The 115343-nt window shown below is 41.8% G+C and carries 116 protein-coding genes, 4 tRNA genes and 2 pseudogenes (1 of these 122 running past the window's edge); 67 read left to right on the forward strand and 55 right to left on the reverse strand.

Annotation, left to right across the window (positions count from 1 at the left end):
• Positions 1-137 (forward strand): annotated as a pseudogene (locus tag FTU02_RS09555) (IS5/IS1182 family transposase); the annotation flags it as partial.
• A 69-nt stretch (positions 138-206) separates the two neighbouring features.
• On the forward strand, positions 207-428 hold the full coding sequence (locus FTU02_RS09560; protein ID WP_180156875.1) for a hypothetical protein: 222 nt from the start codon (positions 207-209) through the stop codon (positions 426-428).
• A gap of 155 nt (positions 429-583) precedes the next feature.
• Here FTU02_RS09560 and FTU02_RS09565 read toward each other — a convergent pair whose 3' ends face one another.
• Complete coding sequence (locus FTU02_RS09565) at positions 584-2296, reverse strand: electron transfer flavoprotein-ubiquinone oxidoreductase (RefSeq protein ID WP_180156877.1); 1713 nt, start codon at positions 2294-2296, stop codon at positions 584-586.
• A gap of 194 nt (positions 2297-2490) precedes the next feature.
• On the opposite strand from FTU02_RS09565, the gene FTU02_RS09570 reads away from it, so the two are divergent.
• The 5 genes from FTU02_RS09570 (at position 2491) to FTU02_RS09590 (ending at position 6927) form a co-directional block, all read left to right on the forward strand.
• Positions 2491-3099 (forward strand): DUF1285 domain-containing protein, encoded by a 609-nt coding sequence (locus FTU02_RS09570; protein ID WP_180157063.1) that lies wholly within the window; start codon positions 2491-2493, stop codon positions 3097-3099.
• Between the two features lie 48 nt (positions 3100-3147).
• Positions 3148-4032 carry a glutamate racemase gene (gene murI, locus FTU02_RS09575; RefSeq protein ID WP_180156879.1) on the forward strand — a complete coding sequence of 295 codons (885 nt, stop codon included), beginning with the start codon at positions 3148-3150 and terminating at the stop codon, positions 4030-4032.
• 121 nt (positions 4033-4153) lie between these two features.
• Complete coding sequence (locus FTU02_RS09580; protein WP_067764038.1) at positions 4154-5182, forward strand: DUF4062 domain-containing protein; 1029 nt, start codon at positions 4154-4156, stop codon at positions 5180-5182.
• A 65-nt stretch (positions 5183-5247) separates the two neighbouring features.
• Positions 5248-6270 carry a ferrochelatase gene (gene hemH, locus FTU02_RS09585; protein WP_180156881.1) on the forward strand — a complete coding sequence of 341 codons (1023 nt, stop codon included), beginning with the start codon at positions 5248-5250 and terminating at the stop codon, positions 6268-6270.
• A gap of 12 nt (positions 6271-6282) precedes the next feature.
• On the forward strand, positions 6283-6927 hold the full coding sequence (locus FTU02_RS09590) for an MBL fold metallo-hydrolase (protein ID WP_180156883.1): 645 nt from the start codon (positions 6283-6285) through the stop codon (positions 6925-6927).
• Positions 6928-7015: 88 nt separating this feature from the next.
• On the opposite strand, the gene FTU02_RS09595 is transcribed toward FTU02_RS09590, so the two are convergent.
• Positions 7016-7201 (reverse strand): DNA gyrase inhibitor YacG, encoded by a 186-nt coding sequence (locus FTU02_RS09595; protein ID WP_078189771.1) that lies wholly within the window; start codon positions 7199-7201, stop codon positions 7016-7018.
• An 83-nt stretch (positions 7202-7284) separates the two neighbouring features.
• Between FTU02_RS09595 and FTU02_RS09600 the strand changes: the two genes are divergently transcribed.
• From FTU02_RS09600 to FTU02_RS09610, 3 genes are all read left to right on the forward strand, one after another.
• Positions 7285-7935, forward strand: coding sequence for a DUF938 domain-containing protein (locus FTU02_RS09600; RefSeq protein ID WP_180157065.1), 651 nt, complete (start codon positions 7285-7287; stop codon positions 7933-7935).
• A 6-nt stretch (positions 7936-7941) separates the two neighbouring features.
• Entirely contained in the window at positions 7942-9147 is a 1206-nt protein-coding gene (locus tag FTU02_RS09605) for a TIGR03862 family flavoprotein (protein WP_180156885.1), read from the forward strand.
• Between the two features lie 73 nt (positions 9148-9220).
• Complete coding sequence (locus tag FTU02_RS09610) at positions 9221-9631, forward strand: GFA family protein (RefSeq protein ID WP_180156887.1); 411 nt, start codon at positions 9221-9223, stop codon at positions 9629-9631.
• A gap of 78 nt (positions 9632-9709) precedes the next feature.
• Here FTU02_RS09610 and FTU02_RS09615 read toward each other — a convergent pair whose 3' ends face one another.
• Both FTU02_RS09615 and FTU02_RS09620 read right to left on the reverse strand, forming a co-directional pair.
• The gene (locus FTU02_RS09615) at positions 9710-10288 is read right to left on the reverse strand and encodes a hypothetical protein (protein WP_180156889.1); all 579 of its coding nucleotides are present in this window, start codon (positions 10286-10288) and stop codon (positions 9710-9712) included.
• A gap of 9 nt (positions 10289-10297) precedes the next feature.
• Complete coding sequence (locus FTU02_RS09620; protein WP_180156892.1) at positions 10298-11074, reverse strand: class I SAM-dependent methyltransferase; 777 nt, start codon at positions 11072-11074, stop codon at positions 10298-10300.
• Between the two features lie 116 nt (positions 11075-11190).
• Here FTU02_RS09620 and FTU02_RS09625 point away from each other — a divergent pair, with 116 nt between their 5' ends.
• From FTU02_RS09625 to FTU02_RS09635, 3 genes are all read left to right on the forward strand, one after another.
• The gene (locus FTU02_RS09625; protein ID WP_180054360.1) at positions 11191-12462 is read left to right on the forward strand and encodes an alpha/beta fold hydrolase; all 1272 of its coding nucleotides are present in this window, start codon (positions 11191-11193) and stop codon (positions 12460-12462) included.
• 124 nt (positions 12463-12586) lie between these two features.
• The gene (locus tag FTU02_RS09630) at positions 12587-12778 is read left to right on the forward strand and encodes a hypothetical protein (RefSeq protein WP_078189765.1); all 192 of its coding nucleotides are present in this window, start codon (positions 12587-12589) and stop codon (positions 12776-12778) included.
• A gap of 96 nt (positions 12779-12874) precedes the next feature.
• On the forward strand, positions 12875-13828 hold the full coding sequence (locus FTU02_RS09635) for a 2-hydroxyacid dehydrogenase (RefSeq protein ID WP_180156894.1): 954 nt from the start codon (positions 12875-12877) through the stop codon (positions 13826-13828).
• 143 nt (positions 13829-13971) lie between these two features.
• On the opposite strand, the gene FTU02_RS09640 is transcribed toward FTU02_RS09635, so the two are convergent.
• The 8 genes from FTU02_RS09640 to glyQ all read right to left on the reverse strand — a co-directional run bounded on the left by FTU02_RS09640 (position 13972) and on the right by glyQ (position 21512).
• Positions 13972-14481: a hypothetical protein gene (locus tag FTU02_RS09640; RefSeq protein ID WP_180156896.1), complete on the reverse strand. Its 510-nt coding sequence runs from the start codon at positions 14479-14481 to the stop codon at positions 13972-13974.
• 111 nt (positions 14482-14592) lie between these two features.
• A complete protein-coding gene (locus tag FTU02_RS09645) occupies positions 14593-15135 on the reverse strand; it encodes a hypothetical protein (RefSeq protein WP_373684232.1) in 543 nt (180 codons plus the stop codon).
• A 207-nt stretch (positions 15136-15342) separates the two neighbouring features.
• Entirely contained in the window at positions 15343-15990 is a 648-nt protein-coding gene (locus FTU02_RS09650; protein ID WP_078192790.1) for a hypothetical protein, read from the reverse strand.
• Between the two features lie 352 nt (positions 15991-16342).
• A complete protein-coding gene (locus FTU02_RS09655; RefSeq protein WP_180156898.1) occupies positions 16343-16732 on the reverse strand; it encodes a hypothetical protein in 390 nt (129 codons plus the stop codon).
• Positions 16733-16799: 67 nt separating this feature from the next.
• The gene (locus FTU02_RS09660) at positions 16800-17750 is read right to left on the reverse strand and encodes an HrgA protein (RefSeq protein ID WP_180024512.1); all 951 of its coding nucleotides are present in this window, start codon (positions 17748-17750) and stop codon (positions 16800-16802) included.
• Between the two features lie 129 nt (positions 17751-17879).
• Positions 17880-18353 (reverse strand): hypothetical protein, encoded by a 474-nt coding sequence (locus FTU02_RS09665; RefSeq protein ID WP_180156900.1) that lies wholly within the window; start codon positions 18351-18353, stop codon positions 17880-17882.
• A 106-nt stretch (positions 18354-18459) separates the two neighbouring features.
• Complete coding sequence (gene glyS / locus FTU02_RS09670; protein WP_180156902.1) at positions 18460-20529, reverse strand: glycine--tRNA ligase subunit beta; 2070 nt, start codon at positions 20527-20529, stop codon at positions 18460-18462.
• Positions 20529-21512: a glycine--tRNA ligase subunit alpha gene (glyQ, locus tag FTU02_RS09675; protein ID WP_078192785.1), complete on the reverse strand. Its 984-nt coding sequence runs from the start codon at positions 21510-21512 to the stop codon at positions 20529-20531. The genes glyS and glyQ overlap by 1 nt, the downstream gene beginning before the upstream one ends.
• Positions 21513-21712: 200 nt before the next feature.
• Between glyQ and FTU02_RS09680 the strand changes: the two genes are divergently transcribed.
• Positions 21713-22225: a hypothetical protein gene (locus tag FTU02_RS09680; protein ID WP_078192784.1), complete on the forward strand. Its 513-nt coding sequence runs from the start codon at positions 21713-21715 to the stop codon at positions 22223-22225.
• A 258-nt stretch (positions 22226-22483) separates the two neighbouring features.
• Positions 22484-23590 (forward strand): HPP family protein, encoded by a 1107-nt coding sequence (locus tag FTU02_RS09685; RefSeq protein ID WP_180156904.1) that lies wholly within the window; start codon positions 22484-22486, stop codon positions 23588-23590.
• Between the two features lie 119 nt (positions 23591-23709).
• Here the strand turns inward: FTU02_RS09685 and FTU02_RS09690 are convergent, their stop codons facing one another.
• A complete protein-coding gene (locus tag FTU02_RS09690) occupies positions 23710-23967 on the reverse strand; it encodes a PspC domain-containing protein (RefSeq protein ID WP_078189754.1) in 258 nt (85 codons plus the stop codon).
• Between the two features lie 300 nt (positions 23968-24267).
• Here FTU02_RS09690 and FTU02_RS09695 point away from each other — a divergent pair, with 300 nt between their 5' ends.
• The gene (locus FTU02_RS09695; RefSeq protein WP_218949023.1) at positions 24268-24921 is read left to right on the forward strand and encodes a hypothetical protein; all 654 of its coding nucleotides are present in this window, start codon (positions 24268-24270) and stop codon (positions 24919-24921) included.
• A gap of 137 nt (positions 24922-25058) precedes the next feature.
• Here FTU02_RS09695 and FTU02_RS09700 read toward each other — a convergent pair.
• The 6 genes from FTU02_RS09700 to FTU02_RS09725 all read right to left on the reverse strand — a co-directional run bounded on the left by FTU02_RS09700 (position 25059) and on the right by FTU02_RS09725 (position 31290).
• A tRNA-Lys gene (locus FTU02_RS09700) sits at positions 25059-25134 on the reverse strand.
• A 262-nt stretch (positions 25135-25396) separates the two neighbouring features.
• Positions 25397-25472, reverse strand: a tRNA-Lys gene (locus FTU02_RS09705).
• A 49-nt stretch (positions 25473-25521) separates the two neighbouring features.
• Positions 25522-25597: transfer RNA gene (locus FTU02_RS09710), tRNA-Lys, on the reverse strand.
• Positions 25598-25618: 21 nt separating this feature from the next.
• Positions 25619-25694 (reverse strand) — tRNA-Lys (locus FTU02_RS09715).
• 140 nt (positions 25695-25834) lie between these two features.
• On the reverse strand, positions 25835-27676 hold the full coding sequence (locus FTU02_RS09720; RefSeq protein ID WP_180156906.1) for a long-chain-acyl-CoA synthetase: 1842 nt from the start codon (positions 27674-27676) through the stop codon (positions 25835-25837).
• A gap of 185 nt (positions 27677-27861) precedes the next feature.
• Entirely contained in the window at positions 27862-31290 is a 3429-nt protein-coding gene (locus FTU02_RS09725; RefSeq protein WP_180156908.1) for an Rne/Rng family ribonuclease, read from the reverse strand.
• A 394-nt stretch (positions 31291-31684) separates the two neighbouring features.
• Here FTU02_RS09725 and FTU02_RS16505 point away from each other — a divergent pair.
• The 8 genes and pseudogenes from FTU02_RS16505 to FTU02_RS09760 all read left to right on the forward strand — a co-directional run bounded on the left by FTU02_RS16505 (position 31685) and on the right by FTU02_RS09760 (position 40257).
• A pseudogene (locus tag FTU02_RS16505) lies at positions 31685-31993 on the forward strand (hypothetical protein).
• A gap of 55 nt (positions 31994-32048) precedes the next feature.
• Positions 32049-33020 (forward strand): RluA family pseudouridine synthase, encoded by a 972-nt coding sequence (locus FTU02_RS09730; protein WP_078189751.1) that lies wholly within the window; start codon positions 32049-32051, stop codon positions 33018-33020.
• 151 nt (positions 33021-33171) lie between these two features.
• A complete protein-coding gene (locus FTU02_RS09735) occupies positions 33172-33840 on the forward strand; it encodes an HAD-IA family hydrolase (RefSeq protein WP_180054327.1) in 669 nt (222 codons plus the stop codon).
• A gap of 689 nt (positions 33841-34529) precedes the next feature.
• Positions 34530-35327 carry a 2-keto-4-pentenoate hydratase gene (gene mhpD, locus FTU02_RS09740; RefSeq protein WP_078189749.1) on the forward strand — a complete coding sequence of 266 codons (798 nt, stop codon included), beginning with the start codon at positions 34530-34532 and terminating at the stop codon, positions 35325-35327.
• 36 nt (positions 35328-35363) lie between these two features.
• Positions 35364-36260: an acetaldehyde dehydrogenase (acetylating) gene (locus FTU02_RS09745; protein ID WP_078192779.1), complete on the forward strand. Its 897-nt coding sequence runs from the start codon at positions 35364-35366 to the stop codon at positions 36258-36260.
• A gap of 11 nt (positions 36261-36271) precedes the next feature.
• Complete coding sequence (gene dmpG / locus FTU02_RS09750; protein ID WP_111884105.1) at positions 36272-37291, forward strand: 4-hydroxy-2-oxovalerate aldolase; 1020 nt, start codon at positions 36272-36274, stop codon at positions 37289-37291.
• A 545-nt stretch (positions 37292-37836) separates the two neighbouring features.
• Positions 37837-39105, forward strand: a complete 1269-nt coding sequence (locus FTU02_RS09755) for an OprD family outer membrane porin (protein WP_180156910.1) — start codon at positions 37837-37839, stop codon at positions 39103-39105.
• A 294-nt stretch (positions 39106-39399) separates the two neighbouring features.
• Positions 39400-40257 carry an alpha/beta fold hydrolase gene (locus tag FTU02_RS09760; RefSeq protein WP_180156912.1) on the forward strand — a complete coding sequence of 286 codons (858 nt, stop codon included), beginning with the start codon at positions 39400-39402 and terminating at the stop codon, positions 40255-40257.
• Between the two features lie 406 nt (positions 40258-40663).
• On the opposite strand, the gene hcaR is transcribed toward FTU02_RS09760, so the two are convergent.
• Positions 40664-41569 carry a DNA-binding transcriptional regulator HcaR gene (gene hcaR, locus FTU02_RS09765; RefSeq protein WP_078192775.1) on the reverse strand — a complete coding sequence of 302 codons (906 nt, stop codon included), beginning with the start codon at positions 41567-41569 and terminating at the stop codon, positions 40664-40666.
• A gap of 278 nt (positions 41570-41847) precedes the next feature.
• Here hcaR and hcaE point away from each other — a divergent pair, with 278 nt between their 5' ends.
• From hcaE to FTU02_RS09810, 9 genes are all read left to right on the forward strand, one after another.
• A complete protein-coding gene (hcaE, locus tag FTU02_RS09770; protein ID WP_078192774.1) occupies positions 41848-43215 on the forward strand; it encodes a 3-phenylpropionate/cinnamic acid dioxygenase subunit alpha in 1368 nt (455 codons plus the stop codon).
• Positions 43212-43730 carry a 3-phenylpropionate/cinnamic acid dioxygenase subunit beta gene (hcaF, locus tag FTU02_RS09775; RefSeq protein ID WP_067763936.1) on the forward strand — a complete coding sequence of 173 codons (519 nt, stop codon included), beginning with the start codon at positions 43212-43214 and terminating at the stop codon, positions 43728-43730. Before hcaE ends, hcaF begins: the two co-directional genes overlap by 4 nt.
• Complete coding sequence (gene hcaC / locus FTU02_RS09780) at positions 43730-44056, forward strand: 3-phenylpropionate/cinnamic acid dioxygenase ferredoxin subunit (RefSeq protein WP_067763933.1); 327 nt, start codon at positions 43730-43732, stop codon at positions 44054-44056. The genes hcaF and hcaC overlap by 1 nt, the downstream gene beginning before the upstream one ends.
• A gap of 2 nt (positions 44057-44058) precedes the next feature.
• The gene (gene hcaB, locus FTU02_RS09785; RefSeq protein ID WP_078192772.1) at positions 44059-44877 is read left to right on the forward strand and encodes a 3-phenylpropionate-dihydrodiol/cinnamic acid-dihydrodiol dehydrogenase; all 819 of its coding nucleotides are present in this window, start codon (positions 44059-44061) and stop codon (positions 44875-44877) included.
• Between the two features lie 65 nt (positions 44878-44942).
• Positions 44943-45905 (forward strand): 3-carboxyethylcatechol 2,3-dioxygenase, encoded by a 963-nt coding sequence (locus FTU02_RS09790; protein WP_111884102.1) that lies wholly within the window; start codon positions 44943-44945, stop codon positions 45903-45905.
• An 11-nt stretch (positions 45906-45916) separates the two neighbouring features.
• Positions 45917-47152: a 3-phenylpropionate/cinnamic acid dioxygenase ferredoxin--NAD(+) reductase subunit gene (gene hcaD / locus FTU02_RS09795; protein WP_180156914.1), complete on the forward strand. Its 1236-nt coding sequence runs from the start codon at positions 45917-45919 to the stop codon at positions 47150-47152.
• A 436-nt stretch (positions 47153-47588) separates the two neighbouring features.
• Entirely contained in the window at positions 47589-48491 is a 903-nt protein-coding gene (locus FTU02_RS09800) for a DMT family transporter (RefSeq protein ID WP_180156916.1), read from the forward strand.
• A gap of 231 nt (positions 48492-48722) precedes the next feature.
• Positions 48723-49664, forward strand: a complete 942-nt coding sequence (locus tag FTU02_RS09805; RefSeq protein ID WP_180156918.1) for a cation diffusion facilitator family transporter — start codon at positions 48723-48725, stop codon at positions 49662-49664.
• 60 nt (positions 49665-49724) lie between these two features.
• Positions 49725-50780 (forward strand): MBL fold metallo-hydrolase, encoded by a 1056-nt coding sequence (locus tag FTU02_RS09810; RefSeq protein WP_180121991.1) that lies wholly within the window; start codon positions 49725-49727, stop codon positions 50778-50780.
• A gap of 82 nt (positions 50781-50862) precedes the next feature.
• Here FTU02_RS09810 and FTU02_RS09815 read toward each other — a convergent pair whose 3' ends face one another.
• Complete coding sequence (locus FTU02_RS09815) at positions 50863-52383, reverse strand: catalase (RefSeq protein WP_111884100.1); 1521 nt, start codon at positions 52381-52383, stop codon at positions 50863-50865.
• A gap of 824 nt (positions 52384-53207) precedes the next feature.
• Between FTU02_RS09815 and FTU02_RS16510 the strand changes: the two genes are divergently transcribed.
• A complete protein-coding gene (locus FTU02_RS16510; RefSeq protein WP_180156920.1) occupies positions 53208-53390 on the forward strand; it encodes a hypothetical protein in 183 nt (60 codons plus the stop codon).
• Positions 53391-53413: 23 nt separating this feature from the next.
• Complete coding sequence (locus FTU02_RS16515; protein WP_180156922.1) at positions 53414-53815, forward strand: hypothetical protein; 402 nt, start codon at positions 53414-53416, stop codon at positions 53813-53815.
• A 488-nt stretch (positions 53816-54303) separates the two neighbouring features.
• Here FTU02_RS16515 and FTU02_RS09830 read toward each other — a convergent pair whose 3' ends face one another.
• Entirely contained in the window at positions 54304-54912 is a 609-nt protein-coding gene (locus FTU02_RS09830; RefSeq protein WP_180156924.1) for a TetR/AcrR family transcriptional regulator, read from the reverse strand.
• Between the two features lie 91 nt (positions 54913-55003).
• On the opposite strand from FTU02_RS09830, the gene FTU02_RS09835 reads away from it, so the two are divergent.
• Positions 55004-56665: an acyl-CoA dehydrogenase family protein gene (locus FTU02_RS09835; protein WP_180156926.1), complete on the forward strand. Its 1662-nt coding sequence runs from the start codon at positions 55004-55006 to the stop codon at positions 56663-56665.
• 195 nt (positions 56666-56860) lie between these two features.
• On the forward strand, positions 56861-57046 hold the full coding sequence (locus tag FTU02_RS09840) for a hypothetical protein (RefSeq protein WP_180156928.1): 186 nt from the start codon (positions 56861-56863) through the stop codon (positions 57044-57046).
• A 1-nt stretch (position 57047) separates the two neighbouring features.
• Here FTU02_RS09840 and ptsP read toward each other — a convergent pair whose 3' ends face one another.
• On the reverse strand, positions 57048-59342 hold the full coding sequence (gene ptsP, locus FTU02_RS09845; protein ID WP_180024480.1) for a phosphoenolpyruvate--protein phosphotransferase: 2295 nt from the start codon (positions 59340-59342) through the stop codon (positions 57048-57050).
• 77 nt (positions 59343-59419) lie between these two features.
• Positions 59420-59899, reverse strand: coding sequence for an RNA pyrophosphohydrolase (locus FTU02_RS09850; RefSeq protein WP_078192761.1), 480 nt, complete (start codon positions 59897-59899; stop codon positions 59420-59422).
• Between the two features lie 181 nt (positions 59900-60080).
• Between FTU02_RS09850 and FTU02_RS09855 the strand changes: the two genes are divergently transcribed.
• The 3 genes from FTU02_RS09855 (at position 60081) to FTU02_RS09865 (ending at position 61641) form a co-directional block, all read left to right on the forward strand.
• Positions 60081-60737, forward strand: a complete 657-nt coding sequence (locus FTU02_RS09855) for an HAD family phosphatase (RefSeq protein ID WP_180034967.1) — start codon at positions 60081-60083, stop codon at positions 60735-60737.
• Between the two features lie 91 nt (positions 60738-60828).
• Positions 60829-61302, forward strand: a complete 474-nt coding sequence (locus tag FTU02_RS09860; RefSeq protein ID WP_180034966.1) for a DUF2628 domain-containing protein — start codon at positions 60829-60831, stop codon at positions 61300-61302.
• A 96-nt stretch (positions 61303-61398) separates the two neighbouring features.
• The gene (locus FTU02_RS09865) at positions 61399-61641 is read left to right on the forward strand and encodes a DUF2789 family protein (protein ID WP_078189726.1); all 243 of its coding nucleotides are present in this window, start codon (positions 61399-61401) and stop codon (positions 61639-61641) included.
• A gap of 599 nt (positions 61642-62240) precedes the next feature.
• Here the strand turns inward: FTU02_RS09865 and FTU02_RS09870 are convergent.
• Positions 62241-63104 (reverse strand): LysR family transcriptional regulator, encoded by an 864-nt coding sequence (locus FTU02_RS09870; protein ID WP_078189725.1) that lies wholly within the window; start codon positions 63102-63104, stop codon positions 62241-62243.
• A 469-nt stretch (positions 63105-63573) separates the two neighbouring features.
• Here FTU02_RS09870 and FTU02_RS09875 point away from each other — a divergent pair, with 469 nt between their 5' ends.
• Positions 63574-63783, forward strand: a complete 210-nt coding sequence (locus FTU02_RS09875; protein ID WP_111884091.1) for a hypothetical protein — start codon at positions 63574-63576, stop codon at positions 63781-63783.
• Positions 63784-63911: 128 nt separating this feature from the next.
• Here FTU02_RS09875 and FTU02_RS09880 read toward each other — a convergent pair whose 3' ends face one another.
• Entirely contained in the window at positions 63912-64148 is a 237-nt protein-coding gene (locus FTU02_RS09880; RefSeq protein ID WP_078192757.1) for a DUF2061 domain-containing protein, read from the reverse strand.
• A 356-nt stretch (positions 64149-64504) separates the two neighbouring features.
• Here FTU02_RS09880 and leuC point away from each other — a divergent pair, with 356 nt between their 5' ends.
• The 4 genes from leuC (at position 64505) to leuB (ending at position 68422) form a co-directional block, all read left to right on the forward strand.
• The gene (leuC, locus tag FTU02_RS09885) at positions 64505-65953 is read left to right on the forward strand and encodes a 3-isopropylmalate dehydratase large subunit (protein ID WP_180156930.1); all 1449 of its coding nucleotides are present in this window, start codon (positions 64505-64507) and stop codon (positions 65951-65953) included.
• Positions 65954-65977: 24 nt separating this feature from the next.
• Positions 65978-66628 (forward strand): 3-isopropylmalate dehydratase small subunit, encoded by a 651-nt coding sequence (gene leuD / locus FTU02_RS09890; protein ID WP_180062913.1) that lies wholly within the window; start codon positions 65978-65980, stop codon positions 66626-66628.
• Between the two features lie 109 nt (positions 66629-66737).
• The gene (locus tag FTU02_RS09895; protein WP_180034961.1) at positions 66738-67301 is read left to right on the forward strand and encodes a hypothetical protein; all 564 of its coding nucleotides are present in this window, start codon (positions 66738-66740) and stop codon (positions 67299-67301) included.
• 41 nt (positions 67302-67342) lie between these two features.
• The gene (gene leuB, locus FTU02_RS09900; protein WP_180034960.1) at positions 67343-68422 is read left to right on the forward strand and encodes a 3-isopropylmalate dehydrogenase; all 1080 of its coding nucleotides are present in this window, start codon (positions 67343-67345) and stop codon (positions 68420-68422) included.
• Positions 68423-68496: 74 nt separating this feature from the next.
• Here the strand turns inward: leuB and FTU02_RS09905 are convergent, their stop codons facing one another.
• From FTU02_RS09905 to infA, 3 genes are all read right to left on the reverse strand, one after another.
• Positions 68497-68943: a hypothetical protein gene (locus FTU02_RS09905; protein WP_306669814.1), complete on the reverse strand. Its 447-nt coding sequence runs from the start codon at positions 68941-68943 to the stop codon at positions 68497-68499.
• Positions 68944-69057: 114 nt separating this feature from the next.
• Positions 69058-69432, reverse strand: a complete 375-nt coding sequence (locus tag FTU02_RS09910; protein WP_180156932.1) for a hypothetical protein — start codon at positions 69430-69432, stop codon at positions 69058-69060.
• A gap of 154 nt (positions 69433-69586) precedes the next feature.
• Complete coding sequence (infA, locus tag FTU02_RS09915) at positions 69587-69808, reverse strand: translation initiation factor IF-1 (RefSeq protein WP_001284370.1); 222 nt, start codon at positions 69806-69808, stop codon at positions 69587-69589.
• 231 nt (positions 69809-70039) lie between these two features.
• Here infA and FTU02_RS09920 point away from each other — a divergent pair, with 231 nt between their 5' ends.
• Positions 70040-71047, forward strand: coding sequence for an AraC family transcriptional regulator (locus FTU02_RS09920; RefSeq protein ID WP_078189717.1), 1008 nt, complete (start codon positions 70040-70042; stop codon positions 71045-71047).
• Positions 71048-71176: 129 nt separating this feature from the next.
• On the opposite strand, the gene truA is transcribed toward FTU02_RS09920, so the two are convergent.
• The 5 genes from truA to asd all read right to left on the reverse strand — a co-directional run bounded on the left by truA (position 71177) and on the right by asd (position 77060).
• Positions 71177-71974, reverse strand: coding sequence for a tRNA pseudouridine(38-40) synthase TruA (truA, locus tag FTU02_RS09925; protein ID WP_078189716.1), 798 nt, complete (start codon positions 71972-71974; stop codon positions 71177-71179).
• Positions 71975-71990: 16 nt separating this feature from the next.
• Complete coding sequence (locus FTU02_RS09930) at positions 71991-72953, reverse strand: asparaginase domain-containing protein (protein ID WP_180055674.1); 963 nt, start codon at positions 72951-72953, stop codon at positions 71991-71993.
• A gap of 49 nt (positions 72954-73002) precedes the next feature.
• Positions 73003-74298 (reverse strand): fimbrial protein FimV, encoded by a 1296-nt coding sequence (locus tag FTU02_RS09935; RefSeq protein WP_180156934.1) that lies wholly within the window; start codon positions 74296-74298, stop codon positions 73003-73005.
• A 75-nt stretch (positions 74299-74373) separates the two neighbouring features.
• Positions 74374-75798, reverse strand: a complete 1425-nt coding sequence (locus FTU02_RS09940; RefSeq protein ID WP_180156936.1) for a hypothetical protein — start codon at positions 75796-75798, stop codon at positions 74374-74376.
• 143 nt (positions 75799-75941) lie between these two features.
• Positions 75942-77060: an aspartate-semialdehyde dehydrogenase gene (gene asd, locus FTU02_RS09945; protein ID WP_180005293.1), complete on the reverse strand. Its 1119-nt coding sequence runs from the start codon at positions 77058-77060 to the stop codon at positions 75942-75944.
• 185 nt (positions 77061-77245) lie between these two features.
• On the opposite strand from asd, the gene FTU02_RS09950 reads away from it, so the two are divergent.
• Positions 77246-78373 (forward strand): endonuclease/exonuclease/phosphatase family protein, encoded by a 1128-nt coding sequence (locus FTU02_RS09950; protein ID WP_180062918.1) that lies wholly within the window; start codon positions 77246-77248, stop codon positions 78371-78373.
• A 370-nt stretch (positions 78374-78743) separates the two neighbouring features.
• Entirely contained in the window at positions 78744-79049 is a 306-nt protein-coding gene (locus FTU02_RS09955) for a hypothetical protein (protein ID WP_228144755.1), read from the forward strand.
• Positions 79050-79187: 138 nt separating this feature from the next.
• Here FTU02_RS09955 and FTU02_RS09960 read toward each other — a convergent pair whose 3' ends face one another.
• The 4 genes from FTU02_RS09960 to FTU02_RS09975 form a co-directional block, all read right to left on the reverse strand.
• Positions 79188-80300: a glycosyltransferase family 4 protein gene (locus FTU02_RS09960; protein WP_180156938.1), complete on the reverse strand. Its 1113-nt coding sequence runs from the start codon at positions 80298-80300 to the stop codon at positions 79188-79190.
• A 32-nt stretch (positions 80301-80332) separates the two neighbouring features.
• The gene (gene lpxL, locus FTU02_RS09965) at positions 80333-81268 is read right to left on the reverse strand and encodes an LpxL/LpxP family Kdo(2)-lipid IV(A) lauroyl/palmitoleoyl acyltransferase (protein ID WP_180156939.1); all 936 of its coding nucleotides are present in this window, start codon (positions 81266-81268) and stop codon (positions 80333-80335) included.
• Between the two features lie 87 nt (positions 81269-81355).
• The gene (locus FTU02_RS09970) at positions 81356-82117 is read right to left on the reverse strand and encodes a 3-oxoacyl-ACP reductase (RefSeq protein WP_180156941.1); all 762 of its coding nucleotides are present in this window, start codon (positions 82115-82117) and stop codon (positions 81356-81358) included.
• A gap of 186 nt (positions 82118-82303) precedes the next feature.
• Positions 82304-84208 (reverse strand): ATP-binding cassette domain-containing protein, encoded by a 1905-nt coding sequence (locus FTU02_RS09975; protein ID WP_180010180.1) that lies wholly within the window; start codon positions 84206-84208, stop codon positions 82304-82306.
• A 34-nt stretch (positions 84209-84242) separates the two neighbouring features.
• Here FTU02_RS09975 and FTU02_RS09980 point away from each other — a divergent pair, with 34 nt between their 5' ends.
• The 6 genes from FTU02_RS09980 (at position 84243) to FTU02_RS10005 (ending at position 90450) form a co-directional block, all read left to right on the forward strand.
• Positions 84243-84488, forward strand: coding sequence for a SlyX family protein (locus tag FTU02_RS09980; RefSeq protein ID WP_078189840.1), 246 nt, complete (start codon positions 84243-84245; stop codon positions 84486-84488).
• Positions 84489-84620: 132 nt separating this feature from the next.
• Positions 84621-85622 (forward strand): hypothetical protein, encoded by a 1002-nt coding sequence (locus tag FTU02_RS09985; protein WP_180156943.1) that lies wholly within the window; start codon positions 84621-84623, stop codon positions 85620-85622.
• A 70-nt stretch (positions 85623-85692) separates the two neighbouring features.
• On the forward strand, positions 85693-86142 hold the full coding sequence (locus FTU02_RS09990; RefSeq protein ID WP_180156946.1) for an ammonium transporter: 450 nt from the start codon (positions 85693-85695) through the stop codon (positions 86140-86142).
• Between the two features lie 38 nt (positions 86143-86180).
• The gene (gene topA, locus FTU02_RS09995; protein ID WP_078192741.1) at positions 86181-88823 is read left to right on the forward strand and encodes a type I DNA topoisomerase; all 2643 of its coding nucleotides are present in this window, start codon (positions 86181-86183) and stop codon (positions 88821-88823) included.
• Between the two features lie 169 nt (positions 88824-88992).
• On the forward strand, positions 88993-89751 hold the full coding sequence (locus FTU02_RS10000; protein ID WP_180156947.1) for a hypothetical protein: 759 nt from the start codon (positions 88993-88995) through the stop codon (positions 89749-89751).
• A gap of 126 nt (positions 89752-89877) precedes the next feature.
• Positions 89878-90450: an HdeD family acid-resistance protein gene (locus tag FTU02_RS10005; protein WP_078189701.1), complete on the forward strand. Its 573-nt coding sequence runs from the start codon at positions 89878-89880 to the stop codon at positions 90448-90450.
• Between the two features lie 77 nt (positions 90451-90527).
• On the opposite strand, the gene FTU02_RS10010 is transcribed toward FTU02_RS10005, so the two are convergent.
• A complete protein-coding gene (locus FTU02_RS10010) occupies positions 90528-90977 on the reverse strand; it encodes a carboxymuconolactone decarboxylase family protein (protein ID WP_180005282.1) in 450 nt (149 codons plus the stop codon).
• Between the two features lie 83 nt (positions 90978-91060).
• Between FTU02_RS10010 and FTU02_RS10015 the strand changes: the two genes are divergently transcribed.
• Positions 91061-92191: a glycerate kinase gene (locus FTU02_RS10015; protein ID WP_180156950.1), complete on the forward strand. Its 1131-nt coding sequence runs from the start codon at positions 91061-91063 to the stop codon at positions 92189-92191.
• A gap of 65 nt (positions 92192-92256) precedes the next feature.
• Here the strand turns inward: FTU02_RS10015 and FTU02_RS10020 are convergent, their stop codons facing one another.
• Positions 92257-92640: a hypothetical protein gene (locus FTU02_RS10020; protein ID WP_180156952.1), complete on the reverse strand. Its 384-nt coding sequence runs from the start codon at positions 92638-92640 to the stop codon at positions 92257-92259.
• Between the two features lie 220 nt (positions 92641-92860).
• On the opposite strand from FTU02_RS10020, the gene FTU02_RS10025 reads away from it, so the two are divergent.
• From FTU02_RS10025 to FTU02_RS10045, 5 genes are all read left to right on the forward strand, one after another.
• Positions 92861-94849 (forward strand): ATP-dependent helicase, encoded by a 1989-nt coding sequence (locus FTU02_RS10025; RefSeq protein WP_168377891.1) that lies wholly within the window; start codon positions 92861-92863, stop codon positions 94847-94849.
• An 86-nt stretch (positions 94850-94935) separates the two neighbouring features.
• The gene (locus FTU02_RS10030; protein WP_078189697.1) at positions 94936-95187 is read left to right on the forward strand and encodes an RNA-binding protein; all 252 of its coding nucleotides are present in this window, start codon (positions 94936-94938) and stop codon (positions 95185-95187) included.
• Between the two features lie 42 nt (positions 95188-95229).
• Positions 95230-95592 (forward strand): ASCH domain-containing protein, encoded by a 363-nt coding sequence (locus tag FTU02_RS10035; RefSeq protein ID WP_180156954.1) that lies wholly within the window; start codon positions 95230-95232, stop codon positions 95590-95592.
• 75 nt (positions 95593-95667) lie between these two features.
• Positions 95668-96171, forward strand: coding sequence for a DUF6586 family protein (locus tag FTU02_RS10040; RefSeq protein WP_078189695.1), 504 nt, complete (start codon positions 95668-95670; stop codon positions 96169-96171).
• 105 nt (positions 96172-96276) lie between these two features.
• A complete protein-coding gene (locus FTU02_RS10045; protein ID WP_078192732.1) occupies positions 96277-96555 on the forward strand; it encodes a hypothetical protein in 279 nt (92 codons plus the stop codon).
• 74 nt (positions 96556-96629) lie between these two features.
• Here the strand turns inward: FTU02_RS10045 and FTU02_RS10050 are convergent, their stop codons facing one another.
• From FTU02_RS10050 to FTU02_RS10070, 5 genes are all read right to left on the reverse strand, one after another.
• Entirely contained in the window at positions 96630-96872 is a 243-nt protein-coding gene (locus FTU02_RS10050) for a hypothetical protein (RefSeq protein WP_180156956.1), read from the reverse strand.
• A 186-nt stretch (positions 96873-97058) separates the two neighbouring features.
• Positions 97059-98777: a cation:proton antiporter gene (locus FTU02_RS10055; RefSeq protein WP_180156958.1), complete on the reverse strand. Its 1719-nt coding sequence runs from the start codon at positions 98775-98777 to the stop codon at positions 97059-97061.
• Positions 98778-98918: 141 nt separating this feature from the next.
• Positions 98919-99074, reverse strand: coding sequence for a 50S ribosomal protein L33 (gene rpmG / locus FTU02_RS10060; RefSeq protein WP_001205031.1), 156 nt, complete (start codon positions 99072-99074; stop codon positions 98919-98921).
• 12 nt (positions 99075-99086) lie between these two features.
• Positions 99087-99323, reverse strand: coding sequence for a 50S ribosomal protein L28 (gene rpmB / locus FTU02_RS10065; RefSeq protein WP_000048256.1), 237 nt, complete (start codon positions 99321-99323; stop codon positions 99087-99089).
• Between the two features lie 162 nt (positions 99324-99485).
• The gene (locus FTU02_RS10070) at positions 99486-100934 is read right to left on the reverse strand and encodes a coniferyl aldehyde dehydrogenase (RefSeq protein WP_180034939.1); all 1449 of its coding nucleotides are present in this window, start codon (positions 100932-100934) and stop codon (positions 99486-99488) included.
• A 116-nt stretch (positions 100935-101050) separates the two neighbouring features.
• On the opposite strand from FTU02_RS10070, the gene FTU02_RS10075 reads away from it, so the two are divergent.
• From FTU02_RS10075 to FTU02_RS10095, 5 genes are all read left to right on the forward strand, one after another.
• Entirely contained in the window at positions 101051-101752 is a 702-nt protein-coding gene (locus FTU02_RS10075; protein WP_078192728.1) for a TetR/AcrR family transcriptional regulator, read from the forward strand.
• A 79-nt stretch (positions 101753-101831) separates the two neighbouring features.
• A complete protein-coding gene (purU, locus tag FTU02_RS10080) occupies positions 101832-102698 on the forward strand; it encodes a formyltetrahydrofolate deformylase (protein WP_078192727.1) in 867 nt (288 codons plus the stop codon).
• Between the two features lie 210 nt (positions 102699-102908).
• Positions 102909-103673, forward strand: a complete 765-nt coding sequence (locus FTU02_RS10085) for a TonB family protein (protein WP_180156960.1) — start codon at positions 102909-102911, stop codon at positions 103671-103673.
• 30 nt (positions 103674-103703) lie between these two features.
• Positions 103704-104327, forward strand: coding sequence for a MotA/TolQ/ExbB proton channel family protein (locus FTU02_RS10090; protein ID WP_078192725.1), 624 nt, complete (start codon positions 103704-103706; stop codon positions 104325-104327).
• Positions 104327-104731: a biopolymer transporter ExbD gene (locus FTU02_RS10095; protein WP_078192724.1), complete on the forward strand. Its 405-nt coding sequence runs from the start codon at positions 104327-104329 to the stop codon at positions 104729-104731. Before FTU02_RS10090 ends, FTU02_RS10095 begins: the two co-directional genes overlap by 1 nt.
• Positions 104732-104812: 81 nt before the next feature.
• On the opposite strand, the gene msrA is transcribed toward FTU02_RS10095, so the two are convergent.
• The 5 genes from msrA to thyA all read right to left on the reverse strand — a co-directional run bounded on the left by msrA (position 104813) and on the right by thyA (position 108593).
• Positions 104813-105337 carry a peptide-methionine (S)-S-oxide reductase MsrA gene (msrA, locus tag FTU02_RS10100; RefSeq protein WP_180024449.1) on the reverse strand — a complete coding sequence of 175 codons (525 nt, stop codon included), beginning with the start codon at positions 105335-105337 and terminating at the stop codon, positions 104813-104815.
• Positions 105338-105505: 168 nt separating this feature from the next.
• On the reverse strand, positions 105506-105955 hold the full coding sequence (locus FTU02_RS10105) for an META domain-containing protein (protein ID WP_180156962.1): 450 nt from the start codon (positions 105953-105955) through the stop codon (positions 105506-105508).
• A gap of 84 nt (positions 105956-106039) precedes the next feature.
• Complete coding sequence (locus tag FTU02_RS10110; protein ID WP_180156964.1) at positions 106040-107110, reverse strand: DUF4105 domain-containing protein; 1071 nt, start codon at positions 107108-107110, stop codon at positions 106040-106042.
• Between the two features lie 27 nt (positions 107111-107137).
• On the reverse strand, positions 107138-107650 hold the full coding sequence (locus tag FTU02_RS10115) for a dihydrofolate reductase (protein ID WP_168377882.1): 513 nt from the start codon (positions 107648-107650) through the stop codon (positions 107138-107140).
• 100 nt (positions 107651-107750) lie between these two features.
• Positions 107751-108593: a thymidylate synthase gene (gene thyA, locus FTU02_RS10120; RefSeq protein ID WP_078189681.1), complete on the reverse strand. Its 843-nt coding sequence runs from the start codon at positions 108591-108593 to the stop codon at positions 107751-107753.
• 561 nt (positions 108594-109154) lie between these two features.
• Between thyA and FTU02_RS10125 the strand changes: the two genes are divergently transcribed.
• Positions 109155-109667 carry a peptidoglycan amidohydrolase family protein gene (locus FTU02_RS10125; RefSeq protein ID WP_168377881.1) on the forward strand — a complete coding sequence of 171 codons (513 nt, stop codon included), beginning with the start codon at positions 109155-109157 and terminating at the stop codon, positions 109665-109667.
• Between the two features lie 21 nt (positions 109668-109688).
• Here the strand turns inward: FTU02_RS10125 and FTU02_RS10130 are convergent, their stop codons facing one another.
• The 3 genes from FTU02_RS10130 to lgt form a co-directional block, all read right to left on the reverse strand.
• Entirely contained in the window at positions 109689-110057 is a 369-nt protein-coding gene (locus FTU02_RS10130) for a hypothetical protein (protein WP_180156966.1), read from the reverse strand.
• A complete protein-coding gene (locus tag FTU02_RS10135) occupies positions 110058-110450 on the reverse strand; it encodes a hypothetical protein (protein ID WP_180062932.1) in 393 nt (130 codons plus the stop codon).
• A gap of 156 nt (positions 110451-110606) precedes the next feature.
• The gene (gene lgt, locus FTU02_RS10140) at positions 110607-111419 is read right to left on the reverse strand and encodes a prolipoprotein diacylglyceryl transferase (protein WP_180007176.1); all 813 of its coding nucleotides are present in this window, start codon (positions 111417-111419) and stop codon (positions 110607-110609) included.
• Positions 111420-111512: 93 nt separating this feature from the next.
• On the opposite strand from lgt, the gene FTU02_RS10145 reads away from it, so the two are divergent.
• On the forward strand, positions 111513-112292 hold the full coding sequence (locus FTU02_RS10145) for an NRDE family protein (RefSeq protein ID WP_078192717.1): 780 nt from the start codon (positions 111513-111515) through the stop codon (positions 112290-112292).
• 40 nt (positions 112293-112332) lie between these two features.
• On the opposite strand, the gene FTU02_RS10150 is transcribed toward FTU02_RS10145, so the two are convergent.
• Positions 112333-114549: a PhoX family phosphatase gene (locus FTU02_RS10150; protein WP_180156968.1), complete on the reverse strand. Its 2217-nt coding sequence runs from the start codon at positions 114547-114549 to the stop codon at positions 112333-112335.
• 221 nt (positions 114550-114770) lie between these two features.
• A protein-coding gene (gene tatC, locus FTU02_RS10155) for a twin-arginine translocase subunit TatC (protein WP_180156970.1) crosses the window boundary here: on the reverse strand, positions 114771-115343 show its 3' portion. Its footprint extends 198 nt past the window's final position; the window shows 573 of its 771 coding nt (coding positions 199-771); the start codon falls outside the window, past its right edge; the stop codon is at positions 114771-114773.

Here is a 115343-nt window from a genome sequence, read left to right on the forward strand (position 1 = left end):
TTGAGCATGTATTTGGTAGTTTAAAAACTTTCAAAATCCTTGCCGAGCGATATCGTAATCGAGGAAAAAGACTGGGCTTAAGATTCAATTTAATTGCGGGAATCTATAATTTAGAGCTGAGCAAAAATGAATTATGAAAGAAGTCTATTTAAATCTTATTTTTAAATTATCTTTTACTTTTTGTTTTTCTTAATCTTTTTGGCTGTATGTCGGAGATAAAAATAAATCCTGATTATTTCAATCCGGCTTTTTTAAATAAATACTATGAACAGGTGATTGAAATTGAAAAAGTAAATTTGGTAGGTGAAGTGGTGGTTGTTACTGATTTAAAAGATGACTCTGGAATTAAGGTTGCAAAGATCGGTGAAGATGAATATTTTTATGAGAATACAATAAAAATTTATGGGATACCAAAAAAAAACAGGTAAATATCATGTTGAATTGAGAGGGTATTATAGAGCTGGTGTTGGTGGGTCTTCTTTAAAATTTAATAAAAAGTATGATTTAGTGATTAATGATAAATAGTTTTCATACTACATAAATAAACCCGCATTAAGCGGGTTTATTTTTATCTCAAAAGAGATTACATGTTAGGGTAATTAGGACCACCACCACCCTCAGGTGTTACCCAAGTAATGTTTTGAGAAGGATCTTTGATGTCACACGTCTTACAGTGCACACAGTTTGCCGCGTTAATTTGGAAACGCTTAGAACCGTCATTCTCTTCCATAATTTCATAAACACCGGCAGGGCAGTAGCGCTGAGCAGGCTCATCCCATTTTGGTAAGTTCACATTTACAGGAATAGAAGCATCTGTCAATTTCAAGTGAGCAGGTTGGTTCTCTTCATGTACCGTATTTGATACGAATACTGAAGACAAACGGTCAAATGTAATTTTACCATCTGGTTTTGGATAATTCGGTTTGAAGTTCGCAGTATCGACAGTTTTTAAAGCGCTGAAGTCGGGCTGTAAGTCATGCAGCGTGAACGGCACTTTAAAGATGTTTTGATCAACAAAGTTGAACGCACCACCCATCCATTGACCAAACTTATGCATAGCAGGGCCGAAGTTACGAGAGTTATATAACTCTTCTTTCAACCAACTGTTGTTAAACTTGTCTGTGTACGCAGTTAACTCTTTAGCGAAGAAGTCTTCACCTTCAGTTACACGTGCAATGGCAAGGTCACCACCTTTTTCCACACCCGCAGCAATCGCTTCAAATACAGCTTCACCGCACAGCATGCCTGATTTCATTGCTGTATGAGAGCCTTTGATTTTCGCAAAGTTTAGGAAACCTGCGTCATCACCAATTAAGCTACCACCTGGGAAAGTGAATTTAGGTAGTGAGTTGAAGCCACCTTTTACAACCGCACGTGCGCCATAAGAAATACGCTTACCACCCTCAAGATATTGCTTGATCAGTGGATGTGTTTTCCAACGCTGCATTTCCATAAATGGATACATGTGTGGATTGGTGTATGACAAGTCAACGATCATGCCCAAAGTCACTTGGTTGTTCTCAGCGTGGTATAGCCACCAACCGCCTGAAGAACCTGTTTCATTTAAAGGCCAACCTGCACCGTGCATCACCAAACCTGGCTTGTGTTTAGCAGGATCGATTTCCCAAAGTTCTTTAATACCAATACCGTAATGTTGCGGATCAGCATCTTTATCTAAGTTGAACTGAGCAATCAGACGTTTACCTAAGTGACCACGACAGCCTTCAGCAAATAATGTGTATTTGGCATGAAGTTCATAGCCAGGAGTAAAGTTATGCGTTGGTTCGCCATCTTTACCAATACCCATGTCGCCAGTCTGAATACCTTTCACAGTCCCGTCTTCATGGTAAAGAATTTCAGATGCTGCAAAGCCTGGGAAAATAGACACTTCTAATTCTTCAGCTTTAGCACCCAACCAACGAACCACGTTACCTAACGAAATAACATAGTTACCATCGTTATGCATGGTTTTTGGCACCATCCAATGCGGTGCTTCTTGTGATTTTTCATCAGACAATAAGAAGAAGGTTTTATCTTCAGTCACAGGCACATTTAACGGTGCGCCTTGTTCTTTCCAATCTGGGAACAATTCATTCATCGCGCGGGGTTCAAGCACAGCACCCGATAGAATATGCGCACCTACTTCGGAGCCCTTTTCCACGACACAAACGGACAGATCGTTTAGGTTATTTTCAATTGCAAGTTGACGAATTTTAATCGCAGCAGATAGGCCGGCAGGACCTGCACCGACGATAACTACGTCAAACTCCATCGATTCACGTTCGATGTGTTCCATGTAGGACTCCTCATATTTCGGAAGGTGGCATCCATTCAATTCATTTAAATGGTGCTGCCATGAGTGTTCTTAATGCCCAGACACAATTTTTCTATCGTGTCTTTGATATTGTGGGCTAGTATAGTTTTAAACCGAGTTCTAGCCAATTGGCTGAATCATATTATTTTTCCGTCACTAAGGTATTTATTAGGCGGATGAAGCAGCAATTGAACGAAAACCCGACGAAAAAATTCATTAATAGGGATGATAGAAATTTAATGAACATTGCACAATACTTAAAAGATGGACAGTCCGGTCACAAAAGGTCAATCCCCCCATTAGATCAATGGCATCCAAAGCATTGTGGTGCAATGGATTTGAAGGTTTTAGCCAATGGAGAATGGTGGCACGATGGTCAATTGATCAAGCGGCAAGCACTCATTGATCTGTTCTCAACCGTGCTTTGGAAAGAAGATGGGAAATTCTATTTAAAAACCCCTGTGGAACAAATTGAAATACAGGTGGAAGATGAGCCTTTATTTGTTAATCAAGTCGATACGCTTGAGCTAGAAAACAAGAGCTATATCCAGTTTACGACCACAACACAAGACGTGATTGTTGTGGATGATGAACATCCTATTTTTATGCGTGAATATCAAGGTGAATTGCGCCCTTATGTACATGTGCGTTTTGGAATTAATGCACTGATCCAGCGTGCCGCATTCTTTCATTTGGTTGAGATGGGTGAACTGCTTGAAAATGAAAAAGGTGAATCCATTTTAGTGTTACAAAGTGGTGATTTGAGCTTGCAATTAGGCACCTGAGGTTTAAGCTTTCCACCTTGTCATTCTGAACAACATATAAGTGATCCTATGACCGCCATTCACCCCATTTACCCACTGGATGTACCCATGCCGAAAGCTGGCGCAGATGCACCGATCGGTTTATTTGATTCGGGGATTGGTGGCTTATCTGTGGCCTTGGAAATTGCGCGCTATTTGCCGAATGAACGTATTGTGTATTATGCCGATACTGCACATGTACCCTATGGGCCACGTGATGATCAAAATATACGTGAATTGACTGCACATGCCATAGAGTGGTTATACCGCCAAGGTTGTAAAGTCGCTGTCGTGGCATGTAACACGGCATCTGCTTTTAGTTTGGATTATTTGCGTGAACATTATGGGGAGAACTTCCCCATTATTGGTTTAGTTCCTGCGTTAAAGCCTGCCGTTCTGCAAACAAAAAGTAAAACAGTGGCTGTTCTTGCAACACCTGCGACATTTCGTGGAAAGTTGATTAAAGATGTGATGCATCGTTTTGCTGAGCCGGCAGGGGTCAATGTTCTGACTGTTACCAGTTTGGAATTAGTACCCTTTGTAGAAGCAGGCGCGCAGATGAGTGAGGCTTGTCTTAACACATTAACTAAGGTTTTACAGCCAGTTGTAAATCAAGGTGCAGATTTTTTAGTGCTTGGATGTACACATTACCCCTTCCTAAAATCGGCAATTCAGTATATTTTTGGTCAGAAGCTGACATTAATTGACTCAGGTTTTGCAGTTGCACGACAAACAGCCCGAATTTTGATTAAAAATGAGTTATTATTTGATCAGAAAAGAGAAAATTGTTTGCGTATAGAGTGCTATGTCAGTGGCAATAATGCGGAAAATTTAAAACCGGTTGTGGCGCGCCTGATTCAAGATGATATTTCTTGGAACATTGCCAACATCGGACTTATAAGTTCAGAAGACTAAATCAGTCATTTTGGACAACGTTAAATGAAAAAATTAGTTTTTTATTGGGGTAGTCATGTCGCATTTTCCAGCTAAGATCAATTCGATGCTGAGTGCGTTATGCAGCGGGAGAGGATCACTAATGCTCGATAAGCGTTATCAAGTATTCATTTCCACATCTGGTAGCGAAATGCAGCCGGAACGGATTATTTTGGCTCAGACGCTTGTAGGAATGGGGTTTTTCTCATGGGGGCTAGAACAACGTACACCATTGAGCACTGCTTTTGCACGTCGTCAAATTGACGATTGTGACTATGTGATGATTTTATTGGGTAGTCAATACGGTGAGCAGTCTGTGTCTGGTGTGGGCTATATGCACCTTGAATACATCTATGCGGTGACCAAGCAAAAACCTGTCATTGTGTTTATGCATGATGATCCAGATTCACGTGATGATGCGTTACATGATGCTAAACCTGAACTTCGTGAAAAATTTAAAGAATTTAGAAAACTATTACAAAATGAAGTTGATCAAGTTTTTACCTATCGTAGTTTGCGTGATTTAGAAATGGCAGTTCGATTGAACATGCCACAAATGCTAGAACGCTATCCTGTTACAGGTTGGGTGCGACCACAGAATACTCAAGCTTTACATGATGAAATTGATCGTTTAAAAGCCCAGTTAGTTCAACTCGAAACAGAGTCGGGAAAACGCGAAGTTGATCCGTTCTTATCTTTACCAAAAGTGTCGATGCATGAACTATTTTCATTTGAATACCGCATGCACGCTTATCAAGATGGTAATTTCAAAGAATTAAAAGTACAGAAGAAAATGACGTGGGCGCAGCTCTTGTCGATTTTAGGCGCAACCTTTGTTAATCCAACCCCTGAAGAATTCTTCTCTAAACGAATGAATGAGTTTTTGAATGAAACAGGTTTGGATGATGCACGTATTGAGATGCCACGTGCTCATGCGGTTGCGCGGGCACAAGTGAATATTCGTGCTTTACACAGCATTAAAAGCCAGATGCGGCAGAATGACTGGATTGTGCCCAATGGCCGAGATGATCGTCAGCGGATGTTGTGGCAAGTGACCAGTAAAGGTCAAAAATTACTAGAAAGTAATTTGCTTGATAATGATCGAGTTTTTCAATTTAAATCTGCATATTAATCTATTTTATTAAATGGATTAAAAGCTGCTACATTAGCGTCATTCAAATTGATGGAAAAAGCGTAATGTTGCCTGTCGAGAAAGCTAAAGTCACCATTATTCTGGCGAATCTAGGTACGCCTGATGCGCCAACTGTGCCCGCAGTGCGTCGTTTTCTGCAACAGTTTTTGTCAGATCAGCGGGTGATTGAAATCCCGAAACCGATATGGCAAATCATTCTACGTTTGTTTATTTTGCCATTTCGCCCTAAACGTGTTGCACATGCTTATGATATGGTTTGGGGTAATGATTCGCCCATGCGTGAAATTTTATTTGAGCAAGTCGCCGCAGTAAAACAGCATCTCACAGCAAAATATCCAGAATTTGAACTGAATGTGATTCCGGCCATGACTTATGGTAATCCGGGGATTTCTGCCGCTTTAGCGCAATTGGCTGAGCAGCCTCAAGACCATATTCTATTATTTCCGTTGTTTCCACAGTATTCAGCAACATCTACGGCACCTTTATATGATGCGATTGCTAAATGGATTCCACAGCAGCGTAATTTACCTGGTCTGAGCATTATTCGTGACTATTACCAGCATCCTGTGTTTATACAGGCCTTGGCGCAAAGTGTGCGTGATTATCAAGCTAAACATGGTGTACCAGATAAATTATTGATGTCATTCCACGGTATTCCACAGCCTTATGCCGATAAAGGTGATCCCTATGCTGACCGTTGCCGTGTAACAGGGCACTTGGTCGCAAAAGCGCTCGGTTTAAATGAAGATCAATATGAAATCAGTTTCCAATCGCGTTTTGGTAAGCAAGAGTGGGTGAAGCCTTATACCGATGCCACCTTAGAAGCATGGGGCAAAAAAGGCGTGAAATCGGTACAGGTCATGAGCCCAGCATTTTCAGCGGATTGTTTGGAAACGCTAGAAGAGTTGGCGCTGCAAAATGCTGAAATTTTCCAAGCAGCAGGAGGTGGCGAATATGGTTATATTCCCGCATTAAACGCGCGGGATGATCATGTTAGATTGCTCAATTTGTTACTTCAAGCTAATCTTGATGCCTTAAAGCAAACATTAGCCCATTCATCGCCTTGAGGTTGTCGCCCTATGTTGCAAGTTAAAATCGTGCCCGTCACGGCATTTCAACAAAACTGTTCCATTGTTTGGGACTCTGAGTCGAAAGAAGCGGTCTTGATTGATGCAGGGGGAGAGCCGGAAAAATTAAAAGCCGAACTTGAAGCGCTCGGTTTAACGGTCAAAGCCTTGTGGTTAACGCATGGCCATTTAGACCATGCGGGTGCGGTTGGGGCATTAACCCAAGCATGGAATGTTCCGGTGATTGGCCCGCATAAAGAAGATGCATTTTGGTTGGACATGATTCAGGAAGTTTCTGCGAAATATGGTTTCCCTATCCCTGAAAGTGTCCATGTGACTCAATGGTTGGAAGGCGGCGAAACCTTGAAGCTGGGTGCAGAAGAGTTTGAAGTGCGTTTTGCACCGGGGCATACACCGGGTCATGTCATGTTCTATAACGCAAAATATGCCGTGCTTTGGACGGGTGATGTGTTATTTAAAGGCTCGATAGGCCGGACAGATTTTCCACGCGGTAACCATCAACAATTACTCGACTCTATTCAGCGTGAATGTTTTAGCTTGCCGGATGACACCCAGTTTATTTCAGGGCACGGTCCAATGAGTACCATTGGTTATGAAAAACAACATAACCCTTTCGTTGCTGGTAAAGCGGGTTAAGCAACAAGATTGAGAAAGCCAATAAAAAAGGAATCCACACGGATTCCTTTTTTATTTACCTAAATAACAGGTTTATGAACTTGAGTCCTTAGAATTGATCTTCTTCACGGCCACCATCAGCCTGAGGTGCATCTTGTGTCGGCAGACGATATTCATCATTGGCCCATGCACCGAGATCAATCAATTTACAACGATCTGAGCAGAATGGGCGATATTCATTATTTTCCCAAGTCGTCAATGCGCCGCAGCGTGGACAATTCATGGTGGTGGGCATGCTTAACTCCAGCAAAAACGGATGATTCAATTAGGCAAATACAGTCGCAGTTGTTAGACTTATGCCGTTCTGTTTAGTTTGATCTGTTTATGCCTATTCGTCAATTTCAAGCGCAGCGTATGCGAGCTCCCCGTGATTTTCAGCCGATTGATTCCACACCGATTTGTGTGGAAATTGGGGCTGGTAAAGGTAAACATGCATTATTGTTTTCAGCCAATCACCCTGAATTTCAATTGATTGCTGTTGAGCGGACACGTGAAAAATTTGTTGCGATGCAAAAACAGCATAAAATTGAAGGGCAGCAAAATCTTAGCCCTGTTCATGCAGATGCGATTCCTTGGGTAGTACATGCCTTACATCCTGCGCAAGTACAGCAATTCTTTATTTTGTACCCAAACCCTGAACCACATAATCCTGCACAGCGCTGGTTAAATATGCCGTTTTTTGAATTTCTATTGTCGCGTTTGCAGCCGGGTGGTCAGATTACCTTGGCCAGTAATATTCCTGAATATATTGAGGAAGCGCAGCAGCAGTTAATTGATGTTTGGAAGCTACCTTTTGTCAAAGAACGCATTGCAGAGACTTCAGCACGTACACACTTTGAGATTAAATATCTAGAACGTGGTGAACTCTGTCAGCAGCTAATCATTACCAAGCCTGTAGATTACACCACACGTTTTGATGATTTTCAGCCGCTACAAGGCAAGCAACTCACCGAAGCATCTGCGGAATAATTGGGCATGACTCAGCGTATTGCAATCATTGGGGCAGGGCCTGCGGGATTGATGGCGGCGGAAGTGCTTAGCCAATTTGACTATGACATTCATGTTTATGAGCAAAAACCATCGGCAGCCCGTAAATTTTTAATGGCTGGCAAGACGGGGCTGAATATTTCGCATGCAGAACCTGTTGAACAATTTGTGCAGCGCTATGATCAAGTGGAATGGCTGAGTCCATGGGTTAAGCAGTGGGATGCAGCATGGATTCAACAATGGATGATGGGGCTAGGTATTGAAACCTATATTGGTTCATCAGGTCGGGTCTTTCCTATTGAAATGAAAGCTGCGCCTTTGCTACGTGCATGGTTAAAACGCCTCAGTTTCGACGGGGTGCAGTTTCATTATCGACATCAAGTTTTGGACTTGCAGTCCAATCAGCTAACGATTCAAAACCTTGTTGATGAATCAAGTCAAGTACTTGGTTTTGATGCAATTATTATGGCATGTGGCGCAGTGTCTTGGTCACGTTTAGGCAGTGATGGCGCATGGCAAAAATGGCTGCAGCCTGAGTGTATTGAAGCTTTTCAGGCCAGTAATGCCGGTGTGGAACGCGTTTGGTCGAAGTTTATGCAGCCCGTGTTTGGACAGCCTTTAAAGCGGGTCAATGCATGGGTCGAGCAAGCCGAACCGACCCAAGGTGATATCATCATTTCACACTATGGACTGGAAAGTGGATTGATCTACAAACAAGGTCGTGCTTTGCGTCAACAAGTGAAATCTGCTCAGCCAATGCAGCTGACTTTGGACTTATTGCCAGATCAAAGTGTTGAACAATTGGCTAAGAAATTACAGCCTTCGAAAAAGCAATCTTTAACCAATGTTTGGCGTAAAGCCGGTTTAGATGTGGCGAAAGCTGCACTGGTCCGTGAACTGGTGGATAAATCTTTGTGGCATGAACCTGCCTTACTTGCTGCGAAAATTAAACACTTAAATATTCAACTTGATGGATTTCGCCCGATAGATGAGGCGATTAGTTGCGCAGGTGGTGTGAAGCGTTCAGTCCTAAATGATGGCTTACAATTGAAGAGCAATCCTGCAGTATTTGTCTGTGGAGAAATGTTGGATTGGGATGCGCCTACTGGAGGTTATTTGCTGACGGCATGCCTTGCAACCGGTCGAGCAGCGGGTGAAGAGGTTCAAAACTATCTGGTTTCTTTGCAGAACTAAGCGCTTCAAATTGTCACAATCTTGCTGAGGAGTTGTGATATTTTGAGATGAAATTCTTCTAAGAAAGACCACTATGCGCGTACAAGAACAATATACCGGAAGCTGCTTGTGTGGAGCGGTTTGTTATGAGATCAATGGTCCGATTGGTGAAATCGTGCAATGTCATTGTTCTCGGTGTAGAAAAGCCAATGGTACAGCATTTGCGACCAATGCCCCGATTGCTAAAGCAGATTTTAAAATTGTGGCTGGTGAGCAGTTTCTGAAACAGTATGCGTCCACGGCCACTACGCAGCGCTGTTTTTGTAGTGAGTGTGGTTCGCCGATCATCAGTATTAAGGCTGAAACGCCTGATTATTACCGCCTACGTATAGGTACCTTAGATACGCCTCTGACGCAGAAACCGACCTGTCATATCTTTGTCGCATCCAAAGCTGAATGGGAAAGCATTCATGATGATTTACCGCAATATGCAGAGCATCCTTAATTTTTTTGCGTTGTATTTCTAAATAAAAAAGGGTTCACGTGGAACCCTTTTTGTTTAAGTCATTTTTCGACTTTTAATTTATTGAGCTTGAGCAGGATGTTTAAGCTCGGGATATTGTTCCTGCCAATGACCTAATTGTTCTTGTGCATGAATAAACTGACCGAGACCTTTGACACTATCACTAGGATTTTTCAACTCACCATCGGCTGTTTGATTTTTCTCACGATAAATTTGTGATTGATTGTCCCAGTACTGGTACATCAAGCCTTGAATGTAACGGCCTTGTTCAGTTTTCATTTCGAGTTCTTTGAGCATATTCAGTGCTGACTGGATGTTGTCACGCTTACGCTGTGTAGCAAATTCATCAGTGAGTTTGCCTTCCTCACGCAGTTTCATCAGCTCATCTTCCATCTCATCGCTAATTTGACTAAAGCTCTCGTCATATTGCGTCAGAAGCGTGAGGTCGTGTAGATCATCTGGGGTCTTGGCAAAGTTTTTAATAGGATCACTATTTAGCTCTTTCATGATTTGATCGTCGGAACTGATTTCACTATTTTGTTCCACCGTTTTAGATGATTTTTCACATGCAGTGAGTCCTAGCACCGTACCCATGAAGAAGATGACACTGAGTTTTTTTAAAGAGATTGGCAAGAGCATAATCGTGTCCTAATGTGTTTTTCTAAAGATATAGACATGCGTGATATAGGGAAAATCAATGAAATCCTGCGCAGTCTTTTGGGTTGATTCAGCCACGATATTTTCAAATAGTTGTTTCAGTTTTTGTTGTTCATCCATGCTTAACGCTGCAATAAAACTGGTGGACAATAATCGTTTGGAAACCACGTGTTCCACTGTACCATGATGCAATTGTTGAAAGGTGGTTTCGGCAATTAATTTAAATGTTTGCTGCTGTTCAAACACTTTTTGCCATTGCCCACTATGATAACGTGGTGTGTCACCTTCGAGCTCACTCAAGACATCAGCGAGTTGTTTGACCCAATTGACTTGGATATCACGCTGGTTCCAAATCAAAACAAGATCACCATTGGGAACCAAGATACGACTGATTTCATTGAGGGTTTCAGGGGTGGCAAACCAATGAAATGATTGGGCACAAAATACCGCTGCCACAGAATGATCATGCAATGGAATCTGATCACTTTGGGCGGCTAAAGTTGCAATACGCGGATGTTTTTTCTGCAATTGTTGCAGCATTTCATGCACAGGTTCGATCGCGGTGATATTTTCACTGAGTGGGCGAATATACTCGAGAAATTTGCCTGTACCTGAGCCTAAGTCCACCAGATGGGCTTGAGGGGCTAAAGCTAAATGTTGTTGTAGCCACGCACTGATTTCAATCGGGTAGTCAGGGCGGGCTTGTTGATAGAGTTCAGCTGCAGAGCTAAAGCCTTGTTGTGCGGCAGGATGTATTGAATGTGTCATATTCTGCACTTTTTAATCTGTATGGCCTCTATAAAATAGCATATTTGGAACAAGATAAACTTTGAATGCAACAAGGAAGGAAAAGCGTGACGCAACAAGGACTGGAGCAAAGCACAATGGAAAAGCACATCATTTTTGAAGATGATCAAATTCGTGTCATTTTTCAGCCTGGCAATTCTCGTGAGCTTATTTTCTCCTTCGGTGATTTGATTACCCGTGCCAAGGGTTTGAGCATCAATGCCGAGAAGTCTTTGCAAAAATATGATTTTAATGTGATCGGTGTGATGCCGAAACAAAAATCGTGGTTTCCAGCATCGTCAATGCAACCGATGTATCAAGCCATCAAGCCGATCCTCGAACAATTTGAGATGCGTATTGCCTATGGTGGTTCCATGGGCGGCTATGCTGCCATTAAGTATGCCAATTTATTTGGATTTCATCGTGTGGTCAGTATGGTGCCGCAGTACTCCATAGACCCTGAAGACATTGTCGATACACGCTATGGCATGTTCTTTCAACCTAATCTGCATGCCAATATGCGGGTGCTTGCTGAAGACGTATCGACTACACGCGAATATATCGTGGTGTATGATCCTTATTGTCCAGAAGATCGCGCTCACTTTGAAAAACTACAGGCTTTAATTCCGCATGTGCATGTGTTGCATCTGCCGTTTACAGGGCATGATGCCATTGCAGTGTTGGCGAGTTCTGAACTGTTAAATGATTTCTTGAGACATCCTTTTGATGCGCCGTATTTTTATCAAAAAATGCGTCGGGTTAAGAAAAACAGCAAATTTTATTATCGAAAAGTTATCGAAAATTTACTGACTCGCCATCGAGATGCCTTGGGTGAAATTTTAAAAAGCAATTCGTTTCAGCTTGATCCACAATTTTTTGATGCCAAACAAAAACAGACCTTATTACGGGTATTGTTTAATAACAAACAAGTCAGTGAGCAAGATCTGCAAAAGTTGGGAATCACGACCTTTTTACCTCAGGAAAATCGTAGCCTGTTACTCGACCAGTTTGATCATGGTTTAGTGTTTAACGTGATTAGCCAAAAAATTGAAAGCTATGCAGCTGGTGTAATTGCGCTGAATCACAAGTTTTTGATTCCTTTGCAGCCGAAGGGCACAGGCCTGGTATACGTACAAGTCCAAGATGAGCGTTACATGGTGGTGATGAATGACCGTCAGGTAATGAAATTGGTCTTAGCTCAAGATGAGCTTGCGACTGGTATGCATCCGATTTTAATGCAGAAATATGTGGGCTATTACACGCTGAACTATAAAGAACTGCGTTTGAGTAGTGATGAATTTGGTCAAGTCTTCTTTGTGGAAAATGCCGATGCATCTTGTCAGTTCGTGGTGCAACCCGAACAAATTTAAGCTCGACATTGGGTTGAAAATCCAAAGCTTGCTAATTTGTAGGAAGAGATTATGATGAGAGAAAGGCAGTATAAAAAACAATCATACTGCCCAAAACATCATAAGGAATATGAGGGGTATCAGTATGCATTCAACACAGATGCTTGCTGTATTATTCATCTTAGTGCTGACCATGGGTTCAGCCTATGCACAGGGGGTTAGTTCAAGCATACTGATTTTTAGCAGCAGTATGTTGTTACTTACGATACTGACCATTTATGTCATACTCAAAATTCGAAATTCATTGCAACATCATCTCGATAAACCCGCGAAATAGCGGGTTTTTTATATGCTGTTCGATTGCACTTTGGTGCATCACAGGTTTTAATCATTCACAATCGAATCTTTATAATCGGCCAGAAGGGAAGCAGCCATGAAAGCGGTATTTCTAGATTATCAGTCTCTAGATAAACAGGACTTAGATTTTAGCGGACTAGAAGTACAGTTTGATGACTTGACGCTCTATCCCGCAACAATGGCTGCAGAGGTTGCTCAGCGCATACAAGGGGCTGATGTGATTATCAGCAATAAAGTACACATCAATGCTGAGCACATGCAGCTCAATCCGCAATTAAAACTGATCTTGATTTCTGCTACTGGCACCAATAACGTTGACCTTGTACACGCACAGCAACAAGGCATCGTGGTGTGTAATTGCCAAGCTTATGGCACCGCTGCGGTCGCACAGCATACCTTGATGTTAATGTTGAACTTGGCGACATCCTTTCGACAGTATGATCGCGCGGTTCAACAGGGAAATTGGCAAAAAGCGGATCAGTTCTGCTTACTAGATTTTCCAATTATTGAGTTGGCTGGTAAGACTTTGGGGATTGTCGGCTATGGCGAATTGGGGCAAGCCGTGGCCCATTTGGCTAAAGCGTTTGGCATGAAAATTATGATTGGTGCGCTACCGAATCGACCTATGTTGGCTGAGCGTGTGGCATTTTCTGAGATGCTAGCGCAGGTCGATTTTCTGAGTTTGCATTGTCCTTTAACTGATGAAACCCGTGATTTACTCAATCATGAAAGCTTGGCTCAAATGAAAGCATCGGCCTTTGTGATCAATTGCGCACGAGGTGGTGTTGTCAATGAATCGGCATTAGCCGAGGCATTGAAATCAGGAAAGATTGCAGGTGCGGCAACCGATGTCTTGACGGTTGAGCCACCTAAGCAGGGTAATGTGTTGCTTGACCCAAGTATTCCAAATTTAATTATTACTCCACATAGTGCATGGGGCAGCGTCGATGCAAGACAACGTATCGTGCAGCAAATGGTTGAAAATGTAGAGGCCTTTAAAGCGGGCCATCCTCGTCGTCAGGTCAATTAAATTTTGTCATTAACACTGCTTTTTCTGTGTTGGATTAATGCTTTTACAGCTCTGCATGGCATTGACCATACTTGTGGTAGATCTCTGTAAGCAATAACACTTTTACAGTGTGGTGAATCGCTTCAAAGTGAATATGCATAGCATTAACAGGCTTTAATGAGGGCTGGTTTGAAATGATTTTTGATCCGCTCAAATTCAAGTTCAGTCTTGATACTGTTTGGCATCATGATTCGTAAATAACTTTTTTCGAGTTTAAAAGGCTCTTTGGTATTGGGTACAGGATTAAAGCCACCATTTGGATAGATCAAATTTGTCTCATAGGCACGTAAAATCTGATCATTGTGAAAATAGAAACTTGTTAGGGATTGATTGGATTCTCCAAAAAGATAAAGATTAATTTTGCATTGACCGTCAAGTTGATACAACGTCGCTTCATTGCCTTCAGTCGATTTGTATTCTTCGTCATCTAGCATCTCTAAGGTTTGTAATAATTTACCTTCGGCATCATGGTTATATTGGTATGAATCGTACAATTGGGGAAAAATAGTCTGCAACTGTGGATAACTTTTCAACAATTGTGGAAAACGTTGTAAGCCAATCACAGAGCCAACGCAGAGCAGAATACCAAGCAAGATACCAAATAAAATTCGCATTTTTTTCTCATTAATTCATTGTTTTTATAGGCATAGGCCAAAGACCAAAAGCATTCAATTTTGGTTTTAAAAAAGCCCAACCAAAGTTGAGCTTTTAAATGTAGTGTTAAATTATAAATCAGTCACTGGATAGGTCGTAGACGTTGAACTCGAAGGATAGCTACTTTGAGGATATTGATTGTTATTTTGCCCCGCATTGTTGCTCGGAGCCGTATTGATTGTATTGCCTGAAGACGGTTCACTCAACGACTGTTGGCTAATGGGCGCAGGTTGGCTAGTTTTACCTGTAATATTTTCACGGGTTTGTTTCAATTTTTCATTGACGTTTTGAGTGGCTTGCTGTGCGCCCTGATCAACCTGTTGCACTGTATTTTGAGTAGCAGTTTTCGTATTGTCCCAAGCTTGGTCAACCGAAGGCTTAATTTTAGAAATTCCGCGTTCAGTCATTTCACCAATATTTTTAGCAGCACCGACCACGCCTTCTTGGGCTTTATAGGCCCAAACATGTAATAAATTTGGATTATCGCCATAAGGGCTCACAGGCTTTTTCGTTTGTTGCTCAGTACTTTGCGCTGTTGTGTTTTCTTGTGCCCAAAGCATGGGTGTCGTGAATATTAAGCTTAGGCATAACGTTGCTTTTAATGAAATCTTCACAGCTTCACCTCTGAATTTTATAGATTTTCTATCTGATGAACGGTTTTAACGCATTATAGGAAAAATTGCAGCGAAAAAAACCTGCCGTAGCAAAATCAATACAGCAAATGACAGCTTTGTACACGTTTGTATTTTGCTTAAGGTAAAAAAAGGCCCACCGAAGGGTGAGCCAACTCTCTGGAGGAGAGGGTATGAAAGCCAGTTTATTTATTTGTGAGCACCTAAGCTGGCTTCATGTGAGCTATGGACTTCAGCTTGTGCGACAGGCGTTTGCAACTGTACATTGCTACTGCCACTCACATTAGCTTCTTGACCTTTTTGGAAATTCGCTTTGGTTTGTTGCCATTTTTCACTGGCAAATTGGCGACCTTCCTGAGCTTTTTCACCTAAATAGCTCTTGGTTTGATCAACTTTGTTGTCGACATTGCTTTTACGTTCATCGAGTTTTGCTTTGTCTTTTGCAGCTTTTTCATCGAGCTGTGCTTTACGCTCATCAAGCTTAGCTTTATTTTGCTCAGCCTTGGCATCGATCTTGGCTTTCGCTGCATCTGACTTTTCATCTTTAGACTGTTTTAGTTCAGCCCATTTGTCTTTGGCATCTTGCTTTTTGTCTGCACTAAATTCTTTGGTGTCTTGCCATTTTTCTTGAGTGAAAGTTTTGGTCTTATCGACACCTTTTTCAATTTTATCACCTGCTTTATGTGCAGATTGATTAATGTCTTGTTTTAAATTTTGTAGAACACTCGGTTGTTGAGCATCTACTTTAGCTTCCACTGATGCTGTTGTATTGGCAAATAGTGGAGTGGTTGCGAATAATGCTGCGGTGATCAGTGTTGTTTTAAATAAAGGTTTCATCTTTGCAATTGTCCTCTTTTATTGAACGCTGCTGTTGCACTCAGCATTTGCGCTTTTGGAGCAGAGGACATCTTAAGAGTAAAAAAAAGCAAAAAGTGGTTTTGTGCGATAAGTCACACAATGCGATAACAGCTCAGATACGCGGAAGTTTGAAATGTGGAAACTTGGTTAAGTTAATGCATTATTGTAATTTTATGAAAATACAGTGGCTTATATGTGTTTTGCGCGTTGCTGTGGTGTGGTTCTAGTTACGATTTTCATGATTAAAAATTATGGGTTTGAACGAATTATTGTTCAAGATTCAAGGAAAAATAAAACCATACCTCCATTTTGGAGATATGGTTTTTATTATTTATTCACATTGTGTAAGTGCATCTTTTGCAAAATGACCGCGTAATGCAAGGAAGTTCTTTTGTACATCCGCCGCATTTAAATCAAAATTGTGCGCTGAACTTGTACCATCTTTGGCAAAGGTTGCTGTACCACCTGAAATGAGGGTTAAGCCTTTAAATGACCATTGTTCAACCGATTTTGCTTCTTCTAAATTGCCTGTAAATTCGATTACGCATTTATCCACAAATTTAGTGAGTTTTGCTTTGTTATCCATGGTATCTGGGTAGACATCAATGTTTTGAACTTCTTGTAATACACCTGTGTCAAGTTGCGGAATTGTTGGTGCAGATGTACATGCAGAAAGTGCGATACCCGCAAGACTAGTCAAAAGGAATGCTTTCAATTTCATAAGTTTCATTCTTGTTGAGTGTTGTTTAGTCGAGTATAGGGAAATGGAAGTGAGTTGGCTAGATGGGCTATCTATTCCAATCGTGTTTTCGAATACGGCCCGTTTGGTAATAAATTGAGACTAATTCGATAAAGTTTTTAAAATCTGAATTTTCACTTAATATGCGATTTATAGACTGCCAATCTACTTCTTGTCTTCGTCGAGCAGGAAGAAAAATTTCACTTTCAGTTGGATTTTCAGGAATTAAAATGATTACACCAATTCCGTGAAGTGCAGAAAGCATGCGAAGTTCCTCTTCGACTTCATTTGTAGAAATTGCAGTTGCTACCAAATAACCTTCATTTGCCCAACTAGAATTACTGACGGCTTGGAAAAAACTACTTCTAACATTTGAGCTATTTAGCTCTTTTTTAACTTCAAAAGACCATAATTTTACATTTTGCCCTGAGCTATTTTTTACGCAAGTCTTTATAAGATCATGCCAATGGTCATCTAGTGCTTGCATTGCAACAATATCAGGGTGTAACCATTGATTACCATTTTGCCCTCGAGAGTTCTTAGAGCGTTTTTCATCTATTCTAAGACAATATAAATCAAGTTCAGAATTTAAAAATTCTATTAAAATAGGGTAGAGATCATGTTCAGATAGTCGATCATCTTTAATTGGTAATTCTTTTTCAATATCTATAGCATGCGAATCCATCACATTATTAAGCTGGAGCTGTGATTCATAGACTTCAGAGGGGTTAAACCAAAAAACTCTAGGTCTTGGTTGATCCCGTATATGGATATTTGGTGAAATTTTTTGAATATTAGTTTTTGCTGTACTGCTAATTTCACGGACGATTTGTTGAATAAAATCAGCTTCTGAATAAAATCTATCATTAGATCGTTTTACTTCATAATCTTCTGGATATATTTTTATAATAGCTTCTGCTATTTCACGAGAATTAAATTTTTGATTTGGGTGTGCTTTTAAAAATTCTGCGACTTTTTGTGGTTGTGATAACTTCATTATATTTTCAAAAATAAATACCCCACTAATTTATAACGAGGTTTTATTTGTTTTACAAGCAATTAAGTCTTACATGCTGCAATATCGAAATATCATAAAAAAGTCATGACCTTGAACCACTCAATATTTTCATCAAATCTTCGGCAAAAAGAACAACAACACTAGTCCACCTAATACGCCACCCATAATCAGCCAATCTTTTTTACGAATATCTGCAACACGAATTATTGAAAAATACAGACTGCTAAAAAATAGAAAAACAAAGACAAATAGCACAAGGGGGTTATTGAATATAAATTTAGTACTGCCAAATAAAACGAAAATGGTTGTGCTCGACAACCAATACACCAAACTTAAAACAAATTTTGAAAGCGTTAAGTAACGCACAGTGCGGTCTAATCTGGGCAAAGTCACCGCAACGATGATGATCCCAATAAATCCACCCAAAACAGAAATAATCAAAAAGAATAAAGCACCCATATCTGGCTTGTTTGGAATGTATGGATAAACCTTCCAAAGGTAAAAGCTGCATGCCATCAGTACTGCATGTAAGATAAAAAGATAGAGATCTGGGCGGTAAGGATGATTAGCTGTAATACTTTTCATATATTGTTCTTATCAAAAAATCCCGCTATTTCTAACAGGATTTTACCTAGATTTCAAACGGCATAAAAAACCCGCTTTAAAGCGGGTTTTTAATGAATACTTAAACTTAGTGTTGAAGTACCGAAATATCAGCCACTTTCGTGAACAAGTCACGAAGCTGTGCAAGCATACGTAAACGGTTCGCTTTTAGGTCAGCATCATCTGCCATCACCATTACACCGTCAAAGAATGCATCGACTGGCGCACGAAGTGCAGCAAGTGCAGAAAGGGCAGCAGTGTAGTCCTTCGCAGCAAATAACGGCTCAACTACAGGTGTGATTTTTGCAAGTTCAGCGAACAATGCTTTTTCAGCATCTTCAACCAAGTTTGCTTCAACCACAGCACCTTCAGGCGCGGCTTCTTTCGCAAGAATGTTTGCAACACGTTTGTTTGCAGCAGCAAGTGCAGCAGCTTCAGGGAGGTCACGGAAATGATTTACCGCATTTACACGTTTATCAAAATCAAGTGGTGATTTTGGAGAAAGTGCTTGAACAGCTTGAATCACATCTACAGCCACGCCTTGGTCTTCGTATTTCGCACGGTAACGACCTTCAAGGAATGCAACAGCATCCGCTAAAGTTTTATCGTGATCTTTCAATACATCGCCATAAGCAGCAAGTGCAAGTTTGATTAGATCTTCAATCGAAACATCTAAATCATTTTCAGTCACAAGACGCAAAATACCAATCGCAGAACGACGTAGTGCAAATGGGTCTTTAGAACCTGTCGGCGCTTGACCAATACCAAAAATACCTGTGAGCGTATCTAAACGGTCAGTAAGTGCAAGCGTTGTACCGGTTTTAGTTTTTGGTAAAACGTCACCTGCAAATTTAGGTAAGTATTGTTCACCTAAAGATTCAGCAACTTCATCATTTTCGCCTTCAATACGTGCGTAGTAAGTACCCGCAATACCTTGAAGCTCAGGGAACTCACCCACAAGTTCAGAAGTTAAGTCGCATTTTGCAAGGAGTGCAGCTTTTTCAGCATCTGCAGGGTTTGCACCTGTGATTGCAGACAAAGCCACAGCCAATTTTGCAATACGTTCAGACTTGTTCCATAGCGTGCCAAGTTCTGCTTGGAATACCATGTTTGCCAATTTTTCTTTACGAGATGCAAGCGGTTGCTTTTGATCTTGTAAGAAGAAGAATTCAGCATCTGATAAACGTGGACGTACAACTTTCTCATTACCTTCAATAATTTGTGTCGGGTCTTTCGACTCAATGTTTGACACGGTAATGAAGTAAGGTTGAAGTTTATTGTCGCTATTCACTAAGCAGAAGTACTTTTGGTTGTCCTGCATCGTCGTGATGAGTGCTTCTTGAGGAACAGCAAGGAAGCGTTCTTCAAAGCTTGCACGAAGCGCAACTGGCCATTCAACCAATGCTGTTACTTCGTCACGTAAGTCCGCAGGGACAATCGCAATGGCATTTACTTCATCAGCCAAAGCTTTGACTTGTTGGTCGATGATGGCTTGGCGCTCTTCAAAGTTTGCAATCACTTTTGCAGTACGCAGGGCATCAAGATAAGCATCGGCATTTGCAAGTGTAATTGCTTCAGGAGCATGGAAACGGTGACCATAAGTCACGTTACCTGCTTGGTGATCCTGAATGGTTGCTTCAATTACATCACTGTCTTTCAACAAAACAACCCATTTTACAGGACGTACAAACTCAGTACGGCTTGCAGCAGAACGCATGCGTTTTGCGATAGGTAGGTTATCTAAAGCGTGTTGTAAAATTTGAGGAAGTAAAACATCAAGGCTTTGACCTTTTACATCTTTTAAGTAGCACACTTTTTCAACTTTACCTGCTTGGAAAGTTGATACTTGATCAACCGTAATGCCTTGACCGCGCATAAAGCCTTCAAGTGCTTTGGTCGGTTTGCCTTCGGCATCAAATGCTGCTTGTTTCGCAGGGCCATCAAAACGTTTTTGTGTGTCGGCTTGTGCAGCATCGACATTCACAATTTTAAGCGCAAGGCGGCGTGGTGCTGCATAAGCTTCGATTGAATCGAATGCTAGACCTGCGTCTTTTAAGCCTTTTACCGTTTCTGCATGAAGCGCATCACGTAATTTTTTTAAGCTTTTTGGTGGAAGTTCTTCGCAGCCTAATTCGAACAATACTGTATGTTTAGACATTATTTGCTCTCCTTAGATTCTACTTTTGCTTCCGCTTCAACTTGTGCTTTAAGTTGAGCAAGGACTTCGTCACGTAAAGCTGGTTCTGCCATTGGGAAGCCCAGCTTCGCACGTGCAGCGACATAACTTTGGGCAATCGCACGAGCCAATGTACGTACACGTAAAATGTAACGTTGACGTTCAGTTACTGAAATTGCGCCACGTGCATCAAGCAAGTTAAAGCTATGCGATGCTTTAATTACTTGTTCATAGGCAGGCAGTGGAAGTTCAGCTTCCATTAAACGAGTCGCTTCAGCTTCATAGAAATCAAATAGCTCAAACATTTTTTCAACGTTGGCATATTCAAAGTTATAGGTCGATTGTTCAACTTCGTTTTGGTGGAATACATCGCCGTAAGTCACTGTACCAAACTGACCTTTAGTCCAAACCAAGTCGTAAACTGAGTCTACACCTTGGAGGTACATCGCTAGACGTTCTAGACCGTAAGTGATTTCGCCAGTTACAGGGTAGCATTCAACACCACCGACTTGTTGGAAGTAAGTGAACTGAGTCACTTCCATACCGTTTAACCAAACTTCCCAACCTAAGCCCCATGCGCCAAGTGTTGGAGATTCCCAGTTGTCTTCCACGAAACGAATGTCGTGAACAAGGGTATCAATACCAATGGCTTTTAATGAATCTAAGTACAACTGTTGGATGTTGTCTGGGTTTGGCTTCAACACGACTTGGAACTGGTAGTAGTGTTGTAGACGATTCGGGTTCTCACCATAACGGCCATCTTTAGGACGACGAGAAGGCTGAACATAAGCCGCGTTCCAAGTTTCAGGGCCTAAAGCACGTAGGAAAGTTGCAGTGTGGAAAGTACCTGCACCCATTTCCATATCGTAAGGTTGTAACACTACACAACCTTGTTCAGCCCAGTAGTTTTGTAAGGCAAGAATTAAGCCTTGGAAGGTATCAATATGCGATATGGCGCGACTCATGGTCATCCACTTAAAATTAGATAAAAATTGTGCTCAATTATAAGGATTTTGGGGGTGTGTGGCAAAGGGTTAATCATTCTTGAATCAAGCTTTGATGTTTTAATGATGCGCAGAATTTTATATTTTCCTATTGTACAGAATAAAAACGAAGTTACTTGTGGCATAAAGTGGATGAATAAATTGAATGATGAGCGATAACAATGTTTAAGAAGTCTTTTATTGTGATAAGTATGGTGCTATCTGCCTGTAGTACGACGCCTGTAGCTTTGTATTCAGATTCATCACTTCACGCTTCAAAAATTGCGACTATTACAAATTCTTGCAACGCGGAATGTAAGAATTTGATTAAACAGCAGTTAGTGGTCAGCTCAAAGTATCAAATGAGCGAAGGTCTTTTGCTTGAGGTCAATGGTCAGCAGGGGACGCGAAAAGTCACACGAGGAATGGCTTTTGACTCACCTATTCACGGACGGTTTACCACCGCTGTAGAACAGGGAAAAACTGAGCTCGTCATTGATCATAATTCACAACTAGTTATCGCTCGTCCAGCTCGATTCACTGTTGATTTATTGGGTGGGCATAATTATGTGATTGGACGTATTCGAGTTGAACGAATCCCTTCGGCTTATTATGAATGGTTTCCTATTGTGTATGATGAAACAGCTCAGAAAATTATTTATGGCAGTGAAGATTTAATTGATCAAGATGAATAAGCTGACCGCCTAAATGTTCCTTTGTTTTAGTGAGTACAGATGTGAGCGCTGATAGATTTTTTATTTTAATTATCAGTAACATATAATGAGAATTTTAGGCTCATTTCTTGGGATAAAACTACGCACGTAAGCGGCGTATACATCATTCAAAAGAATCAAAAGTAAAATTTATAAGATAAAGATGTAAGTTGAATACATCTTATTGCTTGCATGGCTTTATAATTGCCACATCTCGCAAAACAACAAACAAGGTATCTCGTGTTTCACGCAAAATCAGCTTGGCTTAATACGCTTAAACCCAACTTTAAAGTTTTACCATTAAAAGATCGCATCCTATGTGGGGTAGGTGCTTTGCTTGGCTTGAGTATTTCTTCGCTGATTAGTTGGTTAGCGCTAGGTGACTTAAATGCGTGGTATATCGCCCCGATGGGCGCATCGTCTGTGCTGCTCTTTGCTGTACCTGCTAGTCCTTTGGCACAGCCGTGGAATATGGTGGTCGGTAATAGTCTTGCGGCTTTGATTGGCGTGACTTGTGCGATGTATATTCCTAATTTAACCGAAGCTTTTAGTATCGCAGTTGCATTAGCGATTATCTTAATGATGACCACGGACTCATTGCATCCACCGAGTGGGGCAGTAGCGATTACCGCGGTATTAGGCGGAGAGGCAGTCCATGATTTAGGCTACGCCTTTCTCTTCTATCCAGTGCTTTTAAATTCGGTCCTCTTGATGGTGGTTGCTATTATTTATAACCGATTACTAGGCAAGCAGTATCCACAAAAAGCACAAGTCAATACTCGGACGACAGATCCAACACCGACACAAAAAGTGTCGATTCAGCCAGCGGATATTCAGCAAGTCTTAGAACAGCAAAGTCAGTTGCTTGATATTAGTGAATATGACTTACAAAAAATTATTTTAGAAGCACAGCAATTAGCCAGTCGTCGTGGCCTAAGCCAGTTTCATTGTCGTGACATCATGAGTCAGCAAGTGATTACCCTGCGTGCAGAAGATGATATTCAGTCAGCATTGGAAAAGTTTAAACAAGTCAATTTGATGAGTTTGCCTGTGGTGAGTGATTTGGATCGCTTGGTGGGAAATTTGGCTTTATATGATGTAGTGGAATGGTTTAAACGAGCCGCAGACCCCAAAGCCAGTTGGGAAAATCACGTTTATCAAATTATGAATCCCAAAGTGGTGACCGTGCAGCCGGATCAGCCGATTGAAGACTTGGTGCCATATTTTGTGGAAAGATCTTTTAATTATATTCCAGTCGTTGAGCAAAAACGGTTGGTGGGAATGATTAGCCGTGCAGATATGATTGCCGCCTTATATCAACAGCTAAATCAGCAAACAAAATCTTAAGCCTTAAACTTTGATTTAAATTCATCAGACTTAAATATGGTTTTGCCAATATGTAGGCAAAAAAAAAGCTACGGAATCTTGGGGGAGAAACCGTAGCGACCAAACTGGGTCAAAGGATTTTAACGTCTGTCATCATTCACAGTACGAATAGGGTCTGAATAGCCATTGGTACGGAAAAAGTTATCTTGTGCTTTAGGCATGACTAACCATAAAACCAAGTACACCAAAATACCGGGAAAGGCTGCGCTTAAGCATGATACAAAGATAAAAATAATACGCAGTAAATTTGCGTTCCAACCAAAACGTTCAGCAATACCCCCCATCACACCAGCAATCATGTTAGAGCGGTTTGAGCGATATAAACCAACATTGGCCATTCAGGTCTCCTTCAAAAAAGAATAAATTTGAATATTTCCAAATTCATATTATAGAAATGGTGACAAGCTTTGCGATTTAAAGGGTGCAGAAAAAAAATTAAGTAAAGTTATGTAATTTGAAGAATTGGTTTGATTAGTTTGCCTTTAAAATAGCTTGAGTATTAATTAAATATCAACGATAACAATGAGATATGATTAACATATATCGAAAATATATGTATACAGCGTTGATTATTTGATTACAATATTAAGTCAGCAAGAACTGAAAAAACCAATGAATGATTGGTCTTGGCACATTATATGAAAACATCGGCTTCACCTTTTTTGATGAAATTTGCATATCTTTCAGTGTTTGCAGGAGTGTTCAGCCTCTCTTTTAGTGGTTGTAGTCCAACGCCTCAACCCGCAGCGGATAAGGGTGAAAGTTCAGCATCAGCTATCGCATCGGAAGTTCAAGCGAAGCAAGATCATGGAAAAAAATTAACCCAAGTGGCAGGGCAGGCGACATTGCCGAATGACGAGGACATAAAGTCAGCTCCTGTTCCTGAGCATGCCAAAATTTTTATTGGACGTTTTCATGCCAAAGTAAAATGCGATGACAGTTTTATTCCATGCCCAGAAGGCGATGCGGAGTTCATTCTTAACTTATTGCCAGATGGCACGGTACACCGCAGTATTATTCAAATTGGTAAAGTGTTTGCTGAAAAAACCAATACGCCAGGCATTAATGTGAAATACCGTAAGGATACGTGGAGTGTTAATGAAGCACATACCGAGCTGGTGGTTCATCGAAAAGAAGGCGTGAATTTCTATTATCATGTGATTAATGAAAATAAAATCACCATGGATTTAGACAAAATTCGTCAAGGTGAAGTCGACCGAAATCAGGAATTATTTTCTAAAGGCTATCCTCAGCCTCAACATGCCTATACCTTGGTGAAAGACCCAAATTAAATACTGCGAATGAAGTAAATAAAATTATAAATTGCGTTTGAGTGTCGGCGTGAAATTCGCAGACATTGGCTAATCGAATGCAACTAGCTTATAAAAAATTGAATTATTAATACGATATAGTTAAGACAAAACAGAATTGGTGGGTTGTGTGGGGTTCGAACCCACGACCAATAGATTAAGAGTCTACTGCTCTACCAACTGAGCTAACAACCCTGAGAAAATTTTAAAAGAGCATTTTAAAATTTTAGCAAGATAAACGAAGCGCGTAGTTTTGAATACTAGGGAATATTTGTTATCTAAAATTTTTCAGGTCAAATACTTCATCTAGCAAGACAAGAATGATACTTCGCAACATCGCTATAGCAAAATTTCGAGAATGGCGAATCAAAACCAATAATGGTGATGGTTTGTCTTGGTCGGAACCTGCAGGTTTCTTTTTCTTCAACTGCCGGAAGAAAGAAGCCCTAAGAAAGAATGGTGGGTCGTCCGCGACTCGAACGCGGGACCAATAGATTAAAAGTCTACTGCTCTACCAACTGAGCTAACGACCCTTAGGGGGTATGCACAAGATTGTAATCTAAAACTGGCATTTTAGAAAGATGGTGGGTCGTCCGCGACTCGAACGCGGGACCAATAGATTAAAAGTCTACTGCTCTACCAACTGAGCTAACGACCCATCTTGTGGTATCGAAGGAAATGGTGGGTCGTCCGCGACTCGAACGCGGGACCAATAGATTAAAAGTCTACTGCTCTACCAACTGAGCTAACGACCCATTTCGCTTGATGGTGCGTATTGTAGCAAGATCTGCTTCAAGCGCAAGTAAAAATTCATAAACTTGCTTGTGTTTGATTATAAATACAACAAAGTAGCTCATTTTAGCGGATATCTGTCGCTAAAATGAGCGCTATTTGCTTAAAAACGGTATTTATATGCCTGAATATTGGCATAAATTTCAGGAGTTAAATCACAGTAAGCAGTTGCATTTGGCAGCAATACCAATAAACGTTCATCAGTTTGCTTAGGATCAAAAGCTTGTTCTTTCAGCTTGTTTTTTTGGTATTTAAATGTGCCTGTGGTTTCGACTTTTTTCTGTACACGTAAAAATACCGGTACAGCATAAGCGGGTAAGCATTTTTTAAATTGTAGAACCATTTCACTGCAATCTTGTTCGTTGAGTTCGGCACCGTCGGTGAGCGTGATGGCAGCCATACCTGCACGGCCATTTGTATCTGGAATTTCTACGCCATAAACCACAGCTTCAGCAATTTTATCGTACTCACTCACCATGTTTTCAACTTCAGTGGTTGAGACGTTTTCACCTTTCCAGCGGAAAGTATCGCCTAGACGGTCGACAAATTGTGCATGACGGAAGCCAATGTCACGAACCAAGTCACCTGTGTTGAAGTATGAGTCACCATGTTTGAATACATCTTTCATAATGACGGATTTGTTTTTTTCCGTGTCGGTATAGCCATCGAAAGGTGAGCGACGGGTAATTTTACCGATGAGTAAGCCGACTTCGCCTTTTTTCACTTTAATGCAGCGACCTTTAGCATCATGTACAGCTTCATTTTTTTCTTTATCAAACTGAATAATCGCATAAGGCGTTGGTGAAAAACCAACGGTATTGTCGAAGTTAAACACATTACTAAAGCCAACGTTGCCTTCACTTGAAGCATAGAGTTCAAGGACTTCCTCAACCCCAAAGCGTTCTTTAAACTTATCCCAAATGTTTGGTCGCATGCCGTTACCAATCATTTTTTTCACACGATGGCCTTTTTCAAGGTCTGAATGTGGGGCATCCATCAAATAACGGCAAAGCTCACCCACATAGCCAATGGCTGACGCATCAAATTTTTGTACATCTTTCCAAAACGATGAAGTTGAAAACTTGCGACGCAGGGCAAGCGTGGCGCTACCGGCAATCACCCCACACCAACAAACTACAGTACCTGTAGCATGGTAGAGCGGTAAGGTCACATACATCACATCATCTTTATTCAGATTAAGGACGTGACCATATGTTCCATAAGCCAAAGTCCAACGGCTGTTGGTGAAAATCACCGCTTTAGGTAAGCCTGTTGTCCCAGAGGTGTAGATATAAAATAGGCCGTCTTTGCCTTTTACACTTGCAGTGGTGGGTGTGTTGAACTTTGGAAATTCATCAATCGCTTCTGCAAGGTTTAAGAAGCCTTTAGGTGCTTGACCAGCATCTACACGAGTGGCTTGATCTGCGAACCAATGTAAACGATCTGCAGCCACACTGAGATCATCACGAATCTCTTCTACAGCTTGACGGCATTCTTCGCCCACAATTACCGCAATTGGGTTCACTAAGTTGATGCTGTGTGTCAGGACTTTGCCGAATTGTGAAGTATTTACCAAAGCACTGGTGACGCCAATTTTGGCTAAAGCCACGATGGTTGCAACGAGTTCAGATCGGTTTTCGATCATCACCGCAATCACATCACCTTTTTTTGCACCGAGTGCAAGGTAATAGTGACCAATTTGATTGGCCCATTCATTTAATTCGTTATAGGTATATTTTTGCTCTTCAAAATAAAGTGCATAACCTTTGGGATTACGCTTTACGGCTTTTTCAAATGCAATTCCTAAGCCTGCGGAAGTATTTGGGGTGCGTAAATAGGCTTGCTTTAGACCACTCAACAGGTTGGGTACTTTGCTAATGAACGCGGGAATTTTTGCTGCAACATCAGCAATCCCAATAAGGTCGTGTTGTGTAGTTTGGCTCATGTGAATCCTATTTATTTTTCGTAATCCGATACGGTCTATTTCTTTGCAATGAAATTTGCAGCAAATTCTACAATTGTCTTTTAATCGTTTCGATCTAGTGCAATCAACCTAATTTGACAAAAGTATCAAAAAAAAACCAGTCACCGAAATGACTGGATTTTTTTATTCACCTGCAAAATAGCAAATTACTGCTCAGTTGCGGTGTTTGCTTTTTTCGGTGGACGACCGCGAGGACGACGAGGGCGTGCAGGTTTTTCACCTTCAGCGGCCGAGTTTTCGTCTACAGGAACCTCAACTTTCTTTTCCGCTTCAACGGCTTGAGCTTTTTCTTCTACTGGTTTAGTAGGAGCTTCAGACACTTCTTCCGTCTTTTCAGGCTGCGCACTCACATCCAGTTCAGCTTGAACGGGTGTCAGTACTTCAGCTTGAACGGGTTCAGGTGCTTCAGTTTGACCTGCAACGTCGGATACATTGGCTTCAACTGTAGCAGCTTTAGCTTCTGCAACTACAGGCGCCTCAATAGTAGTGTCTGCGACAGGCGTAGCTTCCACCTCAGCATGTGCTTTTGCTTGGTCTTGTTTCGCTTGTTCAGCGGCAAGTTTAGCAAGGCGACGACGCTCACGTGGGTCATTAGCAACACGTTTATCTGACACAGGCTTTGGTGGTGTCAAATCCAACATTGGCGCTGGTTCAGCTTCAGGTGCAGCTTTTGTAACTTGAACATCACGAGTGACAGGCTTTTTCTCTACAGCTGCTTCAGCTGCAGGTGCAGTCAAAGTCGCGGCATATTCTTCCGTGAATTTTTGCAATGCACGGTTGAATGTTGGAATTAAGCCAAATTGCTCAATCAGTACTGAGCAGTCTTCACCGTATACATGCTTAATCAAGCTGCTTATAGTGTATTGACCTAGTGTCGGCACTTGAGATGGCGAAATTTTCGGAGCCTGTGCTTGTTGAGCACGAGCTTCACGCTGTTCACGGCGGCGCTGACGAGGGTCATTGCTTGCACGAGACGGTTTTTGCTGCGCATGCTGTGGTTTATGCGCTGCTTCTTTTGTTTCAGTCGCAGGTTTTTCCACTTTTTCTGCTTCAACGACAGCGGCTTTTTGGACTACTGGGGTTTCTACAGGTTTTTCAACTGCTGGGGCAGTATTTAGCGCTACGATTTCGCTTTGAGCTTGATCAACATTTACTACAAGTGCTGTTGGCATCACGTCTTGACGTGGTGCATCAACAACTTCAACTTTAGGTTGACGTTGATTGCGGTTTTCAGGTTGTTGCTCAGTTGCAACTTCCTGAGCAATCGCTTGCTCGTTCAATACGCTTTGATCGCGGTGGCGATTTGGGCGATTTGGACGTTGTTGGTTGTTGCGGTCGCGACGTGGAACAGACTGCGGTTGTTCATTGTTTTGAACATCGTGCTGTACTTGTTCATTGTTATGTTGACGGCGTGAGTTACGGCGGTTTTCACGTTGGTCTTGACGGTTGTCTTGGCGCGGTTCTTGACGTTCAGAACGTTGCTCTTGGCGTTCGTTTTGACGTGCTTCGTTATTACGCTGTTCTTGACGGTCTTGACGTGAAGGTTGTAACACTTCTTCATGAACTTGATGCGATTGAGCTTCTTGTTCACGTGGTTCTTTATGCTTAGTACGCTTTTTGTTGTGACGTTTTTCTTCACGGTCAGCTTTTTCTGAATGGCTGTCACGTTCTTGTTTGTGCACAACAGAAGAAGGCGCAAGGTAAGCATTATTGTCTACGACAACAACAGGCGCTGCCGATGCAGGGGTAATTTGACCAAACTGGCCACGGCTTGCAGCACCGCTATTTACCATTTGTTCAATTGCAGCAGCGGCATTGTTTGCAGTACGCGACTGGTCAACGGTTGCAGCTTGTTTTTGAACAAATAAGTTTTCTAACCATGCACATGGACTAGATGATGCTGCAGGAGCGGCAACTTGTGCAGGTGCTTGTTGAGCAGCAACGGGTTGTTGCTTATTCTTTTTGTGGCCTTTTTCTTGTTGTTGTACAGGTGCTTGTTGCTGAGCAGCAGCGGCCTGTTCTTCACCTAAATGCCATTCAGATGCTTCGTAACCCAATTCTTTTTCGCTAGAACGTGTCGCTTCAGTGCGTTCATAGCTTGTAGGTGCAAAACCTTCAGGGTTATACGAAATTTCGTAATGTGGTGTTTCTAGGTGAGGGTGTGGAAGTACAGTCACACGAACATTTGAAGTTTGTTCAAGATATACAAGGCTGTGACGCTTTTCATTCAATAAGAATGCAGCAATTTCAACAGGCACTTCAACTTGAACTTCACCATGACGTTCGCGTAGCGCAATTTCTTCCACTTTACGCATAATTGAAAGTGATAAAGAACGTAGGTCACGTACCATACCTGTGCCATGACAGCGTGGGCACACATAACCAGTGGCTTCTTCAAGCGATGGACGTAAGCGTTGACGGCTCATTTCCATCAAACCAAAGCGTGACAGTTGACCGAATTGGATACGTGCACGGTCACTTTGTGTTGCTTCACGAAGTTTAGCTTCAACCATACGTTGGTTACGGTCTTTGGTCATGTCGATGAAATCGATCACAACCAAACCACCGATATCACGTAAACGTAATTGGCGAGCGATTTCTTCAGCAGCTTCAAGGTTGGTATTGAGCGCTGTATCTTCTACGTCGCTACCACGTGTTGATTTTGCAGAGTTAATATCAATTGAAACCAATGCTTCAGTTTGGTCAATCACAATTGAACCGCCAGAAGGAAGTTTTACTTCACGTTCATAGGCCGTTTGGATTTGACTTTCGATACCAAAATGAGCAAATAACGGTTCATTTAAAGTATAGGTTTTTAATTTGTCGATTTGACGTGGCATCACAGCTTTAACAAAGTTATAGGCTTCGTTATACGCTTGCTCAGAGTCAATCAGAATTTCAGCAACATCATCACGTAAATAGTCACGAATCGCACGTGTAACCACACCGGCTTCTTGGTGAACCAACATTGGTGATGGACCAGAACTTGATGTGCTTTGGATTTGTGCCCAAAGGTCCAGCAAGTGTTGAAGGTCAAGTTGCAGTTCTTCTTGAGAACGACCAATACCAGCTGTACGTACAATCACGCTCATGCCACGAGGGACATTTAAAGACGCCAACATTTCTTTCAATTCTTCACGAACTGAACCTGAAATTTGACGGCTAATACCGCCACCTTTCGGGTTGTTTGGCATCAAGACCAAATAACGACCAGCAAGTGAGATAAATGTAGAAAGGGCAGCACCTTTATTACCACGTTCTTCTTTTTCCACTTGAACCAAAAGCTCAGTGCCTTCAGTGATCAATTCGCGGATGTTTGAAGTTTGGCGAGGATCTGCTTTGTAATAAGAATTAGCAATTTCGCGCATCGACAAGAAACCTTGACGACCTGCACCGTATTCAACAAATACCGCTTCTAAAGACGGTTCTACGCGAGTCACATGACCTTTATAGATATTCGATTTTTTTTGTTCACGGGTACGATTCTCTAAGTCAAAATCGTAAAGACGCTGACCAGTGACAAGTGCAACGCGAATTTCTTCGGCATGTGTTGCATTAATCAACATACGTTTCATGGGTGTAACACCTAATAGTGATACACAGAAGAACATCGCCTGACTCGTAGCGAGCATCAGATAGCATGGATCAAGTTGCACAGATCGAAAAACATCATCTGTGCATGTGTACCGACCTTCTTTGGGTGGGCAACGGTTTTTGATTCACGTATTGATGATGGCAATACGGCTTCAATCTTTTAAACGATTAAAGTCACCTGAACGCGTTTCACTGGCGGACAAACGGTGCATTGGATGTGAGTAACTTTCACTGTCACATTGCTCGAAGAGCATCCATTCATATCTGATAGAGCGTCTTGATACGGAATTATCATCGTACCTTTACAAACTGTGCAGATCCAATGCATCAAACGTTGTGGCCTGAACACGATTTCCAGGGAGCGACTGGTCTGATGTGTATCAGTTTACGTTTAAAAACCAACCTTGGTTGGCACATATTTTTTTGGGGCAAACTGTTTTATGTACCTACGGCACAATTAAACGCAACAGTTTGCAGTTTTGCCGATATAATAAGCCTTCGGCGTCGGCATAATTCTTTTGGGACCTTTCCGAGCTAAATGAGTAATTGCTTGAAAGTTCAATGACAGTAAATACTGAAATGAATCAACTTTTACTCAGTTACGGTGGTTTCCGTGCGCTGACTATATCAAACCTTGCATCATCTGCCTATGGGCTAAGCTTATGTTTCTTGCGAAAAGTATAGCTTAAATGATCAGTTTTTAATCAATTTTAGTATTTTTTTAGGTCACAGTAACTGTATGAATTCTACGCAAGAATGGCAAAGCGTCACCTGGTTTGAAGTGGACGAGCATCAGGCGGGTCAACGTATTGATAATTTCCTGTTTAGTCGTCTGAAAGGTGTGCCTAAAAGTCGCATTTATCGTCTGATTCGTGAAAGCCAAGTCCGCGTCAATAAAAAACGCGTCAAAGCGGAAACCAAACTCAATATTGGTGACCAAGTTCGAGTTGCTCCAATTCGTTATGAGCAAAAAGATGAGTCTGCGGTTCCCGTATCGGACAAAGTGGCACAAAGTTTACTGAGCCGTGTGGTGTACGAAGATGAAGGCTTAATGGTAGTAAACAAACCTTCTGGTATTGCTGTTCACGGCGGTAGTGGTGTGGCGTATGGCTTGATCGAAGGCTTACGTGCCGCAACAGGGAAGAAATACCTTGAGCTGATTCACCGAATTGACCGCGACACTTCTGGGTTGGTAATGATTTCGAAAAAACGTAGTGTGTTAAAAAGCCTGCAAGACATGTTACGTGAGCACAAAATCCAAAAAACTTATGCTGCTGTGGTTAAAGGTGTGGTGAGTTTGGATAAGCAGCTCATTGATCAGCCTTTGCATCGTTACGAACTGGCAAATGGTGAGCGTCGTGTTCGTGTATCACCTAAAGAAGGTAAAGAGTCGAAGACGCTGTGGAACGTGAAAGAACGTTTTATGCATGCTACATTGGTGTATGCGTCTCCACTTTCGGGCCGTACCCATCAGATCCGTGTACATGGTTTAAGTATTGGTCATCCATTGGTGGGCGATGAAAAATACGGTCATGAAACTGAATACCGTGGTCCAAAGCCACGTCGTTTATGTCTGCATGCTATGCGTTTAGAAATTCCGGGTTACCAAACCATTGAAGCGCCATTGCCAGAAGATATGCAAAGCCTTGTGGCGCAGCTACGCGCGCAAAAAGCCGACAAAGTGGTGAAGTCTTCAGAAGATGACGAGTAAGTTTTAAATACGAGACTTCTCTCCCTGAGCAGGACTGCTTCGCAAGTTTTCTTTCTCCCTCTCCTTTAAGGGGAGGGCCGGGGTGAGGTAAATAAATTGATGCACTCCAGAATCTGAATTACCAAACACTGAATCAAATCTAGGAAAACGTATGAACTCAGCTGTAAAACTAGTCATTTTCGATTGGGATGGCACTTTATTTGATTCTGTGGGTCAAATTGTAGCGAGTTTAAAATTTGCAGCAGATCAATATTCACAGCCGCTGACCGATGCTGATGCGAAAAGTATTATTGGTTTAGGTCTGCCGGAAGTCGCACAGCGGTTATTTCCGACGGTTCCTGAATTGCACAGCGACATTTTGCAAAGTTATGCCGATCACTATGTGGCCCATTCCAAAGGGGATATGTGGTTTGATGGTGTCGCGGATATGTTGCAGGAATTACGCGATGCCGGTCTACAATTGGCTGTTGCAACAGGAAAAAGTCGTAAAGGTCTAGACCGTGTCTTGGCTCAAACGCAAAGTCATGAGTTGTTTCGTGCGACACGTGCAGCCAGTGAAACCAAATCTAAGCCAGATCCGTTGATGTTGGCAGAAATTTTGGCGGAAACAGGACTACGTGCCGATCAAGCCATTATGGTTGGTGATACGTCGTATGATTTAGAAATGGCCCTCAATATTCAGATGCCACGTGTAGGCGTGAGCTATGGAGTGCATACTGTAGAAACACTCCAGTATTTTCAACCCTTACATATTGCACATAGCGTAGGTGATTTGACTGAATTTCTACTAGAACACGTGAAATTACGTCTAGCTGTATAGTTTTAGATACAAACGAGTAAAAAGGGTGAAATTTGTTTTCACCTTTTTTGTTACCAAATGAATAGTAACGCAAGCTCTACTTGATGAAATGAGTAAATTCAATTATTTAAAAAAGTAATAACACTAGATTTTTCTACAATAACAAGCAGTCTTCTAGCAAATTTACCTTAAAAAGTTGAGCGCAACTATTTGGCCTTTTACCACAAGCTGGAATAGATTTTTTGTTTGAATTTTTTGTTTTATCTTATTGTTGTTTATTGATTTATTTTTAAATTTTCAATTTATTAAACTAAATCAGATGAAATTGAACACCTATGCGTAAAAGTTGGCCTGACGCTAAAATAATCTTTTAATCTTATCTTTTAGTCGTATAAGCCAAGTTTTTTAGTAGAGATTCAGATTTAAGGGCGAAAAAAATAGTGCATTTTATTTAATTATTTTGACTTAAGTTTTTGAATATTAATAATAAATAATGATTAATTTATAGCTAATAGCTATAGTCATAAATAAAATAAGTATTGGTATTCACTTTCTAAAATCTCGATGCTAAATGCATCTAAACATAACGTGTAGTATGTCAAGTGAAATGCTTTAGGCGAATCCTGACATGACTTTCATCACTTTGATTTTGATGGTGATCGGGATGAAACACGTTGTGCATCCAATTTTTGCAGTTTAAGGAAACATTGATGTCGAATTCTGCTGTTGTTGAATCAGTTGCGCAAGCATTACGCGATGCGGAAGTAAATCAGGCTGCGATTGCACCGATCCGTCCACAACTTGGTGGTGAAAGTGCTGATGTAGATATTGCTTATGCCGTTCAAGAAGTGAATACCAAACGTGCGGTGGCAGAAGGTCGTCGCCTTGTAGGTCGTAAAATTGGCTTAACTTCAAAAGTTGTACAAGCGCAGTTAGGCGTTGATCAACCTGACTTCGGTATGTTGTTTGCTGACATGGCGTATGGCGATGGTGAAGAAATCCCTGCTGGTTTATTGATTCAGCCAAAAGTTGAAGCAGAAATTGCTTTGGTGATTAACCAAGATTTGACCAAAGAAAAACACACCTATGCAGACATTATTAGTGCAACAGAATATGCACTGCCTGCAATTGAAGTGGTCGATAGTCGTATTGAAAACTGGAAAATCTCGTTGATTGATACTGTGGCAGATAACGCATCTTCAGCAGGTTTTGTACTGGGTTCTAAGCCTGTAAAACTTGCAGATCTTGACCTTGTAAATTGCAAAATGGTCATGACGCGTGGTGAAGAAGTGGTTTCACAAGGTGTGGGTAAAGCGTGTCTTTCTAACCCATTAAATGCAGCAGTGTGGTTGGCTGACGAAATGGTTCGTCGTGGTCGTCCATTGCTTGCAGGTGACATCGTATTGACCGGTGCCTTAGGCCCAATGGTTGTGGCAAATCCTGGTGATGAATTCAAAGTTGAAATTGAAGGCTTTGGTTCTGTGACTGCAGCATTTGCAGCGAAATAAGCTTGGGTTTTACGGAATTTTTAAGAGTACACATTCATGAAAAAGATTAAATGTGCATTGATCGGTCCAGGGAACATTGGTACTGACTTGCTTTACAAACTTCAACGCAGCGAATTTTTAGAACCAGTATGGATGGTTGGTATTGACCCGACGTCTGAAGGTTTGGCTCGCGCTGCTAAAATGGGTTTAAAAACCACTGCTGAAGGCGTAGATGGTTTACTTGCACACGTAATTGAAGACGACATTAAAATCGCATTTGATGCAACTTCTGCCTATGTTCATGCTGAAAACAGCCGTAAATTGAATGAACTTGGCGTGTTAATGATTGACTTAACACCTGCTGCAATCGGTCCATTCTGCGTACCACCAGTAAACTTAGAAGCGTTATTGGATGCCGGTGAAGTTCCGAACGTCAATATGGTGACATGTGGTGGTCAGGCAACGATTCCTATGGTTGCTGCGATTTCACGAGTTCAGCCTGTTGAATATGGCGAAATCATTGCAACAGTATCAACAAAATCTGTGGGTCCAGGTACACGTAAAAACATTGATGAATTTACTCGTACGACTGCTGGCGCTATTGAAAAAGTGGGCGGTGCAAAACAAGGTAAAGCGATCATCATCATTAACCCTGCTGAGCCACCACTGATGATGCGTGATACTGTTCACTGTCTTGTTGAAGGTGAACCAGATCAAGCAGCAATCACTGAATCTGTACATGCGATGATTCTTGAAGTTCAAAAATATGTACCAGGTTACAAACTTGTAAATGGTCCTGTATTTGACGGTAACCGTGTTTCAATCTTCTTAGAAGTTGAAGGTTTAGGTGATTATCTTCCTAAATATGCAGGTAACCTCGACATTATGACTGCGGCAGCTGCACGTACTGCAGAAATGTTTGCAGAACGCGTATTAAACACTGCTGAAGCTTAAGGAATACCAAAATGTCTAAGATTATTATTAATGATATGACTTTACGTGATGGTATGCATCCTATGCGCCATCAAACTACACCTGAACAAATGGTTGCCATTGCAACTGCTTTGGATGATGCAGGTGTACCTTTAATCGAAGTTACGCATGGTGACGGCTTAGGCGGTAACTCTGTGAACTATGGTTTTGCAGCAGCAACCGATGAAGAATACCTAAAAGCGGTGATTCCAAACCTGAAACAGGCGAAAGTATCTGCACTTTTACTTCCTGGTATTGGTACGGTTGACCATTTGAAAATGGCACATGATGTTGGTGTAGCAACCATTCGTGTTGCAACGCACTCAACTGAAGCTGACGTTTCTGAACAGCACATTACTGCTGCACGTAAACTTGGCATGGACACTGTGGGCTTCTTGATGATGGCGCACATGGCAACTCCTGAAAAACTTTTGGAAGAAGCCAGCAAAATGGTGTCATACGGTGCAAACTGTATTTATGTGACTGACTCTGCTGGTTATATGTTGCCTCAAGACGTGACTGACCGCGTGGGTATTTTACGTGCCAACCTGGCTTCAGAGATCGAAATCGGTTTCCACGGTCACCATAACTTAGGTATGGGTGTTGCGAACTCTGTTTCAGCGGTTCAAGCTGGTGCAACGCGTGTCGATTTAGCTTCTGCAGGTTTAGGTGCAGGTGCAGGTAATACTCCACTTGAATTGTTTGTTGCGGTTGCCAACCGTATGCAAATGGAGACAGGTGTGGACTTGTTTAAAGTTCAAGATGTTGCGGAAGATTTAATCATTCCAATGATGACACATCAGATCCGTGCTGATCGTGATGCAGCAACTTTAGGTTATGCCGGTGTTTACTCATCATTCTTGTTATTCGCGAAACGTGCTGAAGCGAAATATGGCGTGTCTGCGCGTGAAATTCTTCTTGAGCTTGGTCGTCGTGGTACGGTTGGTGGTCAGGAAGATATGATCGAAGACCTAGCGTTGACGATGTCTAAAGCGAAAGAGGCAAATGCTTAATTTGCTTTAAAAAAAAGCGCCCGAAATGGGCGCTTTTTTTATGTCTGAAGTAGCTGTTTTGGTTTGAGATGGGCTTGAGATTACGTTGAGATTGATTTGAGGCATGGAAAGCGGATTGAAATAAGAAATGTCTTACGAACCAATGGCTGATTTCGAGCAGTCATGGTGGTGAAATTTAACTTTAAGTTGTTGATGATTATATAAATTAAATATCATGTTATAGCTAAATTTTATAAATAAAATAAGGATAAATCTCAGTAAAAAACTTTGATTAAACTTAAAAGCAATTAATACAGCGTATGTAATTGCGAAAAATAAAAAACTTTCTATTTTACGTTAATAAAACATGGGGTTAATTTAATCAGTCGTTCTAAATAATAAAAAAGAGTTATTGTTTTAATCTCTAAGGAAAATAACTAGAAATCGCATCCAAAGTTCAAGTCGTACAAAAGCCTGATAAACCTTAATACTGTAGTCGGATTTTTTTCCAAGGTATTGTTGAGCATGATGATGTCATAGCTTAATTTGATCACTGGGAATAAGCCATGCGTCGTCAAAATTTATGGATAGCAATTCTTGCTGCGACAGCAACATTAGGAACATCTGCAACTTATGCGGACTTTGTTGACGACAGCCAAGTACAATTGAAATTTAAAAACTTTTATTTGGATCGTCAAATTGAAGATACTCCAAATAAAAATTGGGGTTCATGGTCGCAAGGCATTACGCTGGATGCGAAGTCAGGTTATCAGGATATTGGCGCGGGCATTCAAGTCGGCGCGGACCTGCTGGTACAGCATGCCTTTAAACTCAATGGCCGTGATACCAATGCAGACTTTATTTTGCCGCACGATGGTAAAGAATCAAAAGATAACTTTGGTAAAGTGGGTGTGACCCTTAAAGCCAAAGTATCTGAAACTGAGTTGAAAGTGGGTGAGTTATTACCAGTGTCTCCAGTGTTGGTTTTCGATCCATCACGTCAGTTAATGACGACTTATAGCGGTGCATGGTTAGAATCGAAAGAGATTAAAGATACTAAGTTAACTTTGGCATACATTGACGGGATCAATAACCGTTATGACAACCAATTCCGTGATTTATCAATGTTCGCTCCAGGTAAAAGATTACCAGATGGCACCATAGGTCATTATGATCTTGGGCCAACTTCTGATGGTATGTATATTGCGGGTATTGACCATCAATTTACACCTGAAATTGGTGGTAGCTATTGGTATGCCGATGTTCAAGACATTTACACACAGCAATATGTCGGCGCGAACTATAAAACTAAGTTAGGTGACAAAGCCAAACTGGATAGCCATATCCGTTACTTCGATAACTCGGATTCGGGTGACAAACTGTATGGCGAAATTGATAACCAAGCGTTATCGGTTGGTGCGAAAGTGAATTACGGTTCGCATACCTTTGGTTTGGGTTATCAACAAATGTTTGGTGATAATGCATTCCCAACACTGGGTGGATGGGTGCCGCAGCCGTACTTAGTCAACTGGGGTATAGCAACATTTACTGCAAAAAATGAAAAATCATGGGGCTTTACTTATGGCTATGATTTCTCAGAAATGGGTGTGAAAGGCTTAAATACAACTGCTGTGTATTTCACAGGTTCAGATGCAGAAATTGCTGGTCTTAAAGATCAGAAGTCAGATGAATTGAACTTAATTGTGAACTACACCGTGCCTGAAGGTAAGTTGAAGGGCTTAGGCTTCCAGGCAATGTATATCGATGCCGATTTCGATTACAAATCTGACTTGCAAGAGTACCGTGTCGCGACAACTTATACCTATAAGTTCTAATTTCTCAGGATAAAAAAGAGGGAAGTGGATTCATTGCTTCCCTTTTTATTTGCTGGGTTATTTAAAAAAGAAATACCTCAAAGATTTTATGGATATATTTTTGAGTTATATATTTAAAAAACAATAACTTAAATTATAGTCTATTTGTTGTTTATGATCGTAAATATGTATCAGTTAGCAGTGGCTGAACAGGTAATATGAGACTGTAAAAACCACAAAATCCAAAAGAGTCCCCCTTGTGTTTAAATCCGTTATGGATTGAAACATAAGCTCTACGCAATACGAGGAGCATGTATGAGCACTGTTCAGATTCCTGACTATACAACTGATTCATTCTTTGGTTTAGAAGATAAATGGATTGAAACTGCTGAAGGCGAATTAACGCATTACCACGAAGTGGGTGAAGGCACACCAATTCTATTTTTACACGGTTCAGGTACAGGTGTATCTGCTGCTGCAAACTGGTGGTTAAACCTTCCACAAATTGGTGAACAAGCACGTTGTATCGCTATCGATACGATTGGCTATGGTCAAACTGTTGTTGCACCGAATACTGCTTATGGTATCCGTGCTTGGGTTGATCACGCTGTACGTACGTTAGATGCCCTAGGTATTGAAAAAACTTGGTTAGTGGGTAACTCACTCGGTGGCTGGTTAGCATTCCAAATGGCTTTGGACTATCCAGAACGTGTATCGGGTATCGTGTCTATGGGTACAGGCGGCGCGAAACAAACTGCAGCACTTAAAGCACATGCGAACCCTGTATTAACCGAAGAAGGCATCAAGAAAACCTTGTCTATGTTTGTTGTAAACAAAGACTTGATCACAGACGAATTGGTAAAAGTACGTTTTGCATCTGCTGCAAATGACTATGCATCAAATCGTTTGATGGATGTTGTTGGCGCACGCGACCGTGACCGTTTCGAATTCCCACTCGACTTTGAAAAAATGAAAGACATTACTGTGCCAGTATTGCTTATTCATGGTGTACAAGACGTGGTGATTCCTGTATCTCGTACGTGGGATATTTTGAATACCGTTCCTCATGCTGATGCGCATATTTTCAGCCAATGTGGCCACTGGTCTCAAGTTGAAAAAGCAGAAGAATTCAACACCGTGATTAAAGATTATTTAAAAGCGCGTGGTGTGTAATTTCTTGTCACTGACATGAAATTCAAAAAAAGGATGGTTTTGCCATCCTTTTTTTTATATAAATCTTTTGAAAGAAATACTTTAAATGAGTATTATTCTCATTAAAAGGTCGACAGTGTACGGTCTAAATCAGTAAAAAGGCATAAAATAAGCTCATCTAAATGGTTGGGGAAGAGGAATTATTTATTAGACTTAAGTTGTAAATCGGCTATTCTTAGCAATTTTTATCAATGTCTAAACTAAAATTTATAAGTTATTTTCCATCAAGTCGATATGCATGATAGATAAAATGCGTCGATTAAAACATTTAAACGATTAAAAAAGCGACTTTTTAGCCATAAAAAAAGCACCATTATTTATTTCAAAAATAATGGTGCTATATCTATAAATTATGACTTGGCGAAAATTAACGCTGTTCGCGATTGATATCGAGATAAAAAACTTTGGTTAGCAGTTCAAGGAATTTATCTACAGCCACAGAACTCGCCGTTTTTCGGTAACTTACGTACAGGTCTAGATACGGTAATTCGACATCTAAAGGACGAATGACAGTATTGTTCATGGTCAATGGCGCGATGTATCCCGGTAGGATCGTGCAGCCTAAACCCATGCCGATGGAGTTAATGTTAAACAGGATATTGTCGGCTTTTTGCACGATATTAAATTGAACGCCATGGTTAGAAGCAAAGTCTAAAATGGCTTCATGCAATGTGCCTGATTGTTCGCGTGCAGGAATGATAAAATCAATACCATTCAATGCTTTAACTGGAATACGTTCGTACTTCGCTAAAGGGTGATCTTTGGGTAAAATAAAGATCAATGGTTCACGTAGTACAAACTGACTTTCAATTTCGTCGCTATGAAAGTTATTGCGAGTAAAAGTGATATCTAGTTCACCTTTTTGCAGTAATTTCATCTGATCGCGATTATTTAAACTAAGTAATTCAATTTTGAGTTCTGGGTTTTGAACACGTAGATTAGGCAGTACATAAGGGAAGATTTTCATCTCTGCGACAGGCACAAAACCAATCCGTAGCATCTGTTGCTTGGCTTGTGAAACCTGACGTGCCATCGCTACGGCCTTGTCTGCTTGAGCTAGTGTCAAACGTGCTTGTTCTAGAAATACGGCACCTTCTTCTGTGAGCTCAACTTTGCGTTTAGTCCGGTGCAACAATTTTACGCCGACATCTTCTTCAAGATCTTTAATTTGTTGGCTTAAAGAAGGTTGAGCAGTATAAAGTTTTAACGCAGCTTTACTGAAATTGAGTTCTTCAGCGACAGTAATGAAGTAGCGTAAGTGTCGTAATTCCATATAATCAACCCGTGGAGTAATCCAAAAAATGTCTTACTTAGAAGTTCGTTCAGTATAATCTATAAACAACTATTGCGTGAGGATTATTTTGCCATTCACGAAATAAATGGTGTTCTCGGTAATTTAAAAAAAATACTATAAAAAAAATCTACCGTAATAATCCATAAAATCTCTTAATTAAAACAAAATAAATATTTCCCGAATATCGCTCTAAAATCCATCATCGTTGAAAAGTTGAGTCTATTACTTTGTGCCTTATGGTCACAGGAGAGCTTTTCATGAGTGGAAAAATTGATGTGCGCGAAATCGATGCTTTAGTCGATGCACAAAATGGACGTATCACGCCATCTATCTATACAGATCCAGACATCTACGAACTTGAATTAGAACGTGTGTTCGGTCGTACATGGTTATTCCTATGCCATGAGAGCCAAATTCCTAAAGCTGGCGATTTCTTCAATACCTATATGGGTGAAGATCCAATCATCGTGGCACGTCAAAAAGATGGCTCAATCAAAGCATTCTTAAACCAATGTCGTCACCGCTCTATGCGTGTGAGCTTCGCGGACTGTGGTAATACACGTGCGTTCACTTGCCCATACCACGGCTGGTCATACGGTATTGACGGTTCTCTAAAAGATATCCCGCTTGAAGATCGTGCTTACCCACATGGTGCATGTAAAGAGCAATGGGGGCTGGTAGAAGTTAACCGCGTTAAATCATACAAAGGCTTAGTATTCGGCTGCTGGGATGAAACAACTCCAGATCTAGAAGAATACATGGGCGATATCGCTTGGTACCTGGACGGCGTTGTAGACCGTCGTGAAGGTGGTACTGTGATCGTTGGTGGTGTACACAAATGGGAAATCGACTGTAACTGGAAATTTGCAGCTGAACAGTTCGCTTCTGACCAATACCACGCGTTGTTCTCTCATGCATCTGCGATTCAGGTGCTTGGTGCTAAACCAGATGATGAATCTTCTAAGAAATTAGGTGCTGCACAAACTGCCCGTCCAGTTTGGGAAACTGCCAAAGACGCGATCCAATACGGTTCACGTGGTCACGGTTCAGGCTTCTTCTTCACTGAGAAACCAGACGCAAACGTATGGGTGGATGGTGAAGTAGCAAACTACTTCCGTGAAACGTATGAAGAAGTGAAAGAACGCCTAGGTGAAACTCGTGCACTGCGTCTTGCTGGTCACAACACCATGTTCCCAACACTATCTTGGTTGAACGGTACTGCAACGCTTCGTGTATGGCACCCACGTGGTCCAAACAAGACTGAAGTATGGGCATTCTGTATCTGTGATGCGGACGCGCCAGAAGATGTACAAGCAGCATTTGAACGTTCTGCAACACGTGCCTTCGGTCCTGCTGGTTTCCTAGAGCAAGATGACTCTGAAAACTGGATCGAAATCCAAAAAGTATTACGTGGTTATAAAGCCCGTCAAAACAAACTCATTATGGAAATGGGTAAAGGCAACGAGAAAGTACGTGAAGATGGTATCCCGGGTATCACTAACTATATTTTCTCTGAGACTGCAGCACGTGGTATGTACCGCCGTTGGGCAGATTTATTGATTCATGAAAAATGGGAAGACGTTGAAGCTGCGGCTGACGAATATGAGAAGGAGCTTATGAAATGAGTCAAATCAGTTTAGAACTTCATCACCAAATTAGTCAGTTTCTTTATCGTGAAGCAAAATTGCTGGACGATTGGAAGTTCCGTGATTGGTTAGCTGTATTAGCGGAAGATATTTCTTATACGCTACGCACAACACCAAACGCGCAAACACGTGACCGTCGTCGTTCGATTGAGCCGCCAACAACTTGGGTATTTAACGATACTAAAGATTTGTTGGAACGCCGTGTAGCTCGTTTAGAGACAGGTATGGCTTGGGCTGAAGAACCTCCTTCACGTACAACACACATGGTTTCAAATGTGATTGTTGAAGCGACTGAAGTTGAAGGCGAATACGACGTTTACGTAACGTACTTGTTGTACCGTACCCAGAAAGAGAAAGATGTAACAATCTACTGTGGTAAGCGTCACGACAAGATCCGCAAAGTCGACACTGAGCAAGGTTTCGAAATCTTCAACCGTAAGATTACCCTTGATCAGGTGACTTACAACTCACATAACCTGAGCGTGTTCTTCTAATGAATAAGATTTTTGTTTGCCAAGTTGACGAATTAGACGAAGGCGAAGCATTGAAAGTAGATTGCGGCGTTAACGGTATCGATGCGCTTGCAGTATTCAACAACAATGGCGAATTTTTCGCGATGAACGACCGTTGTTCACATGGTAATGCTTCAATGTCTGAAGGTTACCTTGAAGATGATGGCACTGTTGAATGTCCACTTCATTCGGCTCGATTCTGTTTGAAAACTGGTCAAGCATTATGCTTACCAGCAACAGATCCTATCAAGACATTCCCTGTGATTGTTGAAGATGGTGCTTTATACGTAGAGATGGCAGGAGAGTAATCATGGGTTGGCTACAAGGCGAAGTTGCACTTATTACCGGTGGTGGTTCAGGCTTAGGCTGGGCATTGGTTGAACGTTTCTTAGAAGAAGGTGCACAAGTTGCTGTTCTTCAACGTTCTCAATCGAAAGTTGATGCATTGAAAGAACATTTTGGTGACCGCGTGCTTGCGATCGCAGGAGATGTAGCTAGCTATGAGGATAATGTTCGTGCAGTTCAAGCAACTGTAGAACATTATGGCAAACTTGACTGTTTCGTCGGAAACGCAGGTATCTGGGATCATTACGCAGATATCGTCAATACATCGGGTGAACAGCTGGAGAAAGCTTTTGATGAGATTATGGGTATTAACACCAAATCTCTCATCTTAGGTGCCAAAGCTGCACTTGATGCATTGATAGCTTCGGAAGGTTCTATCATATTTACTTTGTCTAACTCAGCACTGTATTCGGCAGGCGGAGGCCCTGTATACACAGCGTCTAAGCATGCTGGCGTTGGGATCATGAAAGAATTAGCCTATGAGCTTGCGCCTAAAGTACGAGTGAACGCTGTTGCTCCGTCGGGTATGAATGTAAACATCAAAGGTGCTGCTTCTTTAGGCCAAGAAAACCTCGGTCTACTCGATGCACGTGATCCTGAGAAGATTGCACGCGGCATGCCGCTCAATTTCTTACCCGAACCTGAAGATATGACTGGTTCATACGTGTTATTGGCTTCTCGTCAAAACAACCGCCCATTAACTGGTGTTTTAATTAATGCTGAATGTGGTCTGGGTATCCGTGGTTTACGTCAACCACGTGCTGGCTTCTTTGACGAGATTTAATTCGCCAAATACGTAAAGGACTTACTCGGCAGCCGTCTTGGCTGCCTTCCGTTTAGGAGTCACCCATGGCCGTTAAACTTATTTGTGCATCGCACAGTCCCCTAATGGAATTCGCTTCTCCGCAAGAGAAATACAAAGAGGAAAAAGTTCGCGAAACTTTTGCCAAACTTGCTAAAGAAGTTGAAGACTATAATCCAACATTGATCATTACTTTTGGTCCAGACCATTTCAATGGTTTCTTCTATGACCTCATGCCATCTTTCTGCGTCGGTATTCGTGCCAAAGCAGCAGGTGATTGGGATTATGGTAAAGACAATGACCACATCAATGTGCCTGAAGAAACAGCAATCAGTCTGGTTCGTCGCGTATTGGATGAAGGTGTCGATGTTGCATACTCTTATCGTATGCAGGCAGACCACGGTGTGACTCAACCATTACATTTCCTTTGTGGTGGTCAACTCGATCGTTATCCAACGATTCCAATTTTTATCAATGGTGCAGCTGCACCGATGCCAACAACCAAGCGTACAGTCGCTTTGGGTCGTGCAGTCGGTCAGTTCATTAAATCATTGAACTTAGAGAATGAACGTGTACTTGTTTTGGGTACAGGTGGTTTGTCTCATGATCCACCAACGCCGCAAATGGGTTCAGTTCCACCAGAAGTGGAAGAGTTCCTGATTGCAGGTCGTAACCCAACTGAAGAGGCACGTAATATACGTCAAGGCAAAATCATTGCTGTCGGTCAAAAGCTCGCAGCGGGTGATACTTCTGTCGCAGTGCCTTTAAACCCTGAATGGGATCGCGCATTGCTTGAGACGTTTGCCAAAGCTGACTTTGCTGCCATTGAAGCGATGACTGAAGCTGAAATTCGTGTTGAAGGCGGTCGTGGCGGTCAAGAAGTTCGTTCTTGGATGGCTGCTTTTGCTGCACTACATGAAGTGGGCGAATACGACATGACTACACATTGCTACGAAGATATTAGTGAGTGGATTGCGGGCTTCGGCATCGTATCTGCAGAATTGAAATAAGGAACAAACCCATGAGCCAAAATGGTATCGAAACCATCGTTATTGTTGGAGCTGGTCAAGCTGGTGCTAGCGCCATTTTAGAACTCCGTGCGAACAAGTATGAAGGCAAAATCATTTTGGTGGGTGATGAAACACATCTTCCTTATGAACGTCCGCCTTTGTCTAAAGACGTAATTCTAAAACCTGAAGAGACCAAAATCGAAATTCTGTCAGAAGAAAAATTGGCAGAACTCGGTGTTGAACATATTCGTGGCAATGGCGTTGTGAAAATCCATAGCGATGCGAAAACAGTTGAACTGAAAAATGGTGAAATTGTGTCATTTGACAAGTTGCTTCTAGCAACTGGTGGTGCAGCACGCCGTTTACCGAATTTCGATGCTTTGGGTAAACACGTTTATACCTTACGTAACCTTGAAGATTCACAAGCATTGGTGCCTGTATTACAAGCGGGTCGCCGTATTGTTTTGATCGGCGGTGGTGTGATTGGTCTTGAGCTTGCTTCTTCAGCACGTTCTAAAGACTGTATCGTGACCGTGATTGAAATGGGTCCAATGGTGATGGGGCGTTCATCTCCACGCGTATTGAGCGAATTCTTATTGGCTCAACAACGTCTTGCAGGTGTAGATGTTCGTCTTTCGACTTCTATTGCTGACTGTAAGCTTGATGGCGAAGAAGTGGTGATCACGCTTGAAGGCGGTGAAGAACTTCGTGCCGATGCAGTGATCTATGGTATTGGCATTGTGCCAAATGCTCAACTTGCGGTTGATGCAGGTTTAGACGTTGATTTTGCCATTAAAGTGAATGATAACTGCCAAACTTCGCATCCAGATATTTATGCAGCGGGTGACGTTGCGACTCAGCTTCGTGACTGTGGTAACCACCGTCGTGTCGAAACTTGGGAAAATGCGAACTTGCAAGCAGGTATCTTTGCTCGTCATGTAATGGGTGTTGAACATCCAACCCCAAATCCAGCGTGGTTCTGGACAGATCAATTGAATATCAACTATCAATTTGTAGGTGATATGGCTGCAAGCGAATGGATCGTTCGTGGTGAAATTAAACCTGAATTGGCGGCTGAGTCTTCATTTGTATTGTTTGGTGTAACTGACGGTGTCATTGTTGGTGGTATTACGGTGAATGCTGCAAAAGAGATGCGTCATTTGAAAAAATTGATTAGCAAGAATGCGGCGTTTGAAGCGGATAAATATTTAGATTTAAGCCAAGATTTACGTAAACTTGTAAAGTAAGCTGAATGTCTAAGAGGAGCAGACTTACGGTAACGTAGGTCTGTTTTTTTATGTCTTTAGTTTTAGCGTCGCACTTATAAAGCTATTTCGTAGTCCATGTATATAGTTTTAGCTTATGTAGATCTATTCAACGGTTTTAATCCTCCCCAGCCCTCCTTTTTCAAAGGAGGGAGTAGTCTTTGTGAAGAATGGATTTCGTTTAGATGTTTCCCTCCTCTTTTTTTTAAGAGTGGTTAGGGGAGATTATTGATCGTTTGAAGAGAAGTCCTTATACCCCAAACGATCGGGTGGCATTCATAACGCCTCCAATTTAGTTGATAAAGGGGAGAACAATAATTGGTCTTAAACTTTATTAGTTAATGGTCTTACGAGTAGTTCCAGATCTGAATAGTGGGTTTCAGGTTAAGTCGTTAGAACAATCAAATTTGAGAATGAAATGAAATCTTCACTGCCGCTGACGGCAAGTATATATGCTCTTTTGGTACTGATTTGGGCGACGACACCGCTCGCGATTGTGTGGAGTGTGCAGGAAATACATCCGATGTGGGTGTTGATTATCCGTTACTTCGGCGCATCTATTATTGCGCTGTTTCTGTTGAAATTGATGCGTGATCCTTTGCCGTTTGATGAAACCTCATTAAAAAGTTATGTGGCAGGGAGTTTGAATTTGATTGGCGCACAGTTGTTTATTTATCTCGCAGCCAATTATCTCACCTCTGGTTTAATGGCACTGATTTTTGGTTTTTCACCCTTAATTGCCGGTTTGATTGGGCATGTAATTTTAAAAACACATAAATTGGTCGCTTTGCAGTGGTTGGGCATGGCGGTTGCAGTGGGTGGTCTAACTTTTGTCTTTGCAGATTCTGCTGATAGCAAAGTCAATCCAATTGGCGTTGTACTGATGCTAATCAGCATGGTGTCGTATATTAGTTCGATTTTTTGGGTGAAGCAGATTAATGCACCGTTAAAGCCGATGTCACAGGCAACCGGTTCCCTGATTGTTTCTGCTTTAGGATCGATGCTCATTATTCCATTTATTTGGCAGCATTTTCCAACCGAATTGCCAAGTGGCCGTGCCATGATAGGTTTTGTCTTTACCATGATCATGTCATCCATTGTGGCAATGCTGTGTTACTTCTGGCTGATCAAACGTTTGGCCGCATCAACGGTGTCACTCAGTAATGTGATTACACCTGTCATAGCATTGGTTTTGGGAGCGACGTTGAACAGTGAACATATTAGCTCCAATGCCTTTGTTGGAATCGTCGTCGTGATGTTTGGTATTGTGATGTACTTTTGGAAAGAGTGGCGCGAGCAATATTTTAATAAAGTACGTTGAACCTCGTACATCTAGAGAATTATAAGGAAGCTGCGGCTTCCTTTTTTGTTCTATACCTTTGCGCTAAAGAGCGTGTTTCACATGGAACATGATGGCATTGTCGAAACAATCGACAGTTGGTGTAAAAACAACAAAATAACAAACAACAGCTACAGTCAGTTTGAGTACTATGGAATGAGCTATAAAATCAAATAGATCTGTTTGATAAAAATAAATTTAGGACAATTTTAAATGTCTGAATCTAACAAAATCGTGGTATATGCAGCGCTCTTCGGCAATTTGGCGATTGCACTGGTGAAGTTTGTCGCTGCCTATATCACGAATAGTTCGGCCATGTTGAGTGAAGCTATTCACTCTGTGGTTGATACTTTAAATGAAATCTTACTGCTCTACGGTATGAAAAAATCGCAGCAGCCAGCAAATGCACGCCATCCGTTTGGCTATGGGAGAGAGCTGTATTTTTGGGCTTTTATTGTGGCATTGATGGTCTTTGCTTTGGGTGCGATCGTGTCGATTTATCAAGGGATTAGTCATATTTATCACCCCGAAGAAATGCAAAATCCGATGATTAACTATATCGTATTAGGTATTGCGATTTTGTGTGAAGGGACCTCTTGGTTTGTGGCATTGAAAGCATTTCGTAAAATCAAAGGGAAACAGGGCTATTTTGAAACATTTCGACGCAGTAAAGATCCGACGACATTTACCGTGTTATTTGAAGATTCAGCAGCGCTGATTGGTCTGTTTATTGCCCTGATCGGTATCTATTTATCACACGCGCTGAATATGCCAATGCTTGATGGTCTGGCATCAATTCTAATTGGGGTTGTACTCGCTATTTCAGCGATCTTACTTGCACGTGAGACTAAAGGATTGCTCATGGGAGAAACTGCTGACCCACAATTGAGGCATAATGTCTTGATGGTTGCAGAGCAAGATCCAGCAGTGCATTCTGCCAATGGGGTGTTAACAGAGCAGATGGGTGCACATCAAGTTTTGGCATCTTTGAGTCTTGAATTTAAAGATAATTTAACGTCAGATGATATAGAAGCTTGTGTCAACAGAATTGAAGCACAAATTAAACAGCTTCATCCTGAAATTGTGGCACTCTTTGTCAAGCCTCAATCTCGGAAGGTTTGGCTTGAGCGCATGAAAGGTCGTCTTGATCAATAGGTCTGCGAGGTTAAATACTTTGCAAGGTTTGTCAGCATAGTGAATGAATTTTAAATACACATGAATCAAAAAACTCAATCAGCACAGTTTCAAATCAGTACTAAAAGCTGTATGAAACATACGTGGACGAAGCCTGTATTTGATTATCTGGCAACTGACCATTTTAATGGGGAAAAATTCTTTAATACCATTCGAAATCCCGATGCGTTTACGCGTAAAGATATGCTGAAATGGATCATGACGCGTAAAAGCGATACATGGAAAGTAGATCGTGAGCAAGAATATCAACAGTTTTTTGCTTCTTCGCGTAGCATTCCGCACAATCGGCCATTGGCTAAAATGGATGATTGGTTGGTTTGGTTTGTCGGACATGCGACGGTTTTGATTCAAATTGGGCCATATAATTTTTTGACCGATCCTGTATGGGCGGAGTATGCAGGCCCACGTCAAGGGACTGGACCACGACGTGCTTGTCCTGCAGGAATTGCCTTAGAAGAATTACCTACAATTCATGGGGTTTTACTGAGCCATAATCATTATGATCATATGGATTTAGCAACCTTGAATTGGTTACATGAACAATTTGCTATGCCGATTTATACTGGTTTAGGCAATGCTTATTATTTACCCACACATTTCAATGTCATTGAACTTGATTGGTGGCAATCGGAAATGTTTGAAGATTTGCGTATCGTTTATACGCCTGCACAGCATGGTTCAGGTCGTGGTTGGCGAGATCAAAATCATGCCTTATGGGGAGGTTTTTCCATCGTGCATAGTACAGGACATTTCTTCTTTGCTGGAGATACGGGTTATGCTGCACATTTCAAACAAATCCATACACGCTTAGGTGCACCCCGAGTAGCATTATTACCGATTGGAGCTTATGAGCCACGTCGTTTAATGAAATATTTGCACATGAATCCCGAAGAAGCTTTTCAGGCGCATAAAGATTTACAGTCAAAATGTTCATTGGCAATGCATTATCGGACTTTTCAGTTGACTGATGAAGCTAGAGACCAACCTGAACATGACTTACATCATGCAATGCGAAAAACATCAAAGTTAATGAATCCATTTTTAACCATGCATGAAGGCAAAAAATTGATTGTTTAAGGATTAATTAGAAGGTAATTGGAATATTTAATGCCAAGAAAAAACCACCTTAAAAGGTGGTTTTTTTATTCAAAGATAAAACTTAAAGCAAGCCAGGATTACCTTGAGCTGGATCAGTTGCACGAGCAGCTTGCGCATCCGCTACAGTTAAGCCTAATGCTTTTGCAACACCTTCACCATAAGCTGGATCACATGCGTAACAGTTACGGATATGACGGTATTTAATGAAGTCGAGTGCATCGCCCATTGCGCCAGCAGTGTTATTAAACAATGCTTGTTTTTGTTCATCATTCATTAAGTTGAATAATGCACGTGGTTGACTGAAATAGTCGCTGTCATCTTCACGATAATCCCACAAGTCAGCATCACCAGTAATTTTCAATGGTGGTTCTTTGTATTGTGGTTGCTCTTGCCATTGGCTGAAGCTGTTTGGTTCATAATGCGGTGTTGCACCATAGTTACCATCCATACGGCCTTGACCATCACGACGGTTGGAATGAACAGGGCAACGTGGTGCATTTACAGGAATTTGGTAATGGTTTACACCCACGCGATAACGTGCAGCATCAGCATAGTTGAATAAACGCGCTTGCAGCATACGGTCAGGTGAGAAGCTAATGCCCGGCACCAAGTTACTTGGTGCAAAAGCGGCTTGTTCAACATCTTGGAAATAGTTTTCAGGATTACGGTTGAGTTCGAATTCACCCACTTCAATCAACGGATAGTCGCCTTTAGGCCATACTTTGGTTAAATCAAATGGGTGATAAGGTACTTTTTCTGCATCAAGTTCAGGCATAATTTGAACGTACATTTTCCATTTTGGAAAATCGCCGCGTTCAATTGCATTGAACAGATCGGTTTGTGAGCTTTCACGGTCTTTGGCAATAATCGCTTCAGCTTCAGCATCGGTTAAGTTTTTAATGCCTTGTTGAGTGCGCATGTGGAATTTAACCCAGAAGCGTTCATTATTGGCATTAATAAAACTGAAAGTATGGCTACCAAAACCATGCATATGACGGTAACCATCTGGAATACCGCGGTCAGACATCACAATCGTAACTTGGTGTAGAGCTTCAGGTAGTAAAGTCCAAAAATCCCAGTTATTAGTTGCACTACGCTTATTGGTTTTAGGATCGCGTTTCACTGCTTTATTTAAGTCAGGGAATTTACGAGCATCACGTAGGAAGAAGACAGGGGTGTTATTACCAACTAAATCCCAGTTACCTTCTTCAGTATAGAATTTAAGGGCAAAACCACGAATATCGCGTTCTGCATCTGCAGCACCACGCTCACCCGCTACGGTAGAGAAACGAGCAAAAAGTTCAGTTTTTTTACCAACTTCTGAGAAAATTTTAGCGCGGGTATATTGGGTAATATCGTTAGTCACGGTAAACGTACCGAAAGCACCAGAACCTTTGGCATGCATACGACGCTCTGGAATTACTTCACGAACGAAATTACCGAGTTTTTCATTAAGCCATAGGTCTTGGGCAAGCAAAGGACCACGTGCACCTGCCGTCATACTGTTCTGATTATCTACAACAGGAGCACCAGCATCAGTTGTTAGGTGGGTGACAGGACATTTTTTAACGTCGTCGCTCATTGAGTATCTCCATTATTATAATCATGTATTAAAGTTGGGAGTTATAACCTTATCAATTGATAACACGCTCAACAGCACATGACCTTAACCGTTTTGTTAATTCATTTTAAAGTGACAATGTGACAACAGTTTTTCTCTCATTCTAAAATTTTTCAAGCAGCAATCAATCGAAGATAAGTCATAAAACTGTAGCCGTTAAAAGCTTAAAAATCTTTATATACTTATTGACTCTAAAGCTTTCTGTGGCTTTTGACAAATGGAAAAATAGTTTTGAATAAATGGTTAATTCGATGAATCAAGTTATTGAATTTATATTATTTATTTATATATTTTGTTTTAATATTTTATCGATGAATTAAACTCAAATATAAAGCTATGATAGGTAGAACAGGACGAAATATCTAAATCCATATTTTTATTATGGATTTTGGCCTTAATATAGGTTTTTTTGCTGATTCTAGTTAATGAAAGACATTTTTATGTTGTTAATATTGCAGAGCTTTTCAACATTAAAGGCATTATTTAATACTTAAAATAAGCTAAAAATACAGATGAAGAAATATTGGCAAGTGGTCTAAGTTGTTTTAGAAAATTGTAAATAAATTTTTATGGGGTGATGCCAGTTGGTACAGCTATCTTTATTGTTGTCAGGTCAGGTGTTGTCACTCCAGCTTTAATCGATTCCTACATCATATCAACATACTAGGCAACCTTACGTGATCGCATATCGTAGTTGAGGGGGTTAATGGCGAACCCATTTTGACCTCGGGATATATTTTACGCCCAAAAGGATAAGCACTTAAACAAGACTGGACCGTATTGGCATGAGCACATGGCACGACTGTGTGGCTGATACAAGTGCTCCTTCAAGTGATTATACAGGTGTGCGTGTGCTAAGTTTGCAACAAGTCATAGATGGTGCATTCGACAGTTGTTTGAGGCATGGCGATGTAGTGGTTGCAACAGATTATAAGGACTGGGTAAGCCAAAACTGCACCCTCATATGAATGTAGTCAGTTAAGTTTATAATTTGGTGCATTCTGTACATGCACTGCATTCTTGGAAGCCGAGGCAATTTAATAAAGACTGGATGGTGATGGGGCATAGTCAAGGTGGTGCAGCTGCTATTGCGGTTGCAGCTCAGGGACAAAAAGATGCGCTTGAATTAAATTTTAAAGCTGCAATACCCTTGGCACCGGGTGGTTATCAATATGAATGTATTGCTGAATACGTAGAAACCAATCCAAATCCAGATACCAATGTAGCGGCATTTTTCCCAATTGTGTTGTTGGGAGCAGCCGCAGCAGATCCATCGATCAATGTAAATCAACTGGTTAGTCCAGATATGCAGTCTTTATTAAATCAGGCCCGTAAACGCTGTTTGTCAGAACTACAAACTGAGTTAAAACAAGCACCTCAGCCAATCTTTTAAAAAATTCAGACTTAAGGCCATCCCTAAGCTATTTAAAACGGCAGTCGATTGAATATAAGACCCTAACCGTAACACTGATGTTTGTTTAAGGCGTCGCAGACCATTTGTAGATCACCTTGGTACTCAAAGTTATTACCAGAAAGTGTGCAAATAAAAAAATTGCCAGTAGTTATCAGGCGATCCCAAATGGCTATCCTCGGGGTGCATTAGGCCATAGTCCAAAATATACGGCTGAATTTTTAAAGAGCTTACAACTGGCCAGCATTGCAAAGGCGTATAAATGAGATAAGTAAGCTGGCAATAAAAGCTTAACTTCTAAAGCACTTTTATTGAAGGATGAACCAAGTGATGAATGATTTTCTTCTACCGAAAAATGAATTTCCTAAATATCTAAAATAACTGGTTTAAGAGCCGGTTTTTTTGTAAATAACATGACTTTATTTTATTCACTGATGCATTTGAAACGTCATTAGACTTGTCCGCGAAGTCTAATCGCGCAACATATGAATTATATCTCGCTTTAATTCATCCCATTCAGTAAAGTTGGGTACGATCAACAAGCTTTGCGACACAAAGCCATAACACACTCTTTGTATATTTAAAGCCATTGGCTTGAGCTTTTCCTCGTTATTTATAAAAGGCTTAAGCATGTGTTGCCACATTTGCACCATCATGACATAACTTTTACGGTAACTTTCAATATCTGAAATCCGCCGTTCCAATAAAAACACCTGTGACCATAAAAACTGCTGCGCTTGAATTTGCTCAATTTGAAAGTGGAGGATTTGCTGTAAATACTCTTGAAAATCCAAATCTGTGGATAACTTCATCAGCGATTGTGCATAAGTTTTCATCTGTTCGGCATTGTGTTTCACATGCAAATGAATGGTTAGCGCAATCAAATCTTCTTTTTTTGAAAAATACTCATAGAAGGTGCCTAAACCGACACCTGCGAGATCAGTAATTTCACGAATGGTAATTTTGTCGGCAGGCCGTTCATGCAAAAGCCGAACAAAACTGTCTTGCAATGCCTCTTGCGTGAGCTTTGCACGTGATTGACGCGGCTTACGCCGTATCTGAATGGCTGAATTCTTCATATTGTTAAGCGCTGAAAACCGAACGTCTATGCTTTAAATTTTCTCTATACTGAAATGAAAAGCCAACAAGAACAAGTGGAAAATATAGACGATGAATACATTAGAACAGACATGGATGACACATCAAATCAGCAACCAATTTGATGAGCTGGAAAACTACAATCTATTTTCAAGCGATACGGTTTTACATGAAATCTTAAAACGCTATGGCAGCCATGATCAGCCGACTTTATGCGAAATGGGCAAAGTGGCAGGTTCAAGTGAATACTTTCAGCATGGGGCTTTAGCCAATAAACACACGCCAATCTTACTTGCCTTCGATGCCCGTGGTCGCCGTACTGACTTTATCGAATTTCATCCCTCATGGCATAAATGGATGGGACTCAACCGCCAGTTTGATACCCATGCGCATCCTTTTAATCAGCCAAACTCCAAGACAAAATGGGTGGAGTGGGCAGCACGTTTTTATTTAGCAGGTCAGGTCGAATGCGGCAACTTATGCCCAAACTCCATGACGCTGGGCAGTATTCCACTCATTCAGCGAGAGCCTGAACTGTGGGCAAAGATTGGCGAGAAACTACTTTCGACGGAATATGATGAACGTGATGTGCCGATTGCACAGAAAAAGTCGATTTGGCTCGGTATGGGCATGACTGAAAAGCAGGGCGGTTCGGATGTGCGTGCCAATGAAACCATCGCTGTACTTGTAGCAGAAACAGGACGAGGCAAAGCTTATTTACTCACGGGGCATAAATGGTTTTTCTCTGCACCGATGTGTGATGCGCATTTGGTGGTGGCAAAAACCGAACAAGATGGCTTGGCTTGTTTCTTTGTGCCGCGTTGGTTGGAAGATGGCACGAAGAATAATATTCAGGTGCAACGCCTAAAAGAAAAAGTCGGTAACCGCAGTAATTCAAGCTCGGAAGTCGAATTCAAAAATGCGTGGGGCATTATGATTGGTGAGGCAGGGCGTGGCATTCCAACCATTATTGAAATGGCGAATTATACCCGTCTGACCTGTTCGGTCGGTTCGAGCGCCATGCTGCGTCAAGCTTTGGTGCAATGCATTGCCTATACCCGTCAGCGTCAGGCTTTTGGTAAACATTTGATTGAACAACCCTTAATGCGTGCAGTTTTGGCAGATTTGGCTTTAGAGAGTGAAGCAGCGACGCAGCTCAGTTTCCATTTGGCGCAGTGCTATGAATCAGATGATGCCTTGTCTGTGGCATGGAAACGCATTATGACCCCAGCAGCTAAGTTTTGGATTTGTAAACGTGCAGTCGAACTAACTGGTGAGATGATGGAAGTTTTTGGCGGCAATGGCTATGTTGATAACGGCATCATGGCGCGCATTTTTAAAGAAGCACCTGTGAATACCATTTGGGAAGGTTCAGGCAATGTCATGTGTTTGGATGTACTGCGTGCGATTGGGCGTGATCCTGAGTCCATCGAAGTATTATTTAAAGATTTAGCCGCTACAGCAAATACAGATGCAACCCTGCAAACCGAGTTACAAGACTTGTTTAAATCATTTCATCAATCACCTGAAGATTTACAATTTATGGGGCGTAGCCTAGTCAGTCGCTTAACAGTTTTGGCACAAGCAGTTTTACTGAAACGCTATGCGCCTGACTATGTAGCGAATGGTTTTATTCAAAGCCGTTATAGTGCGAAATACGGGCAAGTGGTGGGGATGTTGGACGCCAAAATGGTCGATGTGGAGCGTTTGCTGGAAAGGGCTTTCGCAAGTTAAATACAATGTATTTCCCTCTCTCAATGGGAGAGGGTTAGGGAGATGGAAATAATGTGGCAAAGCAAAGTTTTTATGGCCTTGAGACTAACTAAGCTGTATCAAAAAGTCATAGGAAAGTGCTTGAAAAAATCTAAAAATAGACCAATATATGCACTACAGCACGAGGGTGCTGTATAGGCGAAAAGGTGAATGCAAATGGCAAAGAAAAAAGTCCTGCCTGAAGTTGAAGTTCGCAACTTTGTGGCAAAACACATGAACGATTTTAACAAAAGCCAAACTTTTGTAGATCGAAAGAAAAATGCGAAACGTGGCTATGACAAGCACAAAAAAGGGGGATATTCGAATGATTATCTCCCTTTTTATTGGTCTGTATTTTTATAATTTAACTGACTATTCGTGTCGCTGATTTCACCATATCACCTAGACCATGAGTCTTAAAGTAATACTCCATTAAGCTTTTCACCATCAGTGGATTATTCATGCTTAAGGCACGATCCAAGAGCTCTTTTGCATCTGGCATCGGCACATGGCAGATGGCTTTACGAACTTTCAGGATATTACTCGAACTCATCGATAGGGTATTAAAGCCCATTGCCATCAATAAAATAGCGGTGAGTGGATCACCAGCCATTTCCCCACAAATACTAATCGGCTTGTCGTATTTATGACATTCTTGCACCAAACGAGTCAGCGCACGAAGTACGGCTGGGTGTGAGTGTGAATAGACATTGGCAACACGTGGGTTATTACGGTCAACCGCAAGTAAATATTGGGTTAAATCGTTTGATCCCACTGAGAAGAAGTCAACCAATTCAGCAAATTCATCGATCTGTAATAGCACACTCGGCACTTCGACCATGATGCCGATTTTGGGTTTAGTAATTTTCACCTGTTCTTCTTCTTGCACCGCTTGCCAGTCACGATCGAGCAAATACAACGCTTCTTCGACTTCGCTGACACTGGTCACCATCGGCAGCAAAATATGCAAGTTGTTCAGGCCAATACTGGCTTTGAGCATGGCACGAATTTGGGCTGAAAAAATCTCAGGATGATCAAGGGTAAAGCGAATCCCACGCCAACCCAGTGCAGAGTTTTCTTCTTCAATTGAGAAATAAGGCAGGTCTTTATCTGCACCAATATCGAGGGTACGCATCACTACGGGTTTATTGGCAAAATGACTGAGCTGTTGACGGTAAATCGCCCGTTGTTCTTCTTCACCTGGGAAGCGATCACGCAGCATAAATGGAATTTCAGAACGATATAGGCCGACACCTTTGGCGCCACGTTGTACACCGCGAACTACATCGATCATCAAGCCGGTATTTACAAACAATCGAACCGCGACGCCATCAGGGGTGATGGCATCTTTGGTTTCGTATTGTTTTAGGTCTTTGGCAATTTGCTCTTCTTCTTTTTGAATTTCTTTATAACGTGTGCGTAAACGACGAGGTGGATTGATGAATACACGACCTTGATGTGCATCGACAATCATTTCAACATCATCAAGGGTATTAATCGGCAGTTCAGTCACGCCGACTACAGTTGGAATGCCGAGGGCACGTGCCACAATCACCATGTGTGAGTTCATGGCACCTTCAGTGGTCACAATCGCTGCGATTTTATCGACTGGGAGTTCAACCAAGGCAGCTGTAGAAATTTCTTCACCAATTAAAATACTTTCATCGGTGATTTCACGGTGACTAGCATCTGCTTCTTGCAAAAAGGCCAAGATACGACGCCCCAGATCTTTTAAGTCTGAAACACGCTCACGGAGATAGTCATCTTCCATCTGTGCAAAGAGCGCAATGTGTTTATCAATGACAATGCGAACAGCACCTTGTGCCCAGTTACCGTCGCGAATTTCACTTTTGATTTCCGCGGGGAGGGCATTGGCATCGAGCATCCGTAAGAACACGCTAAATAATGCACGTTCTTCAGCCATGAGGGCATCTTGCATTTTTTCATCGAGCGACTGAATTTCTTGGCGAACTGCGTCTATGGCATTGTCGAGTAATTCGAGCTCCTCACTAATGTCATCGGCTTCACGATCGGGGACTGAAGCCAAGTCAGCAGGTGGATATAAGATAACTGCCCGACCTAGGGCAATACCGCCTGAACCTGAAATGCCTTGGAAGGTTTTGTACGCTGGCAGATTATTCGGCTTACGAAAGACTTCGATATTGCCGACGGCATGTGCATGGGCAATCACCCCTGAAAGCTGAGCGCATAGGGTCACGAGGAAGGATTCGGCAGCTTCGCTAAAGTCTTGAGGTTCTTTGTTTTGAACCACCAAGACACCCATAACTTTACGGCGATACATTACCGGAACACCGAGGAAGGAATTGTAAATTTCTTCCCCCGTTTCTGGCAGATACATAAAGCGTTCATGCTTCGGTGCGTTATCAAGGTTGACGATTTCTTCACGTTGTCCCACTAAGCCAACCAAACCTTCACTGGTATGCAAAGAGACATGCCCAACGGCTTCAGGGTTTAAACCCTTAGAAGCCATCAGTAAATAACGATGGTTTCGTTCATCAAGCAAGTAGATTGAGCAGACATCCACATGCATGGCTTCCGCCACTTGATTGACCATTATGTCTAAAGATTCATGCAAACTGGCTGACGCATTAATCTCTTGGACTATGCGTCTTAATGTATCCAGCTGCATGTTCGACATCGTGTCTGCTCCAAAATTTATTCTGCTTTATTTATAACAACACTCATCCTAAAAATCTGCATCCATTCAGCAAATTTTTACGGCTTTTGTGGAAGCTGACTGCAAAGTTCCACCATGGCTTTACGATATACATCGCGTTTAAAATTCACCACTTGTCCTAGTGGGTACCAATAGCTGACCCATTGCCATTGATCAAACTCAGGTGGATCTGACAAATCAAGCTGAATATGCTGTGCTGAAGCTGTCAGTTTCAATAAAAACCACTTTTGCTTTTGACCAATACAAACGGGGGCTGAATCGGTACGTATATACCGATGTGGCAAACGATAGCGCAACCACCCTTGGGTTTGTGCTATCACCTGGACGTGTTCGGGCAGTAAGCCAACTTCTTCTCTCAGCTCACGGTAAAGTGCCTGTTCGGGGGTTTCTCCATGTTGGATACCTCCTTGTGGAAATTGCCAGGCATTGTGACCAATGCGCTTTGCCCATAAAACTTGTCCAATGTCGTTTGCCAAAATGATCCCGACGTTGGGTCGGAAACCTTCTGAATCGATCATTTGGCTACCTAAATATTGTGTAATTTATGACTTTGCTCACGGGGACGTTTATTTCTGTGTCCATCTCGAAAAAGCAAAGTGTAAAAATGTTAAAATTGTTATGATCTTAACGAATTTCTATCGACTAGCGGAGATAGATTTACAATTTTTTTCTTAAATTTCAGCTTTTACGAGTATTTTCATGAAATTGGCACTGTTTGACCTTGATCACACCTTATTAAATACCGACTCAGACCATTCTTGGGGGGAGTTTTTGGTCAATGAAGGCTTGGTTGATCCAATTCGTCATCGTGCCATGAATGACAAATTTTATGATGATTATAAAAAAGGCCAGCTTGACCCGATTGCCTATAACGAATTTGTATTTGAGTTTTTAACCCAACATGACAATGCCTACTTAACTGAGTTACATCAGTTGTTTATGAAAAAAGTTATTCGTGCGCAAATGCGTCCAGAGGGCTATGCTGCCATTCAGCGCCATCAAGATGCAGGGCATCAATTGGTCGGGATCACCGCAACGTCTGATTTTATTACCGCACCGATTTTTCGTGAATTCGGCATTACTGAAATCATTGCGACCAATGCCGAAGTTGTGAATGGGAAATATACAGGTAAAGTAATTAATACTCCGTGCTATCAAAAGGGCAAATTAGTCCGTTTGAATCAATGGTTAGAAGGTCGTGATGTGACAGAGTCCTGGGCCTATTCAGATTCAATCAATGATCGATTCTTATTGGAATATGCGGATCATGCAATTGCAGTCAATCCAGATGATCGTTTAGAGGTCCTAGCAAAAGAACAAGGTTGGGACATTCAAGACTGGTCAATTCAAGCCTAAAGATGAACAGGAAAAAAGCATCTTGAGATGCTTTTTTATTTGATGTTCTTTTGATTAACCCTCGACTCACTTATTTGAACTATCGCTCCGTATGCAGACAGAAGCTTCTTTTAAACATTTAATTCAAATCTTTATTGGGCCACGTGCTCAATCTTATTTAAAGTTCATTGAACAACAAGTTGGACAGAACAATGGTCTGAGTTGGGCAGGGCTAATTTTTGGACCCTATTGGTTACTCTATCGAAAGATGTACCGCTATTTCTTCTTATTCTTTGCGGTTGGTTTTTTGATTAGCATGTTGGCACTCATCATCGGTGTGCCTGAACAAGTCTTGATGGGGCTGTCATTGATTCCTAACCTCATACTCGCTGGGATCGGAAAGCGGCTTTATAGCGATTTTGCTGTGCAAAAGACCAAAGCCTATATGCAGCAGCCGAAATATAGTGAACAGGTGTTTGCTGAAGAAGGGGGAGTGAACTGGGGGCTACCTTTATTGTTGGTATTTATTCAATCTGTCGTGATGATTATGCTCAGTTTGCCTTTTATTCAATTTTCACCGCTATAGAATTCTGTAATTGAGTGCGTGTTCATTCCATGTTATATCCTTAAAACAGAATAATTTTGTATCCATAAACAATAAGTTTTAACAGGGAGAATGACAATGAGTGTACGTCCACGCATGACTCATCTATTTGAACAACTGGGTTTAGATTCGAGTGAAGACGCGATTGCTTTATTTATCGTGACGCATCAACTCAGTGCCCAAACTAAAATTACCGAAGCAGATTATTGGACAGATGCTCAGCGCCAGTTCTTGGCCGAAAAAATTAAGTCAGATGGTGAGTGGGCGATTATTGTCGATCAATTGAATGAATCATTACATGAAGATTCATTGACGAAATAAAACCGACAGGTCTTCCTTGGTTTTTTTAATGGGATCGGCTGAAATAGGTGATCCCATTTTTACTGAAAAACTGATGTTACGTACGTAAAAGTTATTTCGTGTTTTTAAAATGATTTTTAAATCTATTCAACGAAGTCTTACATCTAGGAATTGAATAAATTGATTGGCCTTCGGCAAAAGTACCCAAAACCATTGTCATCCGCAAAACTCGTTCACTACCGTCTAATTATTCAAAGTATCGCAAAAACATTTTTGATGAGAAGTAGTCCTATCTCAAACACTTGCGGATGACCTTGCCGCGTATCGTTCTTATATTTGAATCAAATTGCACTTCTGATGTTACTGTATAACATCAGTGAAAAGAGGTTGAACTTTCATAATAAGTAAGAGCATCTATTGCTGACCTTGAGCAAAGCTACAAATATTGATGGCAGATTTGAAGGTCACTGCATTGTCTATGATGACTATTCAACAAGGACTGTTCAACACTTGGCTAATCAAATCATTCGCTTTTTCTAGATGCTTAAACAGATGAATATAAAAAGCCACCATAGCGGTGGTTTTTTTAACGATTAAATATTGTAGGCAAAAAAATTCGATTAGATGTGTTTCATCAATTCAACCAGCTTTTGTGCAGCAAGTGACTGAGTACGGCCTGGGTGCCATACCATGCCCAATTGACGATTCATGTTTGAAGGTAAATTCAATTGTTTTAAATCTTGGTTCAATAAGGTTTTAGGAAGAACTGACCAACCGAGACCAATGGAAACCAACATGCGAATCGACTCAAGTGAGTTATTGCTCATGGTGACTTTGGGCTTGAGTCCATACTTTTCAAACTCAGCCAAGGTAATTTGACTGGTATAGGTTTGCGCCGCAGGTAAAAGACTTGGGTATTGGATCAAATCTTCTAAGGTCAAATGTTCAACTTGCGCCAAAGGATGGAAAGGTGCAACCACGAATACCAGTGGATCATTCCATGTCGTGATGTATTTTAAACGGCTGTCACCTTGTGGCGGTAAAGTTAAAAATGCCAATTCTAAGTCGCCAGCCAAAACTTGCTCATGGGCCTGTTCAGAATCAACAAAGTGTACATCTAAGGTTACTTCCGGAAACTGTTGCACATATTGACGCAAATGCGCTGGTAAATGGTGTAAGCCGATATGATGACTGGTACCAATTTTCAGTTTACCTTGAACCTGACCTTGCTCATGGCTGAGCGTATGGTGAATATCGCCCAATTCATTCAGCCAGCTTTTCACTTTTGGCAAGAGAGAGTTTGCTGCATGCGTCGCTTGAACACCACGACCCGCTGATTCAAAAAGTTTGACACCGAAGTATTCTTCTAAACTGTGAATACGCTTGGTCACAGCAGGTTGCGTAATGAAGAGCTGATCTGCTGCCAAGGAGATCGAACCAGTTTCCATAACTTTTACAAAGGCTTCAAAGGCTGCGAGATTCATCTTCATTCCTATAAAGAATTTTTATGCGCAGTCTCATTGTTATAATATTTTAAGAATAAATCAAAGGAAAAGTTGTATCTTTTGATTTAAAACTAGGCGTTCAAGCCATACTACGCGTTAAATCTGAGGGGATTTTCCGAGTTCTATAGCGTTATTCGAGTGCTTGATTGTTGCATGATTCGAGATTGAGCTGTGACGTTTTCAGCTCAAATGCGCTGTTACAAAGTTGTTTTTTAAACAGAAACCACAGTTATGCATAATATAAAAAATATAGGGCTGAAAAGTATTTTTAACCGTTTGAATTAAAGAGGAGAGATGGCTTTTCTTTTTAACTCAGCTTTAAACTAGAACAAAAAATGAGTTCAAGTTTTGATGGCTTGGAGAACATACTTTTCAGTGAATAATTATAGCAACAGGTACAGTCAGGGCAGCATCTTTTAGCTATGTTTTATCTCACAGGGAGAAGGCGATGGATATTAAACACATTAAAAATTTATTGGATATTTTTGAAGGGACAGTCGAAAAGCGCTGTGCGATATATGAAATCGCAGATGATGAAGACGACGAAAACCGTGCAGCTGCTGAGTGTAATGCGGCAAAAAATAAACTGATTCTTGCGATAGAACAATTGGTTGAGGCGCATGAACAGCTGGCCTTACAGCAAAAAACCAAGCTTTGATGAGCTGTCTACATTTGAATCTATAGGATGAAATCGATAAAAAGTTAAAGTGGATAGAGTAAAAGAACGTTTTAAGGTCATTAAAAAACCACCGTGATGGTGGTTTTTTTACAAGGAGCAGGGTTGGATTAAGCGGGGATATTTTCCTCTACAGCTTTATCTTTCTTTTCCCATGCTTTTTCGTGGAAGAAAAAGGCAACCGCTTGAACAGTTGGTTCAAGTAAACTTAAGGTAATAGCCATTGCAATACTGCCTGTCACGTAATAACCAACCAACATCGCAACCGTGATATGCATGATGTAATAGCTCAAGGTTTTTTTGAACATGCGCTGATTATTTTCGACGAACTTGTTAATGTGTGCCATGAGAATGCTCCTTGTTAAATTGATAAATCTTGGCAATGAGTTAATAATAATGATTCTTATTTGCAATGTAAAAGAGAAAATTCAATTTATGGTCATTGAATTTCTAAATCACTGCCTAAAAATGGCAGAAAGTGAACAAAAAGTCGGAGAAAATTCTAAAGTTTCATCTACTGAAAGTATTGAAGTGAGCGTGTTTTAAACGCATTAATGGTCTTTAAAATGCAGCGGAAATCAGCAGTTAAATATCATTCCTATAAGTTTTTAAACTAATAAAAATGATAAATTAGATTTATGTGAATACGTGGTTATAATCGATTTAACGAAAGAATTTACCCAGTCCAGTGGAGCAAATCGACATGGCAGGCGAAACCCAAAAAGCGGAAACCCAAACAAAAAAAACCTTGTATGACAAATTGTGGGATGACCATCTAGTAAAACAACGAGATGATGGCTCTTCATTATTGTATATCGACCGTCATTTATTGCATGAAGTGACTTCTCCACAAGCCTTTGAAGGGCTACAACTTGCAGGTCGTAAACCATGGCGTTTAAGCGCTAACGTTGCAACGCCAGACCATAACGTACCTACTTCTACTAAGGAGCGTGCTGAAGGTATTGCGGGTATTGAAGATGATACCTCACGTATCCAAGTGCAAACTTTAGATGACAACTGTAAAACTTTTAATGTTGCCCAGTTTGACATCAATGATGTGCGTCAAGGTATTGCACATGTAGTTGGGCCTGAACAAGGTTTAACGTTGCCGGGTATGACCGTGGTGTGTGGTGACTCACATACTGCAACGCATGGTGCATTTGGTTGCTTGGCTCATGGTATCGGCACATCTGAAGTTGAACATGTGTTGGCGACTCAATGCTTAGTTCAAAAGAAAATGAAGAACATGTTGGTGCGTGTTGACGGTCACTTGGGTAAAGGCGTAACTCCTAAAGACGTGGTTTTAGCGATTATCGGTAAAATTGGTACTGCAGGCGGTACAGGTCACGCAATTGAATTTGGTGGTCAAGTGTTCCGCGATATGTCGATTGAAGGTCGTATGACCGTATGCAACATGGCAATCGAAGGCGGTGCGCGTGTTGGTATGGTGGCTGTCGATGACAAAACCATTGCCTATGTAAAAGACCGTCCATATGCACCGAAGGGCGAACAGTGGGATGCTGCAGTAGAATATTGGAAGACTTTAGTGTCTGATGAAGGCGCGCATTTTGATACTGTTGTGGTGTTGCAAGGTGAAGAGATTGAGCCACAAGTGTCTTGGGGGACTTCTCCTGAGATGGTGATTCCTGTATCTCAAGCAGTGCCAACTTTAGAACAAGCCAAAGATGATGTACAGCGTAATGACTGGACACGTGCATACAACTACATGGGCTTAGAAGCGGGTCAGGCATTGGCTGATATTCAATTAGACCGTGTATTTATTGGTTCATGTACCAACTCACGCATCGAAGATATTCGTGCAGCGGCTGAAGTGGTCAAAGGCAAAAAAGTGGCGGCATCGATTAAGCAAGCCATGGTGGTACCGGGTTCAGGTTTAGTCAAAGCACAAGCAGAAGCAGAAGGCTTAGATAAAATCTTAATTGAAGCAGGCTTTGAATGGCGTGAGCCGGGTTGCTCAATGTGTTTGGCAATGAATGCCGACAAATTGCAACCAGGTGAGCACTGTGCATCGACGTCTAACCGTAACTTTGAAGGTCGTCAAGGCAATGGTGGTCGCACGCATTTGGTGAGTCCAGCAATGGCAGCAGCTGCGGCAATCGCTGGTCACTTCGTTGACGTTCGTACCTTCTAATCAGGGCTAATAGGAGCAAATCGCATGAAAAAATATACCGTTGAACAAGGTATCGTTGCACCATTAGACCGTGCCAATGTGGATACAGATTTAATTATTCCAAAACAGTTTTTGAAATCTATTAAGCGTACTGGCTTTGGTGCCAACTTATTTGATGAGTTGCGCTATTTGGATGAAGGCTATTTAGGTCAGGACATTTCAAAACGTCCAATTAACCCAGATTTCGAATTGAATAAACCACGTTATCAAGGTGCGTCGATTTTGATCTCTCGTGCAAACTTTGGTTGTGGTTCGAGCCGTGAGCATGCGCCTTGGGCATTAGAAGAATATGGTTTCCGTACTGTCATTGCACCAAGCTATGCGGACATTTTCTTTAATAACAGCTTTAAAAATGGCATGTTGCCAGTGATCTTGTCTGAAGAGATCGTCGATCAGTTGTTTAAAGAATGTGCTGCATCTGAAGGCTATCAATTAACCATTGATTTGGCTGCGCAAGAAGTGCGTACACCGAGTGGTGAAGCATTTACATTTGAAGTCGATCCATTCCGTAAACACTGCTTATTGAATGGCTTGGATGATATCGGTTTAACTTTACAAGCAGCCGATGATATCCGTGCTTATGAAGAAAAAACCAAAGCATCTCGCCCTTGGGTATTTGCAGACATTAAAGCTTAAGTCAGTGTCACTGTAGAACTTCTTAGTAGTCAGTCGGCTTAAGTCTTGTTAATATCAGGCGAAACAAAATTTATACGTTAGCCAGAATTTATCAGGTTGGGTTCGAAAAATGAAAAAGTTCTTCGGTCAGCTGGTTGTAACGGGAGCGCTGTTTGCAACGCTCTCTGCCTGTCAAAGCTTTGACACGGCACGCATTAAAAATGTGAAGGAAACTGAAAGTACAAAAAATAATGCTTTGATTTACTGTGCAGGTACAGCGCACTGTGAATTTGAGCGTTTTGATCAAATACAGGTGGTTGATCCAAATAATCAACATGTACAACGTGCTGCGATTAAAGCAGGTATTGTACGGTTAAATGGTCGTTCATTGTCTGAGCCTAATCCTTTGTATTTGTCTGTACCCACAGGTCAGCATGAAGTCGTGATTCGCTATTATCCAATTTCTCAGGAAAAAGCAGAGCGCTTGCATGTCATTCACAACTTTAGGTCCAAACACGAGTACACCTTTAAAATGTACCGTGAGCGTTCAAAAAACAGAGGCAGTTTACTAGATAAATCTGCGCCTGATCCGCTCTGTGTAGACTTAAAGCAAGGTGCAAAAACGATTCGACGTTTCTGCCGACCGTACAATGTCCTCACAGGACTTGGTGAGTTTGTAGAAAAGAAACTTTAAATCTGACTGGTAATCAAGCCAGCGTATAAATGGAAAGACTCATGTCAAAACATATTTTGATTTTACCAGGTGATGGTATTGGTCCTGAAATCGTGAAAGCGGCTGAACAAGTGCTGACACGTGTAAACGAGAAATTCAACTTAGGTTTGACTTGGGAACAAGGTCTTTTAGGTGGTGCAGCGATCGATGCGCACGGTTCACCTTATCCAGATGTAACAGCAGCACAAGCGAAGACTGCTGATGCGATTTTATTGGGTGCAGTGGGTGGTCCTAAGTGGGATACCATTGAGCGTTCAATTCGTCCAGAACGTGGCCTATTAAAAATTCGTTCAGACTTAAATTTATTTGCCAATTTACGTCCAGCAATTCTTTATCCGCAGCTTGCAGATGCGTCGAGCTTAAAACCTGAAATCGTAGCAGGTTTGGATATTTTGATCGTACGTGAGTTAACTGGCGGGATCTATTTCGGTCAACCACGTGGTATTCGTGAACTCGAAAACGGCGAAAAACAAGGTTTCAATACTGACGTATATGCTGAATCTGAAATCAAGCGTATTGCCAAAGTTGCTTTTGAAATGGCGAACTTACGCGGTGGTAAAGTGTGTTCAGTGGATAAAGCCAACGTGCTAGAAGTGACTGAGCTTTGGAAACAAACCGTAACTGCGTTAAAAGAAGAGCAGTATCCTGAAATTAACTTGTCTCATATGTACGTTGACAATGCTGCAATGCAATTGGTCCGTGCGCCAAAACAGTTTGATGTGATCGTGACTGGTAACTTGTTCGGCGATATCTTGTCTGATGAAGCGGCGATGTTAACCGGTTCTATCGGCATGTTGCCATCGGCTTCTTTAGATGAAAATGGTAAAGGTATGTATGAACCTTGCCACGGTTCAGCACCAGACATCGCAGGTCAAAACATTGCGAACCCATTAGCAACAATTCTGTCTGTTGCTATGATGCTGCGCTATACCTTCCGTGAAGAAGCGGCGGCAAAAGCAATTGAAGATGCTGTAGGTAATGTCTTAGATCAAGGCTTACGTACAGGTGACATCATGTCAGAAGGCAGTACTCAAGTCGGTACTGTAGAAATGGGTCAAGCTGTAGTTTCTGCATTGAACTAATGGCGAATCAAAAAACGCAGCGTTTATGCTGCGTTTTTTTGTGCCTAGAAATTATCAATCCTAGAATTGATGCGCTAACAGGTGCGACCAGTTAATCGGACATCAGTTGCAATATTATGCTTTAAGCGAAATTGAATAAGGCAGTTTAACTCAACCTCATAGCGTGTATTTCCACTGGGAATCGGCACAGCAGCGCCGCTGCCCATGCCCATTGCGGGATTTTCAGCCATCGGTAAAGGAATACTGATCGGGCGTGCGACACGATAACGGAGGTAGTCAGAACTGACCTCTACGGGAGAGGTTCTTTGATAGCCGAGTTTGCTGAGATTAAGTTCTGCTTGAATCGTTTGGCTCGATTGACCAATAAATGAGGTTAAATAGCGTTCACGTTCAACGGAGGATATCGTTGATGTCGTGCTACAGCCAGCCAAGCATACAATGCTTAGAACGCATCCCATGCTCAATATTGGGCGAATAAAACGCTGATCTTTGTAAACCTGATGTTCTAAAATAAATTTCATGGGTCAGTTTCTCACGAAATAAATTCAGTTTAGTCAGATCGGTCTGTATAACACTGTAGTCATTTGATACACGGTCAGCTGAGCAAGATTAGCCTCTAGGATTCTCATTCAGGATCAACAAGCTCTGCCAACATAGTCAATGGATTCAACTATTTGATTGCGTAATTTGAACTCGATTTTACATTCCATATCGACAGTGACACCACCTTTAGACGGCGTTGGGATAGGGGCGCCCATGGCTATACTGGTGCCGATATTTGGTGTACCAATCGGGATTGGCATCGAGCGTAAAATGGTATAGCTGAGTTTTTCATTGCTTTGTACGGGTGCTCCCATCACTTTATAGCCCAATTGACTCAAGTTGAGCTCTTTACGAACTTGATCAGCTGGCTGCCCAATATAGTGTTGTAGGGATTGATTGAGTTGCTTTTGGCCTGTCGTGGCGCAAGCCCCACAAAAGATAGCTCCGACTAATCCTAGATGTTTCATATGATTTTATGTCCTTATATTTTGAATTTTATAATCGAATTTTTATGTTTTTAGACTGTAAAGGAAAGCAAATTTGCAGTCAATTTTTATCATTGCATTGAAATAGATACAAAAAAAAGCCACTTATAAAGTGGCTTTTTCGCTTCGCTAAAACTTAGCGCGCACGGTAAGTGATACGACCCTTAGTCAAATCATAAGGTGTCATTTCTACTTTAACACTGTCGCCAGTCAAAATACGGATATAGTGTTTACGCATTTTGCCAGAGATGTGAGCAATCACTTCATGACCGTTTTCTAAACGTACACGGAACATAGTATTAGGAAGCGTCTCGGTGACAACGCCTTCGAACTCGATGAGTTCCTCTTTATTGGCCATAGCCTACCTGAATGAATAAATTAGCAAGGCGCAAATTATAGTCAATTTTTTTTCAGAATACAAGCCGTAAAAGGCTTTGAACTGATCGACTGTCAGTAAAATAAGCGAACAATTCAGTTAAATATTTTCAACAAAAAATGTGCAGTAACTGTTGTCAGTTTGGTCAATCGCAGTTAATCTAAAATCAATCTTTTTAGGTATAAATGAAGTACATACAAGGAAGGTTCTGGAGTGGGTCAGCTAACTGATGCATCTGTTGTGTTGCGTTTAGGGTATCAAGCGATTCGTCGTGCCGGATTGCCAACAGAAGAAATTTTAACAAAAGCGGGTGTGGCATTAAATCAGGTTGAAACCAATGACCGTACCCCATTGAATGCGCAATTTGCATTCTGGGTGGCTGCAGAAGAAGTCAGTAAGGATCCTGACATTGGTTTGCATCTGGGAGAGCATTTGCCTTTATATCGAGGGCAGGTGATTGAACACTTATTTATATCATCTGAGAATTTTGGTGAAGGTTTAAAGCGGGCTTTGGCGTATCAACGCTTAATCAGCGATGCCTTTCATGCGCAATTGGTGATAGAAGATGACCGCTGCTATTTGACCAATGGTCATCAGCCTTGGGCAGAAAATATCGTGAATCGTCATTTTTCTGAATGCGCGATGTCCGGTGTTTTGCGTTTCTTTAAGTTTATTACTGAAGGGCGTTTTCAGCCGATTTATATCGACTTTAACTTTAGTCAGGGCGCGCCAGATGATGAGTATTTCCGTGTTTATGAATGCCCTGTGAGCTTAGGGCAAAAAGAAACCCGATTGTATTTTGATCCGGCTATTTTAGAGTATCAATTGTGGCAGGCAGAACCTGAGTTATTACAATTGCATGAGCAGTTAGCGATTGAAAAACTTCAGGAGTTGGCGCGTTATGATTTGGTTGGTGAAGTTCGCCGTGCTATTGGTTCAACGCTTGAAAGTGGTGAAACCACACTCGAAACGGTCGCTGCACAGCTCAACATTACCCCACGTCGTTTACGGACTCAGTTGTCAGAAGCCAATACCAGTTTTCAGCAAATTTTGTCAGACTATCGCTGTCGTTTGGCTAAAAAATTATTGGCCAATACCAATGAAAGTGTGGAGCGCATTGTTTACTTAACGGGTTTTTCTGAGCCAAGTACGTTCTATCGCGCATTTAAACGCTGGACCAATGAAACGCCTGTGGAATACCGTAAGCGGAAGCAGCGTTAAGGTTGATCTTCGATAAAATCCTTCCCTAAACAGAATCCCTCCTTTGAAAGGGGTACTTTCATTTTTAGAACCTAGCAATGGCGAAAATGACACTCATCCCTATGTGAAAGGGAGGTTGGGAGGAATTTTTTATTCAGGCATATTTAACCAATGAGGTCCCAGCGGAACTTGAGGAAGTTCAAACTGTGCTGGATAGTCTGCATGGATAAAATACAGCCCATCGGGCGGTGCGGTGACACCAGCTGCTTTTCGGTCTTCAGCCGCAAAAATGTCGTCAATATGGTCAACGTCATACATACCTTGCCCAATTTCCAATAAACAGCCCATGATGTTACGCACCATGTGATGTAAAAAACCATCGGCCTGAATATCTAGGACCAAGTAACATCCGTGTTGGATCAAGCGACAATGACTGACATGACGAACGGGCTGATTGGACTGACACGCTGCGGCACGGAAGCTTTCGAAATTATGAGTGCCTTCAAATTTGGCCGCGGCACGTTGCATTTTCAGCACATCTAGCTTGGCATAAACATGAGTCACTTGTTTGTGCAGTAAAGCTGGGCGCTGTGGATTGTTATAGACCACATAGCGATATCGACGCGCTTGCGCCTTAAAGCGGGCATGGAAGTCCTGATCCATTTCCTTAATCCATTGGATGGAAATATCACGGGGTAATTGGCTATTGCTGCCCATTAACCATCCACGAATGGGACGAATCGCCTGAGTATCGAAATGTGCCACCATATTGGTTGCATGGACGCCGGCATCTGTTCGGCCAGCGCCGTGCAACATGATTGGCTCATTGGCCACTTTGCTGAGGACGGTTTCAATGGTTTCTTGCACGCTTGGTACGCCCGGTTGCTGAGTTTGCCAGCCCTTGTATTGCATGCCACAAAACTCAATCCCAATCGCAAAACGTTGCATAGTTACCTCAAATGACTTAATCGTTCCAATGCGCAGTCCAGTCTGCGGCACTGCCGTATTGTAAATACATTTTCAAACATTTGGCATAAAGATCTGCATGACCCAAACAATTGCTCAGTAATATTCCACTATCTTTGACCCAGTCACTGACAGCATAGCGCTGATCTATACCGCCATGAACAACCTGTGTACTTAAAATAATTTTGCAATTTTTTTGTTGTATAGCCTTCAATATATTGAGTAATTCAGCATCAACGGCAATGTTGCCTGTGCCAAAACCTTGCAGAATTAAAACGTCTGGAGTGTGTGTAAGTAGAGCCGCTAAATTTTGACTGTGTAGCTTGGTTGCAATCGGTTGCAACATCCAATTCAGGCAATTGAAATGAGCCGCTTTGTCTAAATCATTGGCTTGAACAATATATGGCGATGTAAGCGTTGAAAGTGGCTGTGTGGCTGGCAGCCCATCAAAGGCTTTCAGATCGGTTGTATGTACTTTTAGTGCGGATTGAGCATGCATCAGTTGATGATGAAAGGCCAAATAAACCCCAACACTCGATTGATGTACCGATTCCAATGCAAAATTTAAATTGTCGATGGCATCGGTAAATTCACGGGTGTTGTCACCAGCCACATTAAACAGCGGATATTGGCTGCCTGTAAGCACGATATGAGCAGACTGTGCCATAAAGTGTGCAAGTACTGCGCTGGCATAGCTAAGCGTGTCTGTGCCATGAATAATTACGAAATGCTGAAATTGTTGTAATTGTAAACTTTGAATTTGTTGGATCAGTGCCAGCCAGTCGGGTGCAGTACAAGCACTACTGTCACGAATGACAGGTGCAACAAAACATTCAATGTTTAGGTGTAGTGGCAGCACATGCTGTAATTTAGGTAAAAACGCATTCGCTGGCATAGGGCTTAACGGTTCACCGATACAACCGAAGGTACCACCCATATAAATAAGAGCAATTTTTTTCATCATAAAAAAAGCAGCCTTGAAAGACTGCTTTAGTTTAAATCGCTTTTGTTTAAGATGCGATTTGATTCAGTAACTGATCTGCTTGTTGACGTTGAGCTGAAGAAAACTCAGCCTCTTTTTCAGTCAAAATTTCACGTGCAGCGTCATAAGCACCTAGTTTGATGTATTGCGCTGCCAATTCAAGATTCAATTCAATTTCATTGACTTCAACCAGTTCAGGGAAAGATTGAACCAATGGATCGTTTTGGTCTGTAGCAGATGGGGTTGACGGTGTTCCTAAACTGCTAATGTCAAAACTCACACCACTTGAAGCAGGGGCTGCAGGTTTAACTTCAGGCGTAGACTCTAAGTTAAACTCTGTTGCAGGAGCGACAACCGCGTCTTCGGTTTTTGCTGTTTCAAAAGCACCTAAGTCAAAGTTTAAGGTTGGAGCTTCAACTTTGTTTTGTTCTACAACCGATGTTTCTGTTGTAAATGAAAAATCTAAAGGCTCGATTTTTTCTTCTACAGTTTCTGTTTTTGTTTCAACCGCAGCTTCAGTGCTTGGGGTAAAGTCCATTGCAAAATCAATCGGTTTGATTTCTTCAACGGCAGGAGATGGCTGAGCAATCTCTTCGGTTTTCGGTGTTGCTTCAAGTGCAGGTTCTGGTGAAATTGACAGCGTGTCAAATTCAAGCGGCTGTATTTTTTCAGCAGGCGCACTTTCAACTGGGGTAGAAATGTCTGCTTTTGCAGGCGTTTCAGTTGTGAAATTAAATTCTAGAGGCTTTTGTTCTTCAGAGATTGATTTAGTTGGCGCTGAATTCATGAGCGCATCAAAATCTGACGTATTGTTTGTAATTTTAGGAGTTGATGATGTAGAAGAATGATGAATCGCAATCTCTTCATCAACATGTGAATTTTCAAACTCTACTTTTTTTGCTTCAGCTTGTTCTAAAATTTCATCGAGTTCAAGTGAACGAATATGGCTCAGCAATTGGCTGATGGCAAATTCGTCTTTTTGTAAAATGTGAATATCTAAGAGATATAGATACAACTCATGTTGTGAGTTATCACGTTTTAATGATTGATTGATTTGCGCTTCAGCAGAAAAGAAATTACGTTCCGCAATTAATTTTTCAATTTTGCCACGAGCATCGGTCGTTAATGGCGTCATTGATTTTTTTTCAATGAAACTGCTTTCAACCACTTGAGTTTTCTTCGGAGTCGCTTTGGCCGAAACACCCGTTTTCTTGGTTTTAGTGGATGTCGGTTTGGCTTTATCTGATTCTTGATCTTTTTGGCGTTTGTTTAAAAAAACCAATACGATCACTAAGATCACTAATGGAATCACATAAATCAGCATGTTTTAACCCCTTGGAGATAGAGCGATATAAAGTTGCACTCATCCCTATAAAATCTTGATTGGTAACGTTTTAGTTTATTGGCTTCTTTTATCTGCTTGTTGAGCTTTCAACTGTTGTTGCAGTTGAGCAAGACGAGCATTTAATAATTGAATTCTGTGATCCTTTTGATTTAGCGCCAATTCTAATTGAGTTACGTTTCTCTGTAATTTAACGGTTTTTTCACGAGATGTCATAACTTTTAATGACAACTCTTTCGAAGTTTTATTCTTTTCTGCCGCACTGTTGGCAGAAGATTGTGCCGAATCTTGCGCTTTCTCTGCAACCAGACTCATTTCAGCTTGATTCAAACGGTATTTGGTTTTGCCTGACTGCTTCGAAGGCACTTTGGCAAGTTCTGCCGCAGAGACTTTTACAGGCTGTTTTGCTTGCTGCATACCATGCAGATTTAATGCCGCACCACGGCGCAGACGGTTTACGTCGCCCTGAATGAATGCATGTTCGTTGCTGTTTTTAATCTGTTGCATGACTTCAGAGACAGGGCGGTTTTGTTCTGTCGCAATACGTGAGGCAATCCCCCAAAGGCTTTCATTTGAGCGAACCACATATTTTGCCGCAGGTGTTGCTGTTGATGCAGCTGCAGTACTTGTTGGTTTTGGTGTAGATGCTGTTTGAGTTGTCGTTGTTGGATTTTCACGTTTTTGTGCTGCCTGCTCCGCAGCAAATTTTTGTGCCAATGGGTCTTGAGATCTTGCAGTTGATGCTGTTGCAGTTTGTGTGGCTTGCATTTCTGAACTGACAGAGCCGGTCGAATTGGTTTTTGTAACTTTCGAAATTGATGTTTCAGAACCTGATGAAGTACTTGCGCTATTTTGCTCCGCAGGCGTAACACTATAATTTTGTACATGCGTGACAGGTTCAATCGCAACAGGCGTTGACGTTGCTAACTGTGGAGGTGCTTTGGTACTGAGTAATAAGGGTTGTTCTGCAGCTACGGGTGCTTTTGCGGTATACAGTGTGCTGACAGGTAAATTTAAGGCAATTTCTTTTTCATTTACAATCACGACAGGTGTTAAAGCACGCTCATTGGCACGGGTTTGAGTCGCATTTGACGGCGCTGGATTGCGTTTTAATGGGGTACGAATTTGTTGCAGGCGTGAAGCATTCCCTTCTTTAATATTAACAATAAAATTAAGTTCTGCATCGGTTACTGGACGCGAAGAGGTAATGGTAATTACCCCGTTGCCTGCACCATCACGACGCGTAAAGAAGTTTAAATGTCCCGGTGGTTGATGCCCTGTACCCATACTCAACAAATCCTCTGCCGTGGCTAAACTTGCATTGAGCGGCACAGATGTGTTTGAGTGGCGAAAATGAATCTCAGCGTACAGCAATTCCCCGGGTGCTGACTGGACTTGTACAGGATCAATGCTGATCGCTTGAATGTTTTGAGATGCAATAACGGCTAAAATGGCGATCTTTAATTTGTTATATACGGTCATCTTAATCTTTAGCTCGAATATATGTCGCATGGCGAAAATTATAGATTAGCGAGTTGTCAAAGAATTGTAAAATATTTACACGACAGTTACATAAAAAAGCCGATCAATTGTGATCGGCTTCCTGTTCAGAGACTTAAAAATGCTTAAGCATTTTTATAATCAATGAGAATTCTTAGCATACGACGTAAAGGTTCAGCAGCACCCCAAAGCAATTGGTCACCTACAGTGAATGCACCTAGGTATTCTTTACCCATGTTGAGCTTACGGAGACGACCAACTGGAACAGACAAGGTGCCTGTTACAGCAACAGGAGTCAAATCAGTCATTGACGCTTCACGGGTATTTGGAACCACTTTAGACCAATCGTTGGCACTTGCGATGATATCTTCGATTTCATCTAGTGGAACATCTTTACGAAGTTTTAAAGTCAATGCTTGTGAGTGACAACGCATCGCACCGATACGGACACAGTGGCCATCGATTGGAACGATTTGCTGGTTGCCTAAGATCTTGTTGGTTTCAACTTGACCTTTCCACTCTTCTTTCGACTGACCGCTTTCAAGCTGTTTGTCGATATAAGGAATGAGAGAACCCGCTAAAGGTACACCGAAGTTTGCAGATGGGAAACCTTCGCCACGTTGTAACTGTGCAATTTTAGAATCGATATCTAAAATTGGTGAACGTGGGTCATCCAGCAAGTCTTTGGTATTGTTGTACAAGTAGCCCATACCTGAAATCAGTTCACGCATGTTTTGCGCGCCTGCACCAGATGCTGCTTGATAAGTCATTGAGGTTGCCCATTCCACTAAATTATTTTGGAATAGACCGCCTAAACCCATTAACATTAATGAAACGGTACAGTTACCGCCCACGAATGTTTTTGTACCTTTTACTAAGCCGTCTTTGATTACATTCATGTTTACTGGGTCAAGTACGATGATTGCTTCATCGTCCATACGTAAAGTCGATGCAGCATCGATCCAGTAACCATTCCAGTTTTCAGCTTTAAGCTTAGGGAAAACTTCAGTCGTATAATCGCCACCTTGGCAGGTGATAATGACATCCATTTGCTTCAGACTATCAATGTCCGTTGCATCCATAAGTGCTGGGGCAGTCTTACCACCAAACGCAGGGGCTTCACCACCTGCATTACTGGTAGAAAAGTAAAACGGTTCGAAATGAGCGAAATCGTTTTCTTCAACCATACGTTGCATAAGGACGGAACCAACCATCCCGCGCCAACCGACCAGACCTACTTTCATGTCACTTTGCCTCGGTGCGTTAAAAAAATAAAAAGGGGGTTCGAGTGTACCAAAAGGGCGCATAACTGCAAGCGCTACATAATGAAAACACCAATAATATTGTGCAATATATCTTGTTTATGTTACATGCAAAACTGATATAAATTTATGAATCAATAAAAAATAAAGAATATAAGGGAGGCGTAATGATTTGGATTGAAATACTGGCTGGCTTCGTCATTTGGTTGACATTTTGGTCACTCATACCACGAGATGAATGGTGGTTTCGTGGTGCAGATTTTCCGCGTCTGCAAATCTTGGCTTTGGGCATATTTGCCTTCATAGGCTTAATTTTATGGAATGCTGAATGGGACTTGGCGCGTGAAATCATTTTAATTGGGTTGATTGCTGCCCTGGCATATCAATTAAAAATGGTTTTGCCTTATACCTTTATTTGGAAAAAACAAGTCAAAAAAGTTCGATCAGACCAGTTAGATAAACAGAAACAAATTTCAATCATTGTCTCAAATGTACTTACGCCGAATACTCAATATCACTTATTATTGGCACAAATACAAAAGCATCAACCTGACTTAGTACTCACGCTAGAAACCGATCAAACTTGGCAAAATGAATTGGCAGTGATTGAAGCTGATTATCCTTATCGCGTACCCGTACCTTTAGATAATTTGTATGGGATGCATTTGTATAGCAAGTTAGAACTTAGTGAAACTGAAGTCAAATTTATTCTCAGTGATGAAATTCCTTCGATCCATACCCGAGTCACCTTAGCATCAGGAAATCAGGTTCAACTGTATTGTTTACATCCCAAACCGCCAAGTCCAACAGAAGCCAAAGATTCAACTTTACGCGATGCAGAATTGCTGATTGTGGGCGATCAGATTAAAGATTTAGATGAAAGTTGCATCGTTATGGGGGACCTGAATGATGTGGCATGGTCACGTACTACACGACTCTTTCAACGAATCAGTGGGCTTTTAGACCCACGTGTTGGACGGCATTTCGTAAATACCTTTCATGCCAATTATCCACTGCTGCGTTGGTCGCTCGACCATATTTTTCATAGTACAGATTTTGCATTGGTACACATGGAACGCTTGCCCAATATAGGTTCAGACCATTTTCCAGTCTATGTGGTGCTGCAAACAGGCAGGGTATTTGAGCAAATCCAAGAAGAATTAGAGCAAACAGATGAAGATGAACAAGAAGCGCAAGAGGCAATTCAGGAGGGTATAGAAAAAGCTGAGAAAGAGGAGAAGATTGTGACTGATGAAATCGCCCATGATTATAAGGATGGTACGAAGGCACCTTGATTTTGTTTGATTTAAGAGAAAAGTGTAAGAAATAGCTTACACAGCTTTCGGCTTCTGACGAATGGTCAGGTCAAGTGTATTGACTTATTCTTTGTTCATCGGCACATGGAACTGGGAAAGGAACATCCCACTAAGGAAGACGAAGCCGATGGAAGCATCACGGAACGGATGCAGGAAAGGAAAGCCAATAAAAAATAAAAAGAATACTTGTGAAAGCACAACCTCATAGACCCGAGTTTTGCAGGATGCAGAACTCGGGTTTTGCTTTTGTGATATAGATTTTTTGCTTTTCTTTTGATCAATTTCTTTATACAGTGTGCCAAGAAAAAAACGATGAATTTCCAATAAAAATATAGGTATGAGACGTTCTATGCTGTCCGAATGGCACCAAAAAATATTGCAGATTACACACTTATCCACCGATGCACTTTCCATTTACCTTGGCTTAATACTGTTCTTTTTTGTGGCCTTTTGCCATCACCGCCAATTGAAATCACCTTATGCGATTTGGACGGTTGTGGTCGTCGCAGTGGGATTGGAATTGTTTAATGCACGCCATGATATTTTAGATAGAGGCTTTTGGCGTATAGGGCAAAGTTTGAAACATATTCTAAATGTCATGTTGTTGCCGCTGATCCTTTGGTTGATGGCCCGATACCGTGTATGGAAGGGTTGAATCACCATTGAGTCATTCATAATAAAAAAGGATATTGTGCATTTCACAATATCCTTTCTAGATGATAATCGAGTTGCCGAATTAAAAATATTTCCCGAGCTTCATCCTGAGCAATAAGGATCAATGGCGTGTAGTCAATCAAGCTGAATGCTGAGAGACCACTTGCGTATACAACTCCAAAGTCTGATCACACATCTCTTTTAAACTAAACATACTGATAGGCTGTACCTGCTGTGGTTGGTCTAAATGCAACTTTAAGGTTTCGAGTAATTGGGTTTCATCATCGACAGTGACTAAACCTTGCGGATAGACATTCGATAAAATTTCAGCTACGCCACCACGGTTCCAACCGATCACAGGTGTACCTACAGACAGTGCTTCGAGTACAGTCCGTCCAAAGGTTTCCGCTTGGCTCGACAAAGATAAAACCAAATCGCTAAAAGCTAACCATTCACGGATATCTGAACGATGACCGACAAAAGTAATCCGATCACTCAGCCCTTTAGCCGCAATACTGTCTTGCATTTCTTGTAAATAAGCCGCTTTTTTCGGATCTGCACCACCGACCACCACCGCATGTACGTCGGGATACTGTGTTTGTAGCTGTTCCATTAAATGGATCAGGGTTTCATGACCTTTCAAACGGGTGATACGGCCTGGTAAGCAAATCAGACGCTTATTTTCTAGTTCAGGGAAATCTTTTAGGGTTTGATTGAGCCACTGTGCTGAGGGTTGATAACCATGTGGAAAAGCAGCGGGGTCAATGCCACGATAAATACGCACAATGTCCTTGGTAGGACAGTTTTTGTAGTTGTCCGTGATGTATTTGACAACACTATCCGAGACCGCAATGACTTTTTCAGCCTGCGTCATGATTTGACTATAGCGATTAATCGAATAAAAACCATGTACAGTTGAAATCAGGTAAGGTCGCTTGTTTGCAGGAATCCCTTTGAGGGCAAAATGCGTGAGCCACGCAGGGACACGTGAGCGCACATGCACGATGTCTGGTTGATGTTGCTCAATCAGTTTACGTAGAGGACGAATTTGCCATAAGCTTGATAAGGCTTTTTTATGGATTGCGAGCGTGAGGTGAGTTGAACCTTCAGCTTCCAATTGAGTTACCATGCGGCCACCATTTGAAACCACTAAGGACTCATGACCGGCGGTCACTAAAGCACGAGCTATTTCTAAGGTTCCTCGCTCGACACCACCACTGTTCAATTCAGGTAAAAGCTGCATCACTTTCATAGCATTTCTCTTTTTTATGTGCTGAGTTGAACTCAATAGATTTTGTCATAGCCTTGTGGGCGGGTTTTAAAGCGGCGATGGAACCACATGTATTGTGTCGGTGCGATTCGCAGCTGATTTTCAATAATTTTATTGGTTCGAACAGCATCCGAAACTTCATCTTCACTCGGAAAATTGTCTAAAGCAGGTTCAATCAGCACATGATATTGAGGGTTGCTGATGTCGCCATCTCGATAAAAATACAATGGGATCGCCACGGCTTTAGCAATTTTTAATAAGCGACGATGCGCAGTAACAGTGGCTGCGGGAGTACCAAAAAATGGTGCCATGACCCCTTGTTTTAAACCAAAGTCCTGATCGGGACTGTACCAAATGGCATGGCCATTTTTCAGATTGCGAATCAAGCCACGCATATCATCATGGTCGATTTGGTTGGCATAGATGGTGGCACGGCAACGCACAATCAACATATCCAACAGCGGATTATTTTGCGGACGATAAACCACATCCGGCTCAAAGAACTGTGCGCATAAATAGCCACCAGCATCGAGCAGGGTAGAATGTGTGCCGAGGAGTAAAATACCTTTGCCTTCAGCTTGTGCATTTTGAATATGTTCTAAGCCTTCAATTTGCACCCGATTTTTGAACCACTGCGGACTGTACCATGCATTTAAAGTTTCAAAAATGCCAATCATTTGGTCGATAAAAACCTGTCTTGCATTGGCTTCAACCTGTTCTGCCGTCCATTCAGGAAAGCAAACTTCCAAGTTGCGAATCGTGGTTTTACGACGTGATTTGAGATTATTAAATGCGACAGAACCGAGGAATTGCCCAAGTCGATACTGAATTGCCCACGGAAGAATCGCCAAAATCATAAGAAATACAATCCCTATCCAAATTCCCCAATACTGAGGAAGTAAGAAAGACCATTGGAATTTTCCGGGTTGATATGTTGGCTTTTGACTCATAGGGCTAAATCAAAGATTAAAAAATAGGGTTCAGTTTAGCATGAAGCTGAATTGAAAGAGAAAGTTCAACCTCATGCTGCATCAGACTTAACCTTTGACTAAACCGCCATCGACAATCAAATTCTGCCCGGTGACCGCACGTGAGTAAGGGGACAAGAACATCATGATGGCCGCAGCAAATTCTTCAGGCGTGGTCACTGTGCGTAAAGGTGTCGATGCCGCGATTAAATCAAACACGGCATCGGGTGTCGCTTTACTGGCATCGGTGCTTTGTAATAAGCCACCAGAAAGCATATTGACGTTAATCCCAAACTCACCCAGTTCATGCGCCGCTGTGCGGGTGAAGGCCAACAGCGCTGCCTTTGCTGCAGTGTAGTCGTGGTAAGGCACGACAGGGTTTTGTACCAGGTTGGTACCAATATTCACAATGCGACCAAAACCCTGTGCTTTCATCTTGGGAAGCGCCGCTTGAGTGGTGTTGAGTGCAGCGACGACTGCTCCATCAAATTGTTGCTGTAAGTGCTGTGCAGTCAGTTCTTCAATTTTAGGACGGGCATCGCCATTAAATTGAAAATGGATGAGGGCATTATTCACGACAGAGGTGATTGAGGCACCAAAATGTGCTCTTGCTGCGGCAAAAAGCTGTTCTACTTGAGCTTTATCAGTGACATCTGCTTGATAGGCAAACACTTGCTGAGGAAATTCGGTAGTCAATTGTTCTGCTGCAGTTTGACTGGATAGATAGTTCACGACCACGCGTGCGCCTTCAGCAATTAACGTTTGGCTAATTGCCAAACCGAGGCCACGTGCGCCCCCTGTAACCAAGACAATTTGATCTGAAATTTGCATGCTCGTGACTCAATCTTATGTTGAACGTCACCATAGCAAGCTTTTCACATTAGCGGAATCGTCTTTACAAACGCTGTATGCTCCAATTTAAAACAGCGTCATTTAGGTTAGCCATCCAGTCGAGTCATATGACATAAAAAAAGCCGTATCGAAATACGGCTTTTTCTGTATGGAATCTTTGTGGACTTAGCCTTTAGCAAGTGTTTCTAGCTCATCTAGACGTTCCATTTTTTCCAGCATTTCGTCATCAATTTCAGCTAGACGCTGTGATGCTTTGGTCGCAGCATTAGCGTCAGTCATAAACCAAGAACCGTCAGCTAATTTTTCAGACAATTCAGCTTGCTCTTGTTCCAATGCTTCAATTTCAGTCGGCAGTTGTTCTAGGGCACGTTGGTCTTTATAGCTGAGCTTGACTTTTTTAGGCACCGCAGCGGCAGCCGCTGCTTCGGCTTTAGCCATGGCTTTTTTCACATCGCTTTTTTGATCCACGACAGTTTGGTCAGGACGCTGTTCCAAATAGTCTTGGTAACCGCCGATGTATTCATCGATTTTACCTTTACCATCAAATACCCAAGTCGACGTCACCACGTTGTCCATAAAGGCACGGTCATGCGAAATCAGTAACAGTGTGCCTTTGTAAGCGCTGAGCATTTCTTCCAACAGTTCAAGAGTTACCATATCCAAGTCGTTGGTCGGTTCGTCCATCACGATAAGGTTCGATGGTTTCAGTAGCAGTTTCGCCAACAGAATACGGTTACGCTCACCCCCAGACAGTGCTTTAACTGGTGTACGTGCGCGTTCTGGAGAGAATAAAAAGTCTTGTAAATAACTGTAGATGTGACGACGGCTACCGTTTACATCGACATGGTCTGAGCCTTCAGAAACGTTATCTTTCACTGATTTTTCAAGATCAAGTGCATTTCGAAGCTGATCAAAGTAAGCAACTTCAAGCTGTGTACCTGTTTTTACTGTACCAGTATGTTCTTGCTCACCCAAAATAGCTTTGATAAGAGTGGTTTTACCCACACCGTTGTCACCGACTAAGCCGATACGGTCACCACGTAATACCAGTGCCGAGAAATCTTTGATGATTGGCGCGCTGTTGCCAAATTGCACAGCTAAGTTTTCAATTTCAAAGACCACTTTACCTGAGCGCTGCGCATCTTGCGTTGCCATGCTCACTTTGCCTTGTTGTGAACGGCGCGCTTTAGACTCTTCACGCAATGCTTTTAAGGCACGAACACGACCTTCGTTACGGGTACGACGCGCTTTAATGCCCTGACGAATCCATACTTCTTCTTCAGCGAGTTTTTTATCGAATAGCGCATTTTGCTTTTCTTCCGCTTCCATTTGCTGAGCTTTGAGTTCGAGGTAACGTGAATAGTTACCTTCATAGCTACGCAAAATGCCGCGGTCAAGTTCCACAATACGGGTTGCGATGCTGTCGACAAATGAACGGTCATGCGAAATAAACAACAGGGTTAAGTTGTTTTGATCAAGCAGGAATTTTTCGAGCCATTCAATACTTTCAACGTCCAAATGGTTGGTCGGTTCGTCGAGTAGTAATACGTCGGGCTGCGTCAAGAGAGCACGTGCCAATAAAACACGACGCTTACGACCACCAGACAAATCTGCAAGGTCAGCTTCTGGGTCTAGGCCCATTTTACTGAGGATAGCATTCACTTTGGTTTCAAGTGACCAGCCATCCATTTGATCCATCTGATGTTGTAAGTTACCCATGCGCTCACAGGCGTCCATATCGCCGAGTACGCAGGCTTCGCTGGCTTCATGATAAGCACGCAGTACAGTAGCAGCTTCACCTGCACCATCGGCAACAATATCAGCAACTTTGCCCGAATCCATGGGTACATCTTGCGCAAGCATTGAAATCGTAATGCCATTTTGTAATGAAACTTCACCGCCGTCTGGCAATAAAGTTCCCTCAATCAGTTTAAGTAAAGTAGACTTACCTTCACCATTACGACCGATTAGACACACTCGCTCGCCACGTTCTAAACTGAAGTTCGCGCCGTCGAGTAGGGAAGGTCCGCCAAATGCAAGCTGGACGTCCCTTAAAGTAATATAGGCCATAATGTTTCCTGAAATCTTATATGAGGAGTGTAAATTGACTACACAACAAAATCTTGATGAACAGGCGTCATTTTCCGCACCCATTGAAGATTTGCAAGTCCGAATTGCATTTTTAGATGATTTAGTTGACCAACTGAATGATCAAGTTGCGCGTCAAAACGCCGAAATCGCTGATTTAAAGAAACAAATGCAGATGTTGTATCGTCGTATTGAATCGGCAGATTTATCTGAAGGCATCGCGGCATTTGACCCGATGACCAACCGCCCACCGCATTATTAATGTCGATTTTGAATGACAGGCAGATGACGAATCAGCGCCAAAGCTGTGGATTGGTGTAAATTTATTTGACCTTTTGCAGCGTGACAGGTCTAATGCACCGCATCTGCTGATCGAAACCCATTATTTCATCTCATGAGTCAAAAAGTTGTCCTGCTAGATTTGGAAAATAACCCGCCCACAGCAAATCTATTGCGCAATATCATTGAACATTACAGTACTTTGTATGTGTTTAGCTGCAGTGGAAAATTTGAATATGCACTTGAAGATTTAACTGAAATTGCAGGGTGGATCGCGAGTGGTCAATTGGTGGTTTTGGATATTCCAGAAACGCCGCAAAAAGAATTTGAATATGCGGTGATTGTGGGGCAACTGATGGCCTTGATGGATCCAGATGCGCATATTGAAGTGATTTCAGCGATGCCGGATATTGGCTTATTGATAGAACAATTGGACGGCTCTGGACTCAGCGCACATCTCATTCAAATTCAGTCAGAACAAGAAGTTTCACATAAAGTTAAGTATAAAATTCCTGACCTAGAAACCATTCGGAATAAACCTGATTTATTACTGATTAAACACTATTGTGATGGTCTGGAAAAACTCAGTGGCAAGCCAAACAGTTTGGATAAACTGAAAAACTCGCTGATGAATATTTTGCAAGTCTCTAGCGAAAAAGCTCAGCATTTGGTCGGTATGTTGATCAATCTAAAAATCGTCAAACGCTTTGATGAGCAGATTTCGATTCGAAAAAAAGTACTCAAACAATGGGTGCAGCTAGATTTAAATACGACTGCTGAAACAGCATTGCCGATAAAGACAGACCTGAATGCATTTACTGCTTCACTCGAAGAACAAACCTCAAATACTGATGATACGGCGTCGATTATTCAGGCTGCACAGCAAGGCTTATTTAAAAATTTCAATAAAATTGACCCTGTGCAAATGGAAGTGATCCGAAAATTGCATGAATTAAAGTCAGATAAACCAAAAGATATCTACGCCTTACGTGATTTATTGGAGCAAATGTTCCCACAATCTGACGTTCGATTATTACTTAAAGAGTTGATCGAAAAAGGATATATCTATTGGAATGGTCACGAAGTGCTATATAGCCACGAGATGTTCCTGAATTAATTTTATCGAGTGAACTTGCGTTTTATATTGCGCTTATGCAACTCTAATAAAGGAATATAAAGGTTGTGCTATGGAAAATACTGGAATCTGGGTTACCGTTTTTATTGTGGTCTTTGTACTTGGGTCGATTTTTGGACTTCGAGTAAATCCTAGAGAAAAAGCCTTGGGCATTATGCGCGAGAAGGCGCGTAAGATGGGGCTGCACCCACGTTTAGTGGCTGCACCTGCTTGGACCAAGATTCCAATGGCATCTGAAAAGCGTGCCAGTATGGTGGCGTATTACAGTGTGCTGATTCCAGATGCGCGTTTGCCTTTAATGCGAGCTTTAGTGGTCGATGACAAACTTGAACTGGTACATGGTGATGACAAGTTCAAGGATTTAGCCATTACATTAAAGGGCATTTATGCTATTGATATGCAGGCAAACTGTGTAGGAATCTATTGGAACGAAGAATCTGACTTAAGAGCCACACAGCTTGAAGATATGAAAGCATTTTTACATTCATTGGCTGAACTTTAAATTTTAAAAAACCTATTAAACAGGAATGATGGTTAACTATGGCGAACGCTCCTCGGTCCACATCTAAAAGTACCACAGCAAAATCTGCCGATGCTGGGAAAAAGCGTGCGTTAGTGATTGTGGAATCGCCTGCAAAAGCGAAAACAATCAATAAATATTTGGGCTCTGATTACATCGTGAAATCATCGGTGGGTCATGTCCGTGATTTACCTACAGGCGGCTCGAGTAAAACAGCAGAGAAAAAGCCAGTAACTCGTGCAAAATTAACTGAAGCTGAAAAAGCCAAAAAAGCACAAAAAGCTTTGGTTAATCGTATGGGTGTAGACCCTGAAAATGACTGGAAGGCACAGTACGAAGTCCTACCGGGCAAAGAACATGTTGTTGCAGAACTGAAAAAGCTTGCATCGCAAGTTGACGAGGTCTATCTCGCAACGGATATGGATAGGGAAGGAGAAGCAATTGCTTGGCATTTAAAAGAAGTGATTGGCGGTGACGACTCACGTTATCAACGTGTGGTGTTCAACGAAATTACCAAAAATGCCATCCAAGAAGCGTTTAAACATCCTTCTCGCCTCGATACAGATAAAGTCAATGCTCAACAAGCCCGTCGTTTCCTCGACCGTATTGTGGGCTTTATGATCTCGCCACTCTTATGGGAAAAAATCGCCCGTGGTTTATCGGCAGGTCGTGTGCAATCTGTGGCTGTTAAACTTGTGGTTGAGCGTGAACGTGAAATTCGTGCCTTCGTTCCAGAAGAGTTTTGGCAAGTTTTTGCAGATACCAAGTCGAAGAAAGACGATATCCGCTTAGAAGCGGTGAAGCAAAATGGCAAGACTTTAAAACTGCACAATAAAGCTGAAACGGATGCTTTACTGAACCTGATTAAAGATGCCGACTACACAGTTTCAGCTCGTGAAGATAAACCAACCAAGGTTAATCCAAGTGCGCCATACATCACGTCTACACTGCAACAAGCAGCGAGTACACGTTTAGGTTTTTCTGTGAAGAAAACCATGATGTTGGCGCAGCGTTTATATGAAGCCGGCTTTATTACCTACATGCGTACAGACTCAACATTCTTGAGTGATGACGCTGTGAATATGGTTCGTGGTCATATTGAAACTGAGTTTGGTCAAAAATATTTACCGGCTAAACCAAATCGCTACGGCAATAAAGCTGGTGCGCAAGAAGCCCATGAAGCGATTCGTCCATCAAATGTAGCGCTAAAAGGCGATAGTTTGGTGGGTGTAGAGCGTGATGCACAGCGTCTTTATGACTTGATCTGGCGTCAGTTCGTTGCATGTCAAATGACTCCAGCAGAATATTTATCATCAACGATTTTAGTCAATGCCAATGGCGTCGAACTCAAAGCCAAAGGTCGTACATTGGTCTTTGATGGTTTCACTAAAGTGCGTGGTCAAAATAAATCGGATGATGATGTACTGCTTCCTGCTGTAAAAGTCGGTGAAGTACTGAAACTTGAAAAATTAGATCCATCGCAACACTTTACTAAACCACCTGCGCGCTTCACTGAAGCATCTTTGGTCAAAGAGCTTGAGAAAAAAGGGATTGGTCGTCCATCGACGTATGCTGCGATTATCTCAACTATTCAAGACCGTGGTTATGTGAAGCTCGATAACCGTCGTTTGTTCGCCGAGAAAATGGGTGAAATCGTGACAGACCGTCTCGATGAAAACTTCAATAACTTGATGAACTATGCATTTACGGCAGACCTTGAAGGCCAGCTGGATAAAGTCGCCGATGGTGATCGTAACTGGAAAGAGTTACTCAATAGCTTCTACGGTGATTTTAAAACACGCTTAACCACAGCTCAGGGTGAAAATGGCATGCGCCGTAATTTACCTGTAGAAGTGGATGCGGTGCACTGTAAAGAATGTGACCGTCCGATGCAGATTCGTACAGGGACTACAGGCGTGTTCTTGGGTTGTTCAGGTTATAACTTACCGCCAAAAGAGCGTTGTAAGGGAACTTTAAACCTGACACCTGTAGAATCATTGGCTGCATTGTCTGACGATGACTCGGCAGAAACAGCAGATTTAATGTCGAAAAAACGTTGTCCAATCTGTGAAACAGCCATGGACAGCTATGTGATTGATGGCGGTCGTAAGTTACATATCTGTGGTAATAACCCAGACTGTGCTGGTTTTGAGCTTGAAGAAGGTGAGTTCAAAATCAAAGGTTATGATGGTCCAACCATTCCGTGCGACAAATGTGATGGCGAAATGCAATTGAAGACAGGCCGTTTCGGTCCTTACTTTGCATGTAATAGCTGTGACAATACACGTAAAGTGTTGAAGAGCGGTCAGCCTGCACCTCCACGTGTAGATCCGATTAAAATGGAGCACTTACGTTCAACCAAACATGATGACTTCTTTGTTCTTCGTGATGGCGCAGCAGGTTTATTCTTAGCTGCAAGTAAGTTCCCGAAAGTACGTGAAACTCGTGCACCGAAAGTGGCTGAACTACGTTCTGTCGCAGATCAGTTGGATGCAAAATATCAGTTCATCTTACAAGCACCGGATGTCGATCCTGAAGGAAACCCAACATTGGTGAAATTCAGCCGTAAAAACCAAGCGCAATATATTGGTTCTGAAAATGCTGAAGGCAAGCAAACCAAATGGTCTTTGGTGTACCAAGATGGTAAGTGGGTTGAGGCTTAAGCTTTAAAATCAATAAAATGCTGACTTCGGTCGGCATTTTTTATGTCTTTTGATCAAGGATTTTTTAAAGTAAGTAATCGATTGAGCTTTTAAATTGAGCAAGACATTCTAAGGATGTTCTGTTTTAATTCTGAAAATAAACGCTAAAAATTAATTGAGATCTTGGGGAATGTGGAAAAAACTTCGGGTACTGTGTTTATTGCTGATTTTATTGGTTGTCGCAGTCAATGCCTATAAAGACAAAAACCAAGACTGGAGTAAACCGATCTTTGTATTGTTACATCCAATTAATGCAGATGGTCGAGAGAGCACACAAGCGTATATACAGCAGCTCTCTGTCAATGATTTAAACGATGTTCAACAATATTTACAAGCGACAGCACAGAAATACCGAGGACAACCGACTTATGTGTATTTTAAGTTAGGTCGCGAGCTGAAAGTTTTACCTCCCAAAGTACCCAATGATGCTGGCATGTTGGACATTATCTTATGGAGTTTGAAATTCCGCTACTATGCTTGGCAGCAGCATGAAAATGTGGATGGTGTTTCGAGTGTCACGCTATTTTTAAATTATTACGATCCGACCCAAACCAAAGAACTTAAACATTCCACAGCCTTGGAAAATGGTCGAATTGGATCGGTGAATTTATTTGCATCGAATAAACAGACAGCGCAGAATAAAATCGTTTTAGCCCATGAGTTATTACACGCTTTTGGTGCAACTGATAAATATGATTTGGCCACAGGTCAGCCTATCTTCCCTGTCGGTTATGCAGAACCCCAGCGGCAGCCTTTGTTTCCACAAAGCAAAGCTGAATTAATGGCGGGGCATATTCCTACCTCACAGACGCAAAGTAAAATGCCTGAAGATTTAGCTGATACTGTGGTGAATGACGTCACAGCGATTGAAGTGGGATGGAAAAAATAATGTGGATAATGCGTATTTTATCCACAGTTTCAATTGGCAGTGTGGATAAGATTTGGACTTTTCTGTCATTTTTCTTCATCATGAAGTTGCATAATCCATTGAATAACGAATAACTTGAGAAAAAACATGAGAACAGTAGGCAACGATTTAATTCGCAGTCAGCTCCATGAAAACCGTAAGTGGTATCTCGGTTTAGGTGCTTTATTGGTGGTCTTCGGATTGGTCCTTTTGGCAGCTTTGCCATTTGCGACACTTACGGTGATTTATATTTTCGGTGTGCTGATGATGTTAGGTGGCGTAATACATTTCATTGCAGCATTTAAAATTTTTGAAGGCGGTTACCGCTGGTTCTGGGCACTATTTGGTGTGCTGTATTTGGTCGCAGGTTATTATGCATTTACAACGCCTGTCAAAACGGCCATTGTCCTGACCAATTTATTGGCGATTATCTTGATCATTGCAGGGGTCATTCGTATCTTTAATGCTGTGCTATTTCGAGCATTTCAAGGCTGGGGATGGACGCTATTTTCAGGTCTATTGACCTTGATTACGGGTGTGATCATTTTGATGTCGCCTGATGCGCCATTTTGGGTATTAGGATTATTCTTGGCGGTTGATATTTTATTCCAAGGGGTCAACTACCTTACTTTGGCATCTTATATTCGACGTGAAGTGCCGAAAAGCTCGGCAGAGCAGTAAGTTGCTTGCGTCTCCGATAAATAAAAAAAGAGTGCTGAGGCACTCTTTTTTTATTCACTTTTAATGTGTACAACCCGTTAAGGTTTCACGCTATAGCGGCTACTAATTGCAATTCGGTTCCATGTGTTAATGACAATCGCGAGCCATTCAATCGCACTGATTTGATCATCAGTTAAAAATGGTAGGGCATCTTCATAAACTGCATCGGGAACTTGGCCTTCGGCAATCAATGTAATTGCTTCGATCAAGCTTAAAGCCGCACGTTCTTTTTCATCGTAGTACGCAGTTTCACGCCATGCATTGAGTAGGCTAATGCGTTCAATACTTTCACCTGTTTTAAGTGCATCTTGCGCATGCATGCGAATACAGAATGCACATTCGTTGATTTGGGATGCACGTAATTTCAGTAAATGGGCTAAACCTTCACTTAGGCCAGACTCATTTATTTTTTGCATTGCCAGTGCATCAAGTTCTGCAACTTTTTTATACAGTTCAGGTGCAGACTGACCTAGGTTGATTCGTGACATTTCGAACCTTTCTGATGTTTTTAGATATACCTGCTATTTTAAAACCGTTATGGTTGAGGACAAGTTTTATTTTGAGCATTTAGATGACCACTTTTGTTCTTGCGCCCGATTCATTTAAAGAAAGTATGAGTGCTCAACAAGCCTGTGACGCGATGCAGCGTGCAATTTTAAAGCTCATACCTGACGCCAATGTCATCGCTGTGCCAATGGCAGATGGCGGTGAGGGAACTGTAGATGCGTTACTCAGTGCTTGCGACGGCCAAAAAGTGACGATAGCGCTTACAGGTCCTTTGCCCAATCAACGTGTGACGACGTATTTCGGTTTGATTGACGGTGGAAAAACTGCGGTGATTGAAATGGCAAAAGCCAATGGAATTCATCTTGTCGATATTGCTCAGCGAAATCCTTTACTGACGTCAACTTATGGTACGGGCGAAATGATCAAGGCTGCTCTAGACTTCGGAGTAAGTAAAATTATCATTGGCTTGGGCGGGAGTGTGACCAATGATGGCGGTGCAGGTATGGCACAGGCATTGGGGGCGCAATTTTTAGATGAAAATGGCTTGGAAATAGCAGTTTGTGGTGGTTGTCTTGATCAAATTAACAGTCTTTTTTTGACGCAGCTCGACTCACGGTTAGCGCATACAGAAATTATCATTGCCAGCGACGTCATGAATCCACTATGTGGTGAAAATGGTGCATCCCATATCTTTGGCCCGCAAAAAGGCGCAACGCAGGAGATGGTGCGTCAGTTAGATCAGAACCTCAGTCATTATGCCGATGTGGTTGAAGCGACACTGGGTTGTACTTTACGTGATGTCGCAGGTGCAGGTGCTGCAGGTGGATTAGGTTTTGGGTTGATGGCTTTTGCGGGTGCATCGATGCAATCAGGTGTGGAATTGGTCATTGAACAATGTCAGTTGAATGAAAAAATAGCACAGGCAGATTATGTGCTGACAGGTGAAGGGAAAATTGATCATCAAACTAAGTTCGGTAAAACACCATTTGGTGTGGCACAGGTTGCAAAAAAGTGTAATAAACCTGTGATCGCCTTTACTGGTCTAGTAGGTGAGGGGATAGCAGAACTCTATGATTTAGGTTTCACACAGATTGTTGGGATTAACCCACCAGATTGTAAATTGGAAGATGCATTAAAATATGCGGAACTAAATTTGGAACATTGCTGTAGAAATGTGATGAGATGTTTGAAATAAAAATCAAGGTAAAATTTATACATGCATCTAGTGAGTTTTAAGATAATCATAGTTAGAAAATATGATTAATTTGGTTGAAAATCTTTGCAATATTTTTCCATTGGTTTTTGATTTTTTGGAATTATATTTTCAATGTTTTTTATATTTTCTATTGCATTTTCTTTTGCCCGTTTCGCTTTTAATAATTCAGAATTCTCTGAAGCAATTTCATATTGTGCTTTACTCATTTTATAAGTTGCACATAAATTATCGGATATAAGCTTATGATTGCCAGAAATTAGAGCTACAGCTAGATCATCATGGAGTTGAATTCCTTTCTGATTATTTTTACTTATCAAGTGATCAAATTCAGTTTGAGTCAATTTTTTTGCATAAGATGGATGATTTGTAAATATTATGAGTAATAAAACTGGCTGAAGGAAATGGTTAATTAGCTTAAAATTTTTCATAAACTTATCGTTTTCTAGTTTTAATTTTGATCGGCTTCGTTGCATAAATATGTAAGCATCTGATTTAAATAAATTTAATTTTGGATTAAAAAATAAATCAAAACCTTTAAAATCATATAGTTATGAAATCTTTGTGCAACAAAGCCATTTTGATCCTACATTAGCATGTATTTTTTTTCAATCTGCTAAACTATACCTATCCATGAAATGATGAGTACATATGAGTTTAGCCAACCTGATTGATGAATTAAATCCTCAACAAAAACAAGCCGCAACAACAGAAGCACAGCATAGCTTGGTTTTGGCGGGAGCAGGTTGTGGTAAAACCAAAACCATCGTAGCGCGTGCAGCTTATTTAATTGATCAAGGCGTGCCTGCTAATCAAATTCAAATTTTGACTTTTACTCGCCGTGCAGCGAGTGAAATTGTTGCTCGTGTGGAGTTGGCTCTAGGTGAGCAAGCCAAAGGGTTACGTGCATCAACCTTTCATACCTTTTGTATGTACCTCTTGCGCCGTATTCCAAAAGCTTTTGGTCTAGAACAGTTTTCGATTATTGATCGTGATGATCAACTCATGATGTTCCGCCTGATTCGTGGCCGTGATGATAAGAAAAACCCCAATCACTTACCCAAGCCAAAAGAACTCTGTGACCTATATTCTTTTGCGCGGAATACGCGCCAAAAACTTAGCATTGCCATGGAAAAGCAAATGCCTGAGTACTTTGCTTTAAAAGATCAAATCGCGGATATCATGAAAGAATACGAAGCTCGTAAACGTGCGCGTAGTTTTTTAGATTATGACGATATCTTGGCGATTGTAGCGAAAGCCTTGGCGGAATCAGATGGACTGGTCGATTATGTGGCTTCGATTTGTCGCCACATGTTGGTCGATGAAATGCAGGATACCAATCCTCTGCAATGGGCGTTACTTGAGCCATTAAAAGAACGTGTCAGCTTGTTCTGTGTTGGCGATGATGCACAGTCCATTTACGGTTTCCGTGGTGCAGATTTTGAAAATATTCATCATTTCAAAGAGCGTGTACCCGACGCACAGATTTTCAAACTCGAAAAAAATTATCGTTCAACCCAAGAAATTTTAGATCTGTCAAATTGGTTGTTGGATGAAAGTGAAATTAAATATGACAAACGCCTAGATGCCTATCGTGGTGAAGGGATTAAGCCGAAAATGCATATTTTCCCGAATGAGTTTGATGAAGCCAAATGGATTGCCATTGATATTAAAGAGCGTCATTACCTCGAAGGCAGCAAATGGTCGGATCATATGGTGCTTGTGCGTTCAAGCTTTGCTGCTCGTCATATTGAAGCGGCCTGTATTGCCGCAAACGTGCCGTATCGCTTTATTGGCGGCATGAAATTACTTGAAACAGCCCATGTAAAAGACTTACTCAGTGTATTGCGTGTAGTGGCCAATCCTTTAGATGATATCGCGTGGATGCGCTTTTTAACCTTATGGAATGGTGTGGGTGATGTAGGTGCGAGTAAGTTATCGCAGCAGATTTTACTTGAGCCAGAAATGCAAGCCATTGCAACCAAGTTGGAAAAATTTGGCAAAGTACCTGACCAAGCGATTCTGATGATGAAGCAAATGTCGGTGTTGAAAGATCAGGTCAAAGAATGTGTAAGCTTGGCTGTTCAAGCGATTTCTGAGCAGCTAGAAGAAAACTATAAAAAAGATTGGAACCGACGTGTCGGGGATTTTGATCTGGTGAAACAACTAGCATCAAAGCATACACAGCTCAGTGAATTTCTTGAAGAGTATGTGCTCGATCCTGTGTCCATTTCTGAAATTGAACGGCAATCAGATAGTGATGTGGTCACTTTGATTACCATTCACTCTGCTAAAGGGACAGAACAAAAGGTTTGCTATGTGGCAAATGTGACACCAGGGCAATACCCGCATGCACGTGCTCAGGGTAATTTCGATGAGGTGGAAGAAGAGCGTCGCGTGTTATATGTGGCGCTGACACGTGCGCAAAATGAATTGATTTTGACTAAGCAAAACTTGAACCACTGGGCACGTGAAACTGTGGATGAGCAAGGGCGTAAAGTAGAAAGTTACTTTATGAATGATTTAACTCGAAATTTATGTAGTTTGGAAACACACTATAAAACCCGTCAGCAAACCGTAAAAAGTGCGTTAATCGAAAGAAAATCGATTAATTTAGATTTTGGTATCGATCTCGATTAAAATAGATTTTTGACGTGATTTACACGCAAGTTAAAAAGCAAAATAGACAAATGCTTTTTGATGATGCTGTCTATTTGGAAGATTGAATGAAAATTTTAGTACGTAACTTAGAGCGTTCAGTTACTGAAGCAGAATTGGTTGAACTGTTTAAACCATTTGGCGCAGTAGAGTCTGCTGTTGTTGTTATGGATGCAAGCACAGGTAAATCGAAAGGGTTTGGTTTTGTCGAAATGCCAAATGGTCGTGAAGCTGTAAAAGCGATTAAAGGCCTGAATACTTTGAAAGTCAAAGGTGCGGGTATTCGCGTAAAAGCGGCTGAAGATAAGCCTAAAGCATAAATTCAAAAAGGAGCGTAACGCTCCTTTTTTTATCGGTGATCTATGAAAAAATGCTACTCGGCTTTGTCGATTGTTGCGCCATCTGGTTCGAACATTGCTTGTGGGCTTAAAACGCTTGAAGTCCGCTCATGGCAGCCCGAATATTTGCCTTTAAAAGATTTAGTGATCGTGGAAAATCAACGCTACTTACATGAAAGCGGAGATGAAGATATTGGACGTGCAGTGGCGATGGTCGATGTATATGACGTTCATGCATGGACTGAAACAGAGGTAGAGCAAGCGCAGGCGACATATTGGGCAGCAGGGTACTGGGCTTGGCGTCTGGAAAATATCAGGATGATTGATTGGGATATGCCTGTTCCCGCAAAGCGTGACATTTATTTAATTGAAATCGATCATCCATAATATTTATTGTGAATTTCCTAAAAATCCGTTTAAGCTTATTCCTGTAGAAAAACGCCAAAATTTAGGGAATTGTTCATGTCTCGTGTTGCTCGCTTTCATGCTGATCGTACCAATCAAAAGTTATATTTTACCCGTCTTGCATGTCAGCAAGCCGAGCAGACCGATCATGTTCAACAAGCTCAGGCTTATCGCGAAGCAGCGGTTTTTCATTTGCATGGTGCAGTACTTGCGTTTTTACAAGAGTTGGTGCGTTACTATCGTTTAAATGATCCTGCGCCCACGTTAAAGTCGATTGAAACGCTGATGGCTGAAAAAGGTCAGGTATCACCTGAAGTGACTGTTATGCAGCAATTGGCAAAGCAGGGCTTTATTGCAGAGCTGAAACGCGCACATCGTATGTGTCAATATGCACCTGAACCGTCTGCACCAGAGCCAGAAGATGAAACGTCTTCAAATTTAATTATTAAAGTTACCCAAACACCGCAAGCATGGTTGCCAGATACCGCTATTTTGCGTGAATGGCATCGTGATCTAACTCAATTAATTGATGGATTTCGTAACGAGATGGTGGAGTTCTAATTGGACTATTGCTACTTGAAATAAATTTATTTAACCCGATATAAGATTATCTAAGTAATACAAAGTGCAGATGCCTTTATCACCATGTTGCGCATGGAGGGATATATGTCTATAGAACAGTTGAAAGAACTCTTTGGGAACCAGGAAGCAATTTTAGAGCTGGTTCAATTGGAAGGTGGTGAGTTGGCATTGCGTAATGCAGGCTCAGAAAAAGAGCCTTTGGTGACTATCCAATTCAATGAAGAATTACGCAATATTTTGGGCGATCAAATGAGTGTGATCGCTCAGCAAATGATTCAGGCTGCATTGTTTGGTTTGTTAGAAAAACAAGTGGATGAATGGCATGCCGAAGTGGTCGATGAAAAGCCTAAATATATGAGCTAATCATATAGGCACTGATTTTTAGATCATGATGAAAACGCACCTTTCGGTGCGTTTTTTTATGCCCAAAATGACACTTAGACTGTGCCCAGTTCAGTAGGTGAGATCAGTATCGAACCTAAAAATACAATAAAGACCCCGATGAGCTGTAAGAAAAAAGGATTTTTGGCATCTTGCCAATACAGAATCAGAAAGACGATGGAAATGGGATAAAACAATAGACAGCCCAGTCCCCATAAAATACTGGTTTTAAATGCAGCGATGAGAAAGCCCAGACCGCCAATTAAAATAATGGCAAAGCCTAAATAGAGAATGTACATGTTTTTCTCGTTTCTTGTTTGAAGTTTTTAAAATGATGCTTCGTTTGATGCTCATTTTATCAATATGTTTTTAAATTCAATTAGTTGTAATTTTAAAATTAATGAATTATATCCATTAAAAAAAGGCGATGCTTTAACACATCGCCTTTTGGGTTTTGCTCATAAGAACTTAATTAGGTACTTAGTTTAGTGTGTCGGAGTTTGGTGATGGGCAATTTGGATTTGATTTAAAATATGATTGCTCATATTTTTTGCCATTTCCTCTTTGGCATAATAAACCTCACCGACATTGTCACGATGAATGACTTCAGCTTCTTCTTTGCTTTCCGCACAAACCAATACTTGGATAGACGGATTCAGCATTTTGGCAATGTCGACAATTTTATGAATATCTAAAATATCCATAGGTGAAATGACCAAAAGGCGTGCGTGTTGAATATGGGCTTGAATTAAAACCCCAGGTTCTGTTGCTACACCGGATACCGCAGCGATGCCTTTTTCCCGCAAGTTTTCCACGATTTCACGGTTTTCTTCAGCAATAACCACTTTAATGTTTTCATTCATTAATTCGCGGGTAATACGACGACCGACTTCACCATGACCAATCAGCACCACCTGATCACGCAGATAATCCTGTGAGACCTCATCCGGCAACATGGCTAATGGGTCACTACTACGTTCCAGTAAACGGGCCAAATTCGAGCGCTCACGGATGAGTCGCTGAATAGGCTCGATGGCTGAAAATATAAATGAATTCAGCGTAATCGAGATTAAAGCGCCTGCCAGTATCAGATTTTGACCTTCCATTGAAAGGAGATTTAGAGATACACCTAAGGTCGCCAAAATAAATGAGAACTCACCAATCTGCGCCAAACTCGCCCCAACGGTTAATGCGGTATTGATGGGGTAGCGGAAGAACAATACCAATGCCATTGCAGCGATGGTCTTACCAATCATGATAATACCGACCACAGCTAAGACATGAAGCGGTTGTTCAATCAAGATCCGTGGATCAAACAGCATGCCGACGGAGACGAAAAACAAAATTGAAAAAATTTCACGAAGCGGAAGGGTTTCTTCTTCTGCACGGTGACTAAAGTCAGACTCTTTGACCACCATACCGGCAAAAAATGCGCCCAGCGCCATGGATACACCAAATACCTTGTAGGCACCAAAGGCAATAGACACGGCTGCTGCAACCACAGTGAGCGTGAATAATTCGCGTGAGCCTAAGCGCGCAACCACTTGCATAATCATTGGCACTAAACGTTTACCAATGATCAGCATGAAGGCAATAAAGCCAGCAACTTTGAGTAAAGTTAGACCTAAGGTTAGCCAAATATTTTCATCAGCACTGCTTTCTGTGAGCGGTTGGCCGCCAAGCAGTACGGCAGTTGCAGGCAGAAGGACCAGGACCAAAACCATCACCAAGTCTTCAACTAAGAGCCAACCCACGGCAATTTTACCATTGACGGAGTTGAGTAAGCCGCGATCACCTAAGGCTTTGAGTAGAACGACAGTACTTGCACACGACAAACTTAAGCCAAACACTAAAGCTGAACCCATGCTCCAGCCCCAAAGCATGGAAATTCCCATACCGAGTAAGGTCGCCACTGCAATTTGTAAAATGGCACCGGGGAGGGCAATACGACGGACTTGCATCAAATCATTGAGTGAAAAGTGCATACCCACGCCAAACATCAGGAACATGACACCGAGTTCGGCCAGCTGGTTAGCGAGATGGATATCGCCAACTACTCCAGGCGTATTTGGGCTAATAATAATACCGGCAATCAGATAGCCGATGAGGGGAGGAAGTCGCAGGCGCGCAGCTATATAGCCAAAAATTAAGGCAAAACCAAAGCCAACAGCAAGTAATATTATGAGTTCTACATCATGAGGCACTAAAAACTCCTTAAGCCTAAGTTAAGGGTAAAAAAGACAAGCACAAAAAGTGCCAAAAGCATTTTGAAAGTTTAGCAATTCGAATAAAAAAAATGCAAAAAAAAACGACCTAAGCAGGTCGTTTTTTTCAAAAAACTAAAATTATTTGATTTTAGCTTCTTTGAAAATTACGTGTTGACGGATTTTTGGATCAAATTTTTTGATTTCCATTTTTTCCGGCATAGTACGTTTGTTCTTAGTGGTAGTGTAGAAATAACCTGTACCAGCAGAAGAAACTAGGCGAATTTTATCACGCATGTTCGTAGCTCCTTAGATCTTTTGACCTTGAGCACGTAGGTCAGCAACAACCTTTTCGATGCCCAATTTGTCGATAATACGCATACCTTTAGTAGTTAGACGAAGACGTACGAAACGTTTTTCGCTTTCTAACCAAAAACGGTGGTGATGCAGGTTCGGCTCGAACCGGCGTTTAGTTTTGTTGTTGGCGTGTGAGACGTTGTTACCAACGACTGGACGCTTGCCGGTAACTTGGCAAACCTTAGACATGGTGTAACTCCATTGATTTAGCCAACAGCAAATCTGTATGGCCAGTCAAAAAAAACATTGAATTCATTCAAGGGGCGTTTTATATCAAAAATGCGCTTAAAAGACAAGCGATTTTGCATAAAACGAACGATCACCTAGTGTGATCGTTCATGCCTTGATCGTTTATCGAAGAAGTGTCTTCGAAATCAGTTTGTGGATCGGCTTATTGAACGGTGGAAGAATGAATTTCAAACTATAGAGTTTTGGATTCGACATCACCGAGCGTTCATGCGACAAACTGAAGAAACCTTCTGGACCATGATATTTCCCCATACCCGAAGCCCCCACACCGCCAAACGGCAGGTCATCTTGAGCAACATGGGTTAATACCGTGTTTTGTCCGAAATGTCCTGAATGGGTACGTGTTGCGACATAGTCGGCACGTGCCTGATCAAAGTCGAAATAGTATAAAGCAAGTGGACGAGGACGGCTATTAATAAAAGCAATAACCTCGTCAATTTGATCATATTCCATGATCGGAAGGATCGGACCGAATATTTCATGCTGCATAATTTGCATGTCTGGAGTGACACCTGTTAACACAGTCGGTGCAATTTTACGTACAGCATCCACATCTTCATTTTGTGGGTTAAAACTGATGATTTGTGCGCCTTGATCACGCGCATCTTCTAAATAACCTTGTAGGCGCTTGTACTGCTTGTCATTAATAATCGAAGTGTAGTCCTGATTATGGGCAATACTTGGGTACATGGCTTCAACGCACACTTTATAGTGATCTAAAAATTCAGCCGTTTTACCACGAGGTAAGAACACATAGTCAGGTGCAACACAAGTTTGACCTGCATTCCAAAGTTTACCAACCGCAAGACGCTGTGCAACATCCGCAAGGTCAATAGACGGATGAACCAATACAGGTGACTTTCCGCCTAATTCTAAAATCACCGGAACTAAATTTTCAGACGCTGCCGCCATGACGGTTTTACCGACATTGGTCGAACCAGTAAAAATCATTTTGTCGAAGGCAAGGTGACTAAACGCATCTGAAATTGGGCCACCACCATTGACGACTGCGACCAATTCTTGAGGAAATGCTTCTGCGAGAGCTTTTTCGAGTACATCACCGAATGCCGCAGAGGCACTCGAGATTTTGATCATGGCATGGTTGCCCGCAGCCAAAGCACAAATCAGTGGGCCTATAGAAAGAAGTAGTGGGTAGTTCCATGGCGTAATAATGCCGACTACACCAAGCGGTTGATATTGCACCCATGCTTTTGCAGGTTGATGAATAATTCCGACATGGCGTTTGGATGGTTTCATCCAGTCTGTCAAATGCTTGCTATAATATTTGATGTGTTCAAGACATGTGAGCAACTCACCAATCTTCGTTTCACCAATAGAACGGTTACCATAGTCTTGATTAATTGCATCAGCAAATTGATCTTGATACTTAACTAAGATACGCTTAAGCCGAGCCAAACGGTCTATACGTTCCTTCGCTGTAGGCAATGGGTAACGTAAATACGCTTGTTTCTGCTGTTCCAACATATTGTTGAGATGCTGGTGATCAAAAGAATGTGGGGTCATTGAAGTTGTTTTTGTTTGACTATTCATGTCGCACGACCATATCCCAATTAGCGATTAATTAATTTTTAGAGCAAATACTCTAAATAGTCAAGTTACTTTATGTGTTAGTGTTCTAATGCTTTGAAATAAATGGTTGTTTTAGGATGTCTCACACCAAAACCTTAAAAACGAAAGAACGTATTTTGCAGCTGAGTTTGCAGTTGTTTAATGAGCGTGGCGAGCGTTCAGTGACAACCAATCATATTGCTGCTGAACTGGGAATGAGCCCAGGTAACTTGTATTACCATTTCCGAAATAAAAGTGAAATTATTAAGGAATTAATGGAGCAATATCAGCATGAAACGCTAGAAATGTTAGCGCTTCCTGATGATCGTCAGCTTGATGCCAATGATAAAATTCGCTATTTCCAAGTGTTAAGTAGCCAATTATGGGCTTATCGCTTTTTACATCGTGATGTTTATCACTTGGTCGAAAATAATGAAGATTTCCGCAAAATGTATCCACGTTTTGCTGGTCAAGTTATGCAACAAGGGCAGAAAATTTATCGTGCTTTTGTCGATGCAGGCTTAATGCAGATGACCGATTCTGAAATTGAGGCCTTAACCATTAACTTGTGGATCGTGCTGACCAACTGGACCAACTTCCTTTATATGTCGGGCCATATTACTGACTCCAACACTTTGGAAGAAAAGTGGGTGTGGCAAGCACTGCGACAAATGGTGTTCTTAGAAGGCGCATATCTACGTGGTGAAAGCCGTGAAACCTATGAGCGACTGCTCGAAACTTTAGGGCCGTCGGACTTATTTGCAAGTCTTTCAAACGTAAAGCATCAGGTTACTGAATAAGACTATTTAGTCTGGCTTTAAAAAGCGTTAGAATACTCGGCTCTTTTTTCAATTTAACTGATTAGTGATATAAACCAACATGAATATGTCGACCGCTAACACAGCACGCTTACTCATTACCTGTGAAGATAAACCAGGGATTGTGCAAGCTGTATCGAGCTTTTTGTATCATCAGGGAGCAAATATTACCGCACTTGATCAATACGCGACTGAAGCTCAAGGGGGGCGATACTTCATGCGTGTTGAGTTTGAATTGGACAATTTACAAAGCCGTAAAGAAAGTCTAACTCAAACATTTGCGAGCAATGTTGCTGAGCGTTACAACATGCACTGGCGTTTAGCTTTAGTCAGTGATGTGAAGAAAGTCGGTATCTTGGTGTCAAAAGTTGACCATGCTTTGCTTGAGCTGTTGTGGCGTCATGCACGTGGTGGTTTGCCATGTGAAATCACCAAAGTCGTGTCTAACCACGATGCTTTACGTGAATCTGTAGAAAATTTCGGTATTCCGTTTGAAGTTGTTCCTGTGAATAAAGAAAACAAACGTGAAGCTTATGAGCAAATTGATCAGTTGATGCAAGGCAATGATTTATTGGTTCTTGCTCGTTATATGCAAATTTTAGACGAAGAATTTGTTCAAAAATGGGAAATGAAAGTGATCAACATTCACCATTCATTCCTCCCAGCCTTTGTTGGTGCGAACCCATATAAACAAGCGCATGAAAAAGGTGTGAAGTTGATTGGTGCGACAGCGCACTATGTGACTGCTGATCTTGACCAAGGGCCGATTATTGAGCAAGACGTAGAGCGTGTAAGCCACGACTTTACTGTTGAACAATTGCGTGAGTTAGGTCAGGACGTAGAACGTAATGTGCTCGCACGTGCAGTCAAATGGCATCTTGAAGATCGTATTATTGTCGATGGTAATAAAACTGTTGTATTTCAATAAAACGAGATGAATTTTTGAATAAAAGGGCATACTTTAGGTATGCCTTTTTTATATTATGATTAAAAAAAGTCATTAAATCTGACGAATTAATAGTTGCAAATGAAAACACTTCTCATTTATTATTGCCGTACTTTAATTGTGCTAACCGATGAGCATGATTGTATTTTTGACAAAATAAATGCAATCGCTTCTTCAAGGTAACTGAGTTTAATGAGTCAATCTCCCGCTCCAATGATGCAATCACCTAACCCGATGAAAAAGAAAATCATTACTGCGCTTCTCGCTGTTGTGGTAGGGCATATGGGGGTATTGTGGGCGGTCAGCAATATGAAAGCACCAGAACTTAAACCGATCGAAAAAGATCCGATTAAAGTTCGCTTTGTGAAGATTGTTGAAGAGAAAAAACCAGAACCTCCGAAGCCAAAACCAGAACCGAAGAAAGAGCCACCAAAGCCAAAAGAAGTTAAAATTGTAGATAAGCCTTTACCACCTCCACCGAAGAAAGTGGAAAAAGTGGAACAGGTGAAAAAGAAAGATGCGCCGAAACCAACTGTTGAAGCGGTCAAAAACGTACCACCAACACCTGTTGTTTCAACTGTGGTTTCTGAAACGAAAGTCGTTCGTGTTGAACCAACACCTCCGGCACCTGTTGCACCACCACCTGCGCCTCCAGCACCACCTGCGCCACCGACACCTAAAATAGTCAGCATCGGTAATGGTGTCAGTTGGGTTAAGAAACCGAATGTTCAATTTGAAGATGGTGAATTAAAAGCGTCGTGTACAGTTGAAGTTGCGATTGCTGCAAGTGCTGAAGGTAAAGTCGAATCAGCAACAATTAAAAACTCGACTTGTGGCGCTGCTGTAAACCGTAAAGTGACTGCTGCAGTGAAGCGTGCACGTTTATCCAAATATATTGATAATGGTGTGGCAACTCCGACGCGAGTTGATCAACCATTTAACTTTAAACTTAATTAAGATTCCGGCTAACCCATTAGGAGTTCGAATATGAACTTTTCAGTTTATTGGCAACATGCAGATGCAGTCAGCAAAACACTGTATTTCGTGTTACTTGCAATGTCGATTGCGACTTGGACGATCTTCGTTCTTCGTATTATGGGCACACGTCAGCTCAAGCAAGTGGCATATAACCACCTTGCAGATGCACTAAGCAAACTGAAAGCGAAATTTGCTCCTTTAGCTTTTGAACAACGTAAGGCTGTGGCAGAACAAGCGTTACTACGTCAAATTTCGGTAGAAAAAGCTAATGCTGAAAAAGGCGTATCTGTATTGGGTACGATTGCTTCAATTGCACCGTTCGTAGGTTTGTTCGGTACTGTGTGGGGTATTTTTCATGCCCTTGTAGCAGTAGGAAAAAGCGGTCAAGCGGGTCTTGCACAAGTAGCAACACCAGTCGGTGAAGCCTTGATCATGACGGGTCTTGGTTTGGCTGTGGCGATTCCTGCGGTTTTGGCTTATAACATCTGTGTTCGTTTTAACCGTACACTGTCGAATGAATTGCAAGATCAAGCGCATGGTTTATTGATTGATACTATGTTGCAACAAGAATCTGCAGCGAAGAAAGAAGACGTGAAAACTGCACAGCAAAGTTTAGCTGGAGGTCAAGCTTAATGGCTTTTCAATTGGGTGAAGACAACGATGCTGGCATGAATGAGATGAACCTCATTCCGCTCATCGATATTATGTTGGTATTGATGATCATCTTCTTGGTGACTGCGACTGTTGCCAACCCATCAATTCCATTAACCTTGCCACAAACGACTGCAGAAGTGATTGATCTGCCAACTGAAAGCGTAACCATCAGCATTAACTCAGCGGGTGATATCGCTTGGAATGGTGATATTGTCACGCTCGAAGATTTAGAAAGTCGTCTAAATACAGCTGGTCAGCAAGAACGTAAGCCTGCATTGGTATTAAAAGCCGATAAAGAATCACGTTATGACACAGTTGCACAAGTGATGTCGCGTGCGAGTGGAGCCGGACTCAGCGATATCGCCTTTGCCAGTGATAACTAAGCACTGAGCTAAGATAGAAAAAAGCGACAGAAATGTCGCTTTTTTTATATCTCTATTTTGAAAAGACGTCGTACAAATAGATCACTCAGATTTGAGTAGGTCTTGAAATTTGCTACGTAATTTCATGAGTTTAGGTGGTATTGAGAAATTACAATAGCCTTGGTTTGGGTTACGTGCAAAGAAGTTCTGATGATATTCTTCGGCAGGGTAGAAGGTCGGCATTGGACTCAGTTCAGTCACGATATTGATGCCTTCAGCTTTTAATTCTTCAATACGTTGTTCAGCAAGCTGCTTTTGTGATTCGTCCTGATAGAAAATCACTGAGCGATACTGTGTACCGACATCGTTGCCTTGACGGTTCAGCGTGGTTGGATCGTGAGTTGCGAAAAATACATCTAGCAATTGGCTAAAACTGATTTGGCTGTCATCAAAATTGATCTGAATGACTTCTGCATGTTGGGTGTTTCCCTCACAGATTTGCTCATAGCTCGGATGCTGAGTAACTCCCCCTGCATAACCACTGACGACTGTTTGCACGCCCTTTAGTTGTAGAAAAACTGCTTCTACACACCAAAAGCACCCACCACCAAATACCGCTTGTTGCATAGTGAAATCCTATCTTGTTCCCTGATGTTTAATATGGGGTTATAGCTAAAAACTGCAATGTACGTCTGTATACTAATCACAAGTTTATGTGCATTAAATGTCTCTGGCATGACTGAACAGTGAATAAAAAAGTCTGCCGAAGCAGACGTTTTTAACGATTTAACGCGGTTAAACAGCGCTTTCATATTGAATTAATAAATTGCCGTGACGGTCTAGCAATTTCAAGGTCTTTCCAAAAACTTGATAATGCGTTACCTTTTCGAGTGCTGCATGGTACTGTCGCTCTAGCCCATTGTTATTGAGACAAGCCATTTGTGTTGCAGCAATCGGGCCAAACGTTATGGTGTCTTTGCCAGCATTATAGCCACCCATTATACGATTACAGCCGTCTGCACCTGAGACACGTTTTGAAGCCGCATCGAATTGAATACTTGGAATATTCTGCGCATTGGGTGCTGTTTTGATTGGAGTGTTGCCAATCTGAGTGGCAATCCAAGTACGATTCTGTAATAGGTTTAAATTTTCAGTTATGGTGTTGTCTTGTGCAGGCATGCTTTCACAGCCTGTCACCACTAAAGTTGAAACCAAAGTTGCAGCAACAAATATTTGTTTTAGCATCGGAATTTCCCCGTGGAAGCATTTCAACTATCTAAGCAAATATCGCACAGATAAGCTAGCCATATTTGTATCATTATTTAAGAATTACAATTGATTGGCGCTTGGATTTGAATGTGAATGCGGCAAACCTTGTCGAATTAATTTGGAATATTGTTCACTGCTCAGTTGCTTGATTTGAGAGACACGAGGGTTAACATGAGCTTTTTGATACCATGTTTTCATATCCCAATTTTGGTCTATGGCATGAAGGTCATGCAAATAATTCGGCAAATAACCCGATGCAAATAAGCGGTAATCGGTTGGAAGTTGATGTTTGGAAACGGCTTGAATCATGTCAAACACTAGTGTTGTACAATTACTGGTGAGCGTGTTGTACCATTTAGGTTGAGTCCGCAGTTCATCGGCTTTATGGAGATATTCTACAAACAGCGCTTGCATTTCAGATTTTGGCATGTTTACGGGGAAGAAATAGACCTGTTCACCACGTGTATTGCTACGAGTATAGATGATATCTTTTTCATCTGATGCAATGAGGCTCAGTTCATATTTACGGAAAAAACCACCAATTGCAGAGAATTCTTCATTTTTCTCTTTGCGAATTTCAATCGAAAATGTCAGCGGTGGTCTGTCAGCAAAATCAAAACTGACCAGTGTATGGGCAATTTGCGGCCCCATCCAATACGAGGTAATGATGTTGACGCCATTGATTTGACTCAGGTCATATTGGCGGGTTTCCCAGTGCGGGGTATAGCTGCCATCGGCATGCCAGTCGAAATTACGCACATTGTGCAAGGTGACCAGATTGCCTTGCTTTTCATAATGTAGAATTTCTGCCACTTCAGGATTCCATTCACGATCTTGGCGTGCTTCCATGCCAAAATACCAAAATAGACCACAGATAAAGCCCACAATATAAATCAAGACATCTTTACGACGGCTAAAAAAGTGTTGGGTAATATAGATGCCTAAAATGCTAAGAGCAAAAGCGATCCAGATCCCAATGATAATGCGGCTGCCTAACCAGCCTGCCGGTTGCTGTATCCACAGGGCGGCACAGAGCCAAATCGAAGAACAGAGGACAAACACACTAAATAGAGCATGAAGAATACTTCGCCCTATTTTTTTGAACATTGCTCGTTGGTCACTCTGTTGCATATTTTTCTTTTAGCTTAAGATTTTTCTTTATTTTCGGTAAGTTGCGAACTCAAAAGCAATCCCAGTTTTGTCGTCGATGTGTTGTTCTGATGCCACTTTTTGAAAGTCCGCAGGAATTTCAGGATAATGCGCATCACCTTGAACATCGAGTTCAACATGTGTGAGTTCTAAACGGTCTGCGATGCCGATGGTTTGCTTAAAAATTTCACCACCACCAATAATAAACAAACTCGTTGGTTTTTCTGAACTCGCGACATCAGCAACAGCTTGCGTTAACGCCTCATCGATACTATATGCGACTTTGGTGCCTTCAAATGACCAATTGCTATCTCGTGTAATGACCCAATTGACACGCTTCGGTAGGGTACGTCCCATAGACTCTAAGGTTTTGCGTCCCATAACCACCACACCACCTTGGGTGATGGCTTTAAAGTGTTGTAAATCTGCAGAAATATGCCACGGCAAATCATTCCCTTTACCAATGCAGCGCTGCTGATCCATAGCGACAACGTGCACGATTTCTAAATTTTGAAATGCCATAGTTTGAACTCAAATAGCCGAAATATTTGCCGTCTATTAGAATGCAAAATCCCGCTTGAGGTAAAGCGGGATTTTGCTTTTCACTTGGGATTTCTAAAAATTAAACAGCAACAGGGGCTTTAATCGCAGGATGTGATTCATAACCTACAATTTCAATATCTTCAAATTTAAAATCGAAAAGATCGGTGATTTCAGGATTGAGTTTTAATTGGCACAGACCCATTGGTTCACGTGTCAGTTGCAACTGCGCTTGTTCGAAATGGTTGGCATACAAATGTGTATCCCCACCGGTCCAAACGAAGTCGCCCACACCAAGACCACAAACTTGCGCAATCATGTGTGTTAACAGGGCATAGCTGGCAATGTTAAACGGCACACCCAAAAAAACGTCAGCACTACGTTGATATAATTGGCAGGATAATTTTCCGTTTTGGACAAAAAATTGAAACAAGGTATGGCATGGTGGCAATGCAACATTACCTGCCTCATTTGGGTTCCAACCAGACACGATTAGACGACGAGAGTTAGGATTGGTTTTGATTTCATTGACCAACCATTTAATTTGGTCAAAACCATCTTGTTCATATAGGCCATCGGCTTTTTTGGTTGCACCGAAATTACGCCATTGATGACCGTAAACAGGACCTAATTCGCCGGCAGGACGACCGAAGCGTGCAGTTTGTTCTGCTGTAGACCATTCATCCCAAATCGAGACTTTATTGTCTTGCAAATATTGAACATTGGTATCGCCTTTAAGGAACCATAACAGTTCAATCACGATAGAGCGGAAATGAACTTTCTTGGTGGTGAGTAAAGGGAAACCTTGAGAAAGATCGAAGCGCATTTGATGACCAAATACAGAACGTGTTCCCGTACCCGTACGGTCGCCCTTGTCGCCGCCGTTGTCGAGAATGTGTTGTAAAAGGTCTAAATACTGGCGCATGTCTCTCTCATAATTTGCTAAATTTCTTGTGGCACATATTAGCTTGTTTTGCGTGAGGAAGGAACTGCGATGGGTACTTGAATATGGTCAGGTTTAAAAAATCAAAATCATACGGTGTTTATTGGGTGATGAGAAAATTTTGCAGGCAACAAGCGCTGGATTTTCTGAGTTGAAGACGCCTATTAATAACAATTACATCAAGTGTTAACGAGACTATATGTCTGTTCAATCAAGCACGAGCTTAGAAGACTTAAGCTCTATTGTTTACATATTAAGCGATGTTACATTCGCAGCGTTGAAAAAAAATACAGATAAGTTTGATTAAAAAATAAACGTGATTTTTCTCATTGTGAAGAGATGATTTTGGGCTATTATTTCTGAATAAGAGTTTGATATCAAAAATAAATATATTTGAATTAAAAATAGACGGTTGTATTTAAATGTGAAGATTTGTTTAAGAAATCTTACATTTTTTACATGAAAAAACATGATTTACGCGGTACTATCACCCTCGTTAAAATTTTTGAATGCCTAAATATAGGCGGGAGTGTGGGTTAAAGAATGGCTTATGATCACAATGTAAACTTGAGTGAAGTGCATGCTCCAGTTCAGGCAAATATCATAATTCGTTCTCAGGCGAGTAAAAATACGGGCAAGTCCAATACCACTCAAAAAGCAGCGACTAAAAATGTGGTATCCCGCAATGGTCAGCGTATCGATATCGATCGTTTGACTGGATTTTTACAAGGCATTACCCGCCAAAGAAGTACTCAGAAATGTGCCCGCAGTGTTCGTTTAGCACTTGAGTCCGCAGGGGCACGTTTTAACGGTCACCCCGTTGCCGCAGCAGACTGGGGCAGCACATTACAAAAAATTGGTTATCAAAAAATTAATTTAGCGTTTGATCGACCAAAGAAAGGCGATATCTATATTATCGACCGCAATCAAAGTAGCCGTTATGGTCATATCGCAGCATATTCAGGTAAGGATTGGGTGTCTGATTATCGTCAAGCGGGTTATGCGGTCTATCGAACTCCAAATGTGAAATACAGCTATTACCGCTTAGCGGATTAACAGTCCTTCAGTGAAAAAAGGTTAGTCTTCAAACCTTTTTGCACGCTGACTGTAGATCGAGACGATAAATAATCCAATTGCAGCAAAGCCCACACATTGCAGCGCTAAAATCCAGCGTTGCTCATTGGGTAGAAAATAAATTAAGCACACTAAACATAAAATTGGCAAACTAGCCAAACCGCATTTTAATGACGGAGACAGTGTTTTTAGTTTGTCTTGTCTGAGCTTATAAAGCAGATCAATCATCAAACCAATCGCTAAACTGAAGCCCGCAAAGCGGGGATCTAGTTGTTTTTGTTCAGCGCATAGAAAAATAAGCACACAGGTACTGATACAAATGAAGAGCTTGATTTGTCGGTTACAGCGCTCAGAGTACCAAAACGTCAGCATTTAAACTTTACCTTCGGGCGAAGTGTTCTCGTTTTTATTCAGCAGTGAAATCGGGGAGAGCAGGCAGATCGCCAAAGCCATAAAGCCAATGCCTTGAGCACCCGGGATCAGAATTTCACCCTTATTCATGTTGATAAAAACCAATGCTAACAGCAGTGCAATCGGAATCCACGTCAATAAACGATAGAGTAAACCAGTTGGGTTTTTTGCTGCAAAATGAATCTTGCAATAACGACAAATCAGGAAAATCACGCCTGTACCCATGAACATGAGAATGGCTTGAAGTGTTAAGGGTTCCATCCAATACAGAACACCGGTCAGTACGACCATCGCAATAAAAAATAGGATTTTTTTAAGTACAGAAACGCTGGGGTTAAACCAAAATTCAAGCATGGATCGATAGTTTAAAAATAAGCTGAATAAACTTTAGCACAGATCAGTTGTCTAATTCAGTCACTTCATGTGCAGTAAATGCGTATGAAGGAATAAATTTCAGCGCATAAAAAAGCGAGGCCTAAACCTCGCTTGCTTAAAGATATTTAGAAAATATTAATGATTCTTTTGTGGACCCCAGTCATAGATTTTTTTCTGGTAGGCATACCACATCATCCATAGTCCAATCAGAATCATCGGAACTGTCAGGAACTGACCTTTACTCATCCATCCGATGAACAGTTGACCATTGTCCGGCTCACGGAAGAATTCAACGGTGAAGCGTGCGATACCATATCCGATGAGGAACAAGGCTGAAACGGCATAACGTGGACGAGGTTTTGAACTAAACCACCACAGCACAATAAACAGAATCAAACCTTCACAGAGTGCTTGATAAAGCTGCGACGGATGGCGCACCAACTGAAGTGGATCGGTTGGGAAGATCATACCGAAAGCAAAATTTGGGTCAGTCACTGCACGACCATATAGTTCGCCACCAATAAAGTTCCCAATACGACCAAACATTAAGCCTGTTGGAACGCAAGGTGCAATAAAGTCGAGGGTCTGGAACCAAGTCATTTTATATTTCTTGCACCACAGTAACATGGCAATCATGACCCCAAGGAAACCGCCATGGAAGCTCATGCCGCCTGTCCAAACTTGGAATAGCCACAGTGGGTTGGCAAGGAACTGATCGAAACCATAAAAGAAGACATAGCCAAAGCGTCCACCAATCACGACACCTAATGCACCATAGAAAATCAGGTCAGAGACCATTTCTGCGTTCCAGCCGTCACGTTGTTTTGCGCGGTAGCTTGCCAAGCCCCATGCAAATAAAAAGGCCAATAAATACATCAGACCATACCAGTGAACTTGTAGTGGCCCCAGTGATATCGCCACAGGGTCGATATTTGGATATGTCAGCATTGCTGTTCCTTGTCATTATGTTTTGCACAGATTTTAGCTTAATGTGCTGAAAAATGTTGTACATTCAATGTGTAAAGATATTGAGAGTTGAATATGTGCATTGTGGCTTTTGCTTGGCAGGTCTTGGATGACATGCCACTCTGCCTGATTTCGAATCGTGATGAGTTTTATCATCGACCGACGGCAGGCCTAAAGCAATGGGTAGATAGTCCGATTATTGCAGGGCAGGACTTACAGTCTGGTGGAACATGGATGGGGATAACCGCTCAAGGGCGTTGGGCGATTGTGACCAATTTTCGTGATGGTCGTGATCAGACCACATATCCCACTTCACGTGGCGCTTTGATTCAGCAATTTTTAGAATCTGAGCAAACGCCCATTCGTTTTGCGCAAGCACTTGAACAAATCCAATGTAATTATGCTGGCTTTAATTTATTCGTTGGCGATGCCACTCAAGCCGTTTATATGAGTAATCGCGGTGAAGCGCCACAAGTCTTAGCCAAAGGGGTGTATGTCACATCTAATGGTTTAATGACTGAACATTGGGAAAAGACTCGACATTTGCGTAAACGTTTCACGCAAGAATTTTTGCCGATGCTACAAAGCCAGCAACCACAGGCGGACATAGATGCCGCTGCGTGGGATATTTTGGAAGATGAACGTAAAATCATTCCAGCGCTGCTACCCAATACTGGGATTCAGACAGAGATGGAACATTTGCTGTCTTCAACCTTTATTCAAAGTCCGGTGTATGGCACCCGCTGTTCAAATTTATTGTGTATGCGGGATTCACAGTGGCATTGGCAAGAAAAACAGCAGCAGGGTGAGCAACAAGGACAGATCACCCAGATAGAAGTGCATTTAAAGCCATAAAAAAAGCCGACGATTCGTCGGCTTTTTTTTAAAAGGTGTTTTATGCGGTTTTTTGTGTTGGCTGAGCTTGTTCTACCGCTTCACCAGCAATCACTCCACCATCTTTACGGGTGATGACAACGGTCGCTGAGCGAGGACGTGAGGTCGCTGCAGCATTGGTTTGTGATGCCGGCCAGTGGCTGGTCGGTTCAGCATAGGATGCTGAATCTTCACCGGGATGTTGCACATTGATAAAAATCGCTTTGTAGTCAGGTGTCATCGTCACACCTGTGATTTCACATTCTTTAGGTCCAGTCAGGAAGCGACGTAAGTTTTCATCATTCAGTTTTGCACCCACAATGGTTTCTTGACCCGATGATGTCGTGGCTTTTGTACCATCACCGACTTGACCCGGAAGCGCAGCAAGCATCATACAGTTGGTGGTATCAGTATAAGCACCGTCATCGGTTTGAATCCATAACACACCACGTGGGTCGAACCACATCCCATCAGGTGATGACAAGTCATTGTTGTCATTTAGACCAGATAAGTTAATGTTGCTCGCCATTTTTGCTTCAGCACCAAACAGGTAAATATCCCAAGTAAAGCTGAGTGCTGTGGTTGTATCCCCATCTTCACGGAAACGGATAATATGACCGTTGACGTTGCCTTTACCACCTTCAGGGTCGATGTAGTTACGAGGGTTGGCAGCATCTAGTGCATGCGTCGTACCACGGTTAGAGTTATTGGTGAGGGTCACATAGACTTCACCATTGTCTGGATGCACAGCGACCCATTCAGGACGGTCCATTTTGGTAGCACCGACAGCATCTGCGGCAAGACGTGCGAAGGTCAGCACATCTGCTTGTGAGCTAAAAGGATACACGCTGTTGCTTTGGTTTAAACCATTGACGTTATAGCTCAATTCAATCCATTGACCTTTGCCGTCGTTGTTAAATTTGGCAACGTATAACTTACCGTTGTTCATGTATTTGTCGCCCGCGGCATAGCCACCGTTGACATCTTTTTTATTCCATTTTTGGTCGGATACAAATTTATAGATGTATTCACCGCGCGAGTCATCGCCCATGTAAAACGCAAGGTTGTCATCTTCACGCAAGCGACTTGCACGGCAGTCTTCATGTGCAAAGCGACCCAGTGCAGTACGTTTTACTGGGTTTTCACGGCGGTCAAATGGATCGATTTCGACAATCCAACCAAAGGTGTTTGGACCATTACGATAATCTTCTGCTGCCTGAGTACCGGTAACATTCGCCGACCAACGGTCATATAAATCTTGAGACTCATTACTTCCAATCGCTGTTTCCCAACCATAGCGCGAGTTCGCACCCGCTTTTAGGCCATAACGGTTGAGTGCCACAATTTCAGCAGGACTACGTTTGGCATCATCGTCTTTTGCACGAGCGAAGTAACCAATGAAGTTTTCTTCTGTTGTCAGGTAAGTGCCCCAAGGGGTATAGCCATTACCGCAGTTGTTGTGTGTACCACGGGTTTGTTGACCATTGGCTGAAAACTTTGTACTGACTAAGCTTGAGCCTGCAACAGGGCCTTTAAAGTCCATTACGGTCGATGCGGTAATACGACGGTTAAATGGAGAGTTTTGTACCAGTTTAACGGCTTGAGTCTTGCTGTCTTTTTCAATTTGAATCACAGAAACACCGTGTGCATTGACTTCACGGATGACTTCATCTTCAGGGCGACGACCTTCCACTTTGGTTGGGCCTTGCGGGTGCAAGAAGGTCGGGTTGATGTATTCATGATTCATTACCAACAAACCTTGGTCAGACTGCTTGGCATCATAACGTCCAGAGGTGGTATTTAAACCAAAGAAGCTCATACCGTCATGGCAGTCACCAGAGCGGAATTGGAAGCTCGGGCCAGAAGGAACATTGTTATCATCCCACGCTGGGTATGCAGGGTTAATCGAGTCACCCATCGCATATAGCACATGCGCTTGATAGCCTTCAGGAACAGTCACAATATCGTCTAAATTTTTTTTCACCGGTGTGAAATTGAACTTGGTCGGTTTTTGATTTGGATCGGTTACAGGTGGTTTGGTATTGCTATTTGAATCTGAGTCATTGTCATCATTACACCCCGTTAATGAAGATGCCAATGCAAGTGCGACTGCACCACTCGCAGTCTTGGTAATCAAGCTACGACGGCTGATGCGCTGTTCTAAAATGTCACGAAAATGAAGGTTATCCGAAGTGTTGTTATCAAGTTCTTGATCTTCGTTATATGGCATGTTTGTCATGAATTTAAATCCTGGCAAAGGTGTGCTGGGTAAAAGTTGATCACATAAAACTATCGATAAAATATGACAATGCTTTGAAGCTAATGTTGCAAACTGATGAAATAGGCGTTTGGCTTTCACGGCGTGAAAATTGCAAAACATTAAGATGGGCGCATAAAAAAAGAGGCTATCTCAGCCTCTTAGGTGTAAAACTCACCAAAATTGTCGAAACATATGTCTATTTAAGTTGCAGATGCACGTCGTTTTTCAATCAGCTTGCCAAAGAACAAACCCAGCTCAAACAGCATCCACATGGGAATGGCCAACATGATCATCGAAAGCGCATCGGGTGGAGTGGCAAACATGGCGACAAAAAAACAGCCGACGATAATAAAACGACGCTTCTCCACCAAGGTTTGAGTAGACACCACCCCGATCAAAATCAAAATTAACGTGATGATAGGAATTTCAAAGGTCAGTCCAAACACCAAAAATAGCTTTAAGCAGAAACTTAAATAACTATTGATGTCAGTCATAGGGGCGACTGTTTCAGGGGAAACACTCATAAAAAAATGCAGGATGGATGGCAGGGCAACCCAATAGGCAAAGGCAATACCGGCATAGAAGAGGACGATACTGCCGAATAATAAGGGCATCGCCAAATGCCGCTCTTTTTCATACAGTGCAGGTTTGATGAAGGCCCAAAGTTGATAAATCACGAAGGGCATCGCGAGCATTAGCGCGACAAAGAAATTCAGCTTAAACGGCGCCATAAAGGTGGCGGTCACATCCGTTGCAATCATGGATGAGTTCAT

Origin of the sequence: Acinetobacter sp. YH12045, from assembly GCF_013419925.1 — a bacterium.
In the GTDB taxonomy this organism is placed as follows: Bacteria; Pseudomonadota; Gammaproteobacteria; order Pseudomonadales; family Moraxellaceae; genus Acinetobacter; species Acinetobacter amyesii.

Coding starts and splice junctions, on each gene's coding strand:
- FTU02_RS10025 (WP_168377891.1), top strand. CDS start 92,861: ATGAGTTTAGCCAACCTGATTGATGAATTAAATCCTCAACAAAAACAA.
- FTU02_RS09870 (WP_078189725.1), bottom strand. CDS start 63,104: ATGAATCTCGCAGCCTTTGAAGCCTTTGTAAAAGTTATGGAAACTGGT.
- mhpD (WP_078189749.1), top strand. CDS start 34,530: ATGTCGAATTCTGCTGTTGTTGAATCAGTTGCGCAAGCATTACGCGAT.
- FTU02_RS10015 (WP_180156950.1), top strand. CDS start 91,061: ATGACCACTTTTGTTCTTGCGCCCGATTCATTTAAAGAAAGTATGAGT.
- FTU02_RS09975 (WP_180010180.1), bottom strand. CDS start 84,208: ATGGCCTATATTACTTTAAGGGACGTCCAGCTTGCATTTGGCGGACCT.
- FTU02_RS09905 (WP_306669814.1), bottom strand. CDS start 68,943: ATGAAATTTATTTTAGAACATCAGGTTTACAAAGATCAGCGTTTTATT.
- lgt (WP_180007176.1), bottom strand. CDS start 111,419: ATGCTGACATATCCAAATATCGACCCTGTGGCGATATCACTGGGGCCA.
- FTU02_RS09940 (WP_180156936.1), bottom strand. CDS start 75,798: ATGACCGTATATAACAAATTAAAGATCGCCATTTTAGCCGTTATTGCA.
- FTU02_RS09800 (WP_180156916.1), top strand. CDS start 47,589: ATGAAATCTTCACTGCCGCTGACGGCAAGTATATATGCTCTTTTGGTA.
- hemH (WP_180156881.1), top strand. CDS start 5,248: ATGTTGCCTGTCGAGAAAGCTAAAGTCACCATTATTCTGGCGAATCTA.
- FTU02_RS09990 (WP_180156946.1), top strand. CDS start 85,693: ATGGAAAATACTGGAATCTGGGTTACCGTTTTTATTGTGGTCTTTGTA.
- dmpG (WP_111884105.1), top strand. CDS start 36,272: ATGTCTAAGATTATTATTAATGATATGACTTTACGTGATGGTATGCAT.
- truA (WP_078189716.1), bottom strand. CDS start 71,974: ATGCAACGTTTTGCGATTGGGATTGAGTTTTGTGGCATGCAATACAAG.
- asd (WP_180005293.1), bottom strand. CDS start 77,060: ATGAAAGTAGGTCTGGTCGGTTGGCGCGGGATGGTTGGTTCCGTCCTT.
- FTU02_RS10125 (WP_168377881.1), top strand. CDS start 109,155: ATGGCTTATGATCACAATGTAAACTTGAGTGAAGTGCATGCTCCAGTT.
- FTU02_RS09985 (WP_180156943.1), top strand. CDS start 84,621: ATGAGTCAAAAAGTTGTCCTGCTAGATTTGGAAAATAACCCGCCCACA.
- FTU02_RS09655 (WP_180156898.1), bottom strand. CDS start 16,732: ATGAAATTGAAAGCATTCCTTTTGACTAGTCTTGCGGGTATCGCACTT.
- hcaR (WP_078192775.1), bottom strand. CDS start 41,569: ATGGAATTACGACACTTACGCTACTTCATTACTGTCGCTGAAGAACTC.
- FTU02_RS09830 (WP_180156924.1), bottom strand. CDS start 54,912: ATGAAGAATTCAGCCATTCAGATACGGCGTAAGCCGCGTCAATCACGT.
- FTU02_RS09935 (WP_180156934.1), bottom strand. CDS start 74,298: ATGCTGATTTATGTGATTCCATTAGTGATCTTAGTGATCGTATTGGTT.
- FTU02_RS10090 (WP_078192725.1), top strand. CDS start 103,704: ATGAACTTTTCAGTTTATTGGCAACATGCAGATGCAGTCAGCAAAACA.
- FTU02_RS09650 (WP_078192790.1), bottom strand. CDS start 15,990: ATGAAACCTTTATTTAAAACAACACTGATCACCGCAGCATTATTCGCA.
- FTU02_RS09730 (WP_078189751.1), top strand. CDS start 32,049: ATGAATTCTACGCAAGAATGGCAAAGCGTCACCTGGTTTGAAGTGGAC.
- FTU02_RS09735 (WP_180054327.1), top strand. CDS start 33,172: ATGAACTCAGCTGTAAAACTAGTCATTTTCGATTGGGATGGCACTTTA.
- FTU02_RS10075 (WP_078192728.1), top strand. CDS start 101,051: ATGTCTCACACCAAAACCTTAAAAACGAAAGAACGTATTTTGCAGCTG.
- thyA (WP_078189681.1), bottom strand. CDS start 108,593: ATGCGCCAGTATTTAGACCTTTTACAACACATTCTCGACAACGGCGGC.
- FTU02_RS09745 (WP_078192779.1), top strand. CDS start 35,364: ATGAAAAAGATTAAATGTGCATTGATCGGTCCAGGGAACATTGGTACT.
- FTU02_RS09560 (WP_180156875.1), top strand. CDS start 207: ATGTCGGAGATAAAAATAAATCCTGATTATTTCAATCCGGCTTTTTTA.
- FTU02_RS10150 (WP_180156968.1), bottom strand. CDS start 114,549: ATGACAAACATGCCATATAACGAAGATCAAGAACTTGATAACAACACT.
- FTU02_RS10000 (WP_180156947.1), top strand. CDS start 88,993: ATGTGGAAAAAACTTCGGGTACTGTGTTTATTGCTGATTTTATTGGTT.
- FTU02_RS09815 (WP_111884100.1), bottom strand. CDS start 52,383: ATGAGCGACGACGTTAAAAAATGTCCTGTCACCCACCTAACAACTGAT.
- FTU02_RS09865 (WP_078189726.1), top strand. CDS start 61,399: ATGAGTGTACGTCCACGCATGACTCATCTATTTGAACAACTGGGTTTA.
- FTU02_RS10145 (WP_078192717.1), top strand. CDS start 111,513: ATGTGCATTGTGGCTTTTGCTTGGCAGGTCTTGGATGACATGCCACTC.
- hcaD (WP_180156914.1), top strand. CDS start 45,917: ATGAGCCAAAATGGTATCGAAACCATCGTTATTGTTGGAGCTGGTCAA.
- FTU02_RS10040 (WP_078189695.1), top strand. CDS start 95,668: ATGTCTCGTGTTGCTCGCTTTCATGCTGATCGTACCAATCAAAAGTTA.
- FTU02_RS09835 (WP_180156926.1), top strand. CDS start 55,004: ATGAATACATTAGAACAGACATGGATGACACATCAAATCAGCAACCAA.
- FTU02_RS09955 (WP_228144755.1), top strand. CDS start 78,744: ATGCTGTCCGAATGGCACCAAAAAATATTGCAGATTACACACTTATCC.
- FTU02_RS10070 (WP_180034939.1), bottom strand. CDS start 100,934: ATGAATAGTCAAACAAAAACAACTTCAATGACCCCACATTCTTTTGAT.
- FTU02_RS09790 (WP_111884102.1), top strand. CDS start 44,943: ATGGCCGTTAAACTTATTTGTGCATCGCACAGTCCCCTAATGGAATTC.
- FTU02_RS09565 (WP_180156877.1), bottom strand. CDS start 2,296: ATGGAACACATCGAACGTGAATCGATGGAGTTTGACGTAGTTATCGTC.
- FTU02_RS09930 (WP_180055674.1), bottom strand. CDS start 72,953: ATGAAAAAAATTGCTCTTATTTATATGGGTGGTACCTTCGGTTGTATC.
- FTU02_RS10135 (WP_180062932.1), bottom strand. CDS start 110,450: ATGCTTGAATTTTGGTTTAACCCCAGCGTTTCTGTACTTAAAAAAATC.
- hcaE (WP_078192774.1), top strand. CDS start 41,848: ATGAGTGGAAAAATTGATGTGCGCGAAATCGATGCTTTAGTCGATGCA.
- FTU02_RS09910 (WP_180156932.1), bottom strand. CDS start 69,432: ATGAAACATCTAGGATTAGTCGGAGCTATCTTTTGTGGGGCTTGCGCC.
- FTU02_RS10030 (WP_078189697.1), top strand. CDS start 94,936: ATGAAAATTTTAGTACGTAACTTAGAGCGTTCAGTTACTGAAGCAGAA.
- murI (WP_180156879.1), top strand. CDS start 3,148: ATGACCGCCATTCACCCCATTTACCCACTGGATGTACCCATGCCGAAA.
- glyQ (WP_078192785.1), bottom strand. CDS start 21,512: ATGAGTCGCGCCATATCGCATATTGATACCTTCCAAGGCTTAATTCTT.
- FTU02_RS09690 (WP_078189754.1), bottom strand. CDS start 23,967: ATGGCCAATGTTGGTTTATATCGCTCAAACCGCTCTAACATGATTGCT.
- FTU02_RS09805 (WP_180156918.1), top strand. CDS start 48,723: ATGTCTGAATCTAACAAAATCGTGGTATATGCAGCGCTCTTCGGCAAT.
- FTU02_RS09760 (WP_180156912.1), top strand. CDS start 39,400: ATGAGCACTGTTCAGATTCCTGACTATACAACTGATTCATTCTTTGGT.
- hcaC (WP_067763933.1), top strand. CDS start 43,730: ATGAATAAGATTTTTGTTTGCCAAGTTGACGAATTAGACGAAGGCGAA.
- lpxL (WP_180156939.1), bottom strand. CDS start 81,268: ATGAGTCAAAAGCCAACATATCAACCCGGAAAATTCCAATGGTCTTTC.
- FTU02_RS09640 (WP_180156896.1), bottom strand. CDS start 14,481: ATGCGAATTTTATTTGGTATCTTGCTTGGTATTCTGCTCTGCGTTGGC.
- topA (WP_078192741.1), top strand. CDS start 86,181: ATGGCGAACGCTCCTCGGTCCACATCTAAAAGTACCACAGCAAAATCT.
- FTU02_RS09895 (WP_180034961.1), top strand. CDS start 66,738: ATGAAAAAGTTCTTCGGTCAGCTGGTTGTAACGGGAGCGCTGTTTGCA.
- FTU02_RS16510 (WP_180156920.1), top strand. CDS start 53,208: ATGAGCACATGGCACGACTGTGTGGCTGATACAAGTGCTCCTTCAAGT.
- FTU02_RS10085 (WP_180156960.1), top strand. CDS start 102,909: ATGAGTCAATCTCCCGCTCCAATGATGCAATCACCTAACCCGATGAAA.
- FTU02_RS09595 (WP_078189771.1), bottom strand. CDS start 7,201: ATGCCCACCACCATGAATTGTCCACGCTGCGGCGCATTGACGACTTGG.
- FTU02_RS09620 (WP_180156892.1), bottom strand. CDS start 11,074: ATGACACATTCAATACATCCTGCCGCACAACAAGGCTTTAGCTCTGCA.
- infA (WP_001284370.1), bottom strand. CDS start 69,808: ATGGCCAATAAAGAGGAACTCATCGAGTTCGAAGGCGTTGTCACCGAG.
- FTU02_RS09635 (WP_180156894.1), top strand. CDS start 12,875: ATGAAAGCGGTATTTCTAGATTATCAGTCTCTAGATAAACAGGACTTA.
- FTU02_RS09970 (WP_180156941.1), bottom strand. CDS start 82,117: ATGCAAATTTCAGATCAAATTGTCTTGGTTACAGGGGGCGCACGTGGC.
- FTU02_RS10115 (WP_168377882.1), bottom strand. CDS start 107,650: ATGGCATTTCAAAATTTAGAAATCGTGCACGTTGTCGCTATGGATCAG.
- FTU02_RS09615 (WP_180156889.1), bottom strand. CDS start 10,288: ATGCTCTTGCCAATCTCTTTAAAAAAACTCAGTGTCATCTTCTTCATG.
- leuB (WP_180034960.1), top strand. CDS start 67,343: ATGTCAAAACATATTTTGATTTTACCAGGTGATGGTATTGGTCCTGAA.
- FTU02_RS09570 (WP_180157063.1), top strand. CDS start 2,491: ATGAAGCAGCAATTGAACGAAAACCCGACGAAAAAATTCATTAATAGG.
- FTU02_RS09625 (WP_180054360.1), top strand. CDS start 11,191: ATGGAAAAGCACATCATTTTTGAAGATGATCAAATTCGTGTCATTTTT.
- purU (WP_078192727.1), top strand. CDS start 101,832: ATGAATATGTCGACCGCTAACACAGCACGCTTACTCATTACCTGTGAA.
- FTU02_RS10105 (WP_180156962.1), bottom strand. CDS start 105,955: ATGCTAAAACAAATATTTGTTGCTGCAACTTTGGTTTCAACTTTAGTG.
- FTU02_RS10020 (WP_180156952.1), bottom strand. CDS start 92,640: ATGAAAAATTTTAAGCTAATTAACCATTTCCTTCAGCCAGTTTTATTA.
- rpmB (WP_000048256.1), bottom strand. CDS start 99,323: ATGTCTAAGGTTTGCCAAGTTACCGGCAAGCGTCCAGTCGTTGGTAAC.
- FTU02_RS10010 (WP_180005282.1), bottom strand. CDS start 90,977: ATGTCACGAATCAACCTAGGTCAGTCTGCACCTGAACTGTATAAAAAA.
- FTU02_RS10035 (WP_180156954.1), top strand. CDS start 95,230: ATGAAAAAATGCTACTCGGCTTTGTCGATTGTTGCGCCATCTGGTTCG.
- FTU02_RS09810 (WP_180121991.1), top strand. CDS start 49,725: ATGAATCAAAAAACTCAATCAGCACAGTTTCAAATCAGTACTAAAAGC.
- rpmG (WP_001205031.1), bottom strand. CDS start 99,074: ATGCGTGATAAAATTCGCCTAGTTTCTTCTGCTGGTACAGGTTATTTC.
- FTU02_RS09580 (WP_067764038.1), top strand. CDS start 4,154: ATGCTCGATAAGCGTTATCAAGTATTCATTTCCACATCTGGTAGCGAA.
- FTU02_RS09755 (WP_180156910.1), top strand. CDS start 37,837: ATGCGTCGTCAAAATTTATGGATAGCAATTCTTGCTGCGACAGCAACA.
- FTU02_RS09695 (WP_218949023.1), top strand. CDS start 24,268: ATGAAAACATCGGCTTCACCTTTTTTGATGAAATTTGCATATCTTTCA.
- leuD (WP_180062913.1), top strand. CDS start 65,978: ATGAAAAAATATACCGTTGAACAAGGTATCGTTGCACCATTAGACCGT.
- msrA (WP_180024449.1), bottom strand. CDS start 105,337: ATGCAACAAGCGGTATTTGGTGGTGGGTGCTTTTGGTGTGTAGAAGCA.
- hcaB (WP_078192772.1), top strand. CDS start 44,059: ATGGGTTGGCTACAAGGCGAAGTTGCACTTATTACCGGTGGTGGTTCA.
- FTU02_RS09630 (WP_078189765.1), top strand. CDS start 12,587: ATGCATTCAACACAGATGCTTGCTGTATTATTCATCTTAGTGCTGACC.
- FTU02_RS09960 (WP_180156938.1), bottom strand. CDS start 80,300: ATGAAAGTGATGCAGCTTTTACCTGAATTGAACAGTGGTGGTGTCGAG.
- FTU02_RS09850 (WP_078192761.1), bottom strand. CDS start 59,899: ATGATCGATTCAGAAGGTTTCCGACCCAACGTCGGGATCATTTTGGCA.
- FTU02_RS10130 (WP_180156966.1), bottom strand. CDS start 110,057: ATGCTGACGTTTTGGTACTCTGAGCGCTGTAACCGACAAATCAAGCTC.
- glyS (WP_180156902.1), bottom strand. CDS start 20,529: ATGTCTAAACATACAGTATTGTTCGAATTAGGCTGCGAAGAACTTCCA.
- FTU02_RS09855 (WP_180034967.1), top strand. CDS start 60,081: ATGAAATTGGCACTGTTTGACCTTGATCACACCTTATTAAATACCGAC.
- FTU02_RS09950 (WP_180062918.1), top strand. CDS start 77,246: ATGATTTGGATTGAAATACTGGCTGGCTTCGTCATTTGGTTGACATTT.
- FTU02_RS09590 (WP_180156883.1), top strand. CDS start 6,283: ATGTTGCAAGTTAAAATCGTGCCCGTCACGGCATTTCAACAAAACTGT.
- FTU02_RS10045 (WP_078192732.1), top strand. CDS start 96,277: ATGTCTATAGAACAGTTGAAAGAACTCTTTGGGAACCAGGAAGCAATT.
- FTU02_RS09605 (WP_180156885.1), top strand. CDS start 7,942: ATGACTCAGCGTATTGCAATCATTGGGGCAGGGCCTGCGGGATTGATG.
- FTU02_RS09680 (WP_078192784.1), top strand. CDS start 21,713: ATGTTTAAGAAGTCTTTTATTGTGATAAGTATGGTGCTATCTGCCTGT.
- FTU02_RS10005 (WP_078189701.1), top strand. CDS start 89,878: ATGAGAACAGTAGGCAACGATTTAATTCGCAGTCAGCTCCATGAAAAC.
- FTU02_RS09875 (WP_111884091.1), top strand. CDS start 63,574: ATGGATATTAAACACATTAAAAATTTATTGGATATTTTTGAAGGGACA.
- FTU02_RS09840 (WP_180156928.1), top strand. CDS start 56,861: ATGGCAAAGAAAAAAGTCCTGCCTGAAGTTGAAGTTCGCAACTTTGTG.
- FTU02_RS10110 (WP_180156964.1), bottom strand. CDS start 107,110: ATGCAACAGAGTGACCAACGAGCAATGTTCAAAAAAATAGGGCGAAGT.
- hcaF (WP_067763936.1), top strand. CDS start 43,212: ATGAGTCAAATCAGTTTAGAACTTCATCACCAAATTAGTCAGTTTCTT.
- FTU02_RS09860 (WP_180034966.1), top strand. CDS start 60,829: ATGCAGACAGAAGCTTCTTTTAAACATTTAATTCAAATCTTTATTGGG.
- FTU02_RS09720 (WP_180156906.1), bottom strand. CDS start 27,676: ATGAGCCAAACTACACAACACGACCTTATTGGGATTGCTGATGTTGCA.
- ptsP (WP_180024480.1), bottom strand. CDS start 59,342: ATGTCGAACATGCAGCTGGATACATTAAGACGCATAGTCCAAGAGATT.
- FTU02_RS09610 (WP_180156887.1), top strand. CDS start 9,221: ATGCGCGTACAAGAACAATATACCGGAAGCTGCTTGTGTGGAGCGGTT.
- FTU02_RS09665 (WP_180156900.1), bottom strand. CDS start 18,353: ATGAAAAGTATTACAGCTAATCATCCTTACCGCCCAGATCTCTATCTT.
- leuC (WP_180156930.1), top strand. CDS start 64,505: ATGGCAGGCGAAACCCAAAAAGCGGAAACCCAAACAAAAAAAACCTTG.
- FTU02_RS10095 (WP_078192724.1), top strand. CDS start 104,327: ATGGCTTTTCAATTGGGTGAAGACAACGATGCTGGCATGAATGAGATG.
- FTU02_RS09725 (WP_180156908.1), bottom strand. CDS start 31,290: ATGAAACGTATGTTGATTAATGCAACACATGCCGAAGAAATTCGCGTT.
- FTU02_RS10050 (WP_180156956.1), bottom strand. CDS start 96,872: ATGTACATTCTCTATTTAGGCTTTGCCATTATTTTAATTGGCGGTCTG.
- FTU02_RS09880 (WP_078192757.1), bottom strand. CDS start 64,148: ATGGCACACATTAACAAGTTCGTCGAAAATAATCAGCGCATGTTCAAA.